The following is a 112,325-nucleotide window of genomic DNA, read 5'->3' on the forward strand; positions in this document are numbered from 1 at the left end:
AGCAGCCCATGACCCTGCGCCCGATCGCCCTGCTGGCCGTCCTTCTCCTCGCCGCTTGTTCCAGCGACAAGCCGAAGCCTGCGCCAACGCCGCAAGCTTCGCGCAGCGTGACCATGGTCGAGCCGGTGCTACCGGCCCACCTGCGCGAGCTGAGCGGAACGCTGAGCAGCATCCAGGGCAGCCTGCCACGCGGCAGCGAGGTGCAGATGGCACTGCTGGTGATCGACGAGCGCGACCGTCCACAGCGGCTGCTGGCCAGCGAGACGGTGCTGGCCACCGGCGAACTCATGCCCTTCCGCCTGCCGTTCAACCCCGAATCCTTCCCGCCGGCCGGTGGCGCGCTGCGCGTCGAACTGCACGCGCGGGTGATCCAGTCCGGCCAGTTGGCCTGGCGCCTGCATCCGTTGCGGATCGCCCAGCCGACCACCCAGTCCCTCGGCGAACTGCGCCTGGTACGCGCGCCGTGACGGCACCGCAAGCCCTGACCCAGGCGCTGGGCGAGCTGCTCGGCGACGCCCGGCTCAGCGCCACCGCGCTGCCCGGCACTGACCTGCGCCTGTGGCTGATCGACGCGCAGAACATGGACCGCCAGTTCAGCCCGGAGGAAACCCGCCGCATCCTCGAAGAGCCGCCGTACTGGTGCTTCTGCTGGGCCAGCGGGCTGGTCCTGGCGCGCTGGCTGGCGGCGCGCCCGCAGTGGGTCCGCGACAAGCGCGTGCTGGACTTCGGCAGCGGCTCCGGGGTGGCGGCGATCGCCGCGGCCCGCGCCGGCGCCGCCGAGGTGGTGGCTTGCGACCTGGATCCCCTGGCGCTGGCAGCGAGCCGGGCGAACGCCGAACTGAACGGAGTGGAGCTGAGCTATTCGGCGGACTTCTTCGCCGAGGACGATCGCTTCGACCTGATCCTGGTGGCCGACGTGCTCTACGACCGCGCCAACCTGCCGCTGCTCGACCAGTTCCTCAGCCGCGGCCGCCAGGCGCTGGTCGCCGACTCGCGAGTCCGTGACTTCCGTCATCCGCTGTACCGACGCCTGGACGTGCTCGAAGCCTGTACCTGGCCGGACCTCGCCGAGCCCGCCGAATTCCGCCTGGTCAGCCTGTATCACGCCGAACGCGGGCAAGCCTGAGGCACGGGCTTGTTTGCGCGCGGCGCGCCCCCACTTATAGTGGTCACCACCTTGCGTTTCCGAGAATCGACATGAGCGATACGCCCTACATCTTCGACGTCACCGGCGCCAACTTCGAGCAGCTGGTCATCGAGAACTCGTTCCACAAGCCGGTCCTGGTGGACTTCTGGGCCGACTGGTGCGCCCCGTGCAAGGCGCTGATGCCACTGCTGGCGCAGATCGCCGAGTCCTACCAGGGCGAATTGCTGCTGGCCAAGGTCAACTGCGACGTCGAGCAGGACATCGTGATGCGCTTCGGCATCCGCAGCCTGCCGACCGTGGTCCTGTTCAAGGATGGCCAGCCGGTCGACGGTTTCGCCGGCGCCCAGCCCGAATCGCAGATCCGCGCCCTGCTCGAACCCCATGTGAAAGCACCGGCGCTGCCCGACGAAGACCCGCTGGAAGTGGCCCAGGCGCTATTCGCCGAAGGCCGCATCGGCGACGCCGAAGCGACCCTGAAAGCCCTGCTGGCGGAGAACAACGAGAACGCCGCGGCGCTGATCCTCTACGCCCGCTGCCTGGCCGAGCGCGGCGAACTGGAAGAGGCGCAGGCCATCCTCGACGCGGTGAAGAGCGACGAGCACAAGCAGGCCCTGGCCGGCGCTCGCGCGCAGCTGACCTTCCTGCGCCAGGCTGCCGACCTGCCCGACAGCGCAGAGCTGAAGAGCCGCCTGGCGGCCGATGCCGGCGACGACGAGGCAGCCTACCAGTTGGCCGTCCAGCAGCTCGCCCGGCAGCAGTACGAGGCGGCCCTGGACGGACTGCTCAAGCTGTTCCTGCGCAACCGCGGCTACCAGGACGACCTGCCGCGCAAGACCCTGGTGCAGGTCTTCGACCTGCTTGGCAACGACCACCCGCTGGTCACCGCCTACCGCCGCAAGCTGTACCAGGCGCTCTACTGAGTCGCCGAGCCCCGTCCGCGGGGCTCAGTCCTCCAGCCAGACGAACACCTGGGTGCCGTCGACCACCTCGACCTTGACCCGGGCGTCGTGCCGCAGGCGCACAAGCAGTTGCTTGGCGGCGCCGGCATTGCCGCTGAACCCCTCCAACTCCGCCAGCAACTGCGGCCCCTCGATCCGCCCGCTGCCGCGCAGCAGGTCCTGGGCGGTCTGCCATAGGCGATCCACCGGCGCTGCCGGCGCCGGCGCCCTGGCCGCCGCGACCTGCGGCTCGCCCAGCGGCGGCGGGGGCACGTGTTGCGCCAGCTGGCGCCAATCCTCGGCGTCCAGTTCCAGGGTCAGGTCCACCGGCCAGTCGCCGATGCTTCCGCGAATCCGCACCATCTCGTTTCTCCACAAGCGAATCGCGCCATGCTCCCACGTCGGCGCGTAGGGGCCAAATCGGCCAGGCTAGGCAGGCGGAAAAATTCGTTATAACGTAACAAACTCTTTTCCTTCCTTGCCGGAGTCCCGTTCATGCGCCCACTGCTGTTAGCCCTCGTCTTGCTGCCGTTCGCCGCCCAGGCCCATGACGACCACGACCATGACCACGCCCATGGCAGCCTGGGCAAGCACGAGCACGGCGTCGCCCAGTTGAACGTGGCGCTGGACGGCAAGACCCTCGAACTGGAGCTGGACAGCCCGGCGATGAACCTGGTCGGTTTCGAACACGCCGCCAGCACCGACGCGGACAAGGCCGCCGTGGCCAAGGCCCGCACGCAGCTGGAAAAACCGCTGGAGCTGTTCGCCCTGCCGGTCACCGCCGGCTGCTCGGTGGCCAGCCAGGAACTGCGGAGTCCGCTGTTCGGCGACAAGGCGCCGGCCCACGCGCACAAGGAGAAGGCAGGCCACGAACACGAACACGGTCATGCCGATATCCACGCCCATTACCAGCTCAGTTGCGAGAAGCCCGAGCTGCTCAAGCTGCTGACCCTCGCCGAGTTCTTCAAGCGCTTCCCCGCCACCCAGAAAATTCAGGTACAACTGATCGGTCCCGACGGCCAGAAAGGCGCCGACCTGGCTCCGGCCAGCGCCGAGCTGAAGCTGTAGGATCGTTCCGGAGGCGCCGCGAGGGATTCGGCGCGGCGCCCCTCCATCCATTCTCGAGGCTCCGGCGGAGCGTTCCGCCCCTACCCCCATGAGCGCACTGATCACCCTGACCAACCTCGGCTTCGCCTGGCCCGGCCAGGCGGAGTTGCTGGACATTCCCAGCTTCCATCTCGAACGCGGCGAGAGCCTGTTCCTCAAGGGGCCTTCCGGCAGCGGCAAGACCACCCTGCTCGGCCTCCTCGGCGGCGTGCAGAAGCCCGGCCGCGGCAGCATCCGCCTGCTCGGCGAGGACCTGGAAAAGCTGTCCGCCGCGCGCCGCGACCATTTCCGCGTCGACCACACCGGCTACATCTTCCAGCAGTTCAACCTGCTGCCATTCCTCTCGGTACGCGAGAACGTCGAGCTGCCCTGTCACTTTTCCGCGTTGCGCCGTCAGCGCGCCCGCGAACGCCACGGTAGCCCGGCGCAGGCCGCCAGCCATCTGCTCGGCCAGCTCGGCCTCGGCGGCGAACTGCACGAACGCCGCGCCGACAGCCTGTCCATCGGCCAGCAGCAGCGGGTCGCCGCCGCCCGCGCGCTGATCGGCCAGCCGGAGCTGGTGATCGCCGACGAGCCGACCTCGGCGCTCGACGCCGACAGCCGCGAGGCGTTTCTCCAGTTGCTCTTCGCCGAATGCCGCGAGGCCGGCGCCAGCCTGCTGTTCGTCAGCCACGACCAGAGCCTGGCCGGGCTGTTCGACCGCAGCCTGTCCCTTTCCGATCTCAACCGCGCCGCCCGGCCGGCAGGACTCTGAGCATGTATCTCTTCCGACTGGCACTGGCCAGCCTGGCCAACCGCCGCTTCACCGCCCTGCTGACGATCTTCGCCATCGCCCTCTCCGCCTGCCTGCTGCTGGCGGTGGAGCGGGTCCGCACCGAGGCCAAGGCCAGCTTCGCCAGTACCATCTCCGGAACCGACCTGATCGTCGGCGCGCGCTCCGGCTCGGTGAACCTGCTGCTCTACTCGGTATTCCGCATCGGCAACGCGACCAACAACATCCGCTGGGACAGCTACCGGCACTTCGCCGAAAACCCGCGGGTGAAGTGGGCGATCCCGATCTCCCTCGGCGACTCGCACCGCGGCTACCGGGTAATGGGTACCGATGCCGGCTATTTCGAGCACTACCGCTACGGCCGCGGCCAGGAACTGCAACTGGCCGAGGGCCGCGCCTTCGGCCAGGACCTGTTCGACGTGGTGCTCGGCGCCGAGGTGGCCGAAGCCCTGCACTACAGGCTCGGCGAGAAGATCGTGCTGGCCCATGGGGTGAGCACGGTGAGCCTGGTCAAGCACGACGACAAGCCGTTCACCGTGGTCGGCATCCTCCAGCGCACCGGTACCCCGGTGGACCGCACCCTGCACATATCCCTCGCCGGCATGGAGGCGCTGCACGTCGACTGGCGCAACGGGGTGCCGGCGATGGGCGCCGGGCGCGTCAGTGCCGAGCAGGCGCGGCACATGGACCTGCAACCACAGGCGATCACCGCGTTCCTGGTCGGCCTGAAGAGCAAGGTGGCGACCTTCGCCCTGCAACGCGAGGTCAACGACTATCCCGGCGAACCGCTGATGGCGATCCTCCCCGGTGTCGCCCTGCAGGAACTGTGGGGCCTGATGGGCACCGCCGAGAAGGCACTGTTCGTGGTCTCGCTGTTCGTCGTCCTCACCGGCCTGATCGGCATGCTCACGGCGATCCTCACCAGCCTCAACGAGCGCCGCCGGGAGATGGCCATCCTGCGCTCGGTGGGCGCGCGCCCCTGGCACATCTTCGGCCTGCTGCTGGCCGAGGCCTTCAGCCTGGCGCTGGCCGGCGTCGCCCTCGGCCTCGGCCTGCTCTACCTCGGCATCGCCGCCAGCCAGGGCTACGTCCAGGCCAACTACGGCATCTACCTGCCGCTGGCCTGGCCGAGCGACTATGAGTGGAGCCTGCTCGGGGCTATCCTGGCGGCCGCCGTGCTGATCGGCTGCGTGCCGGCCTGGCGCGCCTACCGCCAGTCCCTGGCCGATGGCCTGTCGATCCGCCTATGACCCGGAGATATTCCCCGATGCTGCGCTCCCTGACCGTCCTCCTGCTGGCTTTCGCCCTGCTCCTGGGCAGTGCCGTGGCGCGCGCCGCGCCGCGCGAACTGACCTGGTCGCAACTGATCCCGGCCGGCGCCCCGCCCGCCCCGGCGCCGCTGCCGATCCACGACCTCGCCAACGCCCTCAGCGAAGCCGGTCCGGCGGCCAGCCAGCAGAGCCCCAACGCCCCGGTGGTGAAGGCACTGGACGGCATCGAGGCCAAGCTGCCGGGCTACATCGTGCCGCTGGAAATCAGCGAGGCCGGGCTGGTCACCGAGTTCCTCCTGGTCCCCTACTACGGCGCCTGCATCCACGTACCGCCGCCGCCGTCGAACCAGATCGTCTACGTGAAGACCGCCAAGGGCGTGCAGATGGACGAGTTGTACCAGCCGTTCTGGGTCGAGGGCACCTTCAAGGTGGAGAACGCCAGCAGCGAGCTGGCGGCGGCCGGCTACCGCATGCAGGCGAGCAAGGTGACGCCCTACGAATACGAAGGTGGCTGAACGACATGCGACAATCCGCCGCGCCATTTACGTTGCGGCGGTCACATTTGCTCCTAGGATTGATTGAGCTGTGTCAAGGAAGGCAACTGTTAGCTGGCTGACCATTAGCAGCACCAACACTTTCTAATACAAGGAATGGAGCTCATCATGCGTAAGTCCTGGCTTACCGCTTCCCTGCTGGCCCTCACCGTCGCCTCCCCGTTCGCCGCTGCGGATATTCAAGGACACAAGGCCGGTGACTTCATCATCCGTGGCGGCTTCGCCACCGTCGATCCCGACGACAGCAGTTCCGACATCAAGCTGGACGGCGCCAAGCAGCGCGGTACCAAGGCGACTGTCGACAGCGACACCCAGCTCGGCCTGACCTTCACCTACATGTTCGCCGACAAGTGGGGCGTGGAACTGGTCGCCGCCACTCCGTTCAACCACCAGGTCGACGTCAAGGGCCTCGGCCCGGGCCTGGACGGCAAGCTGGCCGACATCAAGCAACTGCCGCCGACCCTGCTGCTCCAGTATTACCCCATGGGCGGTACCAACAGCGCCTTCCAGCCCTACGGCGGCCTGGGCGTGAACTACACCACCTTCTTCGACGAAGACCTAGCCAGCAACCGCAAGGCGCAGGGTTTCAGCAGCATGAAACTGCAGGACTCCTGGGGCCTGGCCGGCGAACTGGGCTTCGACTACATGCTCAACGAGCACGCGCTGTTCAACATGGCCGTCTGGTACATGGACATCGACACCAAGGCCAGCATCAACGGCCCGAGCGCCCTGGGCGTGAACAAGACCAAGGTCGACGTGGACGTCGATCCGTGGGTCTACATGATCGGTTTCGGCTACAAGTTCTGAGTCGTAGACTGTCGCGGGGCTTGCGCCCCCAACGGGAAAAGGCGCCTTCGGGCGCCTTTTTTCATCCTGTGGAAACGGACCCCATGTACCTCTGGCTGAAGACCCTGCACATCACCTTCGCCCTCAGCAGCGCCGCCCTGTTCGTCTGGCGCCTGGCCTGGAACTGGTCGGGGCGCAAGGCCAGCGGCATCCGCCGCTGGGGACCGCACCTGGTGGACACCCTGCTGCTGCTCAGCGCGCTCGGCCTGGTGCACCTGGCGATGCCCTGGCCGCTGCCGCTCTGGCTGCTGGCGAAGCTGGGGCTGTTGCTGGGCTACATCGTCTGCGCGGCGTTCGCCCTGCGGATGGCGCGGGGCCCCGGCAAGGGCCTGCTCAGCGTCCTCAGCCTCACCCTGCTGGGCGGGATCTTCTACCTGGCGCTGAACAAGCCCTGGTGGTGATCAGCGGCCGAGCAGGCGCGCCAGGCCCACGCCCATCGGCGTCGGCTGGTCGAAGCGGAAACGCCGCAGCAGGCGCTCGTTGTTCGCCCGCGAATGCCTGATGTCACCGGCTCGCGCGTCGGCGTGGGTCACCGGCGGCAGGCCACCGAGCACCTGGCCGATCTCTGCCAGCAACTGCTTCAGGCTGATGCTGCGATTCAGGCCGACGTTCACCGCCCCGGGTTCCAGCGCCGTCGCCTCCAGCGCCTGGACCAGGAAATCGACCAGGTCGGCGACGTAGATGAAGTCGCGGGTCTGCTCGCCGTCGCCGAACACGGTGATCGGCGTCCCCTTCAGGGCGCGCTCGGTGAATATGCTGATCACCCCGGAATAGGGCGAGGACGGGTCCTGGCGTGGCCCGTAGACGTTGAAGAAGCGGAAGATCGCCGGTTCCAGCCCATGCTGGCGGCGATAGAAATCGAGGTAGTACTCGCTGGCCAGCTTGTCCGACGCGTAGGGCGTCAGCGGTGACTTCGGGGTGTCTTCGTCGATCGCCGTGCCTTCGCCGTTCTGCCCGTAGACCGCTGCGCTGGAAGCGAACACCACGCGCTTCACGCCCTGCTCGCGCATCGCTTCGCAGAGGTTCAGGGTGGCGATGAAATTGCTCTGGTGGGTGGCGACCGGGTCGTCCACCGAGGCCTGTACCGAGGCGACCGCGGCCAGGTGGGCGACCGCCGCGCAGCCCTTCAGGGCGGCCGCCAGGGTCGCCGCGTCGGCGGCGTCGCCTTCGAGCAGCTCTACCCGTTCGTCGTCCAGGGGCAGGTTGTCGCGCTTGCCGGTGGACAGGTTGTCCAGCACACGCACGCGGTAGCCGCGCGCCAGCAGCGCGTCGGTCAGGTGGGAGCCGATGAAACCGGCGCCGCCAGTGATCAGGATGGGGCGTTCAAACATGCCTGTAGTACCTGTCCAATAGAGCCGGCAAACCTGCGCGCCAGGCGCGCGGCTTGATGCCGAAGGTGTGGAGGATCTTCTTGCAGACCATCACCGCGTGCTGCGGCTCGTCGAGCGCGTCCGGGCGCGCGGCATGGGCCTCCGCCGAAGGCTCCTGGATCAGGTTGGAGCGATAGGTACGCGCCTCGTTGAGGATCACCTGTCCCAGCGCCAGGGTGGTGGTCGCTTCCAGTCCGCCGTAGTGGTAGGTGCCCCACAGCGGCGCCTGGCAGTCGAGCTGCTTGAGCACCGAGAGCACCACCCGCGCGGCGTCGTCCACCGGCGTCGGGTTGCCGCGCCGGTCGTCGGCGAGGAACAGCGGCTGCGGTTGTTCGGCGCGGCTGAGGAAACGTCCCAGCAAGCCGTTCGGGCTTTCGTCCAGCAGCCAGCCGAAGCGGATCAGCACATGTCGCGGGCAGGCCGCGCGCACGCTCTGCTCCATGCGCCAGAGCGCCTGGCCGCGCAGGCCCAGCGGAAGGGTCTCGTCCTTCTCGCTGTAGGCGGTGGCGCGGGCGCCGTCGAAGACCCGGTAGCTGGACGGCTGGACCAGCAGGATCTCGTAGTGCTGGCAGAGCTCCGCGAGGCGCTCGACGGCGCGCTCCTGGGCGCCCAGGCGCTCCGCCTCGACCTGCTCGGCCTGGAACCAGTCGTGGTAGAAGGCGAGGTTGATCACCGCGTCGGGGCGCGTTTCGTCCAGCAGGGTGGTGAGGCTGGCGGCATCCCAGCCCTGCTCGGGTGGTCTGGGCGCGAGGAAACCGATGTCTTCCTCCGCCCCTAGGCGGATCAGCGCCTGTCCAAGGGCATTACCGCCGCCCAAAAGCATCAGGCGCATTCGCATGGTGTAGGGGGGCACTCGAAATCTGATAGTGAATAGCGACGCGGCGCACGCCCCAAGGCAATGACATCCTGCGCCTCGCTGGCGACATGAAAGGTGCGGGCATCGGGTGCTGCTTGTCGCGGCAGGTACCCCGGACAGCGCCGCCGTTATTTTCATGCAACCTGACACGCCGCATTCTTGCTGTGCCTCCGGTGAAGCGTCAAGCATTCACCGGGCCAGCTCCGCCTGCGGCGCGGATCGGCGGGACGAATGGCAGCGCGCGGCGGCGTCAGGCCGGTAGCGCGCCGGCCCGATAGTCCTTGGGCGAAACCTCGAACTGCTTCTTGAACGCCCGGCTGAAATGCGCCGAGTCGCTGAAACCCCACTTGAAGGCGATGGAGGTGATCGATTCGCCGCGCAGCCGTGGGTTGCCGAGGTCGGCGGCGCTGCGGCTGAGGCGCTGGCGGAGAATGTAGCGGCAGACGCTGTCGCCCTGCTCCTCGAACAACCGGTACAACTGGCGCACCGAGATGCGCAGGCGGCCGGCGAGCATGTCCGGACTCAGGCGCGGCTCCTGCAGGGATTGCTCGATCAGACGCTCCGCGTGCCGGCGCAGACTGTAGCCATAGAGCCCGGCCAGCGGTCCCTCCAATTCCTCGCCGGCGTGCTGTAGCGCCGGCCCGAGCAGGGCGATCAGCGCCTCCTGCAACGCCCCGCCCTCGTCCGCCACCGCCCACGGCTGCAGTTCTCCGGCGCACACCTGCTGCACCAGCAGGCTCAGCAGGCGACCGCTGGCGCAGTTCGGCGAGAGTTTGCCGAAGGCCCGCTGGCTGGGTGGCAGGTGCCGGCATACCTCTTCGCGGGAGAGATGGAACGAGGTGTGTTCGATGAGTCCGTGGGGAATGATCTCGCAGCCGCCCGCGGAGTCCATCAGCGCCATTTCCCCTGGCGCCAGCTCTATGCTGTCCCCACCCTGGCGCAGTTGCGCATGGCCGCTGCGCTGGACGACCAGGAAGCAGTGGCGGTCGTCGTCATGATCGGCATGGGTGGCCTGGCGGGCGATGCGCCCTGCGTTGGTGCGGATCTGCGCCAACTCCAGACCGCCGAGATCCTGCCGCGAGATATCGCCGATGAACAGCGTCCGGTTCAGCGCGGGCTGCGACTCGAAGCGCCCGCAGACCTGGCGCAACGCCTGGTTCCAGGCTTCGAAGCTGTTGTGTGCGGAAGACAGGGTATGCACCGGGCACCTCCTGACGGCAACGGCCATCGTTATTGTTGTATGGCGCGGCAATTACCGAGCCACGCAGCGCTGCCGATATGATTAACATGTTATCGATATACCCACAAGCTAGCGCAAATGGACCGGCGGATACGCATCCGGGAGAGCCGGCAAGGGCCGTTCAGGCGGGAGAAAGCAGGCGCTGCAATTGGGCGAAGGCGCCCAGCAGGGCCAGGCGCTGCTCGGCGACCAGAGGGATGTAGCGGCGATAGGCGGGGAAGCGGTTGACCACCTCGCACGCCCCCAGGTGTTCCAGGCTCACGGTCCAGCCCCTGTCGTCGCGGCAGAGGCGCAAACTCCGGAAGTCCAGCGGCATGAGCTGCTCCAGCAAGACCCGGTCGCCCCCCTGCAAGGCCTCCCGCAACGGCTCGAGCCCGCTCCCGCTGCGTACCTTGCAAAGGATGCCGCGACGCCGCAAGCAACCGGCGTGACGCAGCTCCAGGCTGGCCGGCGGCCCCCCGGGCGCCGCCACGAACAGGCTGAACTCGGTGCTGACGATATGCATGAACAGGTGCGCCTGGACCCGCTCGCGAACCTCGAGGCTCAGCTCTTTCGTACGCAGCAACAGCCTGCCGTCCTGCGCCTCGCCGTCGCACGCAGCCAGGTTGCGCCGCACCAGGGCCAGGGTGGCTCCGGGGCGATAGGCGGCTGGCCGCCAGTCGCGCCAGTGACGCTCATACCAGCGCGCCCAGGCGGACATGCGCCCTCTCCCGCTGCTGCTGGTCCTCTTCGGCGAATTCCTTCTCCAGCACCTCTTCCACCGCCAGCGGACGGAACGGATTCACCCGCTGTACGCACAGGGTCCAGAACAGGGCGTAGGCGGCCGCCAGGCCGAGCATCAGGGCGAACGGCAGGTAGATGTCGACGGGGTTCATCCCCGGCGGCGTGATGTAGAACATCCCCAGCAGGATTCCGGCGCTGGAGAATAGCTGCGGCAACGGGAACAGCGGCGAGCGGTAGGCGCGCGGCAGGTCCGGGCGACGGATGCGCAGCAGCACCACGGAGAGGGTCACCAGCAGGTAGGCGGTGCCCCAGGCGCAGACCGCAGCCAGGACCAGGTGGATGATCCCTTCGCTGTCGCCGCCCAGCCACCAGGCGTGCAGGCAGGGAATCGCCGCTGCCACGGCGATGCACAGCAACGGTGTCTTGAAGCGCGGATGCAGGTAGGTGAAGGCCTTCGGCAAGGCGCCATCCAGCGCCATCCCGTAGAGAATCCGCGGCAGGCCGGCCATCAGGGTGTTGATGGTGGCGGCCCCGGCGAACAGCAGGCCCACGCCCAGCCAGATGCGTCCGAACGGTCCCATCACCTGCTCGGCGAATCGCGGGATCGCCATCGGCGTCTCCAGCAGGTGCAGGCCGCCGCCGAGGTCGAGGTTTTCCACCTGCCGGCGCATCGCCGCGCCATAGAGGAACATGCAGCAGGCCACCCCGATCAACCCCAGGGCCATCGCCCGCGGCAGGGTCCGCGAAGCGTGGCGCACCTCCGGCGCCAGCGGCGTGACGAATTCGCAACCGACGAACATGAACATCGCCATGCCCACCAGCGACAGCAGGGTCGGCAGGTCGTCGCCGACCATCGAGGCCCCGAACCAGCCCTGCAACTCCACCGCGGGCAGGCGCAACAGGCCGGCCACGGCGAAGATCATCAGGGTGCTCCACATGCCGAAGGTGAGGATCACTTCGGCGCGACCGAAGGCGGTGATCCCCAGCGCATTCAGCAGGCCGAAGCAGAGCACCATGCCGACGCCCACCAGCCAGGCGCTGCCGCCCGGCTCGGTGAGGGTATTCAGCGACTCGAAGTTGACCAGCGCCATGGTGCCGCTGAGCATGGTCTCGGCGGTGCCGGCGAACACATGGACGATCAGGTAGGCCGACAGCGTGCCGGTGATCGCGAAGAAGCGCCCGAGGCCGCACGACAGGTAGTCGTAGACCGAGCCACGGGTCGGCAGCAGGCAGGCGGCCTCGGCGAAGGTGGTGGATTGCGCCAGCATCAGCAGCAGCGCCACCAGCATCGCCACGGCGAAGGTTCCGCCGCCCAGGCCGAAGCCGGTGGTGGCGGTGAGGATCACCGGGCTGGCCATGATCAACCCGACCGAACTGGCCAGGGCGGTGGGGAAACCAACCCGCCCGCGGAGCAGGTGCTGGGTGAGTCTGGAGTTGGACATCGACGTATCCTCGACGGCAGCGTTGCTGTTGTTGTTCTTGCGTCAGGCCCTGCGGGACGCGCCGGCGTCCCGTACGCTCCGCCGGCAGGCGAGGCGTGTCGCACAAAAGGCTGCCGCGGAGGGCAGCGAAAGAGCCGAACGAATCGGCTCCCCCCGATTCATCGATATCAGTAGGCGATGCACACCGACTTGTTCTCGGTGTACGCCTCGATCGCCGCATGGCCCATCTCGCGTCCGATGCCGGACTGCTTGAAGCCGCCGAACGGCATCGACGGGTCGAGCAGGTTGTGGGCGTTCACCCATACCGTGCCGGCCTTGATCCTGGGTACCAGGTCCATGACCTGGCGCAGGTCGTTGGACCAGATGCTCGCACCGAGCCCGTAGATGCTGTCGTTGGCCAGGCGCACCGCTTCGTCGAGATCGTCGAAGGGCGTCGCCACCAGCACCGGCCCGAAGATTTCCTCGCGCACCACCTGCATCCCCGGGGTGACGTCGGCAAGGATCGTCGGCTGCACGTAGAACCCCGTCTCGCCCTGGCGCGCCCCACCGCAGACCACGCTGGCGCCCTCGGCCACCCCGCTTTCGATCATCCCCAGCACCCGCTCCTGCTGCCTGGCCGAGACCAGCGGGTTGATCTGCGTGGTCGGATCCAGGCCGGGGCCGATGCTCAGGTCGCCGGCGATGGCCGCCAGGCGCTCCAGCACCTGGTCGAAACGCTTGCGCTGCACATAGAGGCGCGAGCCAGCGGTGCAGACCTGCCCCTGGTTGAAGAAGATCGCGCCGGCGGAACCGGCGGCAGCCATGTCCAGGCTGGTGTCATCGAGGATGATCACCGGGGATTTGCCGCCGAGTTCGAGGGAAAAACGCGTCATGTTCTCCACCGCCGCATGCCCGATCAGCTTGCCCACCGGGGTCGAGCCGGTGAACGCCAGCTTGTCGATGCCCGGGTGCGCCGCCAGTGCCGCGCCGGCCTCGGCGCCCGTGCCGGTGACGATGTTCACCACTCCTGGCGGAATCCCCGCCTCCAGGCACAACTGGCCGAGGCGCAGGGCGGTCAGCGGGGTTTCGTCGGCCGGCTTGAGGACCACGGTGCAGCCGCAGGCCAGGGCCGGGACGATCTTCCAGATCGCCATCAGCAGGGGGAAATTCCACGGCACGATGGCTCCGACCACGCCCACCGGCTCCGGCACCGTGTAGGCCCGGTAGCGCGCGCCTGGGACCGCGGCGATCGACAGGTCGAGGCTGCGACCCTCGATCTTGGTCGCCCAGCCGGCCATGTAGCGGATGAACTCCACCGAGGCGCCGACCTCCAGGGCCCGCGACAGGTTGATCGACTTGCCGTTGTTCAGGGTTTCCAACTGCGCCAGTTGCTCGCCATGCGCCTCGATCCGTTCCGCCAGTCGCAGCAGCAGGCGCTCGCGATCGGCCGGGCGCTGGCCTGCCCAGTTGCCTTCGAACGCACGCCGCGCGGCGGCGACCGCCCGATCGACGTCTTCGGCGCCGGCGCGGGCCACGCGCGCCAGCTCGGCACCGGTCGCCGGGTCGTACAGCGGCATGTCGGCGCCGGAACGCGCCGGCCCGGACTCACCGTCGATCAGCAGGCCATGGGGACTGCGCAAGAAGGCGCTGACGGACGGGTCGATGGCAATACTCATGTGTGCTCCTCGGCTTGGCGACGGCGCTGCGTCATGCATGCGCCTACTACCCGGGAATACTCTGGACCCGCCGCTCCCCCGCTCGCTTGCTCCAGCCTGCCGGGTTTCTTGCCGCTGCCTGCCAAGCCAGGCAGAGAGAGACAAGACGGCGCGCCGGGGCATGGACATTCTGCCCGGCAGGCGGGACAGTGGACGTCCCGCCGCCTCGTCCCTCGGGAGTCCCGCGCCATGCCTTCGACCCTGTCGCCCGACCTCGGCCCGCGCTGCATGCAGGCCTTCACCCAGGTGGTACCGGCCAGCCTGTGCGTGTTCTATCGCATCGACGAGGACTGCCGCGCACACGATTTCCAGCTCCTGCGGATGCCGGCCGGCATGCACCGCGACTACCTGCGCCACTACCGCGACTACGATCCGCTGCAGCCGCGCCACTGCCTGGCCAGCGCTTCGCCGGTGGTGCCGCTGCGCCAGGGCATCGCCCGCCAGCCCGCGGAGGACAGCGCGCTGTACCAGGGCTTCCTGCGACGCCACGGGATCTGCGACGTGGTCGAGGTGCTGGCGCATGCGCATCAGCGTCCGGTCGCGGCCCTGTCGTTGCTGCGCGACGCCCGCCTAGGGGCCTTCTCCGACCAGGAGCTGCGACAGTTGCGCGCCCTGCATGGCCTGATGGAGCTGGCGGCGCAGGCATGCGCCACGCCAACGGCCAGCGCCGAGCGCCTGCAAGGCCTGACACCGAGGGAACGGGAGATCGCCCTGCTGCTGCGCGACGGCGTCAGCAACAAATGCCTGGCGCAGTGCCTCGGACTCGGCCTGCCGACGGTGAAGACCCACCTGCTCAACCTGTTCCGCAAGACCGGCGCGCGCAGCCGCACCGAGCTGGTGAAGCGACTCTTCCTCTAGCCGCGCGCGGCCTGGGGGCTGCGCGCCTCCAGCCAGAAGAGGAACTGCCGCACCGCCAGCGGCTTGCCGCTCTCGTGCAGGCCGCGCAGGCGCTCGCGGTGGCGCCTGAAGGAAAAACCGGGAAATACCCAGGGCAGGTTCAACAGGTACCAGGCCAGGGCGCCGACATCGGCGAAGTGCAACACCTCCCAACCTTCGCCGCCTGCCACCGGCGGCAACTCCGCGGCCTCCAGCTGGGCCCGGGCGAAACCCAGGTTCCAGTGCGGCGCCTCCGGCATCGGCGCCGGTTCGCCGAGCAACGCATAGAACTCGCGGTTGAAGTCGCCGGCCACCTGCTGGGTGAGGAAACAGCCGCCGGGCGCCAGCACCCGCCGGACCTCCGATGGCAGATAGGACTCGTGGCGGTTGCCGACCAGGTCGAAGGTGCCATCGGCGAACGGCAACGCCCCGCCGCCATCGCCCTCCCGGCCCTGGCGATGGTTGTCCGGCGCGCCCTCCACCTCGACCACGCGGATGCCCAAGGGCTCCAGACGACCCCGGGCAATCTCCAGGTTGGGCGCCCAGCCCTCGGTAGCCACGGTGAGCGGCGGGCGATACGGCAGCCGGCTCAACCATTCGCCGCCGCCGGTGCCCATGTCCAGCAGGCTGGCGGCGGCCCGGCAGCGCTCCAGCATGCGCCCCGGGAAATCCCATGGCGGCGGTTCCAGGCGGATGCGTCCGCCATAGTCGTATTCCCAGCCGCGCATCGGTGTGCGGCCGGCTTCCGCCAGCAGCGCGTCGAATTCGTCGCCCGTCGCCATTTCGCCGTTCTCCCAGAGACCGCCCGCTACCATCCCCGAGTCTCCTCGCCAAGGCAAGCCCATAGAGAATGTAAAGCTTGCTTGACAAAGAAGAGCATTCCGGCCAATGTAAAGCCCCCTTTACATGGACGGTTCAACCATGACCCACAAACGTTTCTTCCTCGAACTGCTTCTCGCGCTGGTCGGCTATGCCGCTGCCGTTCTGATCAGCGGCCAGTCGCTGGCGGGCACGGAACCGGGCGCCGGCCGGGTCTTCCTCGCCCTGCTGCCGGTGCCACCGATGGTCGCCCTGGCGCTGGTGGTGATCCGTTACCTGCGGCGCCTCGACGAAATGGCCCGGCGCATCCATCTCGAAGCCCTCGCCCTGGCCTTCGTCGGCACCGCCCTGCTCACCTTCACCTACGGTTTCCTCGAAACCACCGGCTTTCCGAAACTCTCGATGTTCTTCGTCTGGCCCCTGATGGGCGCGTTCTGGGTCATCGGCTGCGTCCTGGGACTGAGGCGCTACGCATGAGGAACCGCGTTCGCGAGTTGCGCGCGGAGCGCGGCTGGTCACAGGCGGAGCTGGCCGGAAAGCTGGAGGTATCGCGGCAGACGGTGAACGCCATCGAAACCGGCCGCTACGATCCAAGCCTGCCCTTGGCGTTCAAGCTCGCCCGGGTGTTCGGACTGGCCATAGAAGCGATCTTCGACGACCGGGAAGGCCAGCTGGACTGAGTCCGGTCCCGCTTCCGAAAACTTCCGGGGCGCCCCTGGCGACCCCGGCGGCAAGCCCCCCTTACCCTGTACCAAATGGCAGTTGCCGCATTTCCCCTCGGGGCTAGCCTTGGACCAGGCCTATCGCCAGCCTTCCCCCTGGTCCCCGCTCGATACGCTGAAAAACCACGGATAACGTCTTTTCCACCGGCAAGACAGGAGTCTCAGCCATGTCGAAAGATTCTGTTCTTGGCTTATTCAGGCAACACGCAGATACCCATCCCGAACGCCCCGCCCTCGTCGATCGCGAGCGCTCGTTCAGCTACCGCGAACTCGACCGGCTCAGCGACCGGCTGGCCGCCCACCTGGCCAGGCGCGGCGTCGCCCGGGGCGAGCGGCTGCCCCTGCTGGCCGAACGCTCGGCCGAACTGGTCATCGCCATCCTGGCGGCCGCCAAGTGCGCAGCGGCCTACGTACCGGTGGACCGTCGGCAACCCGACAGGCGCAAGCAGGAAATCCTCCGCCAGTGCCAGGCCCCCGTGGCCCTCGCCACCCAGGCCGAGGACCTCCCGGGGCAACCGGTGGAGGTCATCGCACAGGTGCTCGCGACGAGCGCGGCGGGTGCCGCGCCGAGGCCGGCGCTCGACGGCAGCGAAGCGCTGTATGTGATCTTCACCTCGGGCACCACCGGCGAACCCAAGGGCGTGGTGATCGAGAGCCGCTCCCTGAGCAACCTCGTGGACTGGCACAACCGGCGCTTCGAGATGGACCAACGGAGCCGCACCACCCTGATGGCCGGCGTCGGCTTCGACGTTTGCCAATGGGAAATCTGGTCCACCCTGTGTGCAGGCGCCTGCCTCCACCTGGTGCCCGACGAGGTGCGCCCGGACCCGGCGGCGCTGCTGGCATTCTTCGCCGAGCAGCGGATCAGCCATGCCTTCGCGCCTACCGTGATGGTCCCTGCGCTGGTGGAGCAACCCGCTCCGCCGTCGCTGGCGCTGCGCTACCTGTTCTGCGCCGGGGAAAAACTGCCGCCGGTCGCAACCGGCGGGCTGCCCTATACCGTGGTGGATTACTACGGCCCGACCGAAGCCACGGTCTTCGCCACCTGCCGCATCGTCGACGCCGAAGCTCATCGGCGGCCCGCCTCGATCGGCACGCCCATCGACGGTTGCGAGGCATTCATTCTCGACGCCGACGACCGGCCTTGCCATGGCGACCGGCCCGGCGAGCTGAACCTGGCGGGCGTCTGCCTGGCGCGCGAATACCTGCGCGACCCGGACATGACCGCCAGGCGCTTCCACTACTCGCAGGCACTGCGGCGCCGGCTCTATCGCACCGGCGACAAGGCCCGCTGGCTGGCCGACGGCAGCCTGCAGTTCCTCGGTCGGCTGGACGACCAGGTGAAGATCCGCGGCCACCGCGTCGAACTCGGCGACATCGAAGCCGCGCTGCTGCGCCAGCCGGCGATCCATGGCGCGGTGGTGCTGGCGCATGCCGACCCACGCTGCGGTAGCCAGCAATTGAGCGCCTTCGTGGTCCCCCGCCAGCGGGGCGGCGATGCCAGGGCCGTGCTCGCCGCCATCAAGACCGCCCTGCGCCAGGAACTGCCCGACTACATGCTGCCCAGCCGCTATTTGTCGCTGGACAGCCTGCCGACCACGGTCAACGGCAAGATCGACCGCCAGGCCCTGCGTCGACGCCTGGAGGAACAATGCCAGGAACGACTCGACGAGCAACGCTTCGGCACCCCCGGCGAACTGCAAGTGGCCCTGGCCTGGCAGGAAGTGCTGGGGCATACCGACTTCGGCCTGGACGACAGCTTCTTCGAGGTCGGCGGCCATTCCCTGCTGGCCGCCGCCCTGGTGCGCGAACTGAGCCGACGCTTCGGCAGCCGTGCCTACATCCACGACATCTACCGCACCCCGAGCGTGCGCCAACTGGCGGCCAGCCTGGCGCGGCGCGCCGGCGAAGCGCCGCCGGCGCTGGACAGCGAACCGGCCCAGGAGCTGCAACGGGACGTGCGCCTGCCCGCCGACGTGGATTTCAGTCGGCCCATGGACGCCGCCCAGTTGCTCGCGCCACGGCACATCCTGCTCACCGGCGCCAGCGGGCTGATGGGCGCCCACCTGCTCGCCGAGCTGCTGGCCAGCCGCGAGGCCGACCTGCATTGTCCGGTCCGTGCGCAAAACGACGCCCACGCCCTCGAACGCCTGCGCCAGGCCGCCCGGCAGCACCGCATCGAACTCGCCGAGTCGGACTGGCGACGGGTCAGGGCCTACGCCGCCGACCTCGCCGAACCAGGCTTCGGACTACCGGCGGAAACCTACCGCGAGCTGGCCGGCAGCGTCGACCAGGTCTTCCATTCCGCCAGCGCGGTGAACTTCATCCAGCCGTACAGCTACATGAAGCGCGACAACGTCGAGGGGCTCGGCCAGGTCCTGCGCTTCTGCGCCAGCGGCCGCTGCAAGCCGCTGATGCTGCTGTCGAGCATCTCGGTGTACAGCTGGGGCCACCTGCATACCGGCAAGCGCCTGATGCGCGAGGACGACGACATCGACCAGAACCTGCCGGCGGTGGTCACCGACATGGGCTACGTGCGCAGCAAATGGGTGATGGAAAAGATCGCCGACCTCGCCGCCGAACGCGGCCTGCCGCTGATGACCTTCCGCCTCGGCTACGCCACCTGCCACAGCCGTACCGGCGCCTACGCCGACTACCAGTGGTGGAGCCGGCTGGCGCGGACCTGCCTGGAGTACCGGGCCGTGCCGCTCCTGCGCGAGCTGCGCGAGGGCCTGACCACGGTGGACTACATGGTAGAGGCGATCAGCGTCATCGCCCGCCAGCCTTCGGCGCTGGGCAAGAAATTCAACCTGGTGCCGAGCATTCCGCGCTGCCTGACCCTGGACGAGTTCTTCGGCCGTCTCGGGCGACGCGCCGGGCGTCCCCTTCGGCAGATGCCGTTCGACGACTGGGTAAGTCTCTGGGAAGACAATCGCGACGCCCCGCTCTATCCCCTGCTGAGCATGTTCCGCGACAACATGTACGCCGGCCGCAGCACCGTCGAGTTGTACCAGGACACCTATCTCTGGGACTGCACCAACGTCGAGGAACACCTGCGCGGGAGCGCCGTGCGCGAGCCGGAGTTCGACGACCGCCTGCTCGACCTGTACCTCGCCGGCCTGGGCGGCAGCGCCATGCGGTAACGAGGTCGCCGCGGCGGTTACGCAGCGGGACGCGCTTGGGTATCCTGTCCGCTTTATCGCCCGGAGAACCTCATGCACAACGTTCTGATCGTCGGCGCCTCGCGCGGCATCGGCCTGGGACTGGCGGATGCCTTCCTGCAACGCGGCGCACAGGTATTCGCCGTCGCCCGGCGACCGCAAGGCTCTCCCGGGCTACAGGCACTGGCGGAGCGGGCCGGGGAGCGCTTGCAAGCGGTGACCGGCGACCTCAACCAACACGATTGCGCCGAACGCATTGGCGAGATGCTGGGCGAGCGGCGGATCGATCGCCTGATCGTCAACGCCGGCATCTACGGCCCGCAGCAACAGGATGTGGCGGAAATCGACGCCGAGCAGACCGCCCAGCTATTCCTGACCAACGCCATCGCGCCGCTGCGCCTGGCCAGGGCACTGTCCGGCCGGGTTAGCCGGGGTGGCGTGGTGGCGTTCATGAGTTCGCAGATGGCCAGCCTGGCGCTGGGCCTGTCGGCCACGATGCCGCTCTACGGCGCCAGCAAGGCGGCGCTGAACAGCCTGGTACGCAGCTGGGAGGGCGAGTTCGAGGAGTTGCCGTTCAGCCTGTTGCTCCTGCATCCCGGCTGGGTGCGTACCGAAATGGGCGGCGACAGCGCGCCGCTGAGCGTCGAGGAAAGCGCCGCCGGACTGGTCGCGGCGGTGGAGGATGCCGCGGGCGTGAATGCCTGTCGCTTCGTCGATTATCGGAACCAGCCGCTGCCCTGGTGAAGCGGGCCGATCCGTCAGGGCATCCGGCAATAGCCCTCGGCCGCATACCTGATGAGGTCGGCATCGCGCTTGATGCCGAGCTTCTTCATGGCACTGACCTTCTGCGTACTGATGGTCTGCACGCTGCGATGCGAGCGCTCGGCGATTTCGGTGATGGTCAGTCCGGAGCCGAACAGACGGACGATTTCCGCCTCCCGGGGCGTCAGCCGTTCGTTGTGCGAGGAAAGCACCTGGTTGACGAAGATGTCCCTGATCGACGGCGAGAAATACTGGTTTCGCGAATAGGCCGCGCTCACCGCCGCCAGCAGGTGACTGGTCGAGTCGGACTTGCTGAGGATGCAATTGATACCCTGCTTGAGAATGGCCCGGATAAGGCCCGGATTGTTCAGCATGGTAAAGACGACCAATTGCAGATGCGGATAACGTCGCCGCAGCAATGACAACAATGCCAGTCCATCGCCATATTTCCCGCCCGGCATCGTATAGTCGACGATAACGACATCGCAGTCGCCTTCGTCGAGCCGACCGATCAACTCGGTAGAATTGGAAACTTGACCGAGCATCTCCAAAGAACCGCACTGACTCAGTTCGTAGGAAATACCCAGCGAAATGGCGGGATGATCATCCGCAACCATTACGCGAATGCGATGTAGGGACATCCTTGCGTCTCCTTAAGCGGTACACGGCAGGCGAAAGCGTTACCAGGAAACCTGTGGTCTCGGTCATGCCTGCCGCAGGCAGGCGGCCGCCGCTCGGCCGGCAAGGAGGAAAGCGCGGTCCGGAATCCGCCGACGCCACTGCCCCGGTTCAAAGTGAACATGTGTATTTTCTAGTGAAACCGACGATATTTAATATAGTAAAACTACTATTTTTTCGCCTCGCAAACTAACAACAAAGACACTTGAAACAGCCCCCGAAAAACGTCTACGTAGACACTTATGAAAAACGATGAAATACGAAACGGACAACCCAGAGCAGCAAAAAGTTTGAAAAAAGAGTTCCGCGACAAGCTGAAACTATCGCCTGGAAAATAGCGTTCGTTTATTTGCGCGAAATCCTACCGAGGAAACTTGCATATCCCTCAGAAAGCCTTCGCCCATACGCAATATCGGTATTCCGTGTGCGGGAATGGCATGTGCGCACGAGACCCAGGACGAGCAGCGGAGCGATATGCAGAGCGCCTTCGGCGATCTGCAACCACTGGAGGTGAGGGGCCGAGCCTTCGCGAGGGCTGGCGCGAAAGCGGCCGACGGCGCTTCCCGAGGCGGGGCGGGAAACGCCGGGGAAAGAACGGCGGCGCCGCTCAGGGGAAGGTAAACGTGAACTCGGCGGCGCCGTCGGCGACCCCGGCCTTCAATTCGCCCTCCGCGCCGATACGGATGTAGGCGGCACTCAGCGGGAGGTCGGCGCTGTCGCCGACACGCCGCATCGGGTAGGGCGTGCCGTCGAAACGTATCCGCTGCTGGTCCAGGCCGTTCTTCACGACGATGCCGAACCCCGCCGCGCCGCCGCTCTTCAAGCTGAGGATCGTCGGGTCCGCTTGCTGCGCCGAGACATACTTGTCGCGGAAAGCGATTTCCGGCTTGGCCAGCGCCGCACACTCGCTGAGAGAAATATCGAAGGAACGCTCCGTGGAGGTGTCGTTGACCCGCGGGAAGTTCTTCAACGCGACGCTACCCAGTTTGACGTTGATTTCCCGTCCCACCTCGACCTTGCATTTCTTCGGGATCGGCGGCGGCGGGGGACCGCCGCCGATCCCGATGGAGGCCGGGCCGATCAGCGAATAGGGCTTTCGGCAAACCCCGGTGGGGTAGTTGTCCGCAGGCACCGCCAGGACGCTGCCGATGGACGCTTCGCCCTTCAGCCTGTCCACCGCCCAGAGATTCAGGGTGGCGCTGCCGGATACGCTGGTTACCTTCAGGTCGCCGGCAGGCAACTCGCCGGGGTCGACCGTCAGGACCAGTTCCTGTAGGTAGTCGCTGGTCGTGCTTCCGGAAAAGCTCGTGACTCGCTTGTCCAGCGCATGGGGCTGGTTGTCGACCGGAATCACCCGCTTGACGCCGTCCTGGGCATCCACCGAGATCCGATAGCCGATGCCTTTGACGTCGGACGCCACCGTGCCGTAGGGCCCCGGATAGCCCACCCCGGACCAGTTCCCCCCGATGACCAGCTCATGCGCCTCCTGGGAAGCCTGGGGCTTGTAGTTCAGGAACAGGCTCACCGGCCTGGCGAACAGCACCGTGCCTTTCGCCGTGCCGCTGGTCAGCTCGTTCACCACACGCCAGGGCAAGCCTTTGCCATTGTCGAACGAGCAGTTCAGGGCGACCTCGTTCAGGGCCCAGGCCTGGCCGCCGGTCAGGCAGCAGAGGCCGAGAACGAGCGCCTGCCGAGCCTGCGCGCCAGGCCGGCGGCGCAGGGAAACGCGGCCGGGAAATAACCTCATGCTCATGGAACTCTCCAAGATTGCGCCTGCGGAAGAGGGCCACACTCCAGGCGAGAGCGGCCCCGGCCGGGAAGGGAGGTCCGCCAGGGACCTCCCCTGCCGGCCTTACCAGATGTTGCCGTAGTCGATACCGGCAGGCGGCAGGAGCGCCGCCTCGCCGATCACGTAGTTGCCGCCCAGGACCCCATGGTTCTCGCCGACCTGCGCACCGTAGATCTGGCCGTAATGGGACTGAGGCTTGAAGTCGATCTTGCCGCTGACGCCGGAGTACTCGATCGATCCCAGGTTGACGCCGGCCAGCCCGCCCATGGAGACGTAGTAGTCGCCACTGACGGTGCCTTCCGACATGGACGAAACGATGCGTCCCTGGATCTGGTTCTCGCCGACCAGGCCGCCGATGCGGCTGCGCCCGCTGCCGTTGACGGTACTGCTGCTGCGCGCCGACAGGATCGAACCGGCGTTGCTGCCGACCAGGCCGCCAACCGACGCACTCGCAGCGGCGCTGACCCTGCCGCTGGCATCCACGTTGACCAGTTCGCCGCCGTTGTGGCCGACGAGCCCGCCCACCAGACTGTTGAACCCGCCGCTCACGTCGCCGCGCGAGATCGCATGGGCGACGGAACCGCCGAGGTTGTGTCCAATCAGCCCGCCGACGCGACTGTTGCTGCCGCCGCTGACCTTGCCCGTCGCCTCGGCGGTCTCGATGGCGCTCTGGCTATTGTTGCCGACCAGCCCGCCCAGATCCGCGCCGCCCTGGTCCGTGACGCTGCCGCTGGCTTTCAGGTTTCCGAGCATGCCGTTGCCTTCTGCCTTGCCGATCAGCCCGCCGGTCGCCAGGCCGCCCTTGCTGTACACCGACCCGCTCGCCTGCGAGCGGAATATCTCGCCGCCGGAACTCAGGCCGACCAGCCCGCCGGTATTCCCCGCGCCGCCGGCCTCCACCTGGCCGCTGGCGCTACTATCGGAGACGTGGCCGAACATGTTGTAGCCGACCAGGCCGCCGACGTTCAGGCCGGGCCGGTAGGTCTCGACCTTCCCCTGGCTGCCGGACGCCCTGATCGTGGCCTTCGCATTCAGTCCGACCAGGCCGCCGACGCCGCCCAGGCTGTTGCGCTCGGTGGACTGTGCAGCCACATGGACGTTGCTGTGGGCGTTCTCGATGACCGCCTCCGGCCCCCAGGCGGTGGTGAAGTTCTCCCCCACCAGACCTCCGACCGCCGTGCTCGCCGCATAAGCGGTGACGCCGCCGCTGACGGATGCGTTCGTGATCTGCCCGTTGATATTGCGCCCGACCAGGCCGCCCAGTGCGTTGGAGCGCAGTCGGCTGCCGACGACCGAGACCCCGCTGGCGCTGACGTTGGCGATACGCCCGCTGTTGATCCCGACCAGGGCGCCGAGCGAAGACGGACCGGAGCCGTAGGTGTTATCGGATACCCGCAGGTTGTTCAGTTTCAGGTTGCTCAGGGTGCCCGAGGAGCGGGCGAACAGCCCGACATTCGGCCCGGTGTTGCTGATCGAGAGATTGCCGATGCTGTTGCCGAGACCGTCCAGGGTGCCGCTGAAGACGCCGGCGGGCCCGCCGATGGACTGCAGTGCCGTGCAGTAATAGCTGCCGCCCAGGATATTGCCGCCGAGCACGTACAGGCCGTCCAGGTTCTTGTTGATCGCCTGCAACTGCGCCAGGTTCTGCACCACCGTGTAGTAATAGCCGCCGGAGACGTAGGTCGCGTTGGCCCCGGCCAGGGAGACCGACGCCGTGCCGTTCACCCGGTGGCCTTCGCCGGCATCCATGGCCAGCGCGCTGCCAGCCCCGCCGAGAACGATCTTGTCATTGATATCGATAGCGCCTTCGGCCTTCAGCTCCAGCCCAGCCTTGGCGCCACTGGCATTCAGCCTGCCATTCAGCGTCAGGTCGGCCGCGGAGCCCAGCCCCAGCCGGTTGCCCGATGCCCAGCTCACCGAGCCGTCGAGGTCCAGGTCGCCCTTGGTCGAAACCAGTTCGATATTGGTGCTCGCCAGGTTCCGCGACAGGGTGTCGGCATGAACGGTGACGCCATCCGACACCGCCGATGGGCGCACGTCGATCTTGTCGGCGGCAATCTTCCAGGTGCCGTTGAGGCCATTGCTGGCGAGCGTGTTCACCTGGGTGCCCAGGGCCACCTCCACCGCCTGCCCCCGGACCTCGACCGTGCCGCCGTGCCCCGGTCCGTTCAGCGCATTGGCGGACAAGGCGCCTCCCACCATGACCTTGCCGTCCGGGCCGCCATCGAGCACGATCCGCCCGTTCTTGCCGCGCAGCGAACGGGCCTCGATGGCACCCTGGGAGTTCACCACCGTGTTGAGCAGCGCATTGGCGGTCCTGGCCGCCATCAGGACTCGCCCCCCGTCGGCCTTGAGCAGGCCGCCGTTGCTTGCCAGCGCATTGGCGACCCCGGCGTCGACGCGGATGTCGAGCAGCTTGTTGCCGTCGAAATTCAGCGTCAGGTCGCTGCCCGCGCCGAGCCCGACACCGCCCATCTGCGCCAGGACCGTCCCGCGGTTGTCGACCTGCGCGCCCAGCAGGGCGATGCTGCCGCCTTCCGCCGCGGTGATGGCGCCCCCGTGGTTGAGGACACCGTTGGTAGAGGGACCCGTGAAACGGTATCTGGAGGAGTTGCCGTTGAACTCGGCATCCGTGATGTCCAGCGTGGAAGCCACCAGGCCGCCGACATTGACCTGGGCGCCGCGACCGAAGAGCACGCCGTTGGGGTTGACCAGGAAGACCTGGCCGTTGGCATCGATCCGACCCTGGATATCGCTGGCCTTGGTGCCGATCACCCGATTCAGGGCGATCGAGCTACTGCTCGGCTGGTTGAAGATCACCCGCTCGCCGGCGGCAACGCTGAAGGAATCCCAGTTGGCGATCAGCTTGTCGACCTTCTGGTTGACCGACAGGCTGTTGCCGCCCGACAGGTGTATCTCCCCGTTCGCGCTCCCGCCGACCACCGTTCCCCCGCTTGGCAGCGCATAGGCCGGAGCCAGGGCCGTGGCGCCCAGCAGGGCCAGGGCGGAGGCGATCGCCGCCTTGGCGCCGGCGGGCTTGCCGCGCCTGCGACTGCCTTCGCTGACGACGTTCCAGCAGCCCTGGGATACGTTCCAGACCAGTGCATAGCATTTGTTCATGTGCTTCCTTCCTCCAGTGAAACCCCGCGACCTATTCGCAGGGCCGTGCTACGGCAGGAGCCCAACTCCCCGGGCCCTGCCGAACTCCTACGGGTATCTCTCTGCCGGCGCGTCGCCGCGCTCGATCTGGCCGTCATCCCCCACCGCATCGAAATGGACCCGCGCCGCCTCGCCGGGCACGGCCGGCAGACTCAACGGGGTAAGGGCGAAAGGCGGCAGGGTGAGGCTGCCGAGGGACATGGCGAGGTCGCCCTCGCCCAGCTCCAGGCGCACCAGGGAAACGTGATAGGGACTGCGGTTGTCCGCCTCCAGCAGCGCCCGCTGCCCCGGCCGTACCGCCGGACGCAGGCGCCAGACGACCTGGCGCGCGGCGGATCGCGGATCGCCGGCCAGACCCTGCGGACGGAACAGGAGCTTCATCCGCAGGCGGTAGCTCACCAGCAGCAGGTTGCCGCTGCCGTCCTCCCGCCCCGGCACCTCCAGCAGGTTGACCCAGAACAGCGATTCCCGGTCGTCCGGCAGCGGCTCGCCGGTATGGCGAAGCTGGAGCGCCTGGGTCTCCTGCGGGTCCATGCGCAACAGCGGCGGCGACAGGATGAACGGCACCGTGACAGCGCTCGGGTCCGCCGTCTCGTCGCCGCGATCGAGCCAGGCCTGGACCAGGGCCGGGCGCGTCCCGACGTTACCGACGCGAATCGTCAGCGCGGAAACGCCCGCCGGATAGATGAAACGGGTCCCGATCACGGACAGCGAGGCGGAGGCATCGGCCACCAGCGCCACCAGCAGGACCCAGGCCGTGCCGCATCGTCCCAGGCCGACGCCGGTCACAGCGTGCGCTCCCGGTCGGCGGCCGACGCCGGGCGACATGCCAGTTGCAGGACGGGAGGCGTCGTCTCGCGCGGGCCCAGCGCATAGTCGACCAGGCACTGCTGCTGCGGCTCGTTGCCCCAGCGCACCCGAACCGAGCCGCGATCCTGCTCGACCCGCAGCACCAGGCGGCTGCCCTGGCCGACGGCGCCCACCGACTGCCCGCTGTGGGCATCGAGCACTTCCGCGGCGAACGGCAGGGGCTCGCCGCTGGGCATCCGGCTATCCACCAGCAAGGGCCTCGCTACCCGCGTCGGATAGTCGAGGCGCACCACCGCTCCGGCGGTGGGCGCCACGTTGCGCGAACTGGACCTCAGCTCGATCTCGTCGGCCATGCCGTTGGGGTCGAGGTCGACACTGTTCAACTGGTAGGGCAGCAGGTTGGGAATCACCGCATAGCCGTGGCGGTCGACCCGGCTTCCCGAGTAGCCGGCAGCCGCGCCCCTGGCGTTTGGCGCGTGGACCAGGCCGATCGTCTCGCCCAGGGTTTGTGCCGCGGTGATCCCGCCGCTGTGCGCGACCAGGCCGCCGGCGGCCTTGAGCGACAACTGCCGATAGCCCGGCCCCTGCGAGAGGCTGGAGCCGAGTTCGACCTGCGGCAGTCGATAGTCGAGGCTGGCGCTCTTCGAGGTCTGCCGGCTGTCGCGGTCATGGGAGGCCGACAGCGAGTAGGAGGCCTCGCCACGCTTGCCCAGCATGCCGGAAACCCCGCTGGTGAGCTGGGTTCCGCTGTTGCTGTCGCGGGTCAGGTAGCTGCTCAGGGTCGGCGACCCGCGTCCCGCGCCGCCCAGCGGAATGGACAGGTTCAGGCTGAACAGCGTGCTGGTCTCGCCGCGCTTGTCACCGCTGGAAAAGCCTTCGTAGTGGCTGCGCAGGCGTTGCGCGGAAATGGAGTAACTGACGTCGCGCCACTGGTTGCTGTAGCCGACGGAGAAGTTGACCGCCCGCCCGCCGCCGCTCCAGTAGCGCTGCGAGGAGCCGTTCAGGTACAGGTTGCCGCCGTTGCCCAGTTGCTGGCTGATGTTGGCGTCGAGACGGTTGCGCAAGCGCGAGAACGACTCCAGCGGCTCGCCTCGCTCTACCCGGTCCTGCATGAAGGCCGCGTCGCGCAGGCCGAGATAGCCACCGGTGGAGTAACGATAGGCGAGCAGCGAAAAGTTGGTGCCGGTGTTCGGCAGGTTCTTGCTGTAGGCGAGACGGTAGCTGGAGCCGCTAAGGCGGTCGTCGCCGGGAACCTCGGTACGCGCCAGCGTCACGTCACCGGAGAATCCGCCCACCGGCGTGTTCAGCGCCGCGCCCATCAACCCGGACATGTAGCTGCCGGTGAAGGCCCCGCCCGCGTATGCGGTGACGTCGTTGCCCAGGCCGCGCTGGTAGACGCCCTGCAGCATGTTCGGCCGACGCTCCAGGCTGGGATCGTTGAGCCGCCCGGCCGTCAGGCTGTAGCGCGTGGTCCCGGGGCGCAGCAGTTGTACGGTGGTGGCGAACGGCACGATGAAACTGCGGACTTCCCCGCTGGCTTCGGTCACCCGCACTTCCAGGTCCCCGCCATAGCTGGCGGTCTGCAGTTCGTCGAGAGCGAACGCCCCGGGTGCCACCGTGGTTTCGTAGATGAGGTAGCCGCGCTGGTAGACCGATACCCGCGCATTGGTACTGGCGGTCCCACGGACCACCGGAGCGTAGTAGCGCAGCGAATCCGGCAGCATCCGGTCATCGCTGGAAAGCTGCACGCCACGGAAGGACACCGCATCGAAGAACTCGCTGCTGGTGGAGTTTTCTCCCAGCAACAACTGCGCACGCCAGGCCGGCAGGTCGGTCTGCACATAGGTGGCGCTGCGCTGGTAGTGGCTGCCCATGCGGCGCGACCAGGTGGCCGTGCCGTTGTGGCGCAGGCGCGCCCGCCCGAAATTGAAGCCGGCGTTCATCCCGGCATAGCCGCTGGTGGCGCTCCTGCCGTGGTTTTCCCTGACGTGGAGATTGCTGTTGTAGTTGAGCAAGGCGGCGGAAATGCCGCTGTCCCAGCTCGCCGGATCGACATAGGTCTTCGACGAATCCAGGCTCAGGTAATAGCTGGGCACCGAGACATAGACCGACTGCTCGGCGATATCGAGCTTGACCCGGGCCCCCGGCACATAGCGCTCGAGCGGGTCGCAGTGCAAACCTTCGGGCAGAGGATCGCGAGCCGAGGAACGATCCTGGCCACGCGCGCTCTTCTCCAGGTCGATGCCCGCCCGCTCCAGCAGGCCCCGGTCGTAGCAGAAGACCGCGCTTTCCCGCCCCGGCTGGCGGCGCAGCTCGACTTCCTCAACACCGCGCCATCGGCTGTTGAGCAGCAGGTCGAGGCGATAGCGGCCTGGCTCGATGACGTCGCCGCGCTCGAAACGCGACGTATCGATCGAGCGTCCGCCCGGCCCCAGGGCCAGCATCTGCGCGTCGAAGACGATCCGCCGCGACGGTGCGTCCAACCCGCCGGCCGGTGACGCAACGGCCACCGCGGGCGCCTGCGGCTGTTTCGCCGGTGCTCCCGCCCTGGCCTCCTTCGCTTTCGCCCCGGCTACGCCGGCGGCGCCGACGGAGGACCAGGACTGGCAGGAGGACAGCGAAGGAAACAGTGCCAGCAGACAGGCGAATCGCAGGGAACGAACGGCGATCCCTCCCTGTATCGCCATTCGCAACAGGGCGACCTGCCCACCGTAAGCGGGAGCGGACAAGCACCTATGAAGAGAAACTTTGGGCATATGTAATCCCTGCAGCGATTTTAAAATCGCCACTCATATGTCGGGCCGTAAGTAAAAAGCGGGGAAACGGAGGGGTTATTTGCCGAGTGCCCTATCGAGGGTATTGCGGCCACCGTAATCGTTGATGACTTCGTATCTGACGGAAGCGGCTTCCATGTTCTTCGGATTTCCCTGCCAGTCGAACTCCTTCGTCGAGAATGGCGCGACCATTCCCTTTCCCACGGACATGACACGGCCATCGACAATCAATTCGACGCTGGCGAACGAAACGTAGTAAGGCGTCGGATTATTTACCTGTACTACGGTCTTTTTTCCTGCTCCCCCTGACTCCAGAAACTTCCATTGAAGTTTCCCGGCAGCCGAATCGACACTCTTCAACTGGCTGGGTCGAAAGAAGAGTTTGAAGCGCGAACGAAAGGAAAACTGCAATGCATTGTTTTCGTCTTCGTCCCTGGGCGGAACTTCCAGGATATTCAGCCAGAACAGCGATTCGCGATCCGTCGGCAACGGGGCCTTCAGGTAGGCGATGCGCAATACAGCGCCGCCATTGGGGTCCACTCGCGTCACGGCCGGCGTGACACTGAAGGGAACCTGCAGTTCCTCGGGGGGAACGTCCTGCCGGCCATCGTCGATCCAGGCTTGCGCCAGCACGGGAGTGCCGGAGGTATTGCTGACCCGCAAGGTGACCTCGCGCTCGCTGGCCGGAAAGACGACGCGAGTGCCCTGTGCGATCAGCCCGGCGTGAGCCGTTCCGACGCACAGGGCGATGGCCACGGCGCTTGCCGCCACGAAAGAATGAAAACGATGCATTAGCGGCGCCATGGCCTCACCTCTTCGTCCGTCGACCGCCGCTTACTCGTACGCCAGGAGGTAGCGGATATGGGACAGGCCGGTACCCGCGATCACGGTCTTCTCGGTGGACACATAGGAGGCCTTGTACTTCAGGGTCGCCGTGTTCTTGTCGATGATTGCCTTCTGCGGGGCGGCCTCGACCAAGCCCAGCGGGATCTTCGTGGTGTTGGCCGCCGAATTGTTGAAGATCTGGATCTGCACGCCCTTGGCTTTCGACGGCCCCATCAGCATCAGGTTGCCGCTGATACGGTCGACGTTGGTGACCGTATCGAAGGCGATGGAAACCTTCTTGTCATTGGTGCAGCCGGCACCGGAGAGGACCAGGTCGAACTCCTGGAAAGTGGAGTTGGTTCCGACGGCGGTGAAATGGGTCGGCGCCACGATACCCAGGTCGACGTTGGTGACGTTGCCCGCACCCGGCGCCTGACCGTTGATATCGCACGCGACGTCGGTGATGTTGCCCGAGAAGTTGACGATCCCATCGACCGCATGGGCCACGGGGGACATCAGCGCGAGAAGGGTGCCCGACGCAACGAGGGGCGCAAGAATTGCACGTTTGAACTTGTTCATCTGATTTCCTTTGGAGTTGTGGAACATCCTGGCTGCTCCCTGAAGAGCCGATGCAGTACGAACCGGCCAAGGTAGCCAAGCCTTTGCGCGCAACCGGGACGGCCGCCTAGAGCGCCTCCGACCATTACGCGACAGCCGAAGATTGCGCCCTGATAAACGCAGACCCAAATACTAGAAAGAAAGACAGGATTTAAAAATAATAATCATACGAAAACATATGTAGTCCATTTCCGATAACAGCCAATAGGTACATAAGAATAAATTCAGAAAATACTTATAGAAGAACAGGAACCCATTAACTAAAAAACAAAAAAAGAAGAAACGAAAACTCATCTAAGACTTCATCTTCGATAACTTTCCCTTCGCCGCTCCGTACTATTTCCGTGGCATATCGACCTATCAACCATCCGGTCGATATCGGGATACTCGAAGACAGGCCAGCATGGGTTTCCCACGACGAGGAGAACCCTATGTCCGCCCACTCGCATTCCGGATGGATCACCGTCGGCGCCCTGGCCGACGGCTTCGCCCCGGACAACCACGTCCTTCCCGCCTGCGGCGATCTCGCCGGGCTCGAACGGGTCCTGCACTTCGCCAACGGCTGGGTCATCGAACATGCCTTCGACTCGCAGCGCCTGCGCTGGCGCCTGGCCGACGGCAGTGCCAGCGGCGAGTCGGACTACCGCGCCAGTTCACTGCGGGAAAACCTTTACCTGGTGGATTTCCTCAAGCAGGAAAACGGCCGGCCGGTCTCGGTCAGCCTGGTGCTGGACTTCGACAACCAGGCGTTCACCGCGGTGCTCGGCCATCTGCCCGACCGCACGGCCTGCGAACAGGGCCTGTTCGCCCGGGCCCTGGCCGGCCGGGAACTGACCGGCGTGAAGGCCGAGTTCCTGCATGGCAGCCTCGACCGCCCGTGGCAGCCCGACGCCTGCCCGCACGTCCCCAGCGACGAGTTGGTCGGCTTGCGCAACCGCTACGTCTACAGCGCCAGCGAGGCCTACGAACACATCTACCTCAATCCCGCCTTCTACACCTGGCAATGCCTGCGCGGCGCCGAGCGAGGGCTGGCCGATACCGACCGCTGCCACTGCTACCGACTGGCCGAACGCCTGTACCTGTTCGTCTGGCGCGAGAAGATCGTGCCGACCCTCGGCGTGCTGCTGATCGACCTGGAAGCCGGGCGCACCGACGGCAAGATCTTCGGCTACCAGGACGACGACTTCGCCACCCCGGTTAACTTCCCGGTCGGCGCCCTGGCCCAGGTGCTCAACCAGACCCGCCACGACCTGTGAGGACGCCCATGGACACCACCTTCGGCCTCGACCTAGCCCGCGTCGAAGCGCTGTTCAAGCGCGAGCTGCGACGCTTCGACGAACTGCATCCGCGCTCCGCCCAGGCCTACCGGGAAAACCGCCGCCACTGGCTGTACGGCGCACCGTTGCACTGGATGCAACAGTGGCCGGGCAACTGCCCGCTGCTGGTGAAAGAGGCCCAGGGCGCGCGCGTCACCGACATCGACGGCCAGCAGTACGTCGACTTCGCCCTCGGCGATAGCGGCGCCATGTTCGGCCACGCCCAACCGGCGGTGGCCGACGCCATCGCCCGCCAGGCGCGGCGCGGCTCGACCCTGATGCTGCCGACCGAGGACAGCCTGTGGGTCGGCGCCGAACTGGCGCGGCGCTTCGGCCTGCCCTATTGGCAGGTGACCACCTCGGCCACCGACGCCAACCGTTTCGTCCTGCGCCTGTGCCGGATGCTCAGCGGACGCGACAAGGTGGTGGTGTTCAACTGCAACTACCACGGCAGCGTCGACGAATCGCAGGTGGAATTCGACGCCGCCGGGCGCATGGTTCCGCGCGCGGGCGTTCACCCCAATGGCGTACGCCACGCCACCACCACCCGCCTGGTGGAGTTCAACGACCTCGACGCGCTGGAGGCCGCCCTCGCCCATGGCGACGTCGCCGCGGTGCTCACCGAACCCTTCATGACCAACGTCGGCATGGTCCCGCCGGCCGAAGGCTTCCACGCCGGCCTGCGCGAACTGACCCGCCGCCACGACGTGGCGCTGATCATCGACGAGACCCACACGATCTCCTGCGGTCCCGCCGGCTATAGCGGCGCGCATGGCCTCGAGCCGGACTTCTTCGTCCTCGGCAAATGCATCGCCGGCGGCATTCCCAGCGCCGTCTGGGGATGCAGCCAGGCGCAGGCGGAGCGGATCTGGGCGGTACTGCCGCACTTCCGACCGGGGCAGGCGATCAACCATTTCGGCTTTGGCGGCACCCTGGCCGGCAACGCGCTGCAACTGGCGGCGATGCGCGCGACCTTCGCCGAAGTGATGACGGAGGACGCCTATCGGCACATGTTCCAGCTCGCCGCGCAGCTCGAGGCGGGCGTCCGCGCGACGCTCGAGGAACTGCGCCTGCCCTGGCACGTGACGCGCATCGGCGCGCGCGTCGAGTACCTGTTCATGACCCACGCCCCGCGCAACGGCGGCGAGGCCCACCACGCACGCAACGGCCTGATCGAGGCCTGCCTGCACCTCTACCTGCTCAACCGCGGCGTGCTCTTGACGCCATTCCACAACATGGCGCTGACCTGCCCGGCGACCCGCGCAGAGGACGTCGAACTGCACGACCGCCTGCTCCGCGATTGCCTGGGCGAACTGCTGGAGCGCCCATCGTGAGGCGCTTGGAGAACCGCGTCGCACTGGTCACCGGCGCCGGCCAGGGCATCGGCCGGGCCATCGCCGAATGCTTCGCCGCCGAAGGCGCCAGGGTTCTGCTGGCGACGCGTACCGCCAGCCGCGGCCAGGCCGTCCTGGAGGCGATCCGCCTGGGCGGAGGCACGGCCGAACTGCTGGCCGTCGACCTGAGCGAGCACGACGCCGCGAGACGAGCGGTGAGCGCGACCCTGGAGCGCTTCGGCCAGTTGGACATCCTCCTGCACAACGCCGCTGCCTTTCCCCAGTGCGCCCTCGCGGAACTGGACGAAGGCACCCTGGAACGGACCCTGGCGGTGAACCTGAAAAGCTGCTTCCGGCTGACCCAGGCCGCCCTTCCCGCCCTGCGCCGCAGCGTGGCCGGGCGCGTCCTGGTGACCTCCTCGGTGACCGGTCCGCGCACGGCGATCCCTGGGCTCTCGCACTATGCGGCGAGCAAGGCCGGGGTCAACGGTTTCATCCGCGCCGCCGCGCTGGAGCTGGCCGGCGACGGCATCACCGTCAACGGCGTCGAGCCCGGCCTGGTCGCGACTCCGGCGCTGGGCAGCCTCGGCGACGCCGCCGCGCTGGCCGCGCACATCCCCCTCGGGCGTGTCGGCCAGCCGCTGGACATCGCCCACGCCATGCTCTTCCTCGCCTCCGACGAGGCGAGCTACATCACCGGGCAGACCCTGGTTGTGGATGGCGGCGCGTTGCTGCCGGAAAACGGCGGGCTGGCCTGAAGCCGCTGGCGTTCGCCCTCTCCCTCAAAAGAGAACGCCTTCCGGCGTATCCGGCAAACACTTCCGCCGGCTCCGGTAGGGCGAATAACCGCTCGCGGTTATCCGCCAGGCGTGCTCCGGCATCTCGCTGAACCTCCCGGCAGGCCTCGATGCAGCCGCCCCCACAACTGGCGCTCGCCCTGTCCCACGGACAAGCGCCGGCCATTTGCCGGGCGATTATCGAAAGCCCCTGCAAAATGGATGAATAAGAATGACTCTCAGCAGGTTAGTATCGGAAATCCCCAACCGAGAGGATTCGCTTCATGTTCCGCTCCACCTCCCATGTCCGTACCGAATCGGCGGCACGCTACGTCAATCGCCTGTGCAAGCACTGGGGCCACAAGTTCGAAGTCGAACTCACTCCCGAGCGCGGCTTCATCGACTTCGGCGACTCCAACTGCGAGCTGCTCGCCCACCCCGACCATGTCCTGATGATTCTCAACAGCCCCGACGAGGACAGCCTCGCCCACATGCAGAACGTGGTCGCCGATCACCTGCAACGCATGGCCAACAGCGAAAGCCTGGAGATTGCCTGGCAGCCCGCCGAAAGCTGAACGCGCCGCCACCCGGCCGCCCTTCGCGGCCGGGCGCCGGGCGTCACGCGGGGCCATGGAAAGTGCAATTCATTCCCCGGAAAAGCCATTCAGCTCGCTCCGCCCCCGTCCCATCATCCCCTCCAGGCGCTCTCGCGCAGATAACAACAATGACTGGAGACGATGATGAAACCCGAAGATTTCCGTGCCTCTGCCACCCGTCCGTTCACCGGCGAGGAGTACCTCGCCAGCCTGCGCGACGACCGTGAGATCTACATCTACGGCGACCGCGTCAAGGACGTCACCAGCCACCCCGCCTTCCGCAACGCGGCCGCCTCCATGGCCCGGCTCTACGACGCCCTGCACGATCCGCAGAGCAAGGAAAAGCTCTGCTGGGAGACCGATACCGGCAACGGCGGCTATACCCACAAGTTCTTCCGCTACGCGCGCAGCGCCGACGAACTGCGCCAGCAGCGCGACGCCATCGCCGAGTGGTCACGGCTGACCTACGGCTGGATGGGCCGCACCCCGGACTACAAGGCCGCCTTCGGCAGCGCCCTCGGCGCCAACCCGGGCTTCTACGGGCGTTTCGAGGACAACGCGAAAACCTGGTACAAGCGCATCCAGGAAGCCTGCCTGTACCTCAACCATGCCATCGTCAACCCGCCGATCGACCGCGACAAGCCGGTGGACCAGGTCAAGGACGTGTTCATCTCGGTGGACGAGGAAGTCGACGGCGGCATCGTCGTCAGCGGCGCCAAGGTGGTTGCCACGAATTCCGCGCTGACCCACTACAACTTCGTCGGCCAGGGTTCGGCGCAACTGCTCGGCGACAACACCGACTTCGCCCTGATGTTCATCGCGCCGATGAACACCCCCGGCATGAAGCTGATCTGCCGCCCCTCCTACGAACTGGTGGCGGGTATCGCCGGATCGCCGTTCGACTACCCGCTGTCCAGCCGTTTCGACGAGAACGACGCGATCCTGGTGATGGACAAGGTGTTCATCCCCTGGGAGAACGTACTGATCTACCGCGACTTCGAGCGCTGCAAGCAGTGGTTCCCCCAGGGTGGCTTCGGCCGGCTGTTCCCGATGCAGGGCTGCACCCGCCTGGCGGTCAAGCTCGACTTCATCACCGGCGCCCTCTACAAGGCCCTGCAATGCACCGGCTCCCTGGAGTTCCGCGGCGTGCAGGCGCAGGTCGGCGAAGTGGTCGCCTGGCGCAACCTGTTCTGGTCGCTGACCGACGCCATGTACGGCAACGCCAGCGAATGGCACAGCGGCGCCTTCCTACCCAGCGCCGAGGCCCTGCAGGCCTACCGCGTGCTGGCGCCGCAGGCCTACCCGGAGATCAAGAAGACCATCGAGCAGGTGGTCGCCAGCGGCCTGATCTACCTGCCCTCCGGCGTTCGCGACCTGCACAATCCGCAACTCGACAAGTACCTCTCCACCTATTGCCGCGGCTCCGGCGGCATGGGCCACCGGGAGCGGATCAAGATCCTCAAGCTGCTCTGGGACGCCATCGGCAGCGAGTTCGGCGGCCGCCACGAGCTGTACGAGATCAACTACGCCGGCAGCCAGGACGAGATCCGCATGCAGGCCCTGCGCCAGGCGATCGGCAGCGGGGCGATGAAGGGCATGCTCGGCATGGTCGAGCAGTGCATGGGCGACTACGACGAGAACGGCTGGACCGTGCCGCACCTGCACAACCCGGACGACATCAACGTGCTCGATCGCATCCGCCAATGACGCCCGCGTCGCCTCCGGAGGTTATCCCCATGTCCCAGCTCGAACCCAGGCAGCAAGCCTTCCGCAACGCCATGGCGCATCTTTCGGCGGCGGTCAACGTGATCACCAGCAACGGCCCGGCCGGACGCTGCGGGATCACCGCCACCGCGGTCTGCTCGGTCACCGACAGCCCGCCGACGCTGATGCTCTGCATCAACCGCAACAGCGAGATGAACACGGTGTTCAAGGCCAACGGTCGACTCTGCGTGAACGTCCTCAGCGGCGAACACGAAGAGGTGGCCCGCCACTTCGCCGGCATGACCGAGGTCCCGATGGAACGCCGCTTCGCCCTCCACGACTGGCGCGAGGGCCTCGCCGGGTTGCCGGTGCTGCACGGCGCCCTGGCCAACCTGCAGGGACGCATCGCCGAGGTCCAGGAGATCGGCACCCACTCGGTGCTGTTGCTGGAACTGGAGGACATCCAGGTCCTCGAACAGGGCGACGGCCTGGTCTACTTCAGCCGCAGCTTCCATCGCCTGCAGCGAGCCTGCCGAGCCGCCTGACCCCTCTCTCCGGAGCCGCCCCACAGGCGGCGTCCGGCCCTCCTCAGCCCTGCACCAGGGCGAAAAGCTGGCTGCGAAAATGGATGTCCAGGCGGGCAAAGGCGCGGTTGCGGTAGGTTTTCACCGTGCTTTCCTTGAGCCCCAGCTCGGCGGCGATACCGGCATGGCTCAACCCGCGCAGCAGGTGCAGGCAGACCGCCAGCTCCTGGGGTGTCAGGTCCGTCGCCCGGTGCAACAGCGCCAGCCGCCACTCGTCGGTCGCGCTGCGTCCCCGGCGCAAGGCCAGGTGCCCCCTCAGCAGTTGCAGCAGGGCCGGCACCCACTGCTCGAAGGCGGCGATCTCGCGCTCGCTGAAATAGCCGTCCTCGCGGTGCCGGTAGAGATTGAACAGCAGCGGCCGGCCTTCCTCGTCCCAATGCAGGCTCGACAGCCGCTCGCTCAGGCCATTGTCCCGATAGATCGCCTCGCGGTAAGCATCGAACTCGATGTCCTCGGCCAGCAGGTGGCCCAGCAGCGGCACCGGGCCGCGGCGCTGGCGCTGCATGCGCAGGAACAGCGGGTCATGGCTGTGGTAGTACCGCGAATAGGCCTGCCAGCAGCGCCACACTAGTTGCGCGTCGCGATGGCGAGTGCCGGCCAGGAGCAGTTCGGGGCGCGGTGCACCGATGCGCAGCACGTTGAAATGACGGGCGGCAACCCAATGGCCAAGGGTTTCCAGCAGAGCGGCGGGGAAGCCTTCGCCACCCAAGGCGCAGGCCAGCTCGACGAAGGGGCGCAGGTCCGCCGACGGCGACCCCGGCGGGGCATTCCAGAAGCTGATCATGGTTGCGGGCACGCATCGTTGTTCTTGTTGTAATGGGTGAGGAAGGGCAGGTCCTGTCCAGGCCTCGACCGACACGTTAGCAACCGCGACGGACGCCGGTAAACCCGCTGTCCACCTCTGGGGGGACAGGCCGGCACTGGAGGAGCGCTAGCCTCGCTGCATGTCTGCCGAAGGAACCCCCGACAATGAGCGCATCGCCTTCCTCCCGCCTGCACCTGCAGGTCACCGATTTCCGCGCTGTTGCGCGCGACGTGGTGCTGGTCGAGCTGGCCGCCGTGGACGGCACCGAACTGCCGGCCTTCACCCCCGGCGCGCATCTGGAGCTTCACCTGGGCAACGGCCTGATCCGCCACTACTCCCTGCTCAACGACTGCCGCGAACGCCAGCGCTACCAACTGGCGATAGGCCTTGGCGACGACAGCCGTGGCGGCGCCCGCTTCATCCACCGCCAACTGCGCACGGGCGACCGCCTGCACGCGGCGGCACCGCGCAACCACTTCATGCTGCGCGAAGACGCCGCGCGCTACTGTTTCGTCGCTGGCGGCATCGGCATCACCCCGATTCTCTCGATGGTTCGCTGGTGCCAGGCGCAGGGCAAGGACTGGCGCCTACTGTATGCGGTCCGCGAACGCCAGCGCGCAGCCTTCCTCGCCGAACTGATGACGCTCGGTGGCGAACGGACGCGGCTGCATTGCAGCGACGAAGGCGACCCACTCGACAGTACCGCGCTGATCGCCGGCCTAGGTGCCGACGAAGAACTCTATTGCTGCGGACCCGACGGGTTGATGCAGGCCATCCGCGACGCCGGGAGCGACTGCGCGGAACGCCTGCACTTCGAACGCTTCGACGCTCCAGTAACGCCGGCGTCCTCGTCCGGCGGCACCGACGCCTTCCGCCTGGAGTTGCGCCGCAGCGCCCTGAGCCTGCGCGTCGAAAGCCACCAGAGCATCCTCGAAGTCCTCGAGGAACAGGGCCTGGAGCCTCCCTACGCCTGCCGCGCCGGGATATGCAGGACCTGCGAGACACGCGTCTGCGCCGGCGAGCCGGAGCACTTCGACCATGTGCTTTCCGACACCGAGCGGGCCAGCGGGGAAACCTTGCTGATCTGCGTATCACGCTGCCGCGGCAACTACCTGGAACTCGATCTCTGACCCCGAAGAACAACCACGGAGACGCCTCATGAGCCTGCCCAACGCCAATCTCATCGCCAGTTCACGCAAGGCCGCCGCGCAGATGGCCACGCGCGACACGTCGTTCATCTTCAACGAGTGGTACGTCGCCGCCTTCGCCGAGGAGGTCGGCCGCGAACTGCTCGCGCGCACTCTGCTCGGCAAGCGCGTGGTGCTCTATCGCACCCTCGCCGGCCAGGCGGTAGCCCTGGAAGATCGCTGCGCGCATCGCTCCTTCCCGCTATCGCGCAGTCGCCTGGAGGGGGACGGGATCGTCTGCGGCTATCACGGTTTCCGCTACGACAGCCAGGGCGAGTTGATCGAGACACCGTCGCAGAAAGCCTGTCCGCGCGGCGTCGGCATCCGTCACTACCCGCTTCTGGAGCGCGGCCCGCTGGTCTGGATTTGGCTCGGCGACCCGCGACTGGCCGACCCGAAGCGACTGCCGCAGCGGCCCTGGCTGGAGGATCCGGGCTGGGCCTGCTCCAAGGGCTACTTCCTACACCCGGGCAACTACGTGAGCATGCACGAGAACCTGATGGACCTGACCCATCTCACCTACCTCCACGCCAATACCATCGGCACCCCGGATTACGCCGGGGCGCCCTATGAGCTGGACCTGAAGGAAGGCCACTACCGGCTGGTACGGCACGTGCTGCCGACCACCCTGTCGCCGGTCTGGGGCCGCACCACCGGCCTCGACGGCTGTCCCACGGCGGCGCGCATCACCACCTCGGAGTTTCTCTCGCCAGGCCTGCACCAGGTCAGCGCGACCTTCTACGACACAGCCCTGCCCGCCGAGCGGCGACCGGAATTCCACATCCGCACGGCGCACATCCTCACCCCGGAGACCCACGGCAGCATGCACTACTTCATCGTCCACGGACGCGATTTCGCCCAGGACGACGAGACCGTCGGCGCTTTCATGCACGAGCAACTGTTCGCCGCCTTCGTCGAGGACGTGGAAGGCCTCGGAGCGCTGGAAAAGGTACTCGCGGAGGCCGATGAGGATAGCTACGAGATCTCCGTTGCCAGCGACGCGCCGGCGGTGGCCACCCGCACCTACCTCAAGCGCCGCGCCGATGAGGAAGCGCGCCAGCGCGCGGCGCACCGGGTGGCCTGAGCGCCGCCCTCAGCGGCGGTGCGCCGGTGGGATCGAGTAGGTGCCGACCACATGGGCGACCGGTTCCGCGTCGCCTTCGGAGAACAGCGAGACCTCGCCCATCGCCAGGGTCTTGCCGACCTTCATCAGGCGGCACTCGGCGACCACCCGGCGGTCCGCCGCGGGACGCCGCAGGAAGTTGATGGTCAGGCTGGTGGTCACCGCCAGCGGGACGATGCCGATCTCGCCCAGTACCGCCACGTACAGCGCGACATCGGCGATGGCCATCAGGGTCGGCCCGGAGACCGTGCCGCCGGGGCGCAGGTCGCTGGCGTCGACCGCCTGCCAGACCGTGGCGCTACGCTCGCCGACGGCTTCGACCACGACCCGGGTCTGGGGAAATTCGCGCTGGATGAAACGGGCGATCTGCTCTTTCTTGTCGGTCACGGAACGGGTCCTTGGCAGTAGGAGGAGGAAAGGTACGGTAGTCGGGTCTAGCGGCCACGCGCCTCGCTCGGCGTCATCCCGTAGCGCGCCTTGAAGGCCCGGGCGAAATGCGCCTGGCTGGAGAAGCCGTGGCGATAGGCGACCTCGGCGACATCCAGGCGCCGGCCCTGGGGCGAAGCGAGCAACTGGCGGGCCCGCTCCAGGCGCCGCTCCTGCAGGTAGCGCCCGGGCGAGCTGCCTTCCTGGGCGAACAGCCGCGCCAGGTGCCGGCTGGAGACGCCAGTGGCGGCGGCCACCCGCTCGCAGCTCAGGGCGGGTTCGTCGAGGTGCTGCTGGATGTACTGCTTGGCCGCCAGCAGGTAGGACGCGCCCAGGGCGCTGGCACGGTGCTCGCCGGCATGGTCGCTGATGATGCTCGCCAGCAGGTCGTAGGCTTCCTCCTGGTAGCGCTCGGCATCCTCGCCATGGGGGCTGTCGAGGAAATCCCGGGTACGCTCGCCGAGGGTCCGCACCAGCAGGCGCTGCACCGGGCTTTCCGCGCCGATCTTCAGCGGTCCCTTGAAGTCGCGCAGGCAGCGCTCGGCGAAATCGTCCTGGGGAATGTCGAAGATGAACTGCCGCATCGGTCCGGAAAAACCGAACAGGTAGGGCTTGTCGGTCCGGTAGATAACCAGCTCGCCCGGTTGCAGGAGGTTGCAGCCGTTGTCCTGGTAGAAGAACGACTGGCTGCCCTGCACCAGAGAGACGAAGATCGACTCCTTGGGCACTGCGCGGATCATCGAGCGGTCGCGCTCCACCACGTGCTCGTTGCCGCCGATGCGGGCCAGCCGCAGGCGTTCGAGGCAGAGGTTGTCCTGGGTCGCGGCGAAGCCGGCCTGGGAATACGACGAACATTTCAGGCCAACCAGGATGGAAGCGTTGTAGTCCTCCCAGAACGCCAGCCGCTGCTCCAGGGGAATGTCCTGGGTGCTGGCCCGCCGGGTTTCGAGCAAGGCATGTGCGGGCATTTTTATTCTTCTCGTCGAACGCTGCGTGGACCTCCCGGACCTCAGGCAAGGCCTCCGGGGCCAGGCGCCGGGCCGCTCCGCCGACCTGTCGCGGTCGGTCGGCGAGGCGCCTGGCACCCCGTCATTAACATCTGAATCCTTTCCTCCGTCAATCGCCCTCCAGCCGGCTCCGACGCTGGGCAGGCCAGCTTGGCGGCGCGTCGCGGGTCGCGCCAGGCCATGTCCGAAAAGCGCAAGCTTCCTGGCCGCCAGGGTCAAACCCGGAGGCCCGCCCATGGCTAGAGTCGGCTCGACGATAACAACGACAGAGGCCGCCCCATGCCCGAACTCGCCACCCGTGAATTCTGGAAAGACCTGCAACCGATTCCCGACTGCTTCAAGCCGGACGCCAAGCCCGAGGTCTACCTGCGCAACGCGCCGACCGAGGACGAGCGCCTCTACGTGCCCTTCACCGAGACCGTGAAGTCGCGTCCGCTGTGGATCTCGCCAAGCGAAAACCGCTGGTGCGACATCCTGATGGCAACGAGCGCCGGCCTGGTCAACCGCCACTACCACCCGCACGAGGTGTTCGCCTACACCATCAGCGGCAAGTGGGGCTACCTGGAGCACGACTGGACCGCCACCGCCGGCGACTTCGTCTACGAGACGCCCGGCGAGGGCCACACCCTGGTGGCCTACGAGCACGAGCAGCCGATGCGTGCATTCTTCATCGTCAAGGGACCGCTGGTCTGGCTCGACGAGAAGGGCAACGCGGACGGCATCTTCGACGTCCACGACTACATCGCGATGTGCCGTGAGCACTACGACAAGATCGGCGTCGGCGCCGCCTACATCGACTCCCTGTTCCGCTGACCCCGGGCGCGCGCCGCCCTGGCGGACGCGCGCCTCCCCGCCGGCCGGCCCGCCCGGCCTGGAGACCGACATGGCGCATAACAACAATTCCGCCAGTTACGAAAACGTCCTGCTCTGCGTGCTGTTCCTGACCTTCGGCTTCGTCTTCTTCGACCGCCTGGCGCTGTCCTTCCTGTTTCCCTTCATGGAACAGGAGCTGCAACTGAGCAACAGCCACCTGGGCATGCTCTCCTCGGTGCTGGCCCTGGCCTGGGCGGTATCCGGCGCGCTGGTCGGCGCCTGGTCCGACCGCCGCGGGCAGCGCAAGCCGCTGCTGATCGTGGCGGTGATCCTGTTCTCGCTGTGCTCGGCGCTGTCCGGGCTGGTCGGCGGCTTCCTCAGCCTGCTGCTGTTCCGCGGCATCATGGGCCTGGCCGAGGGGCCGATCCTGCCGCTCTCGCAATCGCTGATGGTCGAGGCCTCCTCGCCGCATCGCCGCGGCCTCAACATGGGTCTGCTACAGGGCTCGGCGGCCGGCCTGCTCGGCGCGGTGATCGGCCCGCCGCTGCTGGTGGCCCTGGCCGAAGCCCTCGGCTGGCGTCACGCCTTCATCGTCTCGTTGCTGCCGGGTCTGCTGATCGCCTGGTTGATCTGGCGCCATGTGCGTCCCGACCCGCCCCGCGCGCAGCGCCCGGCGCCGCGCGCAGAAGAAGCGAAAGGCAAGCGCCTGGCACTGCTGAAGAGCCGCAACATCCTGCTCTGCACCCTGATCAGTTGCGTATTCGTCACCTGGTTCATCGTGCTGATTTCCTTTACCCCGACCTTCCTGGTCAACGCCCGCGGCTTCAGCCCGGCGACCATGGGCAGGCTGATGAGCTGCCTGGGCGTCGCCTGGGTGGTCTGGGGCTTCGCCGTACCGGCGATATCCGATCGCATCGGCCGTCGACCGACCCTGGTGGCGTTCTCCCTGCTCGCCGCGTGTTGCCCGCTGGCGCTGCTCTATGCGCCGAACGCGACCAGCCTCGGCCTGCTGTTGCTGCTGACCTACACCGGGCTCGGCTGCTTCACCCTGTTCATGGCGACCATCCCGGCGGAGACCGTCTCGCGCGGCGTCATCGCCACCGCCCTCGGCCTGATCATGGGCCTCGGCGAACTGGTCGGCGGTTTCCTCGCGCCGACCGTGGCCGGCTTCGCCGCCGACCGCTTCGGCCTGTCCATCGTCATGTGGATGTCCTGCGGCGGCGCCCTGCTCGCCGCGTTCCTCTCGCTGTTCCTGCGCGAAACCGCGCCCGCCGTGCTGGCGCGCCAGCGCAGCGCGCCTACCTCCGTCCTGCAAGGAAACCAACCATGAAAGCACTGCGCTGGCACGCCGCCCGCGACCTCCGCCTGAGCGAACTGGAACGCCAGGCGCCGCGGCCCGGCGAAGTCGAACTGGAAGTCGCCTACTGCGGCATCTGCGGCAGCGACCTGCACGAATACCAGAGCGGCCCGCACTCGATTCCCCAGGCCGAGGCGCACCCGCTGTCCGGTTGCCGCGCGCCGCTGACCCTCGGCCATGAGTTCTGCGGCGTGGTCGCCGCGCTCGGCCCTGGCGTGGAGGGACTGCGCATCGGCGACCGCGTCGCGGTGGAGCCGGAATACCGCTGCGGCGAATGCCGCTACTGCCGGGAAGGCCGCTACAACCTCTGCGAGTCGATGGGCTTCATCGGCCTGATGGGCGACGGCGGCTTCGCCGAGCGCGCGCGGGTGCCGGCCTACATGCTGCACCGCCTGCCGGACGCGGTGGGCTTCCGCCAGGCCGCCGTGCTCGAACCGGCCGCCGTGGCCCTGCACGCGCTGCGCCGCAGCAGCCTGGCGCCGGGCCAGCGCTGCGCGGTGTTCGGGCTCGGCCCGATCGGCCTGCTGCTGGTGATGCTCGCCCGCCTGCGCGGAATCGAGGACATCGTCGCGATCGACGTCAGTCCCGAGCGCCTCGCCCTGGCCGGGGAGTTCGGCGCCAGCCGGGCGCTCGACGCCCGCGACGGCGACACGGCGGCGCGCCTGCGCGAGGGCGGCGCGCTCGACTGCGCCTTCGAGGCCGCCGGCAGCCAGGCCAGCCTCGACGCCGCCCTGGCCAGCCTGCGCAAGGGTGGCGAGCTGGTGCTGGTGAGCCTGATGGGCGAGGTCCGGCTGGACGCCTTCGACCTGGTCAACCGCGAACTGCGCCTGCTCGGCAGCGTCGGCTACCGCGACGCCTACCCGGAGCTGATCGCCCTGCTCGCCGACGGCCGCCTCGACCTGGCCCGCGCAGTGACCCGCAGCGTGCCCCTGGAGCAGGCCGTCGAGCACGGTTTCGAGGCCCTGCTGCGCGACAAGTCGCAGGTCAAGGTGCTGGTCAATCCCAACCCGGCCCTGGCCGACGCCTGAAGGAACGATCGCCGATGGTTTTCCAACACGATATCTACGCCGGCCAGCAGGTGCTGGTCACTGGCGGCAGCTCCGGCATCGGCGCGGCCATCGCCATGCAGTTCGCCGAACTCGGCGCCGAAGTCGTCGCCCTCGGCCTGGACGCCGACGGCGTGCACGCACCGCGTCATCCGCGGATTCGCCGGGAAGAACTGGACATCACCGACAGCCAGCGCCTGCAACGGCTGTTCGAAGCGCTGCCGCGCCTGGATGTGCTGGTGAACAACGCCGGCATCAGCCGCGACCGCGAGGAATACGACCTGGCTACCTTCGAACGGGTGCTGCGCCTCAACCTGAGCGCCGCCATGCTCGCCAGCCAACTGGCCCGGCCGCTGCTGGCGCAGCGCGGCGGCAGCATCCTCAACATCGCCTCGATGTACAGCACCTTCGGTTCCGCCGACCGCCCGGCCTACAGCGCCAGCAAGGGCGCCATCGTCCAGCTCACCCGTTCCCTGGCCTGCGAGTATGCCGCCGAGCGCATCCGGGTCAACGCCATCGCCCCCGGCTGGATCGACACGCCGCTGGGCGCCGGGCTCAAGGCCGACGTCGAGGCCACCCGCCGGATCATGCAGCGCACGCCGCTGGCGCGCTGGGGCGAGGCGCCCGAGGTGGCCAGCGCCGCGGCCTTCCTCTGCGGTCCCGGCGCCAGCTTCGTCACCGGCGCCGTGCTGGCGGTGGACGGCGGCTATCTCTGCGCCTGAGCCGCCTTCGCTCCGGATGCACCTGTCCGCTTGGGGCGGACAGCGATTCGCACGACAGAACAACAACAAGACGAGTGCCTTGCCATGAAAACCCTCCGCACCTTGCCGGCGCTGCTCTGCGCCGGTTTCCTCGGTCTCTCCGCGCAGGCCGCCGAAGACAGCCGCAGCGGCCCGCTGGCCGGGTTCGGCGAACGACTCCAGCGCCACGGCGTGAAGACCCACGCGCAGTTCTGGAGCCTGTCGCTGAAGAACCTCGACACCGGCCCGCGCCAGCACAGCTTCGGCAACAGCGGCGACCTGTTCCTCGGCGCCGACCTCGACCTCGCCACCCTCGCCGGCCTGGACGGCGCCTCGCTGCACATCGAGGAAACCCTGTTCATCCTCGACCGCGGCACCGGTCAGCCCACCGGGCCGAGCTGGCAGGGCGCGGTGGGCAGCTACTTCGGCGGCGCGCCGCTGCACAACGACATCGGCGCCAACCAGCTGAGCCTGCTCACCTGGCAGCAGCAGTGGCTGGGCGGACGCCTCGACAGCCATCTCGGACGGACCAATGCGCGGCGCTATTTCCTGATCTACAACTGCGAGACCGTGGTCACCTGCAACGACCCGATCATCGACGCCTCCACCGGCATCCTGCCGCCGCCCTACGGCGCCTGGGGCGGCTACCTGAAGTACCGGGCGACCCCGACCCTGTACCTGCACGCCGGGGCCTTCGAGTCCAACCCGGTGGATTACCTGAAGAAGCGCCATGGCCTCGATTTCGGCACCGACGACGCCAGCGGCACCAGCCTGCTGCTGGGGATCGGCGACAAGCGCGAGGAAAGCCTCGATCCCTACCGCTCGCACTATGAACTCAACGCCTACCTGAACACCGCCAACCAGGTCGACCCGCTCACCGGCGCCAGCGACCACGGCAGCGCCGGCGGCTTCTTCAAGTTCCAGCAGCTGTTCTGGCGCGCCGACGGCGGCCGCCTCGATTCGCCGAGGGCGCTGGGGCTGTTCGGCTCGCTGTCGGTCTCGGCCGACGACAAGCAGCCGTTCCGTCATTTCGCCGAGCTGGGCCTGACCTACCATGCGCCCTTCGACCGCACGCGGGACAAGCTCAACCTCAAGGCCAGCTACCTGCGCCTGAACGATCACCAGCTGGAGTTCCAGCGCCAGGCGCGGATCGCCGCTGGCGGCGATGCGAAACTCGGCCAGCGCGACGTGTACGCCCTGGAAACCAATGCGCACATCGCACTGACCCCGCACATCGCGCTGGAGCCGTCGGTGCAGTACATCTTCAACCCGGACAACTACTACAACCCCGGCGCTCGCGAACTGAGCGGAGACGGTTTCGTCGTCGGCCTGCAACTGATGGTCGACATGGGCTCGCTGCTGGGGCTTTAGCGCGCCGCCTGGCAGCCTCGGTCAACCCCGCCGGCAGGCTGGGACAAGCGGCCGGGCGCGCTTCCCCGTCCAATGGAGTAGCGTCGCGCCCATGGGCGCGGGGCGAAAAAGAACGCCGGGCGAGGCCCGGCAGCACACCCAGAAAGGTGCCGACATGACTTCCACTGCCCGCCGTTCGTTCGACTACATCGTGGTCGGCGCCGGCTCCGCCGGTTGCGTCCTGGCCAACCGTCTTTCCGCCGATCCCGCCGTCTCGGTCTGCCTGGTCGAGGCCGGCCCCAGCGACCGCACGCCGCTCCCCGCCGCCTACATCCGCACGCCGGCCGGGATCATCCGCCTGATCGCCAACCCGAAGTGGAACTGGATGCATCGCTTCGCCGCCCAGCCCGGCACCGCCAACCAGCCGATCGCCTGCCCGCGCGGCAAGGTCTGGGGCGGCTCCAGCGCGATCAACGGGATGATCTACATCCGCGGCGACCGCCACGACTACGACCGCTGGGCATCCCTCGGCAACCGTGGCTGGAGCTACGACGAGCTGCTGCCCTACTTTCGCCGCTCGGAACATTTCGAGCCGGGCGAATCGCCCTGGCACGGGCGCGGCGGCGAATTGAACGTCGCCGCGCAGCGCAGCCCGGGCCCGATCAACCAGGTGTTCTTCCAGGCCGCCGAGGAAATGGGCTGGCCGTACAACGCCGACTTCAACGGTGAGCGCCAGGAAGGCATCGGCCCGTTCCACGTCACCCAGGTCAACGGCGAACGCTGTAGCGCGGCGCGCGCCTTCCTGCACCCGGCCCTGGCGCGGCCCAACCTCACCGTGCTCAGCTCGGCGCTGACCCTGCGCGTGCTGCTGGAAGGTACCCGCGCCACCGGCGTGGAGATCAGCCAGGCTGGCGAGGTCGTGCAATTGCAGGCACGCCGCGAAGTGATCCTCAGCGCCGGCTCGATCAACTCGCCGCAGCTCCTGTTGCTCTCCGGCATCGGCCCGGCGGCGGAACTGGCGCGCCACGGCATCGTCCAGCGCCATGAGTTGCCTGGGGTCGGCGAGAACCTGCAGGACCACCAGGACATCGTGCTGATGTACCGCACCGAGGCCAAGCTCGGCTACGGCCTGGGCTTCTCGCCGAAGGGCTGGCTGCCGCTGCTGCGCTCGCCCTGGCAGTACCTGTTCGGCCGGCGCGGGGCGCTGACCTCGAACACCGTCGAGTCCGGTGGCTTCCTCCGCCTCGACCCGCAGGCAGAGACCCCGGAGCTGGGTCTGATCGTCGCCCCCGCGCTGAAGAACCAGCCGCAGCGCCTCGTCCCCTTCGGCCACGGGGTCAGCCTGCACATCGCGGTGATGCACCCGCAGAGCCGCGGGCGGGTCCGCCTGAACTCGCCGGACCCGCACGACCGGCCGCTGATCGAAGCCAACTTCCTCAGCCACCCTGCCGACCTCGATACCCTGGTCCGGGGTTTCCAACTGGTCCGCAAACTGGCCGCCAGCCGCAGCTTCGCCCGTCACCTCAAGGGCGAGCTGGTACCGGGCCCGCAGGTTTCCAGCCGCGGCCAGATCGAGGCCTGGATCCGCGCCAACCTGGGCACCGTGTTCCATCCGGTGGGCACCTGCAAGATGGGCCACGACCAGCTCGCGGTGGTCGACGACCAGTTGCGCGTGCACGGCCTGCAAGGCCTGCGGGTGGCCGATGCGTCGATCATGCCGACGCTGATCACCGGCAATACCAACGCCCCGGCGATCATGATCGGCGAGAAGGCCGCCGACCTGATCCTCGGCAAGCCGGCGCCCCATGCACCGCCCGCGCGACAACCGGCCGTGCAGGCTCTGGCCGGCGCCTGACTAGCCGCCCTGGCTGCAGGCGCTGGCGTACTTGCGGTAGGCCAGCGAATGCAGCTTGCCGGCGGAGTCTAGGTAGTCCATCCGTGCATCGACGATCTCGCAGGTGGTCGACGCCTGTTCCTGGGTCGCCACCACCTTGTGCACATCCAGCGGCATGCCGTAGCGGTAGCTTTCGGTCGGTACCGGTGCGGCGGCCTGGGCGGCGAACGCGGGAAGCGCAAGCGCGGCGAGCAGGGTGGTGGCGAGCAGGGTGCGAGTCATGGGGGATCTCCTGGCGGCAGGACCGCGTCGGTGGAAGGCGACATGCCTTCGTCGAGGCCTATTCCAGGCCGCGGAGTTGTCCCGGATGTGTCGCTGGAATGCCCGATTCGTCAGCCGCTGTATCGCCGCTGCCGGCCGATACATGGCCGTACATTCGCCGCCCCGCTCCCGCCGGACGAATCGCGCCCGGCGCCATCCGTCGTCTCCCCCGTTCGCGACAGCGACAACCGGGCTTTTTTGCACGCCCCGGTATTCGCCCCGGCTCCGGATACAGTGCAATACAAACCCCGGCAGGCAAGCGCCGCGGGCGCGGATACACTGCTTGCAAGCACACCAACCGCCACGGGAGCCAGGCAATGGAGCATGTCGATCACATCCTGATCGTCGACGATGACCGCGAGATTCGCGAGCTGGTAGGCAACTACCTGAAGAAGAACGGCCTGCGCACCACCATCGTCGCCGATGGCCGGCAGATGCGCGCGTTCCTCGAAGCCAACACGGTGGACCTGATCGTCCTCGACATCATGATGCCCGGCGACGACGGCCTGCTGCTCTGCCGCGAGCTGCGCGTCGGCAAGCACAAGGCCACGCCGGTGCTGATGCTCACCGCGCGCAACGACGAGACCGACCGCATCATCGGCCTGGAGATGGGCGCCGACGACTACCTGACCAAGCCCTTCTCCGCCCGCGAACTGCTTGCCCGGATCAACGCCGTGCTGCGGCGTACGCGGATGCTGCCGCCGAACCTCACCGTGAGCGAGAGCAGCCGGCTGATCGGCTTCGGCCAGTGGCAACTGGACACCAGCGCCCGCCACCTGCTCGACGACGCCGGCACCGTGGTCGCCCTCAGCGGCGCCGAGTACCGCCTGCTGCGGGTGTTCCTCGATCATCCGCAACGGGTACTCAGCCGCGACCAGTTGCTCAACCTGACCCAGGGCCGCGAGGCGGACATCTTCGACCGTTCCATCGACCTGCTGGTCAGCCGCCTGCGCCAACGCCTCGGCGACGACGCCCGCGAACCGGAGTACATCAAGACCGTGCGCAGCGAGGGCTATGTGTTCTCGCTGCCGGTGCGACTGGTCGAGGCCCATCCATGAAGCTCGCCGTGCCGCGCCCGCGCAGCCTCGCCGCGCGCCTGGCGCTGATCCTCTTCGCCGGGCTGGTGCTGGCCTACGGGCTGTCCTTCGCCTCGCAGTTCTACGAGCGCTACCAGACCGCGAAGCACATGATGCTCGACAGCCTCGAACAGGACGTGGCGATCTCGGTAGCCATGCTCGACCGCCTGACGCCCGCCGAGCGCGAGGCCTGGCTGCCGCGCCTGGAACGACGCACCTACCGCTATCGCCTCGACGCCGGCGAGCCCGGCCAGCCGCTGGCGCTGGCCGACGCGCCGGTTGCCGCGCACTCCATCGAACGCGCCCTCGACGGTCAATACCCGCTGACCCTGCGCACGGTGGCCGACAGCCGTCCGCACTTCCAGGTCCTCCTGCGCCTGCGCGACGGCAGCCCGCTGACCATCGACGTCACGCCGGCCCCGGTGCCGCTGTCCGGCTGGCTGCCGCTGGTACTGCTGGTGCAGTTGCTCCTGCTGCTGCTCTGCACCGGCCTCGCGGTGCGCACCGCCATCGGCCCGCTGACCCGGCTGGTGAAGGCCGTGGAACATCTCGATCCGAATCGTCCGGCACAGCCTCTCGCGGAAACCGGCCCACGCGAAGTGGCGCATGCGGCGGCGGCCTTCAATGCCATGCAGGCGCGCATCGCCGACTACCTCAAGGAGCGCATGCAGTTGCTCGCGGCGATTTCCCACGACCTGCAGACGCCGATCACGCGGATGAAGCTGCGCGTCGAGTTCATGGACGCCTCCAGCGACAGGGACAAGCTGTGGAACGATCTCGAAGAGATGCAGCACCTGGTCCGCGAAGGCGTGGCCTATGCCCGCAGCATGCACGGCAGCACCGAAACCAGTTGCCGGGTGGACCTCGACGCCTTCCTCGACAGCCTGGTCTTCGACTACCAGGACAGCGGCAAGCAGGTACAACTCGACGGCCGTACCGGCGCGGTGATCGACACCCGTCCGCACGCCCTGCGCCGAGTGCTGGTGAACCTGGTCGACAATGCGCTGAAGTTCGCCGGCGCCGCGCGCCTGGAAGTGGAACGCCGTACCGATGGCGGCACGCGAATCCAGGTGCTGGACAATGGCCCGGGGATTCCCGCCGAGGAACTCGACGAGGTGCTCAAGCCCTTCTACCGGGTGGAAAACTCGCGCAATCGCGACACCGGCGGCACCGGCCTCGGCCTGGCCATCGCGCAGCAGCTGAGCCTGGCCCTCGGCGGCCGCCTGACCCTGGCCAACCGCGCCGGCGGCGGGCTTTGCGCGCGCATCGAGCTGGACCCCTGAGGCGCCTGTACAGAGCGATACATAACCGCCCTCGGCGGACACACTGCGGATAAACCCGCTTGCAACACTCCTGGCCACGGGAAGCGGCGGCACATCGCCGAGCCGCTCCCGGCAACCAGGAGCCCCACCATGACCGTCCCAACCTCTCAATCCGCCTGGCACGGCTGGCGACTGTTCGCCGTCCTCGCCGTCGCCGTGCTGTGCATGACCGCCCTCGTCCTGGCTCTCCAGGCGCAACCGGTGGAGGGCCTGCGCAGCGCCATCCGCGCCACCGCGCGCAGTTCCTTCGCGCTGTTCCTCGCCGCTTTCCTCGCGTCCTCGCTGGCGACCCTGGTGCCCGGCCCGGGGACCCGCGCGCTGCTCCGTGAAAGGCGCTACCTGGGCCTGGCCTTCGCCTTCTCCCACGCAGTACACGCCTTGCTGATCCTGGCCTACTGGAAGCTGTTCCCCGAGACATTCTGGAGCGGCCGCTCGGTCGCGGCGAACATCCCCGGCTCGATCGGCTACCTGTTCATCCTGCTGCTCACCCTCACCTCCTTCCGCACCCCGGCCCGACTGCTCGGCCCACGCGCCTGGAAAGCCCTGCACTCGACCGGCACCTGGGTGCTGGCGGGCATCTTCTGCCTGTCGTTCTTCAAACGCATCCCCATGGGCGGCTGGTACGTACTGGCGTTCGCCACGATCTTCTCCGCCATCGTCCTCAAGCTCACCGCCAAGCTCGCCGTGCGCTTGCGTCGTCGCGACGTACAGCCGGCCTGACCCATCCACCGCCCTCAACGAGACATCGATCATGCAAGCATCCGACCTGCGCGCCTGGCGCCGCCCCTTCGCCCTGCTCGACCGCTGCGGCGGCTGGAGCGCCGACCTGTCCCTGCGACTGTTCCTGGCCTGGGAGTTCTTCGAGTCCGGTTGGGAAAAGTGGAACGGCGAGAACTGGTTCGGCGATATCCAGTCGGCTTTCCCCTTTCCCTTCGACCGCCTGCCCGCCGCCTTCAACTGGGAACTGTCGCTGTGGGCCGAACTGCTCGGCGCGCTGTTCCTCCTGCTCGGCCTCGGTACCCGCCTGACCGCCCTGGTGCTGATCGTCGTCACCCTGGTGGCGACCGCCGCCGTACACTGGCCGGCGGAGTGGTCGAGCCTGGCGGAACTGGCCCGCGGCTACTCGATCACCGACCACGGCTTCGGCAATTTCAAGCTCCCGGCGATCTACCTGGCGGCGCTGCTGCCGCTGCTGTTGGCGGGAGCGGGGAAGCTGAGCCTGGACCACTGGCTCGGACGGCGCCTGGGCCTGTCCCGCTAGGATTCGGCCAGCCACGGAAAAACCCCGGAACGCGATCGCCTCCGGGGTTTTTCACAGCAAGCCAGAACCATCCCACCCACCGCGTAGGGCGAATAGCGCCAACGGCGCTATTCGCCGATACACCGGACCCACCCCGGCGGATAACCGCAAGCGGTTATCCGCCCTACACCAAGACCGTCCCACCCACCACGTAGGGCGGATAGCGCCAAAGGCGCTATCCGCCGATGCATCGACTCCACAAGGGCTGCGTCGTCATCCGCCCGCCCAATCGCGTTCCAGGGTTCCGAGCACGACACCCTGGGTCCGCAACGCTGCCAGCAACTCCAGCCCCGCCGCGTCGAGCGCTCCGGGCGCACTCCGCGCCTCGAGCGCCAGCGCCGCCAGGTGCTCGCGCCCGCTCAGGCGCCGTCTCGCCAGCGACTCCAGCAGGCGGTAGGCCAGCGGAGTCAGGCGCGCGGTATGCACGCGATGCGAGGAATCGCGGTGCATCAACAGCAGGGTCGGTTCCGCAGGCGCTTCGGCGAGCGCGACGTCCTCTTCGAGCCGATGCACCGGCCAGCGATAGCCCAGCGGCAGCGCCAGGCTCGACAGCAGCGGCACCCCGTCGAGCAGGTCGCCTTCACGCCGATACGGCGGATCGTCGGGCTCGGCCAGGTAGAGGCGCGTTTCGCTCCATTCGAAGTGGGCCAACTCGGCTTGCCACGCCGGCCGATACTCGCCCCGCTGCCGCAGGTAGTCGACGAAGACCCCGGCGATACGGGTGAACAGGGGGGTATGGCTTCTCTCCTCGCGATAGAACTCGCGCACCAGGCCATGCCACTGCTGCTCGCCAAGCAGCCCGCGCAAGCGCGGGAAGCCGCTGGCAAGGAGGCCTTCGATGGCGTTGTAGAACAGCTCGCGGTAGACCCGCAGGCGACGCTCTTCGATGTCCGGCGGCGGCGCATTGCCAAGCGGGTCGCGCAGGTGCCGGGCGAGGCTGAACTGCTGTTGGCGCAGGCGCTCATCCATGACGGCGTCCCTCGTCGCGTTGCCATTGGCGGATCTGCTCCACTTCCAGCAGCAGTTCGCCCAGCGGCGGATAGTTGAAGTCCCGCTCGAGCAGGGTCGGGCGCACGCCGAAGCGACGATAGGCGGCTCCGAGCAAGGCCCAGACGCCGGGCTTCACGGCGGCACCATGGGTGTCGATCTTCAGGTCCGGCGCCTCGTCGTAGTGCCCCGCCACATGGTAGGCGGCGACCCGCCCGGGCGGCAGCCGGGCGAGGAAGTCGAGGGCGTCGTAGCCGTGGTTGCAGGCGTTGACGAACAGGTTGTTGACGTCCAGCAACAGGTCGCAGTCGGCCTCGTCGAGTACCGCGTTGACGAACTCGATCTCGCTCATCTCCCGGTACGGCGCTGCATAGTAGGAAATGTTCTCCACCGCGATGCGCCGCTCCAGGCGTTCCTGCGCCTCGCGGATGCGCGCCGCGACGTGACGCACCGCGGCCTCGGTGAACGGCAGCGGCAACAGATCATAGAGATGGCCATCGTCGGAACAGTAACTGAGGTGCTCGCTGTACAACGCGACCCGGTGGCGGACGAGAAAGCGTCGGGTCTGCTCGATGAAGGCGGCATCCAGCGGTGTGGAGCCGCCGAGGGACAGCGAGAGACCGTGGCAGGTCAGTGGAAAGCGCTCCAGCAGGCGCTCCAGGTCGGCACCGAAGGCACCGCCGACGCCGATCCAGTTGTCCGGCGCGCATTCGAGGAAGTCCACCGCGCCGGGCGCCATCGCCAGCAGTTGCGGAAGCAGGCCGCGCCTCAGGCCGAGGCCGGCGGCGTTGTCGATCAGGGTCATGGGATAGCTCCGGAAACGGCGACGCCCCCGCTTTCCCAGGGGAAAGAGAGGGCGCCGCCAGGGTGTGGAAAGGCTCAGTGCCGGCCTTGCTCCAGCTTGCTGAACAGCCCGGCGGGCATCGGCTTGCCGTTGGCCTCGTAGGTCTTGCGCAGGTGTTCGTAGGCCTCGGCTTCGGAAATGACGCCGTCATGGTCGCTATCGATGCTGTCGAACTCACCGGCGCGGTCCTTGGCCACCGCGAGGAACTCGGCGCGCGAGACCTTGCCGTCGTGATCGGTGTCGGTGCGGGCAAAGGAGGCGTCGCCGCACTTGCCCTCCCCGCACTTGCCCTCCCCGCACTTGCCCTCGGCGCCGGCCTTGGCCGAGGTCTTCGCGGAGCCGCCGCTGCCGCACTTGCCTTCTCCGCACTTGCCTTCGCCGGCGCTCGCCGCCGCCAGTTGCAGCCCCTGCCCCAACGGCTCGACGGCGAACGCCGAACCGCCGAGCAGCATTCCCCCCACCAGTACGGCACCGAGCAGGCTGGCGGAAGTCTTTTGACGCGAATCGAAAACGGACATGCTTCTTCTCCACAGTAAACGCGGCCGGGCCGCAGGCGCGGCGCTGGTGGGCGCCGGTACGAACCGGGCGGCGGGACCTTCTGGGGTCGTCCCGGGCGCCGCGGTTCGGATGTGGCCATTTCGCCTGGGAGATGTATCGGGGGTGTATCGCCCGACACGTGGATTTGTACGCCGGAGGTATCGAAACCGCGCATGGATACAAAGCGATACGCAATCGAGCGCGGGCATGCCGACGAAGTGCCGGGCATCTCTCACTCCCGCCGGCCCATCTCGGCTACCGTTAGGAGACAGCCACCTGGCCCAGTCTCGAGGTCGAGCCCATCGTGCTGAAACGCATTCCGGTAACCCAGCTTCGCCTCGGTATGTTCGTCCAGAGCCTTTGCGGCTCGTGGCTGGACCACCCGTTCTGGAAAAAGGGCGGCTTCCTGCTCGACAACCAGTCCGACCTGCAGCGCCTGCGCGAAAGCGCCGTGAAGGAGGTCTGGATCGACGCCGTCAAGGGCCTCGACCTCCCGGAGGAAGCGGCGGTCTCGGCCGCTGCGGTCCTGCCGGTCACCATGCCGGCCGACCCTTCGCCGGCGCGGGTCGCCCTGGAGGAGGAAATCCGCCACGCCGCCCTGCTCTGCGGCCGCGCCAAGGCCGCCGTGGTCAGCATGTTCCACGACGCGCGCATGGGCCAGGCCATCGACACCGCGCATGCATCGGACCTGGTGGACGAAATCTCCGCCTCGGTGCTGCGCCATCCCAACGCGCTGGTCAGCCTGGTACGGCTGAAGACCTCGGATGAATACACCTACATGCATTCGGTGGCGGTCTGCGCGCTGATGATCGCCCTCGCCCGCCAGCTCGAACTGTCCGACCCGCTGGTACACGAGGCGGGGCTGGCCGGGCTGCTGCACGACATCGGCAAGATGGCGGTACCCGATCCGATCCTGAACAAGCCCGGCAAGCTCACCGAGCAGGAATTCGGCCTGGTCCGCCGGCATCCGCAGAACGGCGCGCGGATGCTGCTCGATTGCCGCCAGGTCAGCGCCCTGGTGGTGGATGTCTGCCTGCACCATCACGAGCGCATCGACGGCACCGGCTACCCCTTCGGCCTGGCGCAGGAGCAGATCAGCCTGCTGGCGCGGATGGGCACGGTGTGCGACGTCTACGACGCGATCACCTCCGACCGTCCCTACAAGAAGGGCTGGAACGCCGCCGAGGCGATCCGGCGCATGGCCGAATGGAACGGGCACTTCGACCCGCAGGTGTTCCGCGCCTTCGTCAAGGCGGTGGGCATCTACCCGGTCGGCGCGCTGGTCAGGCTGGAAAGCGGGCGCCTCGGCGTGGTCCTCGAGCAACACGGCCGCTCGCTGCTGACGCCACGGGTCAAGGTATTCTTCTCGGCCCGCTCGAAGGTGCCGATCCCGCAGCAGGTGATAGACCTGGGTAGGGCCGGACAGACCGACCGAATCGTCGGCTTCGAGCCGGCGGAGGCCTGGAACTTCCGCAATCTCGACGAGATGTGGACGGGACTGCCGAGCAACGGCGGATCGTATTTCGACGCGGGAACCGGAAAGCCGTAGACGCCTTCCGCCGGCAACGCCGGGCACCGCTCCCGTAGGGCGCATAACGCGAAGCGTTATCCGCCGTTTCGCCACAATCTCCGCCTGCTCCGCATTGCTTTAAGCGCACCATCGTCGATACTGCTGGCAATCCACCGACAGTTTTCAAGAGGCCATATGAGTCCGCTCCTGGAGACAATCGAAGAGCGCAGCAGAAATGGCTGTGCTCCATCCAAAGCGCTGCTTGCCCTGTGGTCCGCAGGCGCCGACCTGAGGGTTTCCCCGAGGAAGGCTGGCCGCCTATGCGAACTTGCCGTCGTTGCCGCAGCAGGGAAAGCAGGCATGCTCGAGAGCGAGATCGTTGCGGCACGCCGGGCCTATGCCGCCAGCCTGGGAGTGACGCTTAGCGGAGCGATCAGCAACGCCGACGAGCCGGTCCATATCCGCCACGCCGTCAGCAATTCCAATCACAACCCCAACGCCTCAAACCGTATCAACCTTGGGAGGGCCCGAGCGTATAAAAAAAGGCGCGAGGAAGGTGATTACTTCTTCATCGACACTTGAATCGCCTGCATAACCGTTATCTCCCCCGCGCCTCAACGGCAGCCATCTCCAGCAACCACCCCCGGAACGCCAGCATCGCGCTGGTCTCCCCCCGCGACTGCAAGCGCGTCAGCCAGTAGCTGCCGGTACTCACTTCGGTGGCGAACGGACGCCGGATGCTCTCGCTGGCCAGTTGCCGGGCAAACATCGCCGCCGGCGCCAGGGCCACGCCGACACCCTGGCGGGCCGCCTCGAGCATGGCCAGCGAGGTGTCGAAGACGATGCTCCGGGTCAGTGGCGCGTGCGCCGGCAGTCCGGCCGCCTGGAACCACAGCGGCCACTCGTCGGCGCGGTAGGAGCGCAGCAGGGTGTGCTGCAGCAGGTCGGCGGGACTGTGCAACTGGGCGGCGACCTCCGGGCAGCAGAGCACCGTCAGCGGCGCCTCGAACAACGCCAGCGCCTCGGTGCCGTGCCAGGCGCCGCCGCCGAAGCGGATCGCGTAGTCGAGCCCCTCGGCGGCGATGTCGACGCGGTTGTTGTGGGTGGACAGGCGCAGATCGATGAAGGGATGGCGCGCCTGGAAGTCCTCCAGCCGCGGCAGCAGCCAACCGACCGTGAAGGTTCCGACCGCGCCGACGGTGAGCACGTCCCGGTAGTGGCCACCCTCGAAACGTTCCAGCAGGCCGGCGATGCGGTCGAAGGAGTCACACAGCACCGGCAGCAGGCTCTCGCCCTCGTGGGTCAGCATGAGGCCGCGCGGCAGACGCTTGAACAGGGCCACGCCGAGACGCTCCTCGAGGCTCTTCACCTGGTGGCTGACCGCCGCCTGGGTCACGCACAGCTCGATGGCCGCGCGGGTGAAGCTCAGGTGCCGGGCCGAAGCTTCGAAGGCGCGCAGGGCGTTCAGCGGCAAATGGGGTCGAACCAATCTCTGCTCCAAATTTTTCTAATGGCTGCCGCGAGTATTCGTCGTTTGCCGCAAATCCTGCGCAAGCCTAGATTTTCCCCGCCCGCCGATCAAGGAGCGCTCCCGGGGCGGTTTCTCATGCAGCCAACGACAAAGGACGCCAATCCTCATGCGCGATACCAGATTCCCCTGCCTGTGCGGCATCGCCGCTTCCACACTGCTGTTCGCCACCACCCCGGCCATTGCCGGCGAGGCCCCGGCGGATCGCCTGAAGGCACTGGTCGACGCCGCCGTACAACCGGTGATGAAGGCCAATGACATTCCGGGCCTGGCCGTAGCCATCAGCCTGAAAGGAGAACCGCATTACTTCAGCTATGGGCTGGCCTCGAAAGAGGACGGCCGCCGGGTGACGCCGGAGACCCTGTTCGAGATCGGCTCGGTGAGCAAGACCTTCACCGCCACCCTCGCCGGCTATGCCCTGACCCAGGACAAGATGCGCCTCGACGACCGCGCCAGCCAGCACTGGCCGGCACTGCAGGGCAGCCGCTTCGACGGCATCAGCCTGCTCGACCTCGCGACCTATACCGCCGGCGGCTTGCCGCTGCAGTTCCCCGACTCGGTGCAGAAGGACCAGGCACAGATCCGCGACTACTACCGCCAGTGGCAGCCGACCTACGCGCCGGGCAGCCAGCGCCTCTATTCCAACCCGAGCATCGGCCTGTTCGGCTATCTCGCCGCGCGCAGCCTGGGCCAGCCGTTCGAACGGCTCATGGAGCAGCAAGTGTTCCCGGCACTGGGCCTCGAACAGACCCACCTCGACGTGCCCGAGGCGGCGTTGGCGCAGTACGCCCAGGGCTACGGCAAGGACGACCGCCCGCTACGGGTCGGTCCCGGCCCGCTGGATGCCGAAGGCTACGGGGTGAAGACCAGCGCGGCCGACCTGCTGCGCTTCGTCGATGCCAACCTGCATCCGGAGCGCCTGGACAGGCCCTGGGCGCAGGCGCTCGATGCCACCCATCGCGGTTACTACAAGGTCGGCGACATGACCCAGGGCCTGGGCTGGGAAGCCTACGACTGGCCGATCTCCCTGAAGCGCCTGCAGGCCGGCAACTCGACGCCGATGGCGCTGCAACCGCACAGGATCGCCAGGCTGCCCGCGCCACAGGCGCTGGAGGGCCAGCGCCTGCTGAACAAGACCGGTTCCACCAACGGCTTCGGCGCCTACGTGGCGTTCGTCCCGGGCCGCGACCTGGGACTGGTGATCCTGGCCAACCGCAACTATCCCAATGCCGAGCGGGTGAAGATCGCCTACGCCATCCTCAGCGGCCTGGAGCAGCAGGGCAAGGTGCCGCTGAAGCGCTGAAGCGCGCTCGCGAGGGCGACGGAGCGTAGCGGCGCGGGACGCCGGTCCTGGCTATGATGGTGCCATGAGCGCTTCCCCGCCCCTCCGCCAGCCCTGCCCGCCCGGCGCCTGCGTCTGCGAACGCGAGCGCCTGGAGGCGCCCGGCGCGGACCGTCGCATCCTCCTCCTGACCCGCCAGGAAGAGCAGCGCCTGGCCGCTCGCCTGGAAGCCCTGCGCAGCCTGGAAGACCTGGAACACCTGCTGCGGCGCATGGAGGAACAACTGGGCATCCGCCTGCGGATCGCCCCGGCCGTCGGCGAGGTGCGCAGCATGCGCGGCATCCGCATGCGCTTCGAGGAGCAGCCGGGGCTCTGCCGCAAGACCCGCCAGGCGATTCCCGCCGCCATCCGCCGCGGCCTGGAGAAGCGCCCGGAAGTCGCCTACGCCCTGCTCAACGCCCATGACCTGCTGCGCGACGCCTGAAGGTACTGAACGACAGGAAGAGGATGTCGCTCAAGACCTGGGCGGGCTTCAGGAGTATCGGCGGATAACGCCCATGGCGTTATTCGCCCTACAGGCCGCAGCGGATGCAGGCGAGCCCCGGGTCCGCCTGAATCCTTGGCGGGACTGGCCACCGCGCCGGGGTTCAGCTCGCCGACTCCGCCTGCACGTCGCCGAACATCGCCTGCAGGCGGAGCAGGCAGGCATCGCACAGGGTGCGCAGTTCGTCGAGGCGGATGCCGGCGAGGATTTCCATGCCGCGCAGCGGATCGGCGCGGCGCAGGGCCTGCTCCAGCTCGCTGGCACGGCCGGCCAGGGCGCTGGCGCCAACGGTGGAAGCGCTGCCCTTGATGGTATGCAGGGTCGCGGCGCTGCCCTGGACATCGCCCTCGCCGAGCTGGCGTTCGAGCTGGGCGAAGAGGTCCTGCATGTCCGGAACGAAGCGCCGCAACACCTGGACGATCAGCTCCAGGCTGCCGCCGAAACGCCCGACGATATCGCCCCGCGCCTCGACCAGTTCGCCCGCGTCCGCTGCCGTTGCCGGCGCGCCCCTGGCGCCGCTCCTGCCGAGATGACCGAGCAGGCAAAGCACCAGGCGCTCCTTGTCGATCGGCTTCGCCACATGGTCGTTCATGCCCGCCGCCAGGCAGGCTTCGCGGTCGGCCAGCGAGGCGTTGGCGGTCATGGCCAGGATCGGCAGCCCGGCGAAGCGCCCGTCGGCGCGGATTCTCCGGGTCGCCTCGAGACCATCGATATCCGGCATCTGCATGTCCATCAGCACCGCGTCGAACGGCACGCTCGCCTCCAGCACCTGCTGAACGCCCGCCAGCCCGCCGTCGGCGAGGGCCACCCGGGCGCCCTCGCTGCTCAACAGCTCGGCGGCGACCTGGCGGTTCAGCGCGTTGTCCTCCACTACCAGCAGACGCACGCCCCGCAACCGCTGGGTGCGCTCCACCGGGCGCGGCGGCGGGTTGGCCGGGGCGCCCTGTTCGCCGTGCAACGCATGCAGCACCGAGTCGGCCAGTTGCTTGGGCGTGACCGGCTTGGTGAGAAAATCGACGAAGGGCGGCGCGCTGTGGTCGCGCGCATCGGCCAGCACCTCGCGGCCATAGGCGGTGATCATGATCACCATGGGCGGCGGCAGGTCGCCCTGCAACTGGCGGATCAGTTGCGCCGCGCTGAGGCCGTCGAGATCGGGCATGCGCCAATCCATCAGCACCACGTCGTAGCGACGGCCCTCGGCCATCGCCGCCTGGACCCGCGCCACCGCCTCGCTGCCGCTGCCGACGCAGTCGGCGCGCCAGCCGAGGGCGCCGACCGTGCGTTCGAGCAGCTCGCCGGCCACCAGGTTGTCGTCCGCCACCAGCAGCCGCAGCGGTTCGCCGGCCCCGGGGCAGGCCGCACGCAGCGGTTGGTCGTGGGCGACGTCGAGGTCCAGGTCGAACCAGAACCGGCTACCGCTGCCCGGCGCGCTCTCGACCCGCAATTCACCGCCCATCAGGTCGACCAGGCGTTTGCATATGAACAGGCCGAGGCCGGTGCCGCCGAAGCGTCGCGAGGTGGACGCCTCGGCCTGGGTGAAACCTTCGAAGATGCGCTGCTGCTGTTCCGCGCTGATGCCGATGCCGGTGTCCGCCACCAGCACCCGCAGGCGCACCAGGTGGGCGTCGTGCGCCAGACGCCGCAAGCTCACCAGGACGTGCCCGCGGGCGGTGAACTTCAGTGCGTTGCCGGCCAGGTTGATGAGGATCTGCTGCAGGCGCAGGCGGTCGCCGACCACCGCGCTGGGCAGCTCGGGATCGATGTCGAAGATCACCTCGACGTCCTTGTCGCCCTGGTTGCCGGAGAGCACCACGGCCAGGTCCTGCATCAGCGGCTCCAGCTCGAAGGGGAGCATTTCCAGGACCAGTTTGCCGGCCTCGATCTTCGAGTAGTCGAGGATGTCGTTGAGCAGGCCGAGCAACGAGGTTGCCGCCGAGCTGGCCTTGTCCAGGTAGTCGCGCTGGCGTTCGTTGAGATCGGTCTGCCGGGCCAGTTGCAGCATGCCCAGCACGGCATTCATCGGCGTGCGGATCTCGTGGCTCATGTTCGCCAGGAACGACGACTTCGCCGCGCTGGCGGCGTCCGCCTGCTCCTTGGCCTCGCGCAGGCGCGCCTGCAGTTGCTGGTCGCTGGTGATATCGATATTGATCCCGGTGACCTGCAGCGGGTTGCCGTCGGCGTCGCGCTCGACCTGCGCGCCGGCCTGGATGAAGCGGATGCCGCCGTCGGGCAGCACCACGCGGAAGATCACATCGTAGTTGCCGCGCCCCTCCACCGCCGCGCGCAGGCTGGCCTCGGTGCGCTCGAGGTCTTCCGAATGCAGGCGGCTGCGCCAATGCTCGTAGACCAGGCCGCCGTCGCGCAACGCCAGCGGCTGGCCATACAGCTCGCACATGCGCTCGTTCCACTGCAGGCTGTCGTCGGCCAGGTTCCAGCGCCAGATGCCCAGGCGCGCCACGTCGGCGGCCATTTGCAACTGGTCGCGCGCCGCGGCCATCTCGCGCTCGGCGTTGCGCCATTCGGTGACATCGACGGCGATGCCCAGGTAGCCGTTGATCGCCCCAGCCTCGTCGCGCAGGACGGTAACCGAAAGCGTCACGCTGAGCGGCGAGCCGTCCTTGCGCAGATAGGTCCATTCGCGGGTCTCGGCGCCCTCCTGTTCGGCCCGCGCCACCAGCACGCGGAAACCCTCCTCGCCCAGCTCCTGGCCGCGGGCGAGCAACTCCCGCTCGCTGTGCAGCAGGGTCGGCGAGGCCTTGCCGACCACCTCGTCGGCGCGGTAGCCGAGCATCCGCTCGGCACCGAGATTGAAGCCGCTGATGATGCCGTCGCGGTCGAGGGTGATGATCGACACCTCGGACGCCGCCTGCAGCACGCTGCCGAGCAGTACGTTCAACCGACGCAGTTCGGCGGTACGCTCGGCGATCTGGTGCTCCAGGCCGGTATTGAGCTCGCGGATGCGGGCCTCGGCGGCCTTCTTCGCGGAGATGTCGCGTACGGTCTTCGAGGCGCCGACCACGCCGCCGTCCGGACCGAGGATCGGCGAGACGGTCACCGCCACGTCGAGCAGGTGGCCATCCTGGTGCCGGCGCACGGTATCGAAGCTGACCACCTGTTCTTTACGGGCGATGCGGGCGAGGATGTCGAGTTCCTCGTTCTCCTTGGATGGCGGCACCAGCAGGTCCACCACCCGCCGCCCGACCGCCTGCTCCTCGCGGTAGCCGAACAACGCCTCGGCCCCGCGATTCCAGTCGCTGATGACGCCGTCGAGGCCGACGCCGATGATGCCGTCCGCCGAATTGCCGACGATCGCCGCCAGCCGCGCCTGGGTCGCCGCCTCCCGACGCCGGCGCAGGCGGCCGAGGGCGCTGGCGTTGACCAGCGCCGCCAGCAACAGGCTGACCAGGCTGCCGGCCAGGAACAGGATGCGCGGCGAAGGCTGGTGCAGGCGCTGGACGAACAGCGGCAGTGCGCTGAACGCCATCTGCCAGTGCCGACCGTAGATCTCCCGCCGCAGCATGTGGCCGAACAGGCGTTGAGCCGGCGCCGCGGCGCCGTTGACGAAGAAGGGCACGGCAGCGCCGTCGCCGGTGACGTCGCTGAGTTCGAGATGGATCGCCGCGTTGTCGATGGGCAACCCGGCCAGCACCTCGCCGGTCAGCAGCGGCGCATAGCTCCAGCCGAAGCCTTCGAGTTCGCGCTGGGGCCCCGGCGGTGGAGTGATGCCGCTGCGGTAGATCGGCATCAGGATGAGGAACGATTGCTGGCGCAAGCCGCTGGCCTGGACCAGGGTGATCGGCCCCGTCAGGCGCACCTGCCCGGTCTCCAGGGCGGCGCGGGCGGCCTCCCGGCGATTGGCTTCCGAGGCGATGTCCAGGCCCAACGCCTGGCCGTTGCGCGCCACCGGCTCGATGTACTGGATGACGTAGCGCTCGCCATCGTGCGGAGTCAGTTGCTGGATGCGGAACTCCGGCTGGCCGTCGGCCCGCGCCTGGCGCAGGAACCCGGCCTCGTCGGCGGCCGCCACCCGGCGTATGAAGCCGAAGCCGCGGGCGCCGGGAAACTCGCGGTCGATGTCGCGGGTCAGGCTGTAGCGGCGGAACAGTTCGCGGTCGATGTGCGCCTCGCCCGCCGTCAGCAAGGCACCGCGCACCCCACGCAAGCCATACTGGTAGAGTTCCACGCGGCGGGTCACCGCCTCGGCCAGCAGTTCCGCCTCGCGTTCCAGCGCCATCCGCGCCTGTTGCTCGTTGACCAGCGCCAGCCCCCAGGCGCCCAGCCCGGACAGCAGCAGTCCGAGCGCCAGTGTCGCGCCCGCCCAGCGGCTCAGCCTGAACTTGCTCTGTTGTACGTTCACCCGATATTCCGTCCCTGCGCCGGCCCGGCGCGGGGCAATCCCGCACTCCCTGCGCCTTTTCGTCACAGAAGACTAGATCAAGCGGGCGGATTCCTCCGCCGAATCATCCGACCCCAGGTATGACCGCTCACAACGACGTGCTTTTCAGCGCCTCCGCGTAGCGCAGTGCGGCGAACAGGGCGAGCAGCAGGCCGGCCAGCGCCAGCGCGGCGCCGACGTTGCCGATCGAGGCCAGGCCCATGCGTTCGCTGACCACGCTGCCGAGCAGCGCGCCGGCGCCGATGCCGACGTTGTACAGGCCGGAGAACAGCGCCATGGCCACGTCGGTGGCGTCCGAGGCGAGGCGCAGGACGCGGGACTGCTGGGCCAGGCCGAAGCACATGATCGACATGCCCCAGAGCAGGCTGAGCGCCATCAGCCAGGTCGGCTGCGCGGACAGCGGCAACAGCAGCGCCAGGCTGCTGCCCAAGACGAGGATCGCGGCCAGCAGGAAGCCTCGCGGGAAAGCCTCGCTGTAGCGGCTGAAGAGGATCGAACCGAAGATCCCGGCGCCGCCGAACAACAGCAGCAGCAGGGTGGTCGCCTCGCCGCTCATCCGCGCCACCTGCTTGGCGAAGGGCTCGATGTAGCTGTAGGCGGTGAACTGGGCGCTGATCACCACCACGGTCAGCACGTACAGGCAGACCAGCGCCGGGCGTCGGAACAGCATCGGCAGGCTGCGCAGGGAACCGGAGTTCTGGCTTGGCAGCAGCGGCAGGGAGCGCGCCAGGTAGAGCAGGGTCAGCACCGAGAGTCCGGCGATGGCCATGAAGGTGGTACGCCAGCCCAGGGCCTCGCCGACCACCCGCCCCAGCGGGATGCCCAGGACCATCGCCAGGGTGGTGCCGGTGGCCAGCAGCCCTAGCGCCTTGGCCTGCTGTCCCGGCGGCGCCACGCGCACCGCCAGCGAAGCGGTGATGGCCCAGAACACCGCGTGGGCGAAGGCAATGCCGATCCGGCTGAGCATCAGCACCTGGAAGCTCCAGGCCAGCCCGGACAGCACGTGGCTGGCGATGAACAGCAGGAATACCCCGACCAGCAGCTTGCGCCGCTCGATATTGCGGGTCAGCAGCATCATCGGCAACGAGGCCAGCGACACCACCCAGGCATAGATGGTCAACATCAGGCCGACCTGCGAGGTGGGCATCTCGAAGCTGTGGCCGATGTCGCTGAGCAGGCCGACCGGGACGAACTCCGTGGTGTTGAAGATGAAGGCGGCCAGGGCCAGGGCGATCACGCTCAGCCAGCTGCCGCTGCGGGTTTCGGAGGTGCTGTCCATGGGGCGTTCGGTTCCGGAGCAGGGGGCGGACGGGCAGGTCCCGCGACCCTCGCCACGCACGACGGAAAACGCCCCGGACGCAAGGGTCCGGGGCGGCGATGTGCGTTGGATGGTCGTTATAGGTATTGGAGGGAACTGCCGAATCCCGCGATTCTACGCCGGGACGCCGTGCGCTGCACGCCCGCCCGGCGCTCCGGCGACCTTCCCGGAGCGATGGGACGGCTCCGGCAGCATCAGGCAGGCCATCGTCTCGCCCCAGGGCGCGAGGCCCTGTTCGACGAAGCCGGCGTCCCGATAAAGCTGGCGAGCCACGTCGTTGTCGACGGCGTAGGCGACCATCAGGCGATCGCTGCGCCGCCTCGTCCGGCGCACGCTGGCGATGATCCGTTGCAGGGCGGCGCGGCCATGCCCCTTGCCCTGGTAGCGGCGGTCGATCATCAGGCGGTAGAGCCAGTAGTGGCCGTCGTCGGCGTCGGGGCCGTAGAGGGCGAAGCCGACCATGCGCCCGCCGTGGTGGATGCCGACCGCGCGGAACCCCGGCAGGAAGCGGCTCTGCGCCAGCGAATAGAGGTTGGAAGCGACGAAGTGCGCCTGGTGGCGGGCGACCTTCAGGTCAATGCAGGTTTCCCAATCGTCGCGGGTGATGGTTCTGAGTTCGATCATGGATGACAGGCTCTTGGAAAAAGGAGGAAAGAAAGTCGCTAGGTACGCTGCTGGACTGTTCATACGACATGCTTCGTTCCTCCCTTCGACTGGCCGAGCATCCGGCGGAAACGCAACGATATCAGGAGAAGAGTCGATTATCCCAGCCGATGCCGGATCTTTTCGTCCACGGCTAGTGGCAGGATTTCCCCGGTGCCAGGCCGGCGACAGATAAATTCGAGATTTTCCTTGTCAGATCAGTCAGGTTCTCGCTATTACATTTAACCAAGACCCTGGAGCCAAGCCCCAGCGCACGGTTGCCTCGTCGCCCCACTCCGACGGCTGATCGCCCTCTCCCCCGGCACGCAACCTGCCCGGCGCTCCCTTATCCGGATGCCGCGGCTCTTCTACGCCGCCGCATCCCCTGCATGGAATCGCACATGTCTCATCGCCCTGTGATCAACGCCTCGGTCAGTCCGAAAGGCACGCTGGAAACCCTCTCCCAACGCGAAGTGCAACAACTGAGCGAAACCGCCAACGGCAAGACCTACCAACTGTTCCGCCAGTGCGCCCTGGCGATCCTCAATACCGGCGCCCACAGCGACAACGCCAAGACCATCCTCGACGCCTACAAGGACTTCGAGGTGCGTATCCACCAGCAGGACCGCGGCGTGCGCCTGGAGCTGATCAACGCGCCGGCCGACGCCTTCGTCGATGGCGAGATGATCGCCAGTACTCGCGAGATGCTGTTCAGCGCCCTGCGCGACATCGTCTATACCCAGAGCGGGCTGGACAGCCAGCACGTCGACCTGGACAGTTCCCAGGGCCTCACCGACTACGTCTTCCAGCTGCTGCGCAACGCCCGTACGCTGCGCCCCGGCGTCGAGCCGAAGATCGTCGTCTGCTGGGGCGGTCATTCGATCAGCAGCGAGGAATACAAGTACACCAAGAAGGTCGGCCATGAACTCGGCCTGCGCAGCCTGGACGTCTGCACCGGCTGCGGACCGGGGGTGATGAAGGGACCGATGAAGGGCGCCACCATCAGCCACGCCAAGCAGCGCATCGTCGGCGGTCGCTACCTGGGCCTGACCGAACCGGGAATCATCGCCGCCGAGGCGCCGAACCCGATCGTCAACGAACTGGTGATACTCCCGGACATCGAGAAGCGCCTGGAAGCCTTCGTCCGCGTCGGCCACGGGGTCATCATCTTCCCCGGCGGCGCCGGGACCGCGGAAGAGTTCCTCTACCTGCTGGGCATCCTCATGCACCCGGACAACCAGGACCTGCCCTTCCCGGTCATCCTCACCGGTCCCCGCAGCGCCGAAGCCTACCTGCAGCAGCTCCATGAATTCGTCGGGGCGACCCTCGGCCATGCGGCGCAGCGCCACTACCGGATCGTCATCGACGACCCGGCCGAGGTGGCCAAGCAGATGGCCCAGGGCCTGAAGGAAGTGAAGCAGTTCCGCCGCGAGCGCAACGACGCCTTCCACTTCAACTGGATGCTGAAGATCGATGAAAGCTTCCAGCGCCCGTTCGAGCCGACCCACGAGAACATGGCCAGCCTCCAGCTCAGCCGCAGCCTGCCGCCCCACGAACTGGCGGCCAACCTGCGCCGCGCGTTTTCCGGGATCGTCGCCGGCAACGTCAAGGACAACGGCATCCGCATGATCGAGCAATACGGGCCCTACGAGATCCACGGCGACCCGGCGGTGATGCTGCCGCTGGACCGCCTGCTGCAGGCCTTCGTCAAGCAGCACCGGATGAAGCTGCCCGGCGGCGCGGCCTACGTCCCCTGCTACCGGGTGGTGCAGACCGAGGCGGCCTGAGCGCGCCCGCTCCGGCATCCCTGCGCCGCGCGCGGGGATGCCCATTTATTCCGAGCCGGGCGTACGGCTTCCTGCTACTCTTTTCCGTTCATGCCTCGAATCGCTGGCCCTGACCTCATGTCCCCATCTCCTTCGCCAGCCCTCGCCGCACTCCGCGACGCCACCCGTGACCTGCACGCAGAACTGGACCGCCGTTCGCCGTTGGGCGACGACGATCTCGACGACCGCGCCTACCTCGACCATGCCGGACGCATCCTTGGCTGGCTGGAGCCTCTGGAGCGCGCGCTGCGCGACAACCGCAGCGGCTGGCCGGCGGCGCTGCGGGCCGACGCGCGGCTGGTCAAGAGCGCCTGGCTGGAAAGCGACCTGCTGGCCGGCGGCATGAGCCGCGCGCAGGTGGAGGCGCTACCGCGCTGCGCCGACCTGCCGAATGCGACACGGGCCGCGGAGGTCTTCGGGGTGGCCTACGTGATGGAAGGCGCGACGCTGGGCGGCGCGTATCTCTACAAACGACTAGCTCCACGCCTGCCCGGTCTGCCGCTACAGTGGTTGCGGGGCTACGGCCAGGCAACCGGGGTGCGCTGGCAGGAGTTTCTCGAACAGCTCGCCCGGCAGATCGACAGCCCCGAAGCCATCGGCCTTGCGCAGGATGCGGCACAGGCTACATTCCTTTCGTTTCGTCGATGGGTTCTCGACGAAGCCTGACTGCCTGGAGACCAGGCTGGACGATAGATGACGAGCATCACCCCGGTTACCCTGGCGAACTGCGAGGACGAACCCATCCACGTGCCTGGCGCGATCCAGCCGCACGGGGCGCTGATCGCCCTGCGCGCGGACGGCATGGTCCTCGCGGCAAGCGAGAACATCCAGGCGCTACTGGGTTTCGTCGCCTCGCCGGGTTCCTACCTGACGCAGGAGCAGGTGGGGCCGGAGGTCCTGCGCATGCTCGAAGAGGGACTGACCGGCAACGGCCCATGGTCGAACAGCGTCGAGACGCGGATCGGCGAACACCTGTTCGACGTGATCGGCCACAGCTACAAGGAAGTGTTCTACCTGGAGTTCGAGATCCGCACCGCGGACACGCTGTCGATCACCTCCTTCACCCTCAACGCCCAGCGCATCATCGCCCAGGTCCAGTTGCACAACGACACCGCCAGCCTGCTCAGCAACGTCACCGACGAACTGCGCCGGATGACCGGCTACGACCGGGTGATGGCCTACCGTTTCCGTCATGACGACTCCGGCGAGGTGGTCGCCGAGAGCCGTCGCGAAGACCTCGAAAGCTACCTGGGGCAACGCTACCCGGCCTCGGACATCCCGGCCCAGGCGCGTCGCCTGTACATCCAGAACCCGATCAGGCTGATCGCCGACGTGGCCTATACGCCGATGCGCGTGTTTCCCGCGCTGAACCCGGAGACCAACGAATCGTTCGATCTCAGCTACAGCGTGCTGCGCAGCGTTTCGCCGATCCACTGCGAATACCTGACCAACATGGGCGTGCGCGCCTCGATGAGCATCTCCATCGTGGTCGGCGGCAAGCTCTGGGGACTGTTTTCCTGCCATCACATGTCGCCCAAGCTGATTCCCTACCCGGTGCGCATGTCGTTCCAGATCTTCTCCCAGGTCTGCAGCGCCATCGTCGAGCGCCTGGAGCAGGGGCGTATCGCCGAACTGCTGCGCGTGTCCACCGAGCGCAGGCTGGCCCTGGCTCGCCGCGCGCGGGACGCCGACGACCTGTTCGGCGCACTGGCCCACCCGGACGATGGCATCGCCGCACTGATTCCCTGCGACGGCGCCCTGGTCATGCTCGGCGGCCGCACCCTGAGCATCCGCGGCGACTTCGAGCGCCAGGCCGGGAATGTCCTGCAACGCCTGCAGCGCGATCCGGAACGGGACATCTACCACACCGACAACTGGCCGCAGCCCAGCGAGGACTCTCCGGACGGCGGCGACTGCTGCGGTGTGCTGGCGATCCGTTTCCACCGCCAGGAATCGGGCTGGATCTTCTGGTTCCGCCACGAGGAAGTGCACCGCATCCGCTGGGGCGGCAAGCCGGAAAAGCTGTTGACCATTGGCCCCTCCGGCCCGCGGCTGACCCCGCGCGGCTCGTTCGAGGCCTGGGAGGAAGTGGTCCGCGGCCACTCCACGCCCTGGAGCGAAACCGACCTGGCGATCGCCGAAAAGCTGCGCCTGGACCTGATGGAACTGTGCCTCAACCATGCGGCCGAGGTCGACCGCATGCGCCAGCGCCTGATCGCGGTGCTCGGCCACGACCTGCGCAACCCGTTGCAGTCGATCTCCATGGCGGCGGCCCTGCTGTCCTCCAGCGACACCCGCACCACCGAACTGCGCCAACACATTTCCGCGTCCAGCAGCCGCATGGAACGGCTGGTCAGCCAGATCCTCGACATGAGCCGCCTGCAATCGGGCATCGGCCTCACCGTGAACCCGGTCGACACCGACGTCTCGCAACTGGTGCGGCAGATCGTCTGCGAAACCGACGTCGCCTATCCCGGCCTGGTGATCGAGATCGCCATCGACCCGCAGGTTCGTGCCGTGGTCGACCCGGACCGCTACGCCCAGGTCGCCGCCAACCTGCTGAGCAACGCCCGTCATCACGGCCTGCCCGGCCGGCCGGTGCTGGTCACCCTGACCCGCCAGGGCGACGAGGTGTGCCTGAGCGTGCTCAACGAAACCAGCGGCCTCTCCGAAGCGCAACTGGCCAACCTGTTCGAACCGTTCAAGCGCGAGTCGGCGGACAACCAGCGCAACCGCAACGGCCTCGGTATCGGCCTGTACATCTCCCAGGCCATCGCCCAGGCCCACCAGGGGCGTATCGACGTGGACTGCCGCGACGACGTCATCACCTTCTGCCTGCGCCTGCCGGTGCGCCAGGCGGAGACCGGCTCCTCGTCCTGACGACGAGGACCGTGCACAATGCAACGCTTGCAGGTATCTTCGGCAGCCATCGCCGTCTGACAGGATCGCCCCGTTCCATGCCCCGCCTCCGCCTCCGGACCGTCCTCGCCTGCCTCGCCGTGTTCTGCGCGGCTCCCGCACTGGCCAGGGTCGAAGTGCATTCGCTGCAACACAAGAGCATGGGGCGGGTGCTGACGGTCCGCGTCTCGGAGGAGATCGCGCCGGGCGACTACGAGACGCTGCTCAAGGGTTTGCGCAACAATCCGGGAACCTACTCGCGCAAGCTGCTCCTGCTGAACAGCATCGGCGGCAGCGTGCCGGAGGCGATCCGCATGGGCCGCCTGCTGCGCGAATCCGGCTTCGACGCGCTGGTGCCGTCGAGCAGCGTCTGCCAGGGCACCTGCGTCTACCTGCTGGCGGCCGGCAAGCGCAAGACCGTACGCGGCTACGTCGGCCTGCACCGTCCCTACTACGCCCACGGCGACTCGCTGCACTCGCGCTCGGCCAACGGCATGCGCTACGACTCCGCCGCCTACTTCCGCGAAATGGATATCCCCAGCACCTTGGTACAGGCCATGCAAAGCACCGATCCCAAACGGATGCGCGTGCTTTCGGCGAAGGAACTGGCGCAGTACCGGCTGAACTGAACCGGCGACTCCGCGGAACGAGCGAGGGCGCGCGGTGGCGTTGGCGATAGTGGCCGATGCCGTTGTACCTCGTTTTCGTGCAACGGCAGGCCGAATCCAGTCCGGATCCGAACCGGCCCTACTCTAGAAGAACTCGTCCAATAGCCTGAAGTACGCCAACCGTTCGCCGTCGATATCGCCGCCGTATTCGACGAGGAAGGCCTCGGCCCAGGCCGCGCCGAGTTCGGCCTCGATGTCCCGCGCGGCCAGGGCCAGGTCCTGGTGCCGGTCGGCGACGCCGAGCCGCCCGCAATCGATGAAGCCGCTGAAGCGCCGCCCCTCCGCCAGCAGATTTGGCAGGCAGGCGTCGCCATGGGCGACCACCAGGTCTTCGACCGCCGGACGCCGGTCGAGGAGCAGGCGGTACAGCTCCGTGGCGCTGCGACCGCGATGGTCGTCATCGAAGTCCGCCTCGTCCACCAGCCCGGCCTCGACCCGCTGGCGCACGGTGTCCAGGCGCCGTTCCAGGCGATGGTCGAAGGGACAGGCGGCCGGATCGAGATCGTGCAGCCGGCGCAGGGCGGCGGCCACCAGGCGCACCAGGCGCTCGGGCTCCAGCTCGCCGCGCTGCGCCAGCGCGGACAGCGTGTCCCCCGGCACGGCGCTCATCAGCAGCCATTGCCGGCCGTCGCTCTGGGTTTCGTTCAGCACCTGCGGGCAGTCGATGCCGGCACCGTGCAGCCAGCGCAGGCGGGCGATTTCGGCGGGCAGCTCGGCATGTACGGACAGCACTTCCTGCTTGACGAACAGGGTCGGCCGCCGCGCAGCCTCCAGGCGGTGGACCGTGGCCGCGGAACATCCTTCGCCCTGCCCTCGCCAGCGGTAGCCGGCAAGGTAGTCGGCCCAGGTTGAGGGAGCCTGCGGCGGCATGGAGGTGGCTGCATCATGCATGGAGAAACGCTTCCTGTTCGAGTGGGAGCGCGAGTATACCCGCCCACCCGCTCAGCGACGGGACTCCCCGTCGGCCTGTCGCTGGCGGTAAGCGCTGGGGGTGAGCCCCGCGTAACGCACGAAGAAACGACTGAAGTAGGCCGGGTCCTTGAAGCCGAGCTGGTAGCAGATCTCGTTCACCGAGCCGCCGGTGAACAGCAGCAGGCGCTTGGACTCCTGCATAAGCCGTTCGTACACCAGGCGCTTCGACGGCAGGTCGGCGATGCGCCGGCAGACGTCGTTGAGGCGCGCCTCGGTGACGCCGATGCGGCTGGCGTAGAGCGACAGCGGCCAGTGCTCGGCATAGCGCTCCTCGATCAGCGCGTTGAAGCGCTGGAAGATCTGCAGGTCTTCGTGGCGCATCGGCCGCGCAGCCACCGAATTGGCCGAGAGACGCAGCAGGCTGATCATGACCAGGCGGGTCAGCGCCAGCAGCGCCTGCTGGCGGCCGGAGCGGCTGGCCATCGACTCGCTGCGCAACTGCTCGAAGAGCAGCGCCAGGCGCGCCGCCTCCTCGGCCGCGCCGCCCTCCAGGTTGCCCAGCGCCACGCAGGCCGGCGCCACCTGCGGGCCGGGCGCCAGGCCCGGCTCGGCCTCGGTGAGGCTCCACACCAGTTGCTGGCGCACGGTCAGCACATGGCCATCGGCGTCCGCCTCGGTGACGAAGGCGTGCGGCACGGTCGGCGGGGTGAGGAAGAACATCGGCCCCGACTCCAGGTACTGGCGCTCGTCGAGATAGACCCGCACCGCGCCGTTCTTCACGTAGTGCACCTGGAAGAAACGGTCGTGCCGGTGCGCCGGCATGTTGCGACCGAAGAATCCGGCCAGGTTGCCCAGCGCATCGTAGTGCACCTCGGCGTCGGCATAGCGCTGGTCGTAGACCTGCCCGATGTTGATGTTGGGGATCGGCTGGCGCTCTGGCATGGCGATCTTCTCTTTGTTGTTCTTCCCGGCTGCGCACGCAAGCCGTCGCGGGCATCCGTATACCGCAGACGGCGCCTCTTGCCACCTCCCCGGGACGAATGGCGCAGCAACCGGGGTTGACGATCATTAACATGTTAAATATAACATTAACACATTAACGAGTTTTCGCCAGGACGGCCCCCTCGCCGTTCGCTTATCGCGCCAGGAGACACCACCACAATGAGCCGCGCACTGAATGACGTCGCCGCCGGCACCCTGTTCGGCGTCGCGCTGAACTACAAGGGCCTGCTCGACAGCCGCCTGCCGGAGTTCCAGCAGCCGCCCTACCAGAAGCCGCCAGTGAAGCCGGTGTTGTTCATCAAGACACCGAATACCCGCAACGAGCACGACGCCCCGGTGCTCTTCCCGCGCGGCGTCGAGCGCCTGCAACCGGGCCCGGCGCTGGGCGTGGTGATCGCTCGCGACGCCAGCCGGGTGAAGGAGGAAGAGGCCATGGCGCATGTCGCCGGCTACGTGATCGTCAACGAGTTCAGCCTGCCGGAAGACAGCTACTACCGCCCGGCGGTGAAAGCCAAGTGCCGCGACGGCTTCTGCCCGTTCGGTCCGCAACTGGTGCCGACGCAGGAGATCGCCGATCCCCATGCGCTGGAGCTGAAGCTGTACGTCAACGGCGAACTGCGCCAACGCAACAACACCGCCAACCTGGTGCGCGACATCCCGCGGCTGATCGCCGAGATCAGCGAGTTCATGACCCTGCACGCCGGCGACGTGCTGATCACCGGCACCCCCGAAGGGCGCGTCGACGTGCATCCCGGCGACCGCGTCGAGGTCGAGATCGACGGCCTCGGCCGCCTCGCCAACAGCATCGTCGCGGAATGAGGAACCGACCATGAAACACGCACGCATCCGCTACCAGGGCCAGGTTCACCAGGTCACCGTGGAAGACGCCAACGCCGTCCGCCTGGCCGACGGCACCCTGCTCACCGAGGACCGGGTGGAGTGGCTGCCGCCGGCCACCGGGAGCATGTTCGCCCTCGGCCTGAACTACGCCGACCATGCCGCCGAACTGTCGTTCAAGGCGCCCAGCGAACCGCTGGCGTTCATCAAGTCGCCGGGCACCTACACCGGCCACCGCCAGGTCAGCTGGCGTCCGGACAACGTCGACTACATGCACTACGAGTGCGAACTGGTGGCGGTGATCGGCAAGCCGGCGCGCAACGTCCGCCGCGAGGACGCCCTCGGCTACCTGGCCGGCTACACGGTGTGCAACGACTACGCGATCCGCGACTACCTGGAGAACTACTACCGGCCCAACCTGCGGGTGAAGAACCGCGACGCCACCACCCCGGTGGGGCCGTGGATCGTCGACGCGGCCGAGGTTCCCGAGCCGAACCGGCTGACCCTGCGCACCTGGGTCAACGGCGAGCTGCGCCAGGAAGGCAGCACCGCGGACATGATCTTCGACATCCCCTACCTGATCGAATACTTCTCCAGCTTCATGACCCTGCAGCCGGGCGACATGATCGCCACCGGCACCCCGGAAGGCCTGTCCGACGTGGTCCCCGGCGACGAAGTGGTGGTGGAGGTGGAAGGCGTCGGTCGCCTGGTCAACCGAATCGTCAGCGAGGCCGAATTCTTCCGCGCCCGCGCACAGGAGCACGCAGAATGATCAAACACTGGATCAATGGCCGCGAGGTCGAAAGCAAGGACGTCTTCGAGAACTACAACCCGGCCACCGGCGAGCTGATCGGCGAGGTCGCCAGCGGCGGCGCGGCGGAAATCGACGCGGCGGTGGCGGCGGCCCGGGAAGCCTTCCCGAAATGGGCCAATACCCCGGCCAAGGAGCGCGCGCGCCTGATGCGCCGGCTCGGCGAGCTGATCGACCGGAACGTGCCGCACCTGGCGGAACTGGAGACCCTCGACACCGGCCTGCCGATCCACCAGACGAAGAACGTGCTGATCCCGCGCGCCTCGCACAACTTCGAGTTCTTCGCCGAAGTCTGCACGCGGATGAACGGGCACAGCTATCCGGTCGACGACCAGATGCTCAACTACACCCTGTACCAGCCGGTGGGCGTCTGCGGCCTGGTCTCGCCGTGGAACGTACCGTTCATGACCGCCACCTGGAAGACCGCGCCGTGCCTGGCGCTGGGCAACACGGCGGTGCTGAAGATGTCCGAGCTGTCGCCGCTGACCGCCAACGAGCTGGGCCGCCTGGTGCACGAGGCGGGCATTCCGCCGGGGGTGTTCAACGTGGTCCAGGGCTACGGCGCCAGCGCCGGCGACGCGCTGGTTCGCCACCGCGACGTGCGCGCGGTGTCCTTCACCGGCGGCACCGCCACCGGGCGACGGATCATGGAGGCGGCCGGGATCAAGAAATACTCGATGGAACTGGGCGGCAAGTCGCCGGTGCTGGTCTTCGAAGACGCCGACCTCGAGCGGGCGCTGGACGCCGCGCTGTTCACCATCTTCTCGCTGAACGGCGAACGCTGCACCGCCGGCAGTCGCATCTTCGTCCAGGAAAGCGTCTACCCGCAGTTCGTCGCCGAGTTCGCCGCGCGCGCCAGGCGCCTGATCGTCGGCGATCCGCAGGACCCGAAGACCCAGGTCGGCTCGATGATCACCCAGGCCCACTACGACAAGGTCACCGGCTACATCCGCATCGGCCTCGAGGAAGGCGCCACCCTGGTGGCCGGCGGCCTGGAGCGTCCGGCCGGCCTGCCGGCGCACCTGAGCAAGGGGCAGTTCATCCAGCCCACGGTGTTCGCCGACGTGGACAACCGCATGCGCATCGCCCAGGAGGAGATCTTCGGCCCGGTGGTCTGCCTGATCCCGTTCAAGGACGAAGCCGAGGCGCTGCGCCTGGCCAACGACGTGGAATACGGCCTGGCCTCCTACATCTGGACCCAGGACATCGGCAAGGCCCATCGCCTGGCACGCGGCATCGAGGCCGGGATGGTCTTCATCAACAGCCAGAACGTGCGCGACCTGCGCCAGCCGTTCGGCGGGGTGAAGGCCTCGGGCACCGGACGCGAAGGCGGGGAATACAGCTTCGAGGTATTCGCCGAGATCAAGAACGTGTGTATATCCATGGGCAGCCATCACATCCCCCGCTGGGGCGTGTAGGGCGCGCTCGTGCAGAGCGGCCGCCCGAGGCCGCCAGCAGCGCCGGCGTGCAGACACAATCAGAAGAATCCGGGCGAGCCGCCAGCGGCCGCGCCCGCTGCCAGGCCCAACGGGCCACCAGGAGAATCGTCATGGGCAAAGTCGCTCTGGCTGCCAAGATCACCCACGTACCCTCGCTGTACCTGTCCGAGCTGCCCGGCCCGCGCCACGGCTGCCGCCAGCCGGCGATCGACGGGCACCGCGAGATCGGCCGGCGCTGCCGCGAACTGGGGGTCGACACCATCGTGGTGTTCGACACCCATTGGCTGGTCAACGCCGGCTACCACATCAACTGCGCGCCGCACTTCGAGGGGCTCTACACCAGCAACGAGCTGCCGCACTTCATCGCCAACATGGAGTACGGCTTCCCCGGCAACCCGGAGCTGGGCCGCATCCTCGCCGAAGGCTGCAACGCGCTCGGCGTGGAGACCCTGGCCCACGACGCCACTACCCTCGGCCCGGAGTACGGCACCCTGGTACCGATGCGCTACATGAACCAGGACCGCCACTTCAAGGTGGTCTCGGTCTCCGCCCTGTGCACCGTGCATTACCTGAACGACAGCGCGCGCCTGGGCTGGGCCATGCGCAAGGCGGTGGAAGAGCACTACGACGGCACGGTGGCGTTCCTCGCCAGCGGCTCACTGTCCCACCGCTTCGCCCAGAACGGCCAGGCGCCGGACTTCTCCGACCGCATCTGGAGCCCGTTCCTCGAGGTCCTCGACCATGAAGTCGTGCAGATGTGGCAGGAAGGCCGCTGGGCGGAATTCTGCGGGATGCTCCCGGAGTACGCCTCCAAGGGCCATGGCGAAGGCTTCATGCACGACACCGCGATGCTCCTCGGCGCCCTCGGCTGGTCGGCCTACGACGGCAAGGCGGAGGTGGTGACGCCCTACTTCGGCTCCTCCGGCACCGGGCAGATCAACGCGGTATTCCCGGTCACCGCCCAGGACGGCTCGGCGATTCCCGCCGCCCAAGCCGGCAACCCGGCCGGCGCCAGTTGCGCCAGCCGCCTCTGAGGACGCCACCATGCCGCACTTCATCGCCGAATACACCGACAACATCGAAGCCGAAGCCGACCTGCCCGGCCTGTTCGAGAAGGTCCATGCCTGCCTTGGCGCCAGCGGCGTTTTCCCGCTCGGCGGCATCCGCAGCCGCGGCGTGCGCCTGGACACCTGGCGCATGGCCGACGGCAAGCACGACTACGCCTTCGTCCACATGACCCTGAAAGTCGGCGCCGGTCGCGACCTGGAGACTCGCCGGCAAGTCGCCGAGGCACTTTTCGAGGTGATCACCGCGCACTTCGCCGAGCTCCAGGCGCGACGCCTGCTGGCGCTGTCCTTCGAACTCACCGAACTGGACGCGGAGCTGAACTACAAGCGCAACAACGTGCATGAATTCCTGAACAACCCGGCGGACTGACCGGCCCGCCATAACGCTGCACTCACCCAGCTCGCCTCCCGGCCACCGACAGGTCGCCGGGACGTCCGGGCGCTCACAAAAAGTACAAGATCATGAGCACAGCCAGCACCCTGAACAGCACCACCCTGCCTCTCAGCGACAGCACCCACGACCGCGTCACCTGGCGGCTGATGCCGCTGCTGCTGGTGTGCTACGTCTTCGCCCATCTGGACCGCATCAACATCGGTTTCGCCAAATTGCAGATGAGCGCCGACCTGCACTTCAGCGACACCGTCTACGGTCTCGGCGCCGGGCTATTCTTCATCGCCTATGCGCTGTTCGGCCTGCCCAGCAACCTGATGCTGGAACGGATCGGCCCGCGCCGCTGGATCGCCTGCCTGATGCTGGTCTGGGGCTGTCTCTCCACCGCCATGCTGCTGGTGGAGACCGCGCGCGGCTTCTACCTGCTGCGCTTTCTCCTGGGGGTCGCCGAGGCCGGCTTCTTCCCCGGTATCCTGGTCTACCTGAACCGTTGGTTCCCGGCGCGCCGACGCGGGCAGATCACCGCCCTGTTCGCCATCGCCGTGCCCATGGCCGGGGTGATCGGCGGACCGCTTTCGGGCTGGATCCTAGAAGGCTTCCATGACGCCCTCGGACTGCGCGGCTGGCAGTGGATGTTCCTGATCGAAGGCCTGCCGGTTGTGTTGCTCGGCGTGGTGGTCTGGTGCTCGCTGCCGGAAAGCTTCGAACGGGTGACGTGGCTCAGCGACGAACAGAAGCACCTGCTGCGCGAGGAACTGGCCGGCGAGGAGCAGCGCAAGACCATCACCTCCTTCTCCGGCATCTTCAGCAATCCGCAGGTGTGGCTGCTGGTGGCGATCTATTTCGCGGTGATGCTGGCGGTGAACACCATCGCGTTCTGGATGCCGAGCCTGATCCATGGCGCCGGCATCGCCCAGGACAGCCGCATCGGCATGCTCAGCGCGGTGCCCTATCTCGCCGGCTGCGCCTTCATGATCTTCATCGGCCGTTCCTCCGACCGCCTGCGCGAGCGCCGCTGGCACCTGGGCATTCCGTTGCTGATGGCCGCCGCCGGGCTCAGCCTGGCGGCCCTGGCACCGACCAGCGCCTGGCTGGTGATGGGCGGCCTGGTGATCGCCGGGATGGGCGCCAGCGCCGCCCTGCCGATGTTCTGGCAACTGCCGCCGGCCTTCCTTTCCAGCGCCACCCTGGCCGCCGGAATCGCCCTGATCAGTTCCTTCGGCAGCATCGCCGCCTTCCTCGCGCCCTACCTGATCGGCTGGATGCGCGACACCACCCAGAGCGCCAGCCTGGCCCTGTACCTGCTGGCCATCCTCATCGCCCTCGGCGCCGGCCTGGTCCTGCGGACCCCCGCCGCCGTGGTCAACCCACGCTGAACCGAGAGACCCCGACCATGCTCGATCCCCGTCTGATCCAGGAAGCCGCCAACCGCCTCGACGCCGCCGAACGCTCGCGCCAGCAGGTAAGGCAGTTCTCCCTCGACTACCCGGACATCGCCATCGAGGACGCCTACGCCATCCAGCGCGCCTGGGTCGAGCGCAAGATCGCCGACGGGCGCGTGCTCAAGGGCCACAAGATCGGCCTGACCTCGCGCGCCATGCAGGTCTCGTCGAATATCAGCGAGCCGGACTACGGCGCCTTGCTCGACGACATGTTCTTCGAGGAGGGCAGCGACATCCCCTTCCAGCGCTTCATCGTGCCGCGGGTCGAGGTGGAGCTGGCGTTCATCCTCGGCAAGCCGCTGAAGGGACCGGGCTGCACCCTGTTCGACGTGCTCGAGGCCACCGAGTGGGTGATCCCGGCGCTGGAGATCATCGATGCGCGCATCCAGCAGGTCGACCCGCAAACGAAAGTCACGCGCAAGGTCTTCGACACCATCTCCGACAACGCCGCCAACGCCGGCGTGGTGATGGGCGGCCGGGCCGTACGGCCAGGCGATATCGACCTGCGGCGGGTACCGGCGATCCTCTACCGCAATGGCGTGATCGAGGAGTCTGGCGTCTCCGCCGCGGTGCTCAACCACCCGGCCAAGGGCGTCGCCTGGCTGGCCAACAAGCTGGCGCCCTACGGCGTCTGCCTGGAGGCCGGCCAGGTGATCCTCGGCGGCTCCTTCACCCGCCCGGTGGCGGCCGCGCCGGGGGACACCTTCCACGTCGACTACGACCTGCTCGGCAGCATCTCCTGCCGTTTCGTCTGAGGAGGCATTTCCATGGACCTGCCCGTCAATCGCTTCAAGCAACGCGTGCGCAGCGGCGAGGCGCAGATCGGCCTGTGGCTCGGCCTGGCCGATCCCTACTGCGCGGAGCTGGCCGCCAACGCCGGCTTCGACTGGCTGCTGCTGGACGGCGAGCACGCGCCCAACGACCTGCGCAGCCTGCTCGGCCAGTTGCAGGCGCTGGCGCCCTACCCCGGCCAGCCGGTGATCCGCCCGGTGCAGGGCGACACTGCGCTGATCAAGCAATTGCTCGACATCGGCGCGCAGACCCTGCTGGTACCGATGGTCGACAGCGCCGCCCAGGCCGAAGGGCTGGTGCGCGCCGTGCGCTATCCGCCGGCGGGCGTACGCGGGGTCGGCAGTGCGCTGGCCCGGGCCTCGCGCTGGAACAGCGTGGCGGAGTACCTGAACCACGCCGACGAGCAGATGTGCCTGCTGGTCCAGGTGGAAAACCTGGAGGGCCTGGCCAACCTCGACGCGATCGCCGCCGTCGAGGGCGTCGACGGCGTGTTCATCGGTCCGGCCGACCTCAGCGCAGCCATGGGCCATCGCGGCAATCCAGGCCATCCCGAGGTGCAGGCGGCCATAGAGGACGCCATCCACCGCATCCGCACGGCCGGCAAGGCCGCCGGCATCCTCTCCGCCGACGAGACACTGGCGCGGCGCTACCTGGAGCTGGGCTGCGCGTTCGTCGCGGTGGGCGTGGACACCAGCCTGCTGATGCGTTCGCTGCGCGAGCTGGCGGGGCGCTTCAAGGGCGGCGCGCCGGCGCCGTCCGCCAGTTCCTCGGTCTACGGCTGAGGGGTGCGCCCCGCTCCCGCTGCGGGAGAGGGGCCAGGTCGGCGTTGCGGCAGGTATCGGCGTCGGTCCGGGGGCGTATGCCTAGCGTCGGCGGAACAACGGTCGCGGCTCGATCGCCGAGCGGCCGTAGAGCACGCTCAAGCCCGCCAGCCCCTTGAGCGCATCCTCGACGTTCTTGTCCTCGCGCACCGCGAAGGCATCGAAGCCGCACTGGCGCATATGGCTGAGCTGGTCGCGCAACACGTCGCCCACTGCGCGCAACTCGCCGCTCCACCCCAGGCGCACGCGCAGCAGGTAGGCCAGGCTGTAGCCACGACCGTCGCGGAAGCTGGGGAAGTCGACGGCGATCAGCGGCAGCTCGGCGAAGTGCGGCAGCAAGGCCTCCACCTCATCGTCCGGTGCCAGCCAGGGCGCGGCGGCTCCGGCCTCGCCGCGGCGCTCCAGCCAGGCCGCCAGAGGCAGCAGCAACGGCCCCGGCGGCAGCGCGTCGGGCAACTCGCGCAGGAGTTGCCAGGGATCGTCGCGGCAGACCTCGGCGACGCCATCGCGCAAACGGATCAGGTTGTTCATGCCGGTTCCTCCATCCTGGCGTAGACCCGGGCCTTGAACGGCTCCAGGCCGACCCGGTTGAAGGTGTCGATGAAACGTTCCGGGCCGACCCGCAGGTCGGTGAAGGTTTCGACGATCCGTTCGATCACCGCCGGCACCTCGGCAGCGCTGAACGATGGCCCGATCACCTTGCCCAGCGCGCTGTCCTTGCCCTGGGCGCCGCCGAGGGTGACCTGGTACCACTCGCTGCCGTTCTTGTCGACGCCGAGGATGCCGATGTTGCCGATGTGGTGGTGGCCGCAGGCGTTCATGCAGCCGGAGATGTTCAGGCTAAGCTCGCCGATGTCGTGCAGGTGGTCGAGGTCCTCGAAGCGCTGCTGGATACCCTGGGCGATGGGGATCGACTTGGCGTTGGCCAGCGCGCAGTAGTCGCCGCCGGGACAGGCGATGATGTCGCTGAGCAGGCCTTGGTTAGGCGTGCCGAGGCCGGCTGCGCAGGCCTCGCGCCACAGCGCGTGGAGGTTCTCCAGGCGCACGTCGGGGAGCACCAGGTTCTGTTCGTGGGCCACACGGATCTCGCCGAAACCGTAGCGCTCGGCCCAGTCGGCGACGCGTTCCATCTGCTCCGCGGTGACGTCGCCCGGCGGCGCGCTGGCGCCGGGCTTGGTCGACAGCACCACCGAGGCGTAGCCCGGCACCTTGTGCGCCTGGACGTTGCGCGAGGCCCAGCGGGCGAAGGCCGGATCGGCCGCACGGGCGCTGCCGTAGGCCAGCTCGCCGCCGGCCGGCGGCAGGTAGCGCGGCAATACGAAGCGCTCGGCGACCCGCTGGCACTCCTCGGCAGTCAGTTGCGCCGGGCCGTCGCGCAGGTGCTGCCACTCTTCCTCCACCTCGCGGGCGAAAGCCTCGATGCCCAGCGCCTTGACCAGGATCTTGATCCGCGCCTTGTACTTGTTGTCGCGCCGGCCGTAGCGGTTGTAGACCCGCAGGATCGCCTCGACGTAGGACAACAGGTGCTGCCAGGGCAGGTCGTCGCGGATCACCTGGCCGAGCATCGGCGTGCGTCCCAGGCCGCCGCCGACCAGGACCCGCAGGCGCAACTCGCCGGCGTCGGGGTGGCGGTAAAGGTACAGGCCGATGTCGTGCATCTGCACCGCGGCGCGGTCTTCCACCGCCGAACTGAGGGCGATCTTGAACTTGCGCGGGAGGAACAGGAACTCCGGGTTCACCGTCGACCACTGGCGCAGGATCTCGGCCAGCGGCCGGGGGTCGGTCCATTCGTCCGCGGCGACCCCGGCGAAGGCTTCGGTGGTGATGTTGCGCACGCAGTTGCCGGAGGTCTGGATCGCATGCATCTGCGCGCCGGCGAGGTGTTCGAGGATATCGCCGACCTGCTCCAGTTCGATCCAGTTGAACTGGATGTTCTGCCGCGTGGTGAAGTGCCCGTAGCCGCGGTCGTAGTGCCGGGCGACGTGCGCCAAGGCGCGCAGTTGCGGCGACGAGAGGGTGCCGTAGGGAATCGCCACGCGCAGCATGTAGGCGTGCTTCTGCAGGTACAGGCCGTTCTGCAGGCGCAGCGGGAGGAACTCCTCCTCGCTCAGTTCGCCGTCGAGGCGGCGGGCGATCTGGTCGCGGAACTGCGCCACCCGCTCGCTCACCAGCGCCTGGTCGTATTCGTCGTACTGGTACATCGCAAAGCCCTCATCGACAGGGTTTCTCCACCGATGACGGGCAGGGTGCGTGGCGAAGAAACCGGGGACCGGCTGCGCCCCTGTTTCTGGCGACAGGATGGGCCGGTGTTCACTGGCACCCACTATCGCCCGCGTACAGACAGCGAAACAGCGGCAGATTCCGCCGAAAAAAACACATCAGATGGCCGACGGCGGCGAATTCGTGCCGCCTGCGACCGGTTGCCACGGGGCGCATATCTGTACTGCCCGAGGTCGCCCGGCAACCCGCGGCAATGCTGGGCCGCTGCTTTCCGGAGGCATCTGATACGGTTTTTCCCGCTCGATCTGCCGCTGTTTCGCCCATCAGCCGGTTCCTATAGTCGCAACCGCCTCTCCAGCCTGATGGGCCTACGAAAAATGAGCGAAAGAATTCCCGCGATCCAGGTCGAGCCCGCCGCACCGGCCGCTCCGTCGAAACAGCCGCCCGCGCCCGGCAAGCTGCCGTCGGCGGTGAACGGCCCGATCTACACCCGCAGCTTCACCGGTCTGTTCCGCAACTTCCGCCGCCTCGGCGGCGGCCTGCTGTTCCTGCTGTTCTTCGGCACCCTGTGGCTGAACTGGAACGGCCGCCAGGCGGTGCTCTGGGACCTGCCCGAACGCAAGTTCTACATTTTCGGCGCGACCTTCTGGCCGCAGGACTTCATCCTGCTCTCGGCGCTGCTGATCATCGCCGCCTTCGGCCTGTTCTTCATCACCGTGTTCGCCGGCCGCGTCTGGTGCGGCTATACCTGCCCGCAGAGCGTGTGGACCTGGGTGTTCATGTGGTGCGAGAAGGTCACCGAGGGCGACCGCAATGCGCGGATCAAGCTCGACCAGGGTCCGGCGAGCGCCGCCAAGCTCTTGCGCAAAACGGCCAAGCACGCGCTGTGGCTGGGTGTGAGCCTGGTCACGGCGATCACCTTCATCGGCTACTTCACTCCGGTGCGGCCGCTGGTGGCCGACCTGTTCAGCTTCCAGCTGGACCTGGAAAGCCTGTTCTGGGTGCTGTTCTTCACCGCCGCCACCTATGTCAACGCCGGCTGGCTGCGCGAGCAGGTGTGCATCCACATGTGCCCCTACTCGCGCTTCCAGAGCGTGATGTTCGACAAGGACACCCTGATCGTGTCCTACGATGCCGCCCGCGGCGAGTCCCGCGGCGCCCGCAAGAAAGGCAGCGATCCGCGCGCCCAGGGGCTCGGCGACTGCATCGACTGCCAGCAGTGCGTGCAGGTCTGCCCCACCGGCATCGACATCCGCGACGGCCTGCAGATCGCCTGCATCGGCTGCGCCGCCTGCGTCGACGCCTGCGACTCGATCATGGACAAGATGGGCTATGAACGCGGCCTGGTGCGCTACACCTCGGAACGCGCCCTGGAAGGTGGCCAGACCCGCTTCCTGCGTCCACGCCTGGTCGGCTACGCGGCGGTGATGCTGGCGATGATCGGCGCCTTCGTCGTCGCCCTGGATGCCCGCCCGCTGGCCTCGCTGGACGTGACCCGCGACCGTGGGCTGTTCCGCGAGAACGCCGCCGGGCAGATCGAGAACATCTACACCCTCAAGGTCATCAACAAGACCCAGCAGCCGCAGCGCTATCGCCTGCAACTCGACGACGCGCCGGAGTTCCGCCTGCAGGGCGAGCACACCCTGAGCCTGAAGCCCGGCGAGATCCTCGACTTCCCGGTGTCGGTGGCCTCTACCGCCGAACGCGCCAGGGCCGGCTCGCAACCGCTGGCGTTCAGCCTGCGCGGCATCGACGACCCGAGCCTGGCGGTCGGCAGCACCAGCACCTTCGTTTCGCCGGCGCGCTGAGGAGGCCGCGATGAGGCATGACAACACGGTCCCGGCGCGCATAGAGTGGGCGCCAGCGGCCGTGCCCACGGCCAGCCAGGACAGCGGCCAGGACAAGATGAAGCGCTACGAGAAATTCGCCGACGAGATTGCCGAGCTGATCCGCACCGGCGTCCTCGCCCCCGGGCAGAAGGTGCCCTCGGTACGGCACGCCAGTCGTACCTACGGGGTCAGCGCTTCCACCGTGTTCCAGGCCTACTACCTGCTGGAAAGCCGTGGGCTGATCATGGCCCGCGCACGCTCCGGCTACTTCGTCTGCCAGCACGTGCAACGGCCGCTGCCGGAACCGGAGATCAGCCCGCGCCAGGCCGACGCCACCGAGGTCGACGTCAGCGAGCTGGTGTTCTCCGTACTCAGTTCGATCAAGGACCCGGACACCGTGCCCTTCGGCTCGGCGTTTCCCAGTCCGCAACTGTTTCCCCTGCCGCGCCTGGCGCGCTCGATGGCCCACGCGGTGCGCGACATGGACCCGCAGTCGGTGGTCGCCGACATGACGCCGGGCAACCATGGCCTGCGCCGGCAGATCGCCCTGCGCTACATGGTCGGCGGCCTGCTGCTGCCGGTGGAAGAACTGGTCATCAGCAACGGCGCGCTGGAGGCACTCAACCTCTGCCTGCAGGTGGTCACCCGTCCCGGCGACCTGGTGGCCATCGAGGCGCCGGCGTTCTACGCCACCCTGCAGGTGCTGGAACGGTTGAAGCTGAAGGCGGTGGAAATCCCCGTGCATCCGCGTGAAGGCATCGACCTGGAAGTGCTCGCCGACAGCCTGGAGCGCCTGCCGATCAAGGCCTGCTGGTTCATGAGCAACTTCCAGAACCCGATGGGCGCGAGCATGGACGACGAGAAGAAACGCGCCCTCGCCGAGCTGCTGGCGCGCCACCAGGTGCCGATGATCGAGGACGACGTGTACGCCGAACTGTACTTCGGCCAGCAGGCGCCGAAACCGGTCAAGGCCTACGACCAGGAAGGCCTGGTGATGCACTGCAGTTCCTTCTCCAAGAGCCTGGCGCCGGGCTACCGGGTCGGCTGGGTGGCCGGCGGACGCTACGCCGAGCAGATCGAGCGACTGAAGCTGATGACCAGCCTGTCGGCGTCGATCCCGGCCCAGGCGGCCATCGCCGACTATCTCCAGCACGGCGGCTACGACCGCCACCTGCGCAAGCTGCGCTACGCCCTGGAGACCCAGCAGAACGCCATGCTCGCGGCGGTGGCGCGTTACTTCCCCGAGCAGACCCGGGTCAGCCGTCCCAGCGGCGGCTACTTCCTCTGGCTGGAGTTGCCCGAGGCGGTCGACTCGCTGCGCCTGTTCCAACTGGCCCTGGCCCAGGGCATCAGCCTCGCCCCGGGGCCGATCTTCTCCGCCACCCGCCGCTTCGCCCATTGCGCCCGGCTCAACTACGGGCACCCGTGGAGCGCGCGGCAGGAGAAGGCGATGGAGACACTCGGGCGGATCGCCCAGTCGCTGGCGGGATGACGCCCCGCAGACGGAAAGCCACCCCGGCGTAGGGCGGATAACCGCGCGCGGTCATCCGCCATGATCGGCTCGCGTCCCCCATCCCGGTATGCGCCGCCGCCCAGCACGAACGCCTTCCCCCGCCCCATCTGATACCCAAATTCCATATCGACCTGAAGCTGTTTTACCCCCGCCCCAGCCCTTAGATTGCAGGCTCCGGCCGGCGCCCCGTCTCCCCCCTCGACGGCGGTCGCCGGCTGTTCATTTCTTTCGGGACTGTACAGATGAACAAAGCAACGACGGAACCTGCCTACAACTACAAGGTGGTTCGCCAGTTCGCCATCATGACCGTGGTATGGGGCGTGATCGGCATGGGGTTGGGCGTACTGATCGCCTCGCAACTGGTCTGGCCCCAGATGAACTTCGACCTGCCCTGGACCAGCTTCGGCCGCCTGCGGCCGCTGCATACCAACCTGGTGATCTTCGCCTTCGGCGGCTGCGCGCTGTTCGCCACCAGCTACTACACGGTGCAGCGTACCTGCCAGGTGCGACTGTTCTCCGACACCCTGGCCGCCTTCACCTTCTGGGGCTGGCAGGCGGTGGCGGTGATCCTGCTGGTCAGCCTGCCGCTGGGCAACACCACCACCAAGGAATACGCCGAGATCGAGTTCACCGGCGCGATCTGGCTGGCGATCGTCTGGGTCGCCTACGCGGTGGTGTTCTTCGGCACCCTGATCAAGCGCAAGGTCAAGCACATCTATGTCGGCAACTGGTTCTTCGGCTCGTTCATCCTGACCACCGCGATGCTGCACATCGTCAACCACATGTCGCTGCCGGTGAGCTGGTTCAAGTCCTACTCGATGTACTCCGGCGCCACCGATGCCATGGTCCAGTGGTGGTACGGGCACAACGCCGTAGGCTTCTTCCTGACCACCGGCTTCCTCGGCATGATGTACTACTTCGTGCCCAAGCAAGCCGGGCGCCCGGTCTACTCCTACCGGCTGTCCATCGTCCACTTCTGGGCGCTGATCACCCTGTACATCTGGGCCGGCCCGCACCACCTGCACTACACCGCGCTGCCGGACTGGGCGCAGTCGCTGGGCATGGTGATGTCGCTGATCCTCCTGGCGCCGAGCTGGGGCGGCATGATCAACGGCATGATGACCCTCTCCGGGGCCTGGCATAAGCTGCGCGACGACCCGATCCTGCGCTTCCTGGTGGTGTCCCTGGCGTTCTACGGCATGTCCACCTTCGAAGGCCCGATGATGGCGATCAAGACCGTCAACGCCCTCTCCCACTACACCGACTGGACCATCGGCCACGTCCACGCCGGCGCCCTCGGCTGGGTCGCGATGATCACCATCGGCTCGCTCTACCACCTGATTCCCAAGGTCTACGGGGTCGAGAAGATGCACAGCGTCGGCCTGATCAATGCGCACTTCTGGCTGGCCACCATCGGCACCGTGCTGTACATCGCCTCGCTGTGGGTCAACGGCATTACCCAGGGCCTGATGTGGCGCGCGGTCAACGAGGACGGCACGCTGACCTACTCCTTCGTCGAGTCGCTGGTGGCCAGCCATCCGGGCTTCATCGTGCGCCTGGTCGGTGGCGGGTTCTTCCTCACCGGCATGCTGCTGATGAGCTACAACACCTGGCGCACGGTACGCCAGGCGCGCCCGGAAGGAATCCTCGCGGCGGCCCGCATGGCCTGAGCCGCGACAGCGCGTCCCTTCCCTTCCCTTCCCGAGCCTCGCCCGCCACGCTGCGGGCAAGGCTCGACAGCCGACGAGGAGAATCATCATGGAATTCAGCTGGAGCGAGATCCTGCTGGAGCTGCTGGCGGTCGCCGTGCTGTTCTTCGGCGTGCATTGGAGCCTGCGCCACGCCAAGACCCTGGACCAGGCGAGCATGCTGCCGTTCGCCGACGACGAGGAGGTGGCCCGCCGGGTCGAGCGGGAAACCGGCAGGAGCCGCACCGGCTGCGGCTGTCCCGGTCGCTGCCAGGGCGACTGCCGGCACTGGGACAAGAATTGGCCGGCATGACGCCGGCCAGTCGCTTCAGGGCTTTATCTTCTTCAGCTCGTTGAGCAGTTCCAGCAACTGCGCGAGCTTTTCCTCGCCGAACCGCTCCTGGATGCGCTGGTAGTTCTTCTCCATGTCGCCGCTCATGGAGACGAAGCACTGCTGGCCCTTTTCCGTCAGGTTCACGTAGACCCGCCGCTGGTCCTTGGGCGCCTTCCAGCGCCGGACGATGCCGTCGCGCTCCAGGCGCGCCAGCACGCCGGTCATGCTCGGGCGCAGGATGCAGGCCTGGTTGGCCAACTGGTAGCTCTCCATCTCGCCCTGCTGGCGCAGGATGCGGATCACCCGCCACTGCTGCTCGGTGAGGCCGTGCTGGTTGAGGGAGGGGCGGAAGAAACTCATCGCGGCTTCGCGAGCCTGCAACAGGGTCAGGGTCAGGGAGGGTCTTGGCGTTGACATAGGGTCCGAGCTTGGATGACTGGTTTCGAAAGTGCAGAAGAGTAGCGGAAAAAACACAGGCTGCATGCGGGTATGCAGAAGGAAATCAACGGTTTCCGCCGTGCAGGGCCAAGCCCAGCGCGAGCAGGCTGCCGACGCCGCAGACGGCCATCACCAGCGCCATCGGCAGCACGCCGGGCAGCGCCAGCCAGCCGACCGCCAGGCTGGCCAGGCAGCCGAGGCCGAACTGCCCGGACACCGCCACCGCCGAAGCCGCCCCGGCCTGTCCGGGATACAACGCCAGCAGGCTGGCGATGCAGTTGGCGCCGAGCAGGCCGGTGACGCTGACGAAGCACAGCAGGCCGGGCACCAGCGCCCACAACCCGCCCCGCTCGCCGAGCGCCGCATAGCCGAGGAGGAACAGCCCGGACACGCAGCCCAGCAGGCTGCCGGCCCGCAGCAGCGGCCGCGGACCGTGGCGGCGCACCAGGCGCGCGCTGCACCAGGTGGCGAGCATCACGCCGAGGATGTTCAGGCCGAAGAACCAGCCGAAGCGCTCCGCGCGCACGCCGAAATGCTCGATGAACACGAAGGGCGCGGCGCTGATGTAGGCGAACATCCCGGCGAACGCCAGCCCCATGCACAGCACGTAGCCCAGCGCGCGACGGTCGCCGAGCAGCCGCCCATAGGCGAGAAAGGCCTGGGCCAGGCTGCCGCCGCGGCGCTCCGGCGGGTGGCTTTCGGCGACCCGCCAGACCGCCAGCAGGCAGAGCCCGGCGAACAGCGCCAGGACCACGAACAACGCGCGCCAGCCGGCCCAGAGCATCAGGTAGCCGCCGAGCAGCGGCGCGGCCAGCGGTGCCAGCATGGTCACCATGTGCATCAATGCCAGCATCCGGGCGGCCTCGCCCAACGGATAGAGGTCGCGCACCATGGCCCGAGCCAGCACCGACGCGGCGCCGCCGCCGAGGGCCTGGAGCACCCTCAGCAGGACCAGTTGCCCCGCGCTGTCGGCCAGCGCGCAGGCCAGGCTGCTGAACAGGTACAAGGCGATACCGGCCAGCAGCACCGGGCGCCGGCCGAAACGGTCGGACAAGGGGCCGTAGAACAGCATGCCGACGCAGAAGCCGACCAGGAAGCCGCTGATGCTCCGCTGCACCTGGGCATCGCTGGCGCCGAGATCGGCGGCGATCGCCGGCAGGCTCGGCAGGTACATGTCGATCGACAGCGGGCCGAACGCCACCAGCGCCGACAACAGCAGCAACAGGCGTCGTTCGCCGCTTCCGACCTGAATCCTCGATGCACTCGCAGGCACGCTCGCCCTCCTCTTCTTCGCCTTTCGGTCCAGACGACACCGCCGTGCACGCGGATGCAAGTTCGCCGTCCGGGAAATCCTCGCGCCGCGACCTCGTTCACCCTGGCAGCGCGCGGGCCTGGCTCCTTTCGCGGGCCGACAACGTTAACAGATTAACCAAATGCGCAGAAGGCGAAAGATTCCAGGCTGGCTTCGCTCTCCAGCGCCTTACCGTCAATGCTCGATGAGCATGGAAAGGGGCAGAGGCTAGCGAAGCTTCCGGGAGGATCGCCAACACTTCATTAACAAGTTAACAATATGCTAAAACTCACCGTGCAATCGGCGTCACCCATACCTACAAGAACAACAACCAAGGGAAGAATCGATGATCACGGCATGCCCCCGCCCGTGCGCCTGGCGCAGCTATGCGCTTGGCCTCGGCCTCCTGCCCCTCGCCGCGCAAGCGGAATTCCTCGCGGACAGCAGCGCCCACCTCGACCTCCGCAACTTCTACCAGTTGCGCGACTACCGCCAGCACGATGCGCCCCAATCGCAGGCCGGCAACTGGTCGCAGGGCTTCGTCCTGCGCCTGCAATCCGGTTTCACCGGCGGCCCGCTCGGCTTCGGCCTGGATGCTACCGGGCTGCTCGGCGTCAAGCTCGACTCGGGACGCGGGCGTAGCAACGATGGCACGCTGCCGTTCGGAGCGAATTCGAAGGAGCCGGTGGACGACTACAGTCACCTCGGCCTGACCGCCAAGCTGCGCTATTCGCAGACCCAGCTACAGGTCGGCATCCTCATGCCGCAACTGCCGGTGGCGTTCCGCGACGACGTGCGCCTGTTGCCGCAGACCTTCGACGGCGCGCTGCTGACCTCCAGCGAGATCGAGGGTCTCACCCTCACCGCGGGGCAATTGTGGAAGTCGCGCACTCGCGAGTCGGCCGGCAGCGACGACATGTACATCATGGGCCGCGACAAGGCCCACGCCAGCGACGAGTTCAATCTCGCCGGCGCGACCTACGCCTTCACCCCTCGGCTCAGCGCCAGCTATTACTACGGCCAGCTCAAGGACATCTACCGGCAGCACTATCTCGGCCTGCTGCACACCCTGCCGCTGGGCGAAGTGCTGTCGCTGCGCAGCGACCTGCGCTACTTCGACAGCGGCGAAGACGGCGCGGCGATCTCCGGGCCGGTGGACAATCGCAACCTCAACGCCATGCTCACCCTGCGCGCCGGCGCCCACGCCTTCGGCATCGGTGTCCAGAAGATGATCGGCAACGACGCCTTTCCGGTGCTCAACGGCTACACCACGCCCTACGTGGCCAACCTCATGGCCTACCAGACCTTCACCCGACCGCAGGAGAAATCCTGGCAACTGCGCTACGACTACGACTTCGCCGGCCTCGGCCTGCCCGGCCTGAACCTCATGACCCGCTATGTACAGGGCCGCGACATCGACCGCGGCGCCGGCCGTGCCGACGACAGCGAATGGGAGCGCAACACCGACCTGTCCTACGTGATCCAGAGCGGACCGCTGAAGAGCGTCGCCTTGAAATGGCGCAACATCACCTACCGCAGCCGCTACGGTGCGGACCTGGACGAGAACCGCTTCATCGTCAATTACACGCTAAAGCTCTGGTGAAGCGCGGCCCCTTGGGGCCGCAGGCACCTCAATCCTCGAGTCGCAGGTGCAAATGCTGCTTCTTGCCCAGGCTCAAGCGCAGCCCGTCGACCTCGCCCGCCAGCGGCGCGTCCGGATCGCTGACCGGCGTGCCGTCCAGGCGCAGGCCGCCGCCGGCGGCGAGGCGGCGGACCGCGCTGCGGGAGGGCTGGATCGCGTGTTCCAGCAGCAGGTCGGTCAGCGACAGTCCCTGCGCCAGGCGCGCGCGGGATAGCTTCATCACCGGCAGGCCGCTGTCCCGCGTACCGTCGGCGAACACCCCGCGCGCGGCATCGGCGGCGGATCGCGCGGCGTGCTCGCCGTGCGCCAGGGCGGTGGCGGCATTGGCCAGGACCACCTTCGCTTCGTTCAGCTCGGCGCCCTGCAAGGCGCCCAGGCGGCGCACCTCATCCATCGGCAGTTCGCTGAACAGGGCGAGGAAGCGACCGACGTCGCGATCATCGCAGTTGCGCCAGAACTGCCAGAAGTCGAACGGCGCCAGGCGCTCGGCGTTGAGCCATACCGCACCCTGCGCCGACTTGCCCATCTTGCGCCCGTCACTGGTGGCCAGCAGCGGCATGGTCAGGCCGAACAGCTGGGCGCCGCCCTGGCGTCGCGACAGCTCCACGCCGTTGATGATGTTCGCCCACTGGTCGGCGCCGCCGAGTTGCAGGGTGCAGCCGCGCCGGCGCGACAGTTCGACGAAATCGTAGGCCTGCAGCAGGGTGTAGCCGAACTCGAGGAACGACAGCGAATGCTCGCGGTCCAGGCGCTGCCTGATGGCGTCGAAGGTCAGCAGGCGGTTGATCGAGAAGTGCCGGCCGACCCGGTCGAGGAACTCCAGGTAGCCGACGCCGTCCAGCCATTCGGCGTTGTTCACCAGGCTGTCGTCGTGCAGTTCGACGTAGCGCGAGAAAACCCGGGCGATGCCGTCGATATTGGCCTGGATCTGCGCCTCGGTGAGGATCGGCCGGCTCGAATCGCGGAAGCTCGGATCGCCGATCCGGGTGGTCGCGCCACCGATCAGCAGCAACGGGCGGTGCCCGGCCTTCTGTAGCCAGCGCATCAGCATCAGGCCCTGCAGGTGGCCGACGTGCAGGCTGTCGGCGGTGGCGTCGAAGCCCAGGTAGGCGGTTGCCGGACCGGCGGCCAGGTGCGCGGCGAGGCCGTCGCGGTCGGTGCACTGGTGGACGAAGCCACGCTCTTCGAGCAGGGCGATCAGGTCTTGCTGATGGGTCGGGACGGACACGGGTATCTCCTTTGGCACGGTGGATGCCCGAGGAGACAGGTTGGGAGGGAGTTCACCGGACCGCCGCCTCGGGCGGTTCGGGAATGCAGCGACGCATCTACCGCCTCAATGAGGGAGCAGATAGGCGTAATAGCGCTTGAAGGTCAGGGCTGCACGATTCATGCGCGGAACTCTACGCGCCTGTGCCGGGCTGTCAAGACTGGAAAGCGCCTCGACACGAACCGAAGCACTTCCCCGCAACAGAAGCGCAGCCTGGGAAAGTTTGCCCGCCAGTTATCCGCACAAATTTATGACGCCGGTTTCTCTACTTTGAAAAACAACGCAAGACCGGACATGGACTTCAATAACTCGACCGGAAGAAACCTATCAGCAAGGCAGTTGAATTTTTTCCGAAAGCAATAATTCGATACTTTTCTGGATTGGCGCATCATCTCGTAAAAATAGCGAACCGCTTCCCAGTACCCACGAATATCAATGGATCAGCAATATCCAGATGCTTATCGCGGCATTCGAAAAAACATCGACCAATTCCACTGACAGAATATCGGCGTCATTTGCCTAGCATGGATATTCCAGGTTCAACCTATCAACTTCCCAGATTGACACTCTCGCCGGCAGATCAGTAATTTTCAGCGACCAGCCGGCAAAGTACTTTTCCAGAGCGGCTGGCAACCGATAGTCACTCTATCTTCGCAAACCGATGTTTATGCGAGAGGGCCGGCTATCGCTCAAAACTTGATTGATGAAGGAATAGCGCCATGCAACTCGCCACACTTCAGGAACTGAGCTTCGATGAAATCGACCAGGTATCGGGCGCCGGACTCTTCAGCTTCGTCGGCGATGCCATCGTCGATGTGGTCAAGGTGTCCAACGACCTGCTCAACACGTCGGTCATCTCTTCGGTCGGCAAGGTGTTCAACGCCGTCGGCCTGACCCCCATCCATCAACTGGCCGACACCCTCGGCTACGGCGTGTTCAAGGGCGTCGCCGCGGTCGGCGGCCTGCTCGGCGGCGACACCAGCCGCATCGATTACCACTACGACACCGAGTGGACCTGATCCCAGGACCTCGGCCCGCTCCCGTCGCGGAGCGGGCCTCCACCGTCGCCGGAGACCCGGACGCCCCCGGCGGCGACCTAGGACCCGGCAACCGGGAAGGGGCGACCAGCGCCCCGATCAGGAGAACCGCCATGCACGACCCCATCCAGCAAGCCGACGCCTTCGTCGGCGATCCCGACCAGGAATCCGGCGGCCTGTCGCGCCGCAGCTTCCTCGGCAAGAGTGCCACGCTCGGCGCGGTCGGCCTGGTGGCCGGCTGGACCCCGGCCTTCGTCATCCAGCCCGCCGAAGCCGCCGCCAGCAGTTGTCCGGCGCCGGCAGGCTTTCCGGCCGGCCTCGAACTTTATCGGCGGGCGTTCCGCAACTGGTCGGGGGAAATCGCCGCCGACGACCTCTGGAGCTGCGCCCCGCGCACCAACGAAGAGGTTCTCGCGGTGGTCAACTGGGCCTGGCAGAACGGCTTCAAGGTGCGCCCGCGCGGCATGGGTCACAACTGGTCCCCGCTGCTGCTGAAAGGCGGCGAGAACTGCGAGAGCCGCATCGTGCTGGTGGAAACCAGCCGTTACCTGACCCGCGTACGGATCGACGCCCAGGGCGAGTTCGGCCTGTTCAGCGCGCAGACCGGCGTCACCATGGAAGCCCTGCTGAAACAACTGGAGCGGGTCAAGCTCGGCTTCGTCGCCACGCCGGCGCCGGGTGACCTGACCCTCGGCGGGGTGCTCGCCATCGACGGCCACGGCACCGGCATCCCGGCGCAGGGCGAAAGCCGCCTGCCGGGGCAGAGCTACGGCTCCCTGAGCAACAGCATCGTGGCGCTGACCGCGGTGGTCTGGGACGGCGCCGCCGGACAATACGTGCTGAAGACCTTCCGCCGCGACGATCCGGCCTGCGCGCCGTTCCTCGTCCACCTCGGACGCGCCTTCATCGTCGAGGCGACCCTCCAGGCCGGGGTCAACAAGCGCATGCGCTGCCAGAGCTACGTGAACATCCCGGCGAGCGAGATGTTCGCCGCGGCCGGCAGCGGCGGAAGGACCTTCGACAGCTTCCTGCAGAAAAGCGGACGCGCCGAGGCCATCTGGTTCCCCTTCACCGACAAGCCCTGGCTGAAGGTCTGGACGCCGACCCCGCGCTGCCCGTTCGGCGCCCGCGCGGTCAACGGCCCGTTCAACTACCCCTTCTCCGACAACATTCCCAAGGCGCTGTCCGACCTGCTGGCGGCGATCAACACCGGCCACCCGGAACTCACCCCGCTGCTCGGCAAGCTGCAGTACGACCTGGTAGTGGGCGGCATGGCGCTGACCCTGGGCTACGACCTGTGGGGCTGGAGCAAGGACCTGCTGCTGTACATCAAGCCCAGCACCCTGCGCGTCACCGCCAACGGCTACGCGGTGCTGACCCGGCGTCGCGACGTGCAGCGGGTGATCAACGAGTTCTACCTGCAGTACCAGACGATGGTCGCCGCCTACCGCGCCAACGGCCACTACCCCATGAACGGCCCGGTGGAGATTCGCGTCAGCGGGCTCGACCAGCCCGGCGAGTCGATCGTTCCCGGCGCCCAGGTGCCCAGCCTGTCGGCGATCCGTCCGCGCCCCGACCAACCGGAGTGGGACACGGCGATCTGGCTGGACATCCTCAGCCTGCCCGGTACCCCGCAGGCCAATGCCTTCTACCACGAGTTCGAGGCCTGGCTGTTCGACCACTTCAGCGGCGACTACGCCTCGCTGCGGGTGGAGTGGAGCAAGGGCTGGGGCTACAGCCCCGCCGCCGCCTGGGACGAGCCGACGGTGGTCGACCAGTTGGTGGCGCAGTCGCTACGCCAGGGCCTGGTCGCAGACAACGATTGGGACAGCGCCGTGCGCCAGTTGAACGAAGCCGATCCGCATCGGCTGTTCAGCTCGCCGCTGCTCGACCGGCTGATGCCATGAAATGCCGCTATGCGAGGCCGTACTGACTCGGACGAAGAGCGGTTGGCCGGAGCCGATATGAATGAGCCCTCGATACGGCGTTGACTTGTTCAACAGGTCTTATCGAGGTGTCGCACGAACCGGCCTTAATCATTCGCAAAGTTTACCCGGAGTGGCAAACCTTCATCCGCCGAATATTGAAACTCATTGTCAAACGAATTATCGAGCCCATGAAAAACCGCTAATCCTGGCAGTTCATCCCACTCTTTCGGATTAGTACCATCGAATGGCTTTCCAGACTCACGGAAAGCCTAAAGGAGATATATGAAATGAAAGAACTCAATGACATTGAAGTCACCTGCGTTTCGGGTGGAACTCTTTCCGGCATGATCGTAGGCGCCGTCGACGGCGCCGCGACGGGCATGGCAATCGGCGGGAAATGGGGCGGTGCCGGCGGCTTCGGCTTCGGCGCTCTTTCCCAGTTGGTCGGCCTGATCGTGCCAACCGCCATGGGTGCTATTGCCGGGGGCACGGTCGGTCTCTTCACCAATGCAGAGACGGCTGTCGGTTACTTGGGCCAATACCGGGAAAACTTCGGTCCCGGTGATGTAGGCCGCACCACCATCTAATTAGAAAAGTCGCACTCCGGCACTTCATGCGTTTGAACTTTCGCAAGGGTGTCGGAGTGTCATGCAAGTATTATTCGAATCCAGGATCCAGCCACCATGTTTCGCCAGGAAGCCCTCGACGCCCAGCATGCCGGCGGCCTGGGCGAGATCGTGCTGATCCGCCCGGTCTCCTTCACTTTTCTCACCCTGCTGGCCGCGGCGATGGCGCTGCTGGTGGTGGGCTTCTTCCTGTTCGGCAGCTACACCAAGCGCAGCACCGTCAGCGGCCAATTGGTGCCCGCCAGCGGCCAGGTCAAGGTGCACGCGCCGCAGGCCGGCATCGTGCTGCGCAAGTTCGTCCAGGAAGGCCAGGCGGTACGACGCGGCGAGCGCCTGATGGTGCTTTCCAGCGAACGCTACGGCAGCGATGCCGGGCCGGTGCAGGCCGGCATCAGCAGGCGCCTGGAACAACGCCGCGACTCCCTGCGCGACGAACTGGAAAAGCTTCGCCGCCTGCAAGACGACGAGCGCGACAGCCTGACCAGCAAGGTCGCCAGCCTGCAGCGCGAACTCACCACCCTCGCCGCCCAGACCGACAGCCAGCAACGCCTGCTGGCGCTGGCCAGCGACGCCGCCGCGCGCTACCAGGGGCTGATGGACAAGGGCTACATCTCCATGGACCAGTTGCAGCAGCGCCAGGCCGAGCTGCTCGGCCAGCGCCAGACGCTGCAAGGCCTGGAGCGCGAACGCACGTCGCTGCGGCAGCAGTTGACCGAGCGCCGCAACGAACTCGCCGGGCTTTCCGCGCGCCAGGCCAACCAGCTCGCGGAAACCCGCCGCCAGCTCAGCGCGGTGGAGCAGGACCTGGCCGAAAGCGAAGCCAAGCGCACCTTGCTGGTCACCGCGCCGGAGAGCGGCATCGCCACCGCCGTGCTCGCCGAAGCCGGGCAGACCGTCGACAGCTCGCGTCCGCTGCTGAGCATCGTTCCCGCCGACACCCCGTTGCAGGCCGAACTCTACGCGCCGAGCAAGTCCATCGGTTTCATCCGGCCGGGCGATGCGGTGCTGATCCGCTACCAGGCCTATCCGTACCAGAAGTTCGGCCAGTACCACGGCAAGGTGCAGTCGATCTCCCGCGCCAGCGTCTCCTACGCCGAGCTTTCCAGCATGGTCGGCGGCGTCCCGGGGCTCGGCCAGGATGGCGAGCAGCTGTACCGGCTGCGGGTAACCCTCGACGACCAGGCGGTGACCGCCTACGGCCAGCCGCGTCCGCTGCAGAGCGGCATGCTGCTGGACGCCGACATCCTCCAGGACACCCGGCGCCTCTACGAATGGGTGCTGGAACCGCTCTACAGCCTGACCGGCAAACTCTAGGAACGACCCATGGCCTTTCTCGACGCTCTCGCCCTGCGCCTGGGCCGCCGCCTGCCGCTGGTGCTGCAGACCGAAGCCACCGAATGCGGCCTGGCCTGCCTGGCGATGATCGCCGGCTACCACGGCCACCATACCGGCCTGATGGAACTGCGCCGGCGCTTCTCCGTATCGCTCAAGGGCATCTCCCTCAAGCAACTGATCCAGACCGCCCACCGCCTCGGCCTGGGTACCCGCGCGGTGAAGCTCGACCTCGGCGACCTCGGCAAGCTCAAGCTGCCCTGCGTGCTGCACTGGAACTTCAACCACTTCGTCGTGCTCAAGGCGGTCGACGGGCGCGGCGCGGTGCTCCACGACCCCGCCCACGGCCAGCGCCGGCTGGGCCTGGAGGAAGTCTCGCGGAGCTTCACCGGGGTAGCCCTGGAACTCTGGCCGGAGAGCGGCTTCGAGAAACAGGAGGCGCCGCCGCGGATCAAGCTGCTGGGCATGCTCGGCAAGGTCACCGGGCTGTACCGCTCGCTGGCCCAGGTGCTGCTGCTCGCCGGCGCGCTGGAAGTGTTCTCGCTGATCAGTCCGTTCTTCCTGCAATGGACCATCGACAACGTCATCGTCAGCGAAGACCGTGACCTGCTCAGCACCCTGGCCATCGGCTTCGGCCTGTTGCTGCTGATGCAGCAGGCGGTCAGCGGGGTGCGCGCCTGGGTGATGATGCACATGAGCACCCTGCTCGGCGTGCAGTGGCAGGCCAACGTCTTCAGCCACCTGCTGCGGCTGCCCGCGCAGTATTTCGAGAAGCGCCACCTGGGCGACGTGGTGTCGCGCTTCGGCGCGGTGAACAGCATCCAGCAGACCCTCACCGCGGCCTTCCTCTCGGCGGTGCTGGACGGCCTGATGACCGTCGCCACCCTCGGCATGATGCTGCTCTACAGTCCGCCACTGGCGGCCATCGCCATCGCCGCCATGAGCCTCTACGCCCTCGGCCGCTGGATCTGGTACCGGCCGTTGCGCAACGCCACCGAGGAGCAGATCGTCCACGCCGCGCGCCAGCAGAGCCACTTCCTCGAGACGGTGCGCGGCATCCGCCCGCTGAAGCTGTTCCAGCGCCAGGACGAGCGCCGCTCGGTATGGCTCGGCCTGCTGGTGGAACAGATCAACGCCGGCCTGCGTACGCAGAAGCTGCAACTGTTCTACCAGCAGCTCAACGGCCTACTGTTCGGCGTGGAGAACCTGCTGGTGATCTGGCTCGGCGCGACCATGGTGATGGACGGCCAGTTCAGCGTCGGCATCCTGATGGCCTTCAACGCCTACAAGTCGCAGTTCGACAGCCGCGTCGGCAGCCTGATCGACAAGTTCTTCGAGCTGCGCATGCTCCAGTTGCAGGGCGAGCGCCTGGCCGACATCGTGCTCCAGGCCCCGGAGGTCAGCCACGGCGACATCCTCCCGGAGAACCTCCGCGAGCGCGAGGCGAGCATCGAGATCCAGGGCCTGCGCTACCGCTACGCGGAACAGGAGCCCTGGGTCCTCGACGGCCTCGACCTGCGCATCGCCGGCGGCGAGTCGGTGGCCATCGTCGGCCCCTCGGGCTGCGGCAAGAGCACCCTGTTCAACGTCCTGCTGGGCATCCTCCCGCCAGTGGAGGGACAGATCCGCATGGCCGGCCTGGACCTTGCGCAACTGGGCCTGGACGGCCTGCGCGAACTGGTCGGCACGGTGCTGCAGGACGACGTGCTGTTCGCCGGTTCGCTCAGCGACAACATCAGTTTCTTCGACCCGCAACCGGACATGCCCTGGCTGCTGCAGTGCGCGCAGATGGCTGCCATCCACGATGACATCCAGGCCATGCCGATGGGCTACAACACCCTGGTCGGCGACATGGGCACGGTGCTCTCCGGCGGCCAGAAGCAGCGGGTGATGCTGGCCCGGGCGCTGTACAAGAAGCCGCGCATCCTGTTCCTCGACGAAGCCACCAGCCACCTCGACGTACACTGCGAACAGCGGGTCAACGCCGCCATTCGCGCGCTGCGCATCACCCGCATCATGGTCGCCCATCGGCCCGAGACCATCGCCTCGGCGGACCGCGTGATAGTCCTCGGCCAGGGCAAGGTAAGCCTCGACGAAAGCACCGCGCGCCTGGCCGAACGCCAGGCCGCCGCGGCGCGGGAGCAGGCCTGATGCGTGCCCTCGCCGGCCTGTTGTGCGGCCTGCTCGGCCTGGTTCCCGGCGCCGCCGCCTACGAGCCGGACGTGTTCGGCACCGCCGGCCAGGTCGCCGGCCAGGCCTACTACGACGCCCTCGCCGCCCAGCGCAGCCTGGCCGCCTCGCGGCAGGTCGCGGAGCTGGCGGCGCAGAACCTGGAAGCCGCCGACGCCAAGTACCGGGCCGGCGCCGCCGCCCTTTCCGATCGCCTGCAGGCGCAGACCGCGCTGTCCCAGGCGAGCCTCGCCCAGGTCCGCGACGAAGGCGCCCTGAGCAACGCCCTCGGCGTCATCGCCCTGCGCATGGGCCTGGCGCCGGATACCCCGCTGCGCCTCTCCGGCGAGCTGGAGGCGCAACCCGACACCGGCTTCGTCAAGGCCATCGACGAGATGCTCGCCGAAGCCCGCCGCGAGCATCCGGCGCTGCTCGCCGCCCAGGCGCGGCTGAAAGCCGCCGCCGCCTCGGTGGAGGAAAGCCGCGCCGCCGGCCGGCCGAGCCTGGCGCTGAGCGCCAACCTGGCACGCAGCCATAGCGACCAGGCGATGGCGTTCAACGGCGATACCCGCGAACGCGACCGCAGCATCGGCCTGCAACTGAACATCCCGTTGTTCGAAGGCTTCGAACGCACCTACCAGGTCCGCAACGCCCTGGCCCGCCGCGAAGCCAGCGAAGCGGAGCTGGCCGACACCGAGCAGCAGGTTTCGCTGGAGGTGTGGAACAACTACCAGTCGCTCAGCGTCGAGACCCGCAGCCTGGCGCGCACCCGCGAACTGGTCGAACAGTCGCGGCAAAGCCTGGAGGTGGTGCAGGGCCGCTACCGCTCAGGGGTCGGCAGCATGATCGAGCTGCTCAACGCCCTGACCGCCTACGCCAGCGCCGAGGACCAGCACATCCGCGCCCTCGGCAACTGGCAGACCTCGCGTCTGCGACTGGCGGCGAGCCTCGGTCGCCTGGGTTTCTGGAGCCTGCGCTGAAAAGCCCGGGAAGCGCCGCCGCTCTCTACCTCTCGCGCTTGTCCGGCTGGCCGCCATCGCGCAGGATGCACCCAGCCCCCGCGACGAGAGACCGCATGATCGACGACATCCGCTACCTGATCGTATTCGCCAAGATCGCCGAGACCGGCTCCGTCTCCGGCGGCGCCGAGGCGCTGGGCCTAAGCGCCGCGACCGCCAGCCTGCACCTGTCCAGGCTGGAACGGAACCTGGGCCGTGCGCTGCTCTACCGCAACAGCCGCAAGCTGTCGCTGACCCAGGACGGCACGCAGTTGCTGGACACCGCCCGCTCCATGCTGGAACTCTACGAGAAGGGCTTCATCGAGTTCCGCCAGCGCGCCGTCTCGACCCGCAACAGCCTGCGCATCTCGATGCCCGCGGTGTTCGTCAACGGCGACTTCACCCGTCACCTGGCAGCCTTCATCGAGGAGCATCCCGACCTCGACCTCGGCATCGCCTGCGACGACAGCCGCCACGACATCATCGGCGACGGCATCGACATCGCCTTCCGCATCGGCGACCTGCCGGACAGCTCGCTGAAGGCCCGTCACCTGTTCCTGCTGCCGCGCCAGGTAGTGGCGGCACCGGCATTCCTGGCCCGGCACGCGCCGCTGGAACACCCGCGCGACCTGCAGCGGCTGGAATGGATCGGGCTCGGCATGCGCCCCGACAGCCGGCTATTCCGTCATGCGCGGGACGACGAGGAGGTACGCGTCGACTACACCCCGCGGGTGCGCGTCGACAGCGTCGAAGCCTCCTGCCGCCTGGCCCGCCTCGGCGTCGGCCTGGCCGCGCCGCCGACCTACCTGAGCGACGAGCCGATCCGCCGCGGCGAGTTGCGCGCGGTGCTGCCGGAATGGCGCCTGGAGCCGTTGAAGGTGTATGCGGTGTGGCCGCCCAACGTACCCGCCAGCAGCATCGCCTATACCCTCATCAATCGCCTCTACGAGGCCTTCAATCCGGGCTAGCGGCGAGCTGCAGGTAGAGCATGTAGCCAGCGGTCAGCACCAGGGTGCCGCCCATCGCCCGATTGAACAGGCGCACCCGCCGGGGGCTGTCGAGCAGCAGCGCCACGCGGTCACCGAGCAGTGCCCAGGCGGCCAGCGAGAGGTAGCAGACCACCAGGTAGATGGCCATGAAGACCAGCAGCGGCGCGTGCGTGCTCGGGCTGGCGAACAAGGCCACGCCGGAAGCGCAGGCGATCCAGGCCTTGGGATTGAGCCATTGCAGGAGCACGCCCTGGAAGAACCCGGGGACCCCGTTTTCCTCCAGGGCCAGGCGTGGATCCGCGGTGGCGATGCGGTAGCCCACATGAGCGATGAACGCCGCGCCGGCCATCCCCAGGTAGTCGAAGAAGCGCGGGTAGGCCTCGATCGCGCGGACGAACCAGAAGCCGACGAAGGCCAGCAGCAGGACGAAGCCGAGGGTGGCGCCGGTGACGAACGGCAGGGTCCGGCGGAAACCATGGTTGGCGCCGGAAGCGACGATGGTCAGGTTCACCGGACCGGGGGAAATCGACAGGCTCAGGGAGAACGCGCCCATGGCGAGCAGCAGGGCTAGCGGCATGGGTCGAACTCCCCGGTCGGGTTGCGGGCTGGCTGGTGCGGGGCGGGCATGGGTTTCCTCCGTAGGCTCCTGGCGGGGCGCGACCGAACGGGTTGCGCCGCTGCCCGGAACGCTACAGGGAAAGCCCACCGGCATTAACGGGGCAAGGCTCAAGGCTGGTTTTGATTTTCCGCGCTTGACGACTGCGCCGGCCGCCGGCGCACCTCAGTCGTCCGCCTGGCCCGGCATGCGGATGCCATGCCGGCGCACCCGCCGATACAGGGTCGCTCGCGAGATACCCAGTTCCCGCGCCGCGGCCATGGGTTTCCAGCGATGCCGCACGAGGGCGTCGAGCAGGGCGTCGCGCTCCGGACCGCCGCCGCTCTCGCACGCACTGGCCGGTGTCCGGCCTTCGCCACGCAGCTCTGCCGGAAGGTCGGCGAGTTGCAGGGTGGCGCCGCCGCACAGCGCGCAGGCGTAGCGCAACACATGCCGCAACTGGCGGACATTGCCCGGCCAGCGATAGCCGAGCAGGCATTCCAGGGCTGCCTCGCCGAGTTCGATGCGTACGCCGCAGTGCGCGGTTTCCTCGTCGAGGATGCGCCGGATCAGCGCCAGCCGGTCGCTGCGTTCGCGTAGCGGCGGCAGTTCGAAGCGGGCGCCGCCGAGGCGGAAGTAGAGATCCTCGCGGAAGCCGCCGGCCGCCACCAGCGCCGCCAGGTCGCGGTGGGTGGCGCAGATCACCTGGATATCCACAGCCTGCCGGCGCGCAGCCCCCAGCGGCGCCACCTCGCCCTCGGCCAGCACGCGCAGCAGGCGGGTCTGCAGGCCCAGCGGCATGTCACCGATCTCGTCGAGGAACAGGGTACCGCCATCGGCCTGCTGCAGCAGGCCGCGCATCCCTTTCGCCGCCGCGCCGGTAAAGGCTCCGCCAACGTAGCCGAACAGCTCGCTCTCGATCAGGCTTTCGGGAATCGCCGCGCAGTTGAGCGCGACGAAGGGTTTGTCGCGACGGGCGCTGGCCTGGTGCAGCTGGCGGGCGAAAACCTCCTTGCCGGCGCCGGTCTCGCCCTGGATCAGCACCGGCAGGTTGCGGTCCTTGACCCGCACCGCCAGGCGCAGGCTTTCGGCGATGCGCGGGTCGAGCGCAGCGTCGTCGGGCACCTCGCGCTCCAGCCGCCGCGCCTTGGCCCGCGGCGCGCTGAGACGCACGTGCAGCTCGCCGGCCTGGCCGCGCAGCAGGCACGGCGCCTGGTCGGCGGCGGCGTGCAGGGCGTCGAGGTCGAACACCTCGCCGATGTGGCTCGGCACCTGCCCCAGGCGCTGCCGCAGGTAGTGCCGCGCCGCCGGGTTCAACGCCAGCAGGCGCCCATCGGCGTCCCAGGCGAACAGGTAGTCCGGCTGGCTGTCGACGTAGCCCGGCGCACGGTGCGCGCGCAGCACCCAATGGCCCTGGGCGCTGTGCATGAAGAAGGCGTTCTCGATCTCCCGCGCGCTCTGCGCCACCATCTGCCGGATCAGATGCTGGCTACGGCGGTCGTCCGGCGATTGCACGGCGGAAACGTCGAGCACACCGAGCAACTCGCCCTGCGGATCGAAGACCGGCGCCGCGGAACAGGTCAGGTCGATGAAGGCGGCGCGGAAGTGATCGCGCTTGTGCACCGTCACCGCAGTCCTGTCGGTGAGTACGGCGGCCACCCCGCAGGTGCCCTCCTCGCCTTCCGACCAGCAGGTGCCGAGGTACAGCCCGGCCTTGCGGCAGTCGTTGCGGATGGTCGACTCGACACGGTAGTCGATGGTCCGCCCCTGGGCATCGGTGAGCAGTACGCAGTAGTCGGCATCGCGCACCCGTCCATGCAGTCGCGCCACCTCTTCGCTGGCGATGCGCAGGAACAGTTCGGAACGCTCGCGACATTCGTCGAGGAGGGTCTGCGAGAGAATCCGCGGCCCTTGCAGGGACCCCGGGTCGAGACGGTGCTGCTCCATGGAGCGGCGCCAGGAGTCGAGGATCGGCGTCGGCACCGGCGCCTGCGGCAGGCGCGCGGCGTTCCTCAGGACACGGCTGACACAGTCCACATGGTCCTTCGAGTGTGCGGAAAGCATGGGGCCTCCGTTGCTCGGCATCTTGTTGTTGTGCCGCCCATTAAGCGCCCATCGGCGACCCTCGACAAGCGCCGGGCCGCCACAGCCGACGACTGAGACGGAGCGTCTCAGCGTCTCGCCGGGAACCCGTGCGCGATGACATGGGTTGTCTCGCCGGACGTCGCCCCGGCGGTCGCCGGCCTTCCCATGCCGGCGCTCTACGACGGGCCTTCCGGCCGCCACGCCGCAACCTGGCATCGGCCTTGCTCCAGCCACGGCGACGGCAGGGCGGACTGTCCGCTCCTCCCAACGCCCTGCCGCATACACCTACAAGAACAATCAGAGGTGAAGCATGCACGCTACGTCGTCCGACGATTTCTCCCTGTCTTCCCGGGTCGCGCTGGTGACCGGCGCCGGACGCGGCATCGGCCGGGGCATCGCCCTCGCCCTGGCGCGCGCCGGCGCCGACGTGGCGGTGGCCGACCTCGATCCGCAGGTCGCCGAGGAAACCGCCGCCGCGATCCGCAGCCTCGGTCGCCGCAGCCTGGCCCTTGGGGTCGACGTCAGCGACGGCGACAGCGTCCGGGCGATGGTCGAGCGGGTCGCCACGGAGTTCGGCCGGCTCGACGTGGCGGTGAACAATGCCGGGGTGATCAGCATCCGCAAGGTCGCCGAACTCAGCCTCGCCGACTGGGACCGGGTGATGAACGTCAACGCCCGCGGCGTGTTCCTCTGCTGCCAGGCCGAACTGCCGCTGATGCAGGCGCAGCGCTGGGGGCGGATCGTCAACCTGTCATCGATCGCCGGCAAGGTCGGTCTCCCCGACCTCGCCCACTACTGTGCCTCGAAGTTTGCCGTGATCGGTTTCAGCAATGCCCTGGCCAAGGAGGTCGCGCGCGACGGGGTGACGGTCAACGCGCTCTGCCCGGGAATCGTCGGCACCGGAATGTGGCGCGGCGAGGACGGCTTGTCGGGCCGCTGGCGGCAGGCCGGCGAAAGCGAGGCGCAGTCCTGGGAACGCCACCAGGCCAGCCTGCTGCCCCAGGGCGAGGCGCAGACCGTCGAAGACATGGGCCAGCTCGTCGTCTACCTGGCCTGCGCGCCGCACGTCACCGGCCAGGCCATCGCCGTCGACGGCGGATTCTCGCTATGACCCCGCCCTCGCCGATCGTCGGCATCATCGCCAACCCGGCCTCCGGTCGCGACCTGCGTCGCCTCACCGCCCATGCCGGGCTGCACTCCAGCACCGACAAGGCATCGGTGGTGCAACGCCTGCTCGCCGCCTTCGGCGCCACCGGCATCCGCCATGCGTTGCTGCCGCCGGACATGACCGGCATCGCCGCCGCCGTGCTCCGGGCCAGCCAGACCCGCCAGGCCCGCGACGGCCACTGGCCGTTCCTGGAGTTCCTCGACATGCCGCTGCGCCAGAGCGTCGAGGATACCCGCCTGGCGGCGCGGCGCATGGTCGAGCGCGGCGTGGCGCTGATCGCCGTGCTCGGCGGCGACGGCACGCACAAGGCAGTGGCCGCCGAGGTCGGCGACGTCCCCTTGCTGGCGCTGTCCACCGGGACCAACAACGCTTTCCCGGAGCTGCGCGAAGCCACCGGCGCGGGGCTCGCCGGCGGCCTCTGCGCCAGCAACCGGGTGCCGCCGGAGATCGGCCTGCGACGCAACAAGCGCCTGCTGGTGCGCGAGCCGCGCCGCGGGCTCTGCGAGTGGGCGCTGGTGGACGTCGCGGTGTCGCCGCAGCCGTTCATCGGCGCCCGCGCCATCAGTCGCGCCGAAGACCTCGCCGAAGTCTTCGTCAGCTTCGCCGAACCCCACGCCATCGGCCTTTCGGCGCTTTGCGGACTGTGGTCGCCGGTGAGCCGCGAGGAGCCCCACGGCGCCTGGATGCGCCTGCATCCGGACGCCCGCGAGAGCCTGCTGGTGCCGCTGGCGCCGGGCCTGCTGGTGGGCTGCGGGGTCTCTGCCGCCGGCTACCTGCAACCCGGCGTGGCCCACGCACCGAGCCTGTCCAGCGGGACCCTGGCGCTGGACGGAGAGCGCGAGATCGAGTTCAGCGCCACCGACCGCCCGAGCATCACCCTCGACCCTTCCGGCCCGTTCAGCGTCGATGTGCCGGCCACCCTCGCCTACGCCGCCCGCCATCGCCTGCTGGCCGGCCAGCGAACCCCGATGACCCCGTGAAGACAACCTGGAGAACAACAAGATGTCCACTCTGAGCACCGACCAACTGCTCCATGCCTACCGCGTGATGCGCACCATCCGCGCCTTCGAGGAACGCCTGCACGTCGAGTTCGCCACGGGCGAGATACCCGGCTTCGTCCACCTCTACGCCGGCGAGGAAGCCTCCGCCGCCGGCGTGATGGCGCACCTGCGCGACGACGACTGCATCGCCTCCACCCATCGCGGCCACGGCCACTGCATCGCCAAGGGCGTAGACGTGCACGGCATGATGGCGGAAATCTATGGCAAGAAGACCGGGGTCTGCCAGGGCAAGGGCGGCTCCATGCATATCGCCGACCTGGAGAAAGGCATGCTCGGCGCCAACGGAATCGTCGGCGCCGGCGCGCCGCTGGCCGCCGGCGCCGCGCTGGCGGCCAAGCTGAAAGGCAGCGATGCGGTGGCGGTGGCCTTCTTCGGCGATGGCGGCTCCAACGAAGGCGCGGTGTTCGAGGCGATGAACCTGGCCGCGGTGTGGAACCTGCCGTGCCTGTTCGTCGCCGAGAACAACGGCTATGCCGAGGCCACCGCGGCCAACTGGTCGGTGGCCTGCGACCACATCGCCGACCGCGCCGCCGGTTTCGGCATGCCCGGGGTGACGGTCGACGGCTTCGACTTCTTCGCCGTCCACGAGGCTGCCGGCGCCGCCATCGAGCGCGCCCGCGCCGGCGAGGGGCCGTCGCTGATCGAAGTCAAGCTGACCCGCTACTACGGACACTTCGAGGGCGACGCACAGACCTACCGCGATCCCGACGAAGTAAAGCACTACCGGGAAACCCGCGACTGCCTCAAGCAGTTCCGCGAACGCACCTGCCACGCCGGCCTGCTCTCCGCCAGCGACCTGGACGCCATCGACGCCGAGGTCGAGGCGCGCATCGAGGATGCCGTGCAGCGCGCGAAGAACGATCCCAAGCCGGAGCCGGACGACCTGCTGCGCGACGTCTACGTGTCCTATCCCTGAGCCGCCCGAAAACAAGAACGAGGAGAACCATCATGGCGAGAAAGATCAGCTACCAGCAGGCCATCAACGAGGCGCTGGCCCAGGAAATGCGCCGCGACCCGAGCGTCTTCATCATGGGCGAAGACAATGCCGGCGGCGCCGGCGCGCCCGGCGAGGACGACGCCTGGGGCGGCGTGCTGGGGGTCACCAAGGGCCTCTACCACCAGTTCCCCGGCCGTGTGCTGGATACCCCGTTGTCAGAGATCGGCTATGTCGGCGCCGCGGTCGGCGCCGCCACCCGCGGCATGCGCCCGGTGTGCGAACTGATGTTCGTCGACTTCGCCGGTTGCTGCCTGGACCAGATCCTCAACCAGGCCGCCAAGTTCCGCTACATGTTCGGCGGCAAGGCGGTCACCCCGCTGGTGATCCGTACCATGGTCGGCGCCGGCCTGCGCGCCGCCGCCCAGCATTCGCAGATGCTCACTTCGCTATGGACCCACATCCCCGGCCTCAAGGTGGTCTGCCCGTCGTCGCCCTACGACGCCAAGGGCCTGCTGGTCCAGGCGATCCGCGACAACGACCCGGTGATCTTCTGCGAGCACAAGCTGCTCTATTCGATGCAGGGCGAGGTACCCGAGGAGCTGTACAGCGTACCCTTCGGCGAGGCGAACTTCCTCCGCGACGGCGACGACGTCACCCTGGTGACCTACGGCCGCATGGTCCACCTGGCGCTGGACGCCGCCGCCAGCCTGGCGCGCCAGGGCATCTCCTGCGAAGTACTGGACCTGCGCAGCACCAGCCCACTGGACGAGGACAGCATTCTCGAAAGCGTGGAAAAGACCGGCCGCCTGGTGGTGGTCGACGAAGCCAACCCACGCTGCTCGATGGCCACCGACATCGCCGCGCTGGTCGCCGAACGGGCCTTCTCCGCGCTGCGCGCGCCGATCCGCCGGGTCACCGCGCCCCATACGCCGGTGCCTTTCTCCGACGCCCTGGAAGACCTCTACATCCCCGACGCGGCGAAGATCGAGGCAGCCGTGCGCCAGGCCCTGGAAGGGAGGGACGCGGCATGAGCCGGATCCATACACTGACCATGCCCAAGTGGGGCCTGTCGATGACCGAGGGTCGGGTGGACGCCTGGCTCAAGGAAGAGGGCGCGCATATCGAGAAAGGCGACGAGGTGCTCGACGTGGAGACCGACAAGATCTCCAGCAGCGTCGAGGCGCCCTTCTCGGGCGTGCTGCGGCGCAAGGTGGCGCGCGAGGACGAGACCCTGGCGGTCGGCGCGCTGCTCGGCGTGGTGGTCGAGGGCGAGGCGAGCGACGAGGAGATCGACGCACTGGTGCAACGCTTCCAGGCCGAATTCGTACCCGCCGACGAGGACGCTGGGGATAGCGGACCGGCACCGCGGAAAGTCGAGCTGGACGGGCGCCTACTGCGCTATTTCGACCGCGGCGAGGGCGATCCGGCGCTACTGCTGATCCACGGTTTCGGTGGCGACCTGAACAACTGGTTGTTCAACCACGAGGCGCTGGCCGCCGAGCGGCGGGTGATCGCTCTAGACCTGCCGGGCCACGGCGAGTCCGGCAAGGCCCTGGTGCGCGGCGACCTCGATGAACTCAGCGGCAGCGTGCTGGCCCTGCTCGACCACCTCGACCTGGAACAGGTACACCTGGCCGGTCACTCCATGGGGGGAGCGGTGGCGCTGAACTGCGCGCGCCTGGCGCCGCAGCGGGTGCTGTCGCTGAGCCTGATCGGCAGCGCCGGCCTCGGCGAGGAGATCAACGGCGACTACCTGCGCGGCTTCGTCGAGGCGGCCAACCGCAACGCGTTGAAGCCGCAACTGGTGCAGTTGTTCTCCGACCCCGCGCTGGTCACCCGGCAGATGCTCGAGGACATGCTCCGCTACAAGCGCCTGGAAGGCGTCGATGCGGCCCTGCGCCAGTTGCTGGACAACCTGTTCGCCGACGGTCGCCAGCGCAACGACCTGCGTGCCGTGGCGAGCGAGGGCCGCCAGCCGGTCCTGGCGATCTGGGGCAGCGATGACGCGATCATCCCGGCGCGGCATGCCGAGGGCCTGCCAGCCCAGGTGGAGATCATTCACGGACAGGCGCACATGGTGCAGATGGAAGCCGCCGAGCAGGTCAACCGCCTGCTGCTCGACTTCCTCCGCCAGCATTGAGGAGACGACCGACATGAACAGTTCCCCGCAAGCCAACGCGGCGATGCGCGCCGCCGTCTGGCACGGCCGCCACGATATCCGCGTGGAAGACGTGCCGCTCCCGGCCGAGCCGCCGCCCGGCTGGGTGCAGATCCGTGTGCACTGGTGCGGCATCTGCGGCTCCGACCTGCACGAATACCTGGCCGGCCCGGTATTCATCCCCGTGGAGGCGCCGCACCCGCTCACCGGCCTCAAGGATCAATGCATCCTCGGCCACGAGTTCAGCGGCGAAATCGTCCGCCTCGGCAACGGCGTGACCGGCTTCGCCGTCGGCCAGGCGGTCGCCGCAGACGCCTGCCAGCATTGCGGCACCTGCTACTACTGCCGGCATGGGCTGTACAACATCTGCGAGAACCTGGCCTTCACCGGGCTGATGAACAACGGCGCCTTCGCCGAATACGTCAACGTACCGGCCAACCTGCTCTACGCCCTGCCGGCCGGATTTCCCAGCGAGGCCGGCGCGCTGATCGAGCCGCTGGCGGTGGGCATGCACGCGGTGAAGAAGGCCGGCAGCCTGCTCGGGCAGAACGTGGTGGTGGTCGGCGCCGGCACCATCGGCCTGAGCACCATCATGTGCGCGCGCGCCGCCGGCGCGGCACAGGTGATCGCCCTGGAGATGTCCTCGGCGCGCAAGGCCAAGGCCCTGGAGGTCGGCGCCAGCCAGGTGCTCGACCCCTCGCGGTGCGACGCCCTAGGCGAAATCCGCGCCCTCACCGGCGGGCTTGGCGCCGACGTCAGCTTCGAATGCATCGGCAACAAGCACACCGCCAAGCTGGCCATCGATGCCATCCGCAAGGCCGGCAAATGCGTGCTTGTGGGAATCTTCGAGGAGCCCAGTGAATTCAATTTCTTCGAGCTGGTTTCCACCGAGAAGCAGTTGCTCGGGGCCCTCGCCTACAACGGCGAGTTCGCCGACGTGATCGCCTTCATAGCCGACGGCCGCCTCGACATCGCACCGCTGGTGACCGGTCGCATCGGCCTGGAAGAAATCGTCGAGCGCGGTTTCGAAGAGTTGGTGAACAACAAGGAGCACAACGTGAAGATCATCGTCTCGCCGGGCGGCTGACGCTTCAGCCCTTGTCGCGCTTGCGACACAGCCCCGCGGCCGGCGGGGCTTGCTTTACGAAACGCAGAGACGCGGGCGGAGGCTCAGAACCACTTGTCGTTGCGCTTGCGCCGCACCCTCAGCAGCGACGGCAGGATCAGCCCGGCGAACAGGCCGGCGCCGGCGATGCTGCCGCCGTAGACCATGTAGCGCATCAGCACCTGCTTGTTCTCGTCGCCCAGTTGCGCCTGCACCGCACGCAGGTCGGAGCGGGCCTTGCCGAGCTCGGCGTCCAGGTTGCTGCGCGCCGCCTGCAATTCGTCGATCAGCTTCTTGCGCGTGTCGAGGGTTTCCTGCATGCCCTGCACGCGGGTCTTCCAGGTGTCGTTGATGCCGTCCAGCTCGGCGGTCAGGGCGGCCACCTTCTGTTCCAGTTGCGGCAGGCGCTCGGCCTGGCCGGGAACCTCCTGCAAGTCGCGGCTGGGAATCC

102 protein-coding genes (2 of these 102 cut by a window edge) are annotated in these 112,325 nt (G+C 67.7%); 66 read left to right on the forward strand and 36 right to left on the reverse strand.

Features of this window, described 5'->3' with window-relative positions:
- The 3 genes from HMPREF1224_RS22945 to trxA all read left to right on the forward strand — a co-directional run.
- A protein-coding gene (locus HMPREF1224_RS22945) for a YbaY family lipoprotein (RefSeq protein ID WP_003113050.1) crosses the window boundary here: on the forward strand, window positions 1-467 show its 3' portion. 4 nt of this gene lie to the left of the window's left edge; the window shows 467 of its 471 coding nt (coding positions 5-471); its start codon lies off the left edge, out of view; its stop codon occupies window positions 465-467.
- A complete protein-coding gene (locus HMPREF1224_RS22950; protein ID WP_003113049.1) occupies window positions 464-1,126 on the forward strand; it encodes a class I SAM-dependent methyltransferase in 663 nt (220 codons plus the stop codon). The genes HMPREF1224_RS22945 and HMPREF1224_RS22950 overlap by 4 nt, the downstream gene beginning before the upstream one ends.
- A gap of 71 nt (window positions 1,127-1,197) precedes the next feature.
- Complete coding sequence (trxA, locus tag HMPREF1224_RS22955) at window positions 1,198-2,067, forward strand: thioredoxin (protein WP_003105274.1); 870 nt, start codon at window positions 1,198-1,200, stop codon at window positions 2,065-2,067.
- Window positions 2,068-2,091: 24 nt separating this feature from the next.
- Here the strand turns inward: trxA and HMPREF1224_RS22960 are convergent, their stop codons facing one another.
- Window positions 2,092-2,448, reverse strand: a complete 357-nt coding sequence (locus tag HMPREF1224_RS22960; RefSeq protein ID WP_003105273.1) for a hypothetical protein — start codon at window positions 2,446-2,448, stop codon at window positions 2,092-2,094.
- 132 nt (window positions 2,449-2,580) lie between these two features.
- Between HMPREF1224_RS22960 and HMPREF1224_RS22965 the strand changes: the two genes are divergently transcribed.
- The 6 genes from HMPREF1224_RS22965 (at window position 2,581) to HMPREF1224_RS22990 (ending at window position 7,036) form a co-directional block, all read left to right on the forward strand.
- Window positions 2,581-3,153, forward strand: a complete 573-nt coding sequence (locus tag HMPREF1224_RS22965; RefSeq protein WP_010793424.1) for a DUF2796 domain-containing protein — start codon at window positions 2,581-2,583, stop codon at window positions 3,151-3,153.
- 88 nt (window positions 3,154-3,241) lie between these two features.
- Window positions 3,242-3,946: an ABC transporter ATP-binding protein gene (locus tag HMPREF1224_RS22970; RefSeq protein ID WP_003093325.1), complete on the forward strand. Its 705-nt coding sequence runs from the start codon at window positions 3,242-3,244 to the stop codon at window positions 3,944-3,946.
- Between the two features lie 2 nt (window positions 3,947-3,948).
- A complete protein-coding gene (locus tag HMPREF1224_RS22975; RefSeq protein WP_003118230.1) occupies window positions 3,949-5,214 on the forward strand; it encodes an ABC transporter permease in 1,266 nt (421 codons plus the stop codon).
- Between the two features lie 17 nt (window positions 5,215-5,231).
- Window positions 5,232-5,750 carry a DUF3299 domain-containing protein gene (locus HMPREF1224_RS22980; RefSeq protein WP_003105266.1) on the forward strand — a complete coding sequence of 173 codons (519 nt, stop codon included), beginning with the start codon at window positions 5,232-5,234 and terminating at the stop codon, window positions 5,748-5,750.
- Window positions 5,751-5,897: 147 nt separating this feature from the next.
- Window positions 5,898-6,596, forward strand: coding sequence for an outer membrane protein OprG (gene oprG, locus HMPREF1224_RS22985; protein WP_003093337.1), 699 nt, complete (start codon window positions 5,898-5,900; stop codon window positions 6,594-6,596).
- 83 nt (window positions 6,597-6,679) lie between these two features.
- Window positions 6,680-7,036: a SirB2 family protein gene (locus tag HMPREF1224_RS22990; RefSeq protein WP_003093338.1), complete on the forward strand. Its 357-nt coding sequence runs from the start codon at window positions 6,680-6,682 to the stop codon at window positions 7,034-7,036.
- On the opposite strand, the gene HMPREF1224_RS22995 is transcribed toward HMPREF1224_RS22990, so the two are convergent.
- The 6 genes from HMPREF1224_RS22995 to HMPREF1224_RS23020 form a co-directional block, all read right to left on the reverse strand.
- Window positions 7,037-7,966: an NAD-dependent epimerase/dehydratase family protein gene (locus tag HMPREF1224_RS22995; protein WP_010793425.1), complete on the reverse strand. Its 930-nt coding sequence runs from the start codon at window positions 7,964-7,966 to the stop codon at window positions 7,037-7,039. It abuts the gene before it with no gap.
- Window positions 7,959-8,843, reverse strand: a complete 885-nt coding sequence (locus HMPREF1224_RS23000) for a dTDP-4-dehydrorhamnose reductase (protein ID WP_003113045.1) — start codon at window positions 8,841-8,843, stop codon at window positions 7,959-7,961. The genes HMPREF1224_RS22995 and HMPREF1224_RS23000 overlap by 8 nt, the downstream gene beginning before the upstream one ends.
- Window positions 8,844-9,111: 268 nt before the next feature.
- Window positions 9,112-10,062: a transcriptional regulator FeaR gene (feaR, locus tag HMPREF1224_RS23005; protein ID WP_003105262.1), complete on the reverse strand. Its 951-nt coding sequence runs from the start codon at window positions 10,060-10,062 to the stop codon at window positions 9,112-9,114.
- 160 nt (window positions 10,063-10,222) lie between these two features.
- On the reverse strand, window positions 10,223-10,801 hold the full coding sequence (locus tag HMPREF1224_RS23010) for a DUF3156 family protein (protein WP_003105260.1): 579 nt from the start codon (window positions 10,799-10,801) through the stop codon (window positions 10,223-10,225).
- Window positions 10,776-12,266, reverse strand: coding sequence for an APC family permease (locus tag HMPREF1224_RS23015; protein WP_003113044.1), 1,491 nt, complete (start codon window positions 12,264-12,266; stop codon window positions 10,776-10,778). Before HMPREF1224_RS23015 ends, HMPREF1224_RS23010 begins: the two co-directional genes overlap by 26 nt.
- A 167-nt stretch (window positions 12,267-12,433) precedes the next feature.
- A complete protein-coding gene (locus HMPREF1224_RS23020; protein WP_003113043.1) occupies window positions 12,434-13,921 on the reverse strand; it encodes an aldehyde dehydrogenase family protein in 1,488 nt (495 codons plus the stop codon).
- Between the two features lie 228 nt (window positions 13,922-14,149).
- Here HMPREF1224_RS23020 and HMPREF1224_RS23025 point away from each other — a divergent pair, with 228 nt between their 5' ends.
- The gene (locus HMPREF1224_RS23025) at window positions 14,150-14,818 is read left to right on the forward strand and encodes a helix-turn-helix transcriptional regulator (RefSeq protein ID WP_003113042.1); all 669 of its coding nucleotides are present in this window, start codon (window positions 14,150-14,152) and stop codon (window positions 14,816-14,818) included.
- On the opposite strand, the gene HMPREF1224_RS23030 is transcribed toward HMPREF1224_RS23025, so the two are convergent.
- Window positions 14,815-15,651 (reverse strand): class I SAM-dependent methyltransferase, encoded by an 837-nt coding sequence (locus tag HMPREF1224_RS23030; RefSeq protein ID WP_010793426.1) that lies wholly within the window; start codon window positions 15,649-15,651, stop codon window positions 14,815-14,817. The two genes, HMPREF1224_RS23025 and HMPREF1224_RS23030, sit on opposite strands and share 4 nt — an antisense overlap.
- Window positions 15,652-15,757: 106 nt before the next feature.
- On the opposite strand from HMPREF1224_RS23030, the gene HMPREF1224_RS23035 reads away from it, so the two are divergent.
- The 4 genes from HMPREF1224_RS23035 to HMPREF1224_RS23050 all read left to right on the forward strand — a co-directional run bounded on the left by HMPREF1224_RS23035 (window position 15,758) and on the right by HMPREF1224_RS23050 (window position 20,282).
- Window positions 15,758-16,132 (forward strand): hypothetical protein, encoded by a 375-nt coding sequence (locus tag HMPREF1224_RS23035; protein WP_003105252.1) that lies wholly within the window; start codon window positions 15,758-15,760, stop codon window positions 16,130-16,132.
- Complete coding sequence (locus HMPREF1224_RS23040; protein WP_003093358.1) at window positions 16,129-16,335, forward strand: helix-turn-helix transcriptional regulator; 207 nt, start codon at window positions 16,129-16,131, stop codon at window positions 16,333-16,335. Before HMPREF1224_RS23035 ends, HMPREF1224_RS23040 begins: the two co-directional genes overlap by 4 nt.
- A 209-nt stretch (window positions 16,336-16,544) precedes the next feature.
- Window positions 16,545-19,520, forward strand: coding sequence for a non-ribosomal peptide synthetase (locus tag HMPREF1224_RS23045; RefSeq protein ID WP_010793427.1), 2,976 nt, complete (start codon window positions 16,545-16,547; stop codon window positions 19,518-19,520).
- Between the two features lie 72 nt (window positions 19,521-19,592).
- The gene (locus HMPREF1224_RS23050) at window positions 19,593-20,282 is read left to right on the forward strand and encodes an SDR family oxidoreductase (protein WP_003113039.1); all 690 of its coding nucleotides are present in this window, start codon (window positions 19,593-19,595) and stop codon (window positions 20,280-20,282) included.
- A 14-nt stretch (window positions 20,283-20,296) separates the two neighbouring features.
- Here HMPREF1224_RS23050 and HMPREF1224_RS23055 read toward each other — a convergent pair whose 3' ends face one another.
- From HMPREF1224_RS23055 to HMPREF1224_RS23085, 7 genes are all read right to left on the reverse strand, one after another.
- Entirely contained in the window at window positions 20,297-20,941 is a 645-nt protein-coding gene (locus HMPREF1224_RS23055; protein ID WP_003093364.1) for a response regulator, read from the reverse strand.
- Between the two features lie 644 nt (window positions 20,942-21,585).
- A complete protein-coding gene (locus tag HMPREF1224_RS23060; protein WP_003124054.1) occupies window positions 21,586-22,731 on the reverse strand; it encodes a fimbrial protein in 1,146 nt (381 codons plus the stop codon).
- 99 nt (window positions 22,732-22,830) lie between these two features.
- Window positions 22,831-25,887, reverse strand: a complete 3,057-nt coding sequence (locus HMPREF1224_RS23065; protein ID WP_010793428.1) for a two-partner secretion domain-containing protein — start codon at window positions 25,885-25,887, stop codon at window positions 22,831-22,833.
- Window positions 25,888-25,974: 87 nt separating this feature from the next.
- The gene (locus HMPREF1224_RS23070; protein ID WP_010793429.1) at window positions 25,975-26,715 is read right to left on the reverse strand and encodes a fimbrial biogenesis chaperone; all 741 of its coding nucleotides are present in this window, start codon (window positions 26,713-26,715) and stop codon (window positions 25,975-25,977) included.
- Window positions 26,712-29,246 (reverse strand): fimbrial biogenesis outer membrane usher protein CupB3, encoded by a 2,535-nt coding sequence (gene cupB3 / locus HMPREF1224_RS23075; RefSeq protein ID WP_031628418.1) that lies wholly within the window; start codon window positions 29,244-29,246, stop codon window positions 26,712-26,714. Before cupB3 ends, HMPREF1224_RS23070 begins: the two co-directional genes overlap by 4 nt.
- A 321-nt stretch (window positions 29,247-29,567) precedes the next feature.
- The gene (gene cupB2, locus HMPREF1224_RS23080) at window positions 29,568-30,314 is read right to left on the reverse strand and encodes a molecular chaperone CupB2 (RefSeq protein WP_003161710.1); all 747 of its coding nucleotides are present in this window, start codon (window positions 30,312-30,314) and stop codon (window positions 29,568-29,570) included.
- Between the two features lie 30 nt (window positions 30,315-30,344).
- Window positions 30,345-30,914, reverse strand: a complete 570-nt coding sequence (locus tag HMPREF1224_RS23085; protein WP_025982367.1) for a fimbrial protein — start codon at window positions 30,912-30,914, stop codon at window positions 30,345-30,347.
- Between the two features lie 470 nt (window positions 30,915-31,384).
- Here HMPREF1224_RS23085 and HMPREF1224_RS23090 point away from each other — a divergent pair, with 470 nt between their 5' ends.
- The 6 genes from HMPREF1224_RS23090 to hpaC all read left to right on the forward strand — a co-directional run bounded on the left by HMPREF1224_RS23090 (window position 31,385) and on the right by hpaC (window position 37,224).
- Window positions 31,385-32,209: a molybdenum cofactor biosynthesis F family protein gene (locus HMPREF1224_RS23090; RefSeq protein ID WP_010793432.1), complete on the forward strand. Its 825-nt coding sequence runs from the start codon at window positions 31,385-31,387 to the stop codon at window positions 32,207-32,209.
- 8 nt (window positions 32,210-32,217) lie between these two features.
- Window positions 32,218-33,603, forward strand: coding sequence for an aspartate aminotransferase family protein (locus tag HMPREF1224_RS23095; RefSeq protein WP_003118214.1), 1,386 nt, complete (start codon window positions 32,218-32,220; stop codon window positions 33,601-33,603).
- Window positions 33,600-34,361 (forward strand): SDR family oxidoreductase, encoded by a 762-nt coding sequence (locus HMPREF1224_RS23100; protein WP_003104535.1) that lies wholly within the window; start codon window positions 33,600-33,602, stop codon window positions 34,359-34,361. The genes HMPREF1224_RS23095 and HMPREF1224_RS23100 overlap by 4 nt, the downstream gene beginning before the upstream one ends.
- Before the next feature lie 302 nt (window positions 34,362-34,663).
- Window positions 34,664-34,954: a DUF2218 domain-containing protein gene (locus HMPREF1224_RS23105; protein ID WP_003093387.1), complete on the forward strand. Its 291-nt coding sequence runs from the start codon at window positions 34,664-34,666 to the stop codon at window positions 34,952-34,954.
- Between the two features lie 165 nt (window positions 34,955-35,119).
- On the forward strand, window positions 35,120-36,682 hold the full coding sequence (gene hpaB, locus HMPREF1224_RS23110) for a 4-hydroxyphenylacetate 3-monooxygenase, oxygenase component (protein WP_010793433.1): 1,563 nt from the start codon (window positions 35,120-35,122) through the stop codon (window positions 36,680-36,682).
- A gap of 29 nt (window positions 36,683-36,711) precedes the next feature.
- On the forward strand, window positions 36,712-37,224 hold the full coding sequence (gene hpaC / locus HMPREF1224_RS23115) for a 4-hydroxyphenylacetate 3-monooxygenase, reductase component (RefSeq protein WP_003093392.1): 513 nt from the start codon (window positions 36,712-36,714) through the stop codon (window positions 37,222-37,224).
- 43 nt (window positions 37,225-37,267) lie between these two features.
- Here hpaC and HMPREF1224_RS23120 read toward each other — a convergent pair whose 3' ends face one another.
- The gene (locus HMPREF1224_RS23120; protein ID WP_223218622.1) at window positions 37,268-38,059 is read right to left on the reverse strand and encodes a helix-turn-helix transcriptional regulator; all 792 of its coding nucleotides are present in this window, start codon (window positions 38,057-38,059) and stop codon (window positions 37,268-37,270) included.
- 173 nt (window positions 38,060-38,232) lie between these two features.
- Between HMPREF1224_RS23120 and HMPREF1224_RS23125 the strand changes: the two genes are divergently transcribed.
- Together HMPREF1224_RS23125 and HMPREF1224_RS23130 are read left to right on the forward strand one after the other, a co-directional pair.
- Window positions 38,233-39,198: a PDR/VanB family oxidoreductase gene (locus HMPREF1224_RS23125; protein WP_010793434.1), complete on the forward strand. Its 966-nt coding sequence runs from the start codon at window positions 38,233-38,235 to the stop codon at window positions 39,196-39,198.
- Window positions 39,199-39,226: 28 nt separating this feature from the next.
- Window positions 39,227-40,339, forward strand: a complete 1,113-nt coding sequence (locus tag HMPREF1224_RS23130; RefSeq protein WP_003119104.1) for a Rieske 2Fe-2S domain-containing protein — start codon at window positions 39,227-39,229, stop codon at window positions 40,337-40,339.
- Between the two features lie 9 nt (window positions 40,340-40,348).
- Here the strand turns inward: HMPREF1224_RS23130 and HMPREF1224_RS23135 are convergent, their stop codons facing one another.
- Window positions 40,349-40,765, reverse strand: coding sequence for a PaaI family thioesterase (locus tag HMPREF1224_RS23135; protein WP_003104529.1), 417 nt, complete (start codon window positions 40,763-40,765; stop codon window positions 40,349-40,351).
- Window positions 40,766-40,812: 47 nt separating this feature from the next.
- Window positions 40,813-41,772 (reverse strand): helix-turn-helix domain-containing protein, encoded by a 960-nt coding sequence (locus HMPREF1224_RS23140; protein WP_003093398.1) that lies wholly within the window; start codon window positions 41,770-41,772, stop codon window positions 40,813-40,815.
- Window positions 41,773-42,090: 318 nt separating this feature from the next.
- On the opposite strand from HMPREF1224_RS23140, the gene HMPREF1224_RS23145 reads away from it, so the two are divergent.
- From HMPREF1224_RS23145 to HMPREF1224_RS23170, 6 genes are all read left to right on the forward strand, one after another.
- Window positions 42,091-42,624, forward strand: a complete 534-nt coding sequence (locus HMPREF1224_RS23145; protein ID WP_003113028.1) for a 2,4'-dihydroxyacetophenone dioxygenase family protein — start codon at window positions 42,091-42,093, stop codon at window positions 42,622-42,624.
- 70 nt (window positions 42,625-42,694) lie between these two features.
- Entirely contained in the window at window positions 42,695-43,954 is a 1,260-nt protein-coding gene (locus HMPREF1224_RS23150; RefSeq protein ID WP_003113027.1) for an MFS transporter, read from the forward strand.
- Window positions 43,951-45,009: a 2,3-butanediol dehydrogenase gene (locus tag HMPREF1224_RS23155; protein ID WP_003118211.1), complete on the forward strand. Its 1,059-nt coding sequence runs from the start codon at window positions 43,951-43,953 to the stop codon at window positions 45,007-45,009. The genes HMPREF1224_RS23150 and HMPREF1224_RS23155 overlap by 4 nt, the downstream gene beginning before the upstream one ends.
- Before the next feature lie 14 nt (window positions 45,010-45,023).
- Window positions 45,024-45,749, forward strand: coding sequence for an SDR family NAD(P)-dependent oxidoreductase (locus HMPREF1224_RS23160; RefSeq protein ID WP_003093405.1), 726 nt, complete (start codon window positions 45,024-45,026; stop codon window positions 45,747-45,749).
- 84 nt (window positions 45,750-45,833) lie between these two features.
- Window positions 45,834-47,138 (forward strand): carbohydrate porin, encoded by a 1,305-nt coding sequence (locus tag HMPREF1224_RS23165; RefSeq protein WP_003093407.1) that lies wholly within the window; start codon window positions 45,834-45,836, stop codon window positions 47,136-47,138.
- 154 nt (window positions 47,139-47,292) lie between these two features.
- Complete coding sequence (locus tag HMPREF1224_RS23170; RefSeq protein ID WP_031628421.1) at window positions 47,293-48,972, forward strand: GMC family oxidoreductase; 1,680 nt, start codon at window positions 47,293-47,295, stop codon at window positions 48,970-48,972.
- Here the strand turns inward: HMPREF1224_RS23170 and HMPREF1224_RS23175 are convergent, their stop codons facing one another.
- Window positions 48,973-49,233, reverse strand: a complete 261-nt coding sequence (locus HMPREF1224_RS23175; protein WP_003113024.1) for a DUF2790 domain-containing protein — start codon at window positions 49,231-49,233, stop codon at window positions 48,973-48,975.
- A gap of 356 nt (window positions 49,234-49,589) precedes the next feature.
- Here HMPREF1224_RS23175 and bfmR point away from each other — a divergent pair, with 356 nt between their 5' ends.
- From bfmR to HMPREF1224_RS23195, 4 genes are all read left to right on the forward strand, one after another.
- On the forward strand, window positions 49,590-50,330 hold the full coding sequence (gene bfmR, locus HMPREF1224_RS23180) for a two-component system response regulator BfmR (protein ID WP_003113023.1): 741 nt from the start codon (window positions 49,590-49,592) through the stop codon (window positions 50,328-50,330).
- Window positions 50,327-51,631: a sensor histidine kinase gene (locus tag HMPREF1224_RS23185; RefSeq protein WP_003113022.1), complete on the forward strand. Its 1,305-nt coding sequence runs from the start codon at window positions 50,327-50,329 to the stop codon at window positions 51,629-51,631. Before bfmR ends, HMPREF1224_RS23185 begins: the two co-directional genes overlap by 4 nt.
- 129 nt (window positions 51,632-51,760) lie before the next feature.
- Window positions 51,761-52,390, forward strand: a complete 630-nt coding sequence (locus HMPREF1224_RS23190; RefSeq protein ID WP_003113021.1) for a ferric reductase-like transmembrane domain-containing protein — start codon at window positions 51,761-51,763, stop codon at window positions 52,388-52,390.
- Between the two features lie 31 nt (window positions 52,391-52,421).
- Window positions 52,422-52,931, forward strand: coding sequence for an HvfX family Cu-binding RiPP maturation protein (locus HMPREF1224_RS23195; protein ID WP_003113020.1), 510 nt, complete (start codon window positions 52,422-52,424; stop codon window positions 52,929-52,931).
- Between the two features lie 252 nt (window positions 52,932-53,183).
- On the opposite strand, the gene HMPREF1224_RS23200 is transcribed toward HMPREF1224_RS23195, so the two are convergent.
- The 3 genes from HMPREF1224_RS23200 to HMPREF1224_RS23210 form a co-directional block, all read right to left on the reverse strand.
- The gene (locus tag HMPREF1224_RS23200; RefSeq protein WP_003118207.1) at window positions 53,184-53,939 is read right to left on the reverse strand and encodes an HvfC family RiPP maturation protein; all 756 of its coding nucleotides are present in this window, start codon (window positions 53,937-53,939) and stop codon (window positions 53,184-53,186) included.
- On the reverse strand, window positions 53,932-54,762 hold the full coding sequence (locus HMPREF1224_RS23205) for an HvfB family MNIO-type RiPP peptide maturase (protein ID WP_010793436.1): 831 nt from the start codon (window positions 54,760-54,762) through the stop codon (window positions 53,932-53,934). Before HMPREF1224_RS23205 ends, HMPREF1224_RS23200 begins: the two co-directional genes overlap by 8 nt.
- A gap of 74 nt (window positions 54,763-54,836) precedes the next feature.
- On the reverse strand, window positions 54,837-55,319 hold the full coding sequence (locus HMPREF1224_RS23210) for an HvfA family oxazolone/thioamide-modified RiPP metallophore (RefSeq protein ID WP_010793437.1): 483 nt from the start codon (window positions 55,317-55,319) through the stop codon (window positions 54,837-54,839).
- A gap of 323 nt (window positions 55,320-55,642) precedes the next feature.
- On the opposite strand from HMPREF1224_RS23210, the gene HMPREF1224_RS23215 reads away from it, so the two are divergent.
- Window positions 55,643-56,887, forward strand: coding sequence for a cyclic di-GMP phosphodiesterase (locus HMPREF1224_RS23215; protein WP_010793438.1), 1,245 nt, complete (start codon window positions 55,643-55,645; stop codon window positions 56,885-56,887).
- Window positions 56,888-57,208: 321 nt separating this feature from the next.
- A complete protein-coding gene (locus tag HMPREF1224_RS23220; RefSeq protein WP_003101293.1) occupies window positions 57,209-57,430 on the forward strand; it encodes a hypothetical protein in 222 nt (73 codons plus the stop codon).
- Window positions 57,431-57,446: 16 nt separating this feature from the next.
- On the opposite strand, the gene ampR is transcribed toward HMPREF1224_RS23220, so the two are convergent.
- A complete protein-coding gene (gene ampR / locus HMPREF1224_RS23225; RefSeq protein ID WP_003101291.1) occupies window positions 57,447-58,337 on the reverse strand; it encodes a LysR family transcriptional regulator AmpR in 891 nt (296 codons plus the stop codon).
- 148 nt (window positions 58,338-58,485) lie between these two features.
- Between ampR and HMPREF1224_RS23230 the strand changes: the two genes are divergently transcribed.
- Both HMPREF1224_RS23230 and HMPREF1224_RS23235 read left to right on the forward strand, forming a co-directional pair.
- A complete protein-coding gene (locus HMPREF1224_RS23230; RefSeq protein WP_003101289.1) occupies window positions 58,486-59,679 on the forward strand; it encodes a cephalosporin-hydrolyzing class C beta-lactamase PDC-1 in 1,194 nt (397 codons plus the stop codon).
- A 64-nt stretch (window positions 59,680-59,743) separates the two neighbouring features.
- Window positions 59,744-60,142 (forward strand): hypothetical protein, encoded by a 399-nt coding sequence (locus HMPREF1224_RS23235; RefSeq protein WP_010793439.1) that lies wholly within the window; start codon window positions 59,744-59,746, stop codon window positions 60,140-60,142.
- A 163-nt stretch (window positions 60,143-60,305) separates the two neighbouring features.
- On the opposite strand, the gene HMPREF1224_RS23240 is transcribed toward HMPREF1224_RS23235, so the two are convergent.
- From HMPREF1224_RS23240 to HMPREF1224_RS23250, 3 genes are all read right to left on the reverse strand, one after another.
- Window positions 60,306-64,559: a PAS domain-containing hybrid sensor histidine kinase/response regulator gene (locus HMPREF1224_RS23240; protein ID WP_010793440.1), complete on the reverse strand. Its 4,254-nt coding sequence runs from the start codon at window positions 64,557-64,559 to the stop codon at window positions 60,306-60,308.
- A gap of 127 nt (window positions 64,560-64,686) precedes the next feature.
- A complete protein-coding gene (locus HMPREF1224_RS23245; RefSeq protein ID WP_003121932.1) occupies window positions 64,687-65,877 on the reverse strand; it encodes a sugar transporter in 1,191 nt (396 codons plus the stop codon).
- A 153-nt stretch (window positions 65,878-66,030) separates the two neighbouring features.
- The gene (locus HMPREF1224_RS23250) at window positions 66,031-66,540 is read right to left on the reverse strand and encodes a GNAT family N-acetyltransferase (protein ID WP_003101282.1); all 510 of its coding nucleotides are present in this window, start codon (window positions 66,538-66,540) and stop codon (window positions 66,031-66,033) included.
- Window positions 66,541-66,959: 419 nt separating this feature from the next.
- On the opposite strand from HMPREF1224_RS23250, the gene ppnN reads away from it, so the two are divergent.
- From ppnN to HMPREF1224_RS23270, 4 genes are all read left to right on the forward strand, one after another.
- Complete coding sequence (ppnN, locus tag HMPREF1224_RS23255) at window positions 66,960-68,345, forward strand: nucleotide 5'-monophosphate nucleosidase PpnN (protein ID WP_003121931.1); 1,386 nt, start codon at window positions 66,960-66,962, stop codon at window positions 68,343-68,345.
- Window positions 68,346-68,462: 117 nt separating this feature from the next.
- Complete coding sequence (locus tag HMPREF1224_RS23260; RefSeq protein ID WP_003132314.1) at window positions 68,463-69,050, forward strand: biliverdin-producing heme oxygenase; 588 nt, start codon at window positions 68,463-68,465, stop codon at window positions 69,048-69,050.
- Between the two features lie 27 nt (window positions 69,051-69,077).
- On the forward strand, window positions 69,078-71,264 hold the full coding sequence (gene bphP, locus HMPREF1224_RS23265; RefSeq protein WP_003454244.1) for a bacteriophytochrome BphP: 2,187 nt from the start codon (window positions 69,078-69,080) through the stop codon (window positions 71,262-71,264).
- A 77-nt stretch (window positions 71,265-71,341) separates the two neighbouring features.
- Window positions 71,342-71,911, forward strand: a complete 570-nt coding sequence (locus HMPREF1224_RS23270) for a COG3904 family protein (protein ID WP_003101275.1) — start codon at window positions 71,342-71,344, stop codon at window positions 71,909-71,911.
- Window positions 71,912-72,034: 123 nt separating this feature from the next.
- Here the strand turns inward: HMPREF1224_RS23270 and HMPREF1224_RS23275 are convergent, their stop codons facing one another.
- Both HMPREF1224_RS23275 and hpaA read right to left on the reverse strand, forming a co-directional pair.
- Window positions 72,035-72,841: an APH(3')-II family aminoglycoside O-phosphotransferase gene (locus HMPREF1224_RS23275; RefSeq protein ID WP_010793441.1), complete on the reverse strand. Its 807-nt coding sequence runs from the start codon at window positions 72,839-72,841 to the stop codon at window positions 72,035-72,037.
- A 51-nt stretch (window positions 72,842-72,892) separates the two neighbouring features.
- Window positions 72,893-73,804, reverse strand: a complete 912-nt coding sequence (gene hpaA / locus HMPREF1224_RS23280) for a 4-hydroxyphenylacetate catabolism regulatory protein HpaA (RefSeq protein ID WP_003113010.1) — start codon at window positions 73,802-73,804, stop codon at window positions 72,893-72,895.
- 219 nt (window positions 73,805-74,023) lie between these two features.
- Between hpaA and HMPREF1224_RS23285 the strand changes: the two genes are divergently transcribed.
- The 8 genes from HMPREF1224_RS23285 (at window position 74,024) to hpaI (ending at window position 81,425) form a co-directional block, all read left to right on the forward strand.
- On the forward strand, window positions 74,024-74,683 hold the full coding sequence (locus tag HMPREF1224_RS23285; RefSeq protein ID WP_003110133.1) for a fumarylacetoacetate hydrolase family protein: 660 nt from the start codon (window positions 74,024-74,026) through the stop codon (window positions 74,681-74,683).
- Window positions 74,684-74,693: 10 nt separating this feature from the next.
- Complete coding sequence (locus tag HMPREF1224_RS23290; protein ID WP_010793442.1) at window positions 74,694-75,473, forward strand: fumarylacetoacetate hydrolase family protein; 780 nt, start codon at window positions 74,694-74,696, stop codon at window positions 75,471-75,473.
- Complete coding sequence (gene hpaE / locus HMPREF1224_RS23295; RefSeq protein ID WP_003110130.1) at window positions 75,470-76,930, forward strand: 5-carboxymethyl-2-hydroxymuconate semialdehyde dehydrogenase; 1,461 nt, start codon at window positions 75,470-75,472, stop codon at window positions 76,928-76,930. The genes HMPREF1224_RS23290 and hpaE overlap by 4 nt, the downstream gene beginning before the upstream one ends.
- Window positions 76,931-77,061: 131 nt before the next feature.
- Complete coding sequence (hpaD, locus tag HMPREF1224_RS23300; protein WP_003093449.1) at window positions 77,062-77,985, forward strand: 3,4-dihydroxyphenylacetate 2,3-dioxygenase; 924 nt, start codon at window positions 77,062-77,064, stop codon at window positions 77,983-77,985.
- 10 nt (window positions 77,986-77,995) lie between these two features.
- A complete protein-coding gene (locus HMPREF1224_RS23305) occupies window positions 77,996-78,388 on the forward strand; it encodes a 5-carboxymethyl-2-hydroxymuconate Delta-isomerase (RefSeq protein WP_003093450.1) in 393 nt (130 codons plus the stop codon).
- A gap of 92 nt (window positions 78,389-78,480) precedes the next feature.
- Window positions 78,481-79,785 (forward strand): MFS transporter, encoded by a 1,305-nt coding sequence (locus HMPREF1224_RS23310; protein ID WP_003101263.1) that lies wholly within the window; start codon window positions 78,481-78,483, stop codon window positions 79,783-79,785.
- 17 nt (window positions 79,786-79,802) lie between these two features.
- The gene (hpaH, locus tag HMPREF1224_RS23315) at window positions 79,803-80,606 is read left to right on the forward strand and encodes a 2-oxo-hept-4-ene-1,7-dioate hydratase (RefSeq protein WP_003101261.1); all 804 of its coding nucleotides are present in this window, start codon (window positions 79,803-79,805) and stop codon (window positions 80,604-80,606) included.
- Window positions 80,607-80,618: 12 nt separating this feature from the next.
- Window positions 80,619-81,425, forward strand: a complete 807-nt coding sequence (gene hpaI, locus HMPREF1224_RS23320; RefSeq protein ID WP_010793443.1) for a 4-hydroxy-2-oxoheptanedioate aldolase — start codon at window positions 80,619-80,621, stop codon at window positions 81,423-81,425.
- Window positions 81,426-81,506: 81 nt separating this feature from the next.
- Here hpaI and HMPREF1224_RS23325 read toward each other — a convergent pair whose 3' ends face one another.
- Both HMPREF1224_RS23325 and HMPREF1224_RS23330 read right to left on the reverse strand, forming a co-directional pair.
- Entirely contained in the window at window positions 81,507-81,995 is a 489-nt protein-coding gene (locus tag HMPREF1224_RS23325; RefSeq protein WP_003093457.1) for a DUF934 domain-containing protein, read from the reverse strand.
- Entirely contained in the window at window positions 81,992-83,665 is a 1,674-nt protein-coding gene (locus HMPREF1224_RS23330) for a nitrite/sulfite reductase (protein WP_003101256.1), read from the reverse strand. Before HMPREF1224_RS23330 ends, HMPREF1224_RS23325 begins: the two co-directional genes overlap by 4 nt.
- A gap of 105 nt (window positions 83,666-83,770) precedes the next feature.
- On the opposite strand from HMPREF1224_RS23330, the gene ccoG reads away from it, so the two are divergent.
- The 4 genes from ccoG (at window position 83,771) to HMPREF1224_RS23350 (ending at window position 89,027) form a co-directional block, all read left to right on the forward strand.
- A complete protein-coding gene (gene ccoG, locus HMPREF1224_RS23335; RefSeq protein ID WP_003137552.1) occupies window positions 83,771-85,492 on the forward strand; it encodes a cytochrome c oxidase accessory protein CcoG in 1,722 nt (573 codons plus the stop codon).
- Between the two features lie 97 nt (window positions 85,493-85,589).
- Window positions 85,590-87,005 carry a GntR family transcriptional regulator MpaR gene (gene mapR, locus HMPREF1224_RS23340; RefSeq protein WP_003101248.1) on the forward strand — a complete coding sequence of 472 codons (1,416 nt, stop codon included), beginning with the start codon at window positions 85,590-85,592 and terminating at the stop codon, window positions 87,003-87,005.
- Between the two features lie 263 nt (window positions 87,006-87,268).
- Window positions 87,269-88,696 (forward strand): cytochrome-c oxidase, cbb3-type subunit I, encoded by a 1,428-nt coding sequence (gene ccoN, locus HMPREF1224_RS23345; protein ID WP_003093467.1) that lies wholly within the window; start codon window positions 87,269-87,271, stop codon window positions 88,694-88,696.
- 88 nt (window positions 88,697-88,784) lie between these two features.
- A complete protein-coding gene (locus HMPREF1224_RS23350; protein ID WP_003093468.1) occupies window positions 88,785-89,027 on the forward strand; it encodes a hypothetical protein in 243 nt (80 codons plus the stop codon).
- A 15-nt stretch (window positions 89,028-89,042) separates the two neighbouring features.
- Here HMPREF1224_RS23350 and hpaR read toward each other — a convergent pair whose 3' ends face one another.
- Both hpaR and HMPREF1224_RS23360 read right to left on the reverse strand, forming a co-directional pair.
- A complete protein-coding gene (hpaR, locus tag HMPREF1224_RS23355; RefSeq protein ID WP_003093470.1) occupies window positions 89,043-89,465 on the reverse strand; it encodes a homoprotocatechuate degradation operon regulator HpaR in 423 nt (140 codons plus the stop codon).
- Window positions 89,466-89,550: 85 nt separating this feature from the next.
- Window positions 89,551-90,759 carry a Bcr/CflA family multidrug efflux MFS transporter gene (locus HMPREF1224_RS23360; RefSeq protein WP_010793444.1) on the reverse strand — a complete coding sequence of 403 codons (1,209 nt, stop codon included), beginning with the start codon at window positions 90,757-90,759 and terminating at the stop codon, window positions 89,551-89,553.
- Window positions 90,760-91,123: 364 nt separating this feature from the next.
- Between HMPREF1224_RS23360 and HMPREF1224_RS23365 the strand changes: the two genes are divergently transcribed.
- Window positions 91,124-92,380 carry an OprD family porin gene (locus tag HMPREF1224_RS23365; RefSeq protein WP_010793445.1) on the forward strand — a complete coding sequence of 419 codons (1,257 nt, stop codon included), beginning with the start codon at window positions 91,124-91,126 and terminating at the stop codon, window positions 92,378-92,380.
- A gap of 28 nt (window positions 92,381-92,408) precedes the next feature.
- Here HMPREF1224_RS23365 and tyrS read toward each other — a convergent pair whose 3' ends face one another.
- Window positions 92,409-93,647, reverse strand: coding sequence for a tyrosine--tRNA ligase (tyrS, locus tag HMPREF1224_RS23370; RefSeq protein ID WP_003105684.1), 1,239 nt, complete (start codon window positions 93,645-93,647; stop codon window positions 92,409-92,411).
- A 758-nt stretch (window positions 93,648-94,405) separates the two neighbouring features.
- Here tyrS and HMPREF1224_RS23375 point away from each other — a divergent pair.
- The 7 genes from HMPREF1224_RS23375 to HMPREF1224_RS23405 all read left to right on the forward strand — a co-directional run bounded on the left by HMPREF1224_RS23375 (window position 94,406) and on the right by HMPREF1224_RS23405 (window position 102,744).
- Window positions 94,406-94,705 carry a hypothetical protein gene (locus tag HMPREF1224_RS23375; RefSeq protein ID WP_003093477.1) on the forward strand — a complete coding sequence of 100 codons (300 nt, stop codon included), beginning with the start codon at window positions 94,406-94,408 and terminating at the stop codon, window positions 94,703-94,705.
- Between the two features lie 131 nt (window positions 94,706-94,836).
- Window positions 94,837-96,630 (forward strand): cholesterol oxidase substrate-binding domain-containing protein, encoded by a 1,794-nt coding sequence (locus HMPREF1224_RS23380; protein ID WP_003121911.1) that lies wholly within the window; start codon window positions 94,837-94,839, stop codon window positions 96,628-96,630.
- A 308-nt stretch (window positions 96,631-96,938) separates the two neighbouring features.
- Window positions 96,939-97,238 carry a type I secretion effector TesG gene (locus HMPREF1224_RS23385; RefSeq protein ID WP_003093484.1) on the forward strand — a complete coding sequence of 100 codons (300 nt, stop codon included), beginning with the start codon at window positions 96,939-96,941 and terminating at the stop codon, window positions 97,236-97,238.
- A 96-nt stretch (window positions 97,239-97,334) separates the two neighbouring features.
- Complete coding sequence (locus tag HMPREF1224_RS23390; RefSeq protein ID WP_003093492.1) at window positions 97,335-98,591, forward strand: HlyD family secretion protein; 1,257 nt, start codon at window positions 97,335-97,337, stop codon at window positions 98,589-98,591.
- A gap of 9 nt (window positions 98,592-98,600) precedes the next feature.
- The gene (locus tag HMPREF1224_RS23395; protein ID WP_003105688.1) at window positions 98,601-100,760 is read left to right on the forward strand and encodes a peptidase domain-containing ABC transporter; all 2,160 of its coding nucleotides are present in this window, start codon (window positions 98,601-98,603) and stop codon (window positions 100,758-100,760) included.
- Window positions 100,760-101,758: a TolC family protein gene (locus tag HMPREF1224_RS23400; RefSeq protein ID WP_010793446.1), complete on the forward strand. Its 999-nt coding sequence runs from the start codon at window positions 100,760-100,762 to the stop codon at window positions 101,756-101,758. The genes HMPREF1224_RS23395 and HMPREF1224_RS23400 overlap by 1 nt, the downstream gene beginning before the upstream one ends.
- Before the next feature lie 95 nt (window positions 101,759-101,853).
- Window positions 101,854-102,744, forward strand: a complete 891-nt coding sequence (locus HMPREF1224_RS23405) for a LysR family transcriptional regulator (protein ID WP_003093500.1) — start codon at window positions 101,854-101,856, stop codon at window positions 102,742-102,744.
- On the opposite strand, the gene HMPREF1224_RS23410 is transcribed toward HMPREF1224_RS23405, so the two are convergent.
- Together HMPREF1224_RS23410 and HMPREF1224_RS23415 are read right to left on the reverse strand one after the other, a co-directional pair.
- A complete protein-coding gene (locus HMPREF1224_RS23410; RefSeq protein WP_003104796.1) occupies window positions 102,731-103,342 on the reverse strand; it encodes a LysE family translocator in 612 nt (203 codons plus the stop codon). The genes HMPREF1224_RS23405 and HMPREF1224_RS23410 overlap by 14 nt on opposite strands.
- A gap of 204 nt (window positions 103,343-103,546) precedes the next feature.
- Window positions 103,547-105,424: a sigma-54-dependent Fis family transcriptional regulator gene (locus HMPREF1224_RS23415; protein WP_003104795.1), complete on the reverse strand. Its 1,878-nt coding sequence runs from the start codon at window positions 105,422-105,424 to the stop codon at window positions 103,547-103,549.
- 331 nt (window positions 105,425-105,755) lie between these two features.
- Between HMPREF1224_RS23415 and HMPREF1224_RS23420 the strand changes: the two genes are divergently transcribed.
- Genes HMPREF1224_RS23420 through HMPREF1224_RS23445 form a run of 6 tightly spaced genes read left to right on the forward strand, consistent with a single transcriptional unit; the run spans window position 105,756 to window position 111,856 of the window.
- Entirely contained in the window at window positions 105,756-106,556 is an 801-nt protein-coding gene (locus tag HMPREF1224_RS23420; RefSeq protein ID WP_003104791.1) for an SDR family NAD(P)-dependent oxidoreductase, read from the forward strand.
- The gene (locus tag HMPREF1224_RS23425) at window positions 106,553-107,593 is read left to right on the forward strand and encodes an ATP-NAD kinase family protein (protein WP_003112999.1); all 1,041 of its coding nucleotides are present in this window, start codon (window positions 106,553-106,555) and stop codon (window positions 107,591-107,593) included. The genes HMPREF1224_RS23420 and HMPREF1224_RS23425 overlap by 4 nt, the downstream gene beginning before the upstream one ends.
- Window positions 107,594-107,615: 22 nt before the next feature.
- The gene (locus tag HMPREF1224_RS23430) at window positions 107,616-108,590 is read left to right on the forward strand and encodes a thiamine pyrophosphate-dependent dehydrogenase E1 component subunit alpha (protein ID WP_003093507.1); all 975 of its coding nucleotides are present in this window, start codon (window positions 107,616-107,618) and stop codon (window positions 108,588-108,590) included.
- A gap of 32 nt (window positions 108,591-108,622) precedes the next feature.
- Entirely contained in the window at window positions 108,623-109,642 is a 1,020-nt protein-coding gene (locus HMPREF1224_RS23435; RefSeq protein WP_003104786.1) for an alpha-ketoacid dehydrogenase subunit beta, read from the forward strand.
- A complete protein-coding gene (locus tag HMPREF1224_RS23440) occupies window positions 109,639-110,751 on the forward strand; it encodes an acetoin dehydrogenase dihydrolipoyllysine-residue acetyltransferase subunit (protein WP_003104784.1) in 1,113 nt (370 codons plus the stop codon). Before HMPREF1224_RS23435 ends, HMPREF1224_RS23440 begins: the two co-directional genes overlap by 4 nt.
- Before the next feature lie 43 nt (window positions 110,752-110,794).
- The gene (locus HMPREF1224_RS23445; RefSeq protein ID WP_003104781.1) at window positions 110,795-111,856 is read left to right on the forward strand and encodes a 2,3-butanediol dehydrogenase; all 1,062 of its coding nucleotides are present in this window, start codon (window positions 110,795-110,797) and stop codon (window positions 111,854-111,856) included.
- A gap of 83 nt (window positions 111,857-111,939) precedes the next feature.
- Here the strand turns inward: HMPREF1224_RS23445 and HMPREF1224_RS23450 are convergent, their stop codons facing one another.
- Window positions 111,940-112,325, reverse strand: partial view of a TIGR04211 family SH3 domain-containing protein gene (locus tag HMPREF1224_RS23450; protein ID WP_003104779.1) — the 3' portion only. Its footprint extends 283 nt past the window's final position; the window shows 386 of its 669 coding nt (coding positions 284-669); its start codon lies beyond the right edge, outside the window; its stop codon occupies window positions 111,940-111,942.

Origin of the sequence: Pseudomonas sp. P179, assembly GCF_000478485.2 — a bacterium.
GTDB lineage: Bacteria > Pseudomonadota > Gammaproteobacteria > Pseudomonadales > Pseudomonadaceae > Pseudomonas > Pseudomonas aeruginosa.

Coding starts and splice junctions, on each gene's coding strand:
- HMPREF1224_RS23010 (WP_003105260.1), bottom strand. CDS start 10,801: ATGTCCGCCTGGGCGCGCTGGTATGAGCGTCACTGGCGCGACTGGCGG.
- hpaC (WP_003093392.1), top strand. CDS start 36,712: ATGTCCCAGCTCGAACCCAGGCAGCAAGCCTTCCGCAACGCCATGGCG.
- HMPREF1224_RS23415 (WP_003104795.1), bottom strand. CDS start 105,424: ATGCTTTCCGCACACTCGAAGGACCATGTGGACTGTGTCAGCCGTGTC.
- HMPREF1224_RS23170 (WP_031628421.1), top strand. CDS start 47,293: ATGACTTCCACTGCCCGCCGTTCGTTCGACTACATCGTGGTCGGCGCC.
- cupB2 (WP_003161710.1), bottom strand. CDS start 30,314: ATGGCGCCGCTAATGCATCGTTTTCATTCTTTCGTGGCGGCAAGCGCC.
- HMPREF1224_RS23430 (WP_003093507.1), top strand. CDS start 107,616: ATGTCCACTCTGAGCACCGACCAACTGCTCCATGCCTACCGCGTGATG.
- oprG (WP_003093337.1), top strand. CDS start 5,898: ATGCGTAAGTCCTGGCTTACCGCTTCCCTGCTGGCCCTCACCGTCGCC.
- mapR (WP_003101248.1), top strand. CDS start 85,590: ATGAAGCGCTACGAGAAATTCGCCGACGAGATTGCCGAGCTGATCCGC.
- HMPREF1224_RS23230 (WP_003101289.1), top strand. CDS start 58,486: ATGCGCGATACCAGATTCCCCTGCCTGTGCGGCATCGCCGCTTCCACA.
- HMPREF1224_RS23095 (WP_003118214.1), top strand. CDS start 32,218: ATGGACACCACCTTCGGCCTCGACCTAGCCCGCGTCGAAGCGCTGTTC.
- HMPREF1224_RS23140 (WP_003093398.1), bottom strand. CDS start 41,772: ATGCCCGCACATGCCTTGCTCGAAACCCGGCGGGCCAGCACCCAGGAC.
- HMPREF1224_RS23385 (WP_003093484.1), top strand. CDS start 96,939: ATGAAAGAACTCAATGACATTGAAGTCACCTGCGTTTCGGGTGGAACT.
- HMPREF1224_RS23310 (WP_003101263.1), top strand. CDS start 78,481: ATGAGCACAGCCAGCACCCTGAACAGCACCACCCTGCCTCTCAGCGAC.
- HMPREF1224_RS23040 (WP_003093358.1), top strand. CDS start 16,129: ATGAGGAACCGCGTTCGCGAGTTGCGCGCGGAGCGCGGCTGGTCACAG.
- HMPREF1224_RS23130 (WP_003119104.1), top strand. CDS start 39,227: ATGAGCCTGCCCAACGCCAATCTCATCGCCAGTTCACGCAAGGCCGCC.
- HMPREF1224_RS23405 (WP_003093500.1), top strand. CDS start 101,854: ATGATCGACGACATCCGCTACCTGATCGTATTCGCCAAGATCGCCGAG.
- HMPREF1224_RS22965 (WP_010793424.1), top strand. CDS start 2,581: ATGCGCCCACTGCTGTTAGCCCTCGTCTTGCTGCCGTTCGCCGCCCAG.
- HMPREF1224_RS23175 (WP_003113024.1), bottom strand. CDS start 49,233: ATGACTCGCACCCTGCTCGCCACCACCCTGCTCGCCGCGCTTGCGCTT.
- HMPREF1224_RS23290 (WP_010793442.1), top strand. CDS start 74,694: ATGAAACACGCACGCATCCGCTACCAGGGCCAGGTTCACCAGGTCACC.
- hpaR (WP_003093470.1), bottom strand. CDS start 89,465: ATGTCAACGCCAAGACCCTCCCTGACCCTGACCCTGTTGCAGGCTCGC.
- bphP (WP_003454244.1), top strand. CDS start 69,078: ATGACGAGCATCACCCCGGTTACCCTGGCGAACTGCGAGGACGAACCC.
- HMPREF1224_RS23000 (WP_003113045.1), bottom strand. CDS start 8,843: ATGCGAATGCGCCTGATGCTTTTGGGCGGCGGTAATGCCCTTGGACAG.
- HMPREF1224_RS23395 (WP_003105688.1), top strand. CDS start 98,601: ATGGCCTTTCTCGACGCTCTCGCCCTGCGCCTGGGCCGCCGCCTGCCG.
- HMPREF1224_RS23045 (WP_010793427.1), top strand. CDS start 16,545: ATGTCGAAAGATTCTGTTCTTGGCTTATTCAGGCAACACGCAGATACC.
- HMPREF1224_RS23160 (WP_003093405.1), top strand. CDS start 45,024: ATGGTTTTCCAACACGATATCTACGCCGGCCAGCAGGTGCTGGTCACT.
- HMPREF1224_RS22975 (WP_003118230.1), top strand. CDS start 3,949: ATGTATCTCTTCCGACTGGCACTGGCCAGCCTGGCCAACCGCCGCTTC.
- HMPREF1224_RS22995 (WP_010793425.1), bottom strand. CDS start 7,966: ATGTTTGAACGCCCCATCCTGATCACTGGCGGCGCCGGTTTCATCGGC.
- HMPREF1224_RS22980 (WP_003105266.1), top strand. CDS start 5,232: ATGCTGCGCTCCCTGACCGTCCTCCTGCTGGCTTTCGCCCTGCTCCTG.
- HMPREF1224_RS23190 (WP_003113021.1), top strand. CDS start 51,761: ATGACCGTCCCAACCTCTCAATCCGCCTGGCACGGCTGGCGACTGTTC.
- HMPREF1224_RS23030 (WP_010793426.1), bottom strand. CDS start 15,651: ATGGTAGCGGGCGGTCTCTGGGAGAACGGCGAAATGGCGACGGGCGAC.
- HMPREF1224_RS23065 (WP_010793428.1), bottom strand. CDS start 25,887: ATGAACAAATGCTATGCACTGGTCTGGAACGTATCCCAGGGCTGCTGG.
- hpaE (WP_003110130.1), top strand. CDS start 75,470: ATGATCAAACACTGGATCAATGGCCGCGAGGTCGAAAGCAAGGACGTC.
- HMPREF1224_RS23260 (WP_003132314.1), top strand. CDS start 68,463: ATGTCCCCATCTCCTTCGCCAGCCCTCGCCGCACTCCGCGACGCCACC.
- hpaI (WP_010793443.1), top strand. CDS start 80,619: ATGGACCTGCCCGTCAATCGCTTCAAGCAACGCGTGCGCAGCGGCGAG.
- HMPREF1224_RS23015 (WP_003113044.1), bottom strand. CDS start 12,266: ATGTCCAACTCCAGACTCACCCAGCACCTGCTCCGCGGGCGGGTTGGT.
- bfmR (WP_003113023.1), top strand. CDS start 49,590: ATGGAGCATGTCGATCACATCCTGATCGTCGACGATGACCGCGAGATT.
- HMPREF1224_RS23220 (WP_003101293.1), top strand. CDS start 57,209: ATGCTCGAGAGCGAGATCGTTGCGGCACGCCGGGCCTATGCCGCCAGC.
- HMPREF1224_RS23165 (WP_003093407.1), top strand. CDS start 45,834: ATGAAAACCCTCCGCACCTTGCCGGCGCTGCTCTGCGCCGGTTTCCTC.
- HMPREF1224_RS23250 (WP_003101282.1), bottom strand. CDS start 66,540: ATGATCGAACTCAGAACCATCACCCGCGACGATTGGGAAACCTGCATT.
- hpaB (WP_010793433.1), top strand. CDS start 35,120: ATGAAACCCGAAGATTTCCGTGCCTCTGCCACCCGTCCGTTCACCGGC.
- HMPREF1224_RS23125 (WP_010793434.1), top strand. CDS start 38,233: ATGAGCGCATCGCCTTCCTCCCGCCTGCACCTGCAGGTCACCGATTTC.
- HMPREF1224_RS23285 (WP_003110133.1), top strand. CDS start 74,024: ATGAGCCGCGCACTGAATGACGTCGCCGCCGGCACCCTGTTCGGCGTC.
- HMPREF1224_RS22990 (WP_003093338.1), top strand. CDS start 6,680: ATGTACCTCTGGCTGAAGACCCTGCACATCACCTTCGCCCTCAGCAGC.
- HMPREF1224_RS23200 (WP_003118207.1), bottom strand. CDS start 53,939: ATGGATGAGCGCCTGCGCCAACAGCAGTTCAGCCTCGCCCGGCACCTG.
- HMPREF1224_RS23380 (WP_003121911.1), top strand. CDS start 94,837: ATGCACGACCCCATCCAGCAAGCCGACGCCTTCGTCGGCGATCCCGAC.
- HMPREF1224_RS23105 (WP_003093387.1), top strand. CDS start 34,664: ATGTTCCGCTCCACCTCCCATGTCCGTACCGAATCGGCGGCACGCTAC.
- HMPREF1224_RS23275 (WP_010793441.1), bottom strand. CDS start 72,841: ATGCATGATGCAGCCACCTCCATGCCGCCGCAGGCTCCCTCAACCTGG.
- ppnN (WP_003121931.1), top strand. CDS start 66,960: ATGTCTCATCGCCCTGTGATCAACGCCTCGGTCAGTCCGAAAGGCACG.
- HMPREF1224_RS23425 (WP_003112999.1), top strand. CDS start 106,553: ATGACCCCGCCCTCGCCGATCGTCGGCATCATCGCCAACCCGGCCTCC.
- HMPREF1224_RS23155 (WP_003118211.1), top strand. CDS start 43,951: ATGAAAGCACTGCGCTGGCACGCCGCCCGCGACCTCCGCCTGAGCGAA.
- HMPREF1224_RS23390 (WP_003093492.1), top strand. CDS start 97,335: ATGTTTCGCCAGGAAGCCCTCGACGCCCAGCATGCCGGCGGCCTGGGC.
- HMPREF1224_RS23050 (WP_003113039.1), top strand. CDS start 19,593: ATGCACAACGTTCTGATCGTCGGCGCCTCGCGCGGCATCGGCCTGGGA.
- HMPREF1224_RS23420 (WP_003104791.1), top strand. CDS start 105,756: ATGCACGCTACGTCGTCCGACGATTTCTCCCTGTCTTCCCGGGTCGCG.
- HMPREF1224_RS23410 (WP_003104796.1), bottom strand. CDS start 103,342: ATGCCGCTAGCCCTGCTGCTCGCCATGGGCGCGTTCTCCCTGAGCCTG.
- HMPREF1224_RS23365 (WP_010793445.1), top strand. CDS start 91,124: ATGATCACGGCATGCCCCCGCCCGTGCGCCTGGCGCAGCTATGCGCTT.
- hpaH (WP_003101261.1), top strand. CDS start 79,803: ATGCTCGATCCCCGTCTGATCCAGGAAGCCGCCAACCGCCTCGACGCC.
- HMPREF1224_RS23305 (WP_003093450.1), top strand. CDS start 77,996: ATGCCGCACTTCATCGCCGAATACACCGACAACATCGAAGCCGAAGCC.
- HMPREF1224_RS23035 (WP_003105252.1), top strand. CDS start 15,758: ATGACCCACAAACGTTTCTTCCTCGAACTGCTTCTCGCGCTGGTCGGC.
- HMPREF1224_RS23020 (WP_003113043.1), bottom strand. CDS start 13,921: ATGAGTATTGCCATCGACCCGTCCGTCAGCGCCTTCTTGCGCAGTCCC.
- HMPREF1224_RS23025 (WP_003113042.1), top strand. CDS start 14,150: ATGCCTTCGACCCTGTCGCCCGACCTCGGCCCGCGCTGCATGCAGGCC.
- ccoN (WP_003093467.1), top strand. CDS start 87,269: ATGAACAAAGCAACGACGGAACCTGCCTACAACTACAAGGTGGTTCGC.
- trxA (WP_003105274.1), top strand. CDS start 1,198: ATGAGCGATACGCCCTACATCTTCGACGTCACCGGCGCCAACTTCGAG.
- HMPREF1224_RS22960 (WP_003105273.1), bottom strand. CDS start 2,448: ATGGTGCGGATTCGCGGAAGCATCGGCGACTGGCCGGTGGACCTGACC.
- HMPREF1224_RS23440 (WP_003104784.1), top strand. CDS start 109,639: ATGAGCCGGATCCATACACTGACCATGCCCAAGTGGGGCCTGTCGATG.
- HMPREF1224_RS23085 (WP_025982367.1), bottom strand. CDS start 30,914: ATGAACAAGTTCAAACGTGCAATTCTTGCGCCCCTCGTTGCGTCGGGC.
- HMPREF1224_RS23445 (WP_003104781.1), top strand. CDS start 110,795: ATGCGCGCCGCCGTCTGGCACGGCCGCCACGATATCCGCGTGGAAGAC.
- HMPREF1224_RS23350 (WP_003093468.1), top strand. CDS start 88,785: ATGGAATTCAGCTGGAGCGAGATCCTGCTGGAGCTGCTGGCGGTCGCC.
- HMPREF1224_RS23235 (WP_010793439.1), top strand. CDS start 59,744: ATGAGCGCTTCCCCGCCCCTCCGCCAGCCCTGCCCGCCCGGCGCCTGC.
- HMPREF1224_RS23330 (WP_003101256.1), bottom strand. CDS start 83,665: ATGTACCAGTACGACGAATACGACCAGGCGCTGGTGAGCGAGCGGGTG.
- HMPREF1224_RS23055 (WP_003093364.1), bottom strand. CDS start 20,941: ATGTCCCTACATCGCATTCGCGTAATGGTTGCGGATGATCATCCCGCC.
- HMPREF1224_RS23435 (WP_003104786.1), top strand. CDS start 108,623: ATGGCGAGAAAGATCAGCTACCAGCAGGCCATCAACGAGGCGCTGGCC.
- HMPREF1224_RS23375 (WP_003093477.1), top strand. CDS start 94,406: ATGCAACTCGCCACACTTCAGGAACTGAGCTTCGATGAAATCGACCAG.
- HMPREF1224_RS23400 (WP_010793446.1), top strand. CDS start 100,760: ATGCGTGCCCTCGCCGGCCTGTTGTGCGGCCTGCTCGGCCTGGTTCCC.
- HMPREF1224_RS23270 (WP_003101275.1), top strand. CDS start 71,342: ATGCCCCGCCTCCGCCTCCGGACCGTCCTCGCCTGCCTCGCCGTGTTC.
- HMPREF1224_RS23145 (WP_003113028.1), top strand. CDS start 42,091: ATGCCCGAACTCGCCACCCGTGAATTCTGGAAAGACCTGCAACCGATT.
- HMPREF1224_RS23245 (WP_003121932.1), bottom strand. CDS start 65,877: ATGGACAGCACCTCCGAAACCCGCAGCGGCAGCTGGCTGAGCGTGATC.
- HMPREF1224_RS23325 (WP_003093457.1), bottom strand. CDS start 81,995: ATGAACAACCTGATCCGTTTGCGCGATGGCGTCGCCGAGGTCTGCCGC.
- hpaD (WP_003093449.1), top strand. CDS start 77,062: ATGGGCAAAGTCGCTCTGGCTGCCAAGATCACCCACGTACCCTCGCTG.
- HMPREF1224_RS23210 (WP_010793437.1), bottom strand. CDS start 55,319: ATGTCCGTTTTCGATTCGCGTCAAAAGACTTCCGCCAGCCTGCTCGGT.
- HMPREF1224_RS23150 (WP_003113027.1), top strand. CDS start 42,695: ATGGCGCATAACAACAATTCCGCCAGTTACGAAAACGTCCTGCTCTGC.
- HMPREF1224_RS22970 (WP_003093325.1), top strand. CDS start 3,242: ATGAGCGCACTGATCACCCTGACCAACCTCGGCTTCGCCTGGCCCGGC.
- HMPREF1224_RS23060 (WP_003124054.1), bottom strand. CDS start 22,731: ATGAGCATGAGGTTATTTCCCGGCCGCGTTTCCCTGCGCCGCCGGCCT.
- HMPREF1224_RS23090 (WP_010793432.1), top strand. CDS start 31,385: ATGTCCGCCCACTCGCATTCCGGATGGATCACCGTCGGCGCCCTGGCC.
- HMPREF1224_RS23205 (WP_010793436.1), bottom strand. CDS start 54,762: ATGACCCTGATCGACAACGCCGCCGGCCTCGGCCTGAGGCGCGGCCTG.
- HMPREF1224_RS23185 (WP_003113022.1), top strand. CDS start 50,327: ATGAAGCTCGCCGTGCCGCGCCCGCGCAGCCTCGCCGCGCGCCTGGCG.
- hpaA (WP_003113010.1), bottom strand. CDS start 73,804: ATGCCAGAGCGCCAGCCGATCCCCAACATCAACATCGGGCAGGTCTAC.
- HMPREF1224_RS23195 (WP_003113020.1), top strand. CDS start 52,422: ATGCAAGCATCCGACCTGCGCGCCTGGCGCCGCCCCTTCGCCCTGCTC.